The sequence below is a fragment of the Ensifer sesbaniae genome, assembly GCF_013283665.1.
Lineage (GTDB): Bacteria > Pseudomonadota > Alphaproteobacteria > Rhizobiales > Rhizobiaceae > Ensifer > Ensifer sesbaniae.
Genome location: NZ_JABEKU010000003.1, coordinates 62282 through 176543, shown reverse-complemented (window position 1 = coordinate 176543; position 114262 = coordinate 62282). Strand labels below are relative to the sequence as shown.

Sequence of the window (114262 nt, the reverse complement as noted above, 5' to 3'; positions counted from 1 at the left end):
CATATGTCTCGCGCCAAGGCGAAGTACCTTTCCGCTGCATCGAGATCGCCGGCGTCCAGGCAGAGCGTCGCCAAGCCATCATAACACGGAAACAGGAGCTGCGCCTCTTGCGTTTCTCCGCAAAGATCGAGCGCTTCCTGATAAAGGCTGCGGGCGACATCCGGCCGGCCATGACACTGATGGATCTGGCCGAGCACCAGCAGCGACACCGGCAGATGGTCGCGCTGGTCGAGTTCCCGGTCGATCGCGATCGCGCGCTCGGCTGCCGGCATTCCATCCGGCGCACAGCGGTCGGTGAAGGTGCAATAGGCGACCGCAAGGTTGGCGAGCAGACGCGCCTGGAAACCAAGGTCGCCGATGCGCCTGGCCATGTCGAAACCACAGCGGCATACCTCGATTGCACGTTTCGGATCGGTGATCGCGTAAAGCACCGCCAAATTGGTGTAGCCGCGACAGGCGGCATTCAACAGGTTCGCGCCTTCCGCCACCGCGACACTTCGCTCGACGATACCGATCGCTTCGGCGCTGCGGCCAAGGCGGGCCAGCGTCACGCCCTTGGTGTTCAGCGCTTCGGCCTTGACCCGCATCGCCTCCCGCTCGGTCTCCGGGTTGTCCGGGGTATAGGCCGCAATGCGATCCAGAGCGTCGTCCGCCGCCTTGAGGGCGCCGGCATAGTCGCCCATGCGGAAGGCGAGGTGGCCGCATTCCTGTGAAAGATGCGCACCTTCAATCGGCGCGTTCGCGCCTTCGAGCAGTTCGGCGGCTGCGGCGAAGGAAGCCAACGCCTCGTCACGCCGCCCGGCTTCCCACAGATGATGACCGAATTTGCGCCGGATCCGTGCCGATGCAACCCGGTCGCCCGTGGCGCCGTAAATCTCAAGAAGCGCGCCATAGTGCTGAACCGCCGCCTCGCGCTTCCCGGTCGGCCCCAGGAGATCGGCGACGCGTTCGCGTGCGGCCAGCCATTCAGGCCCCTCCTCGCCGGTGGCCGCCAGCGCCGCCATGGCCTGTTCATAGAGCCGGATGGCATCGTCATTGGCGTAGAGCGCCCGCGCCCGGTCTCCGGCCGCGATCAGGTAACGAGCGCCCTTGGCCTTGTGTTCGGAGAGGCCGAAATGGTGGCCGAGCAGCGCCATTTCCTCGAGCCGTTCGGTATCCTCGCCGAACCGGCGCTCCAGCACTTTGCCGATCAACGCATGCTCGTCCGTGCGCCGGCTGAGCAGCAGGTTGTTGTAGACCACCTCCTGCAACAGCGTCTGGGTAAACCGATAGGTCTGCGTGCCCAGGAACCCGCCGCCGTTGCTGGTCTCTTCGATGATCTCCGCGTCGCAGAGCAGATCGAGAACCGCGTCCACCGGCGTGGGCCCCGAAACCGCTTGCAGCAGATCCGCATCGAAACGCGGCCCGATCACCGCAGCGTGATGCAGCAATCGGCGGGCGTCCGGCGGCAGCCGATCGACGCGGCCGAGCAGCATCGCCTCGATGGTTACCGGAATCTCGGCCGCCACCTCACGCTCCACCACCCGCCAGGCCGAGCCGACCTGCTGCATGGCGGAAACATCGATCAGGCCACGCACGATTTCCTCGATGAACAGAGGATTGCCGCCGGCCCGCGCCAATATGCGGCCGGCGAGCGCGTGATGCAGCCCGTCCCCGCCGAAGAAGGCCGCAAGCAGCCGCCGCCCGTCGGCTTCTGAAAGCGGCGCGAGGCGCAGCGCGGTCAAGCTTGTACGGCCCGGCTTCAGCCGATCGGCATCGGCGTCGGGCCGCTGGGTGGTCAACAGCATCAACGGGTTGGCTTCCATCCGGTCGAGGACGAAGGACACTGCCTCGAGCGAGGCAGCGTCAGCCCAATGCAAGTCCTCGATCACGAGCAGCAAGGGCGTTCGTGACAGGCGCCGTTCAAATATCGCCCTCACCGCCGCAAAAAGCTGCCGGCGCATCTGTTCCGGCTCCACATGGCGCAACAGCTCATCCTGGGAACTCATGCCCAGAATCCGCAGGAACAGCGGCACCAGCTGTTCGAGCTTATCCTGCGCAAAGCCGATCTCGGCCAGTCCGGCGGCAAGCAGCTCTGTCGTCCGCTGCAGGCTGTCGCTCATCGTGATCCCATAGGCACCGCGCAACACCGCCGCGAGAACGCCATAGGACGGCTCTCCGAGCGAGGAACTGCCGGCGCGGCGAACGACGACGTTCGAAAAGCGCGGATCGGCGGCCACCCGTTCGAGAAATTCGTTGACCAGCCGCGACTTTCCGAGCCCAGCCTCTCCCGTCAGCCGCACGAGTTGCGCCGCCCCGCCGCAGGCGAGCTCAAGGCAATCAGCGAGGCGCTTCATCTCCGTCTCGCGCCCGATCAGCGGCGCGCCGAGCCCCAGCGCCTCGAGACCACGTGCCCGGCGCGGCGCCTCCAGCGACTGCGTCAGCCTGTAGACCTCGACGCTGCCCGCCTTGCCGCGCAGCGTCATCGCGCCAAGCGCCTCGTAGACAAAGGCGTGGCAGGTCAATCGATAGGTTACCGGTCCGACGAGGATCTCCCCAGGCCCTGCCAGCGATTGCAGCCGCTGCGCCGTATTGACTGCGTCGCCGGTCACCGAATAGCCCTTGCCCTCCCCGGCGCCCAAATGCCCCGCCACGACCGTTCCGGTGTTCAGCCCGATATGGAGGTCCAGTGGCTCGCCGATCCGCCGCTGCCAGCGCTCGCCGACCCGCCTTGCCCGGCCAGCCATGTCGAGCGCGGCACGAAGCGCCCTCTCGGGGTCGTCTTCGTGCGCCACCGGCGCGCCGAACAGGGCAAGCAGCGCGTCGCCGATGAATTTATCGACGAAGCCGCCGTAAGCCTCGACCGCTTCGGTCAGTTCTTCGAAGAGTTCGTTCTGGAATGCCCTGAGGACTTCCGGGTCCACCTGTTCGCTGAGACCGGTAAAGCCACAGAGGTCGGCGAAGAGAATGGTGGCGGTGCGGCGGTCGGCGCCCGCCTCCTCCGGCAAAAGCGGTGCGAGCGCCTCTCTGCCGGATCGCCCCGGAGGCTTCTGCACCGCCGCCGGTCGCGAAATCGTCGGCTTTACCGGGGCCGGGGCTGCAAGCCTGGTGCCGCAGGTGGGGCAAAACGAGAAGTGTGGCGGACAGAGTGCGCCGCAACCGGGGCACGGGCTATGCTGCTTGGCACCGCAATTCGGGCAAAACGCAAACCCGTCTTGAATCTCACAACCGCACTCGTGGCAGTTCATCGAGGGCGAACCTTCGGACGAGCCCCGGATCGCACGGCAAGCGCTGTGCCAACCGGGGCATGGTGGCTTCAAAAGAATGAACCTGCGCCAACTGCTTTGCAAGCAACAGCAAAAATCTCGGTGGAAGACCGCCGGTGCCGCCTCGTCCAAGGCTCTGCCACGCCTCGTCTCCGACGGCAGTTTCCCGATCGGTCAGTTGGGGCTTACGGATGAGCGACGATGCATCATCGGCAATGTCAGTCTCGGGCGCGGTCAGGAATGGACGCGGCCCGCCTTTGGTGGGCGTGAAAACGTATCGAGATCGATGGCTGCACCTTCCGGCGCGCGGCATACCTCTTCCGGATGCCTGTCGCTGGCCTCGACCGCGAAGTGGATGGCCGCCGTCTCGCTGGTGAAGAGGCCGCCGACGACCCCTTTGCGATCGGAAACGACCCACCAGCCGTGCCGGTCACGGCCGACGACGAAACGTGCGCGTGCGCGAAGACCGCGCCGGATCTGCTGCGTACTGCCCATGATGGAATGATCCTCGTTGATGGGAAGGAAGACTTAACCGGCAATCCACGAAATGGCGGCCTGAATGCCATAGGCGAGGCCAAGGACGATACCGAGGCGGATGCCGATGCCGAGAAAGGCGTCGCGGACCGCGCCGTCGTTATCGCGGCGGTTCTCGATGTTTTCGTTGGCTTGGGCGCGTCGGCGCGATTCGGCCTGAGCGGCCAGATGCGGCAAGCGTGAAATCATCTGTCTCCTTTAGACGTAATTTCCGGCCGCCCGCTGATCCCCCCATTGCGGGAGCGCCACAGACGGAGATCGTTCAGGGAACTCAGCTCGCGAGCGTGATGCGGACGCCACGGCCGATGTGAGTGGAGGACGGAAATTCGGTGAGCGGCTCGAGAGCCGCACGAATCTCCGCCGCCGTTTCAGGCGCAACCGGGGTCAGCGGCAACCGCACATCCGGGCGGAGCGCGCGCACCAGATGCAGCGCATATTTGATCGGTCCCGGATTGGTCTCGCGCTCCAGCGCCACCAGCAACGGCCTTAGCCGTTCATGGATGCCAAGCGCAGCGCCTGCGTTCCCGGTTTTGATCGCCTGATGCATCCCCACCACCAGCCGCGGAACGACATTGGACGCGACCGAAATGGTGCCGTGACCGCCACAGAGATTGAACGGCAGCGCCGTCTGGTCATGGCCGGAGAACGGGTGAAGGCGGCTCTTCAGCGCAGCAGGCAGGAACAGGATCCGCCCGATGTCGCCGGTTGCATCCTTGATGCCGATAATGCCCGGAAGCTCTGCCAGCCGTTCGAGCGTGCGCGGCATGAGATCGACGCCGGTGCGCGAAGGGACGTTATAGACGATGACGGGCAGGTCGACAGCCTTCGCGACTGCCTCGAAGTGGCGGTAGAGCCCCTCCTGCGACGGCTTGCTGTAATAGGGCGCAACGATGAGCGCCGCATCGGCGCCAAGCGCCTTGGCTTCCGCCGTCAGCGCGATCGTCGTCTCGGTGCTGTTGGTGCCGGTGCCGGCGATGACCGGCACCTTCCCCTCGGCGACCTCGACGTAGCGCTCGATCACCACGGCCCGCTCGGTGCGCGACAGCGTCGGCGCCTCGCCGGTGGTACCGCAGGCGACGAGGCCGGAGATGCCGTGGCGAATCTGCCATTCGACCAGCGACATCAGGCCGACGCTATCGATCTTGCCGTCACGAAACGGCGTGACGAGCGCCGTGATCGCCCCTTCGAGGCGCAGCGAATGCATGCTCATGAATGTAATCCTTCAGGTGGAAAACTGGCCGCGCCCGACGGCACCGGCGGCAAGCTGGTAGCCGCGGCAGGAACGCAGGAAGGCGCCAAGGATCGCAGTTGCCAGATCGGGATGCCGTGCCTTGAACGTGACCCGGCCGGCACCCGGTGGCTGATAGCGCAGCGTACAGGTCCAGAGCCCGAGTTCGTGGCTGAGCCTGCGCAGGCAAAGTTTTGCCTCGGTCGTGGACGTCAGGTGGATGACCGCGTCGACCAGGGCATCGGCCGCCATCAAATCGCGGAACCGGCGCGACGGCCACTCGTCCACGGCGAGACCGGGCAGTTCCCGGATTACGCGGACAGCTTCCCAGACGTGATGCTCACGCAGCCGGCGAACGGCCGTCAACCGCAGCAGCAGCGCCTCCAGTTCATCCGCATTCGCTTCGACAGTATCGGGCCGCTGACGCAAACCTGGCCCGGGAAGGAGGCTCCGAGCATGACGGCGCAGGCTGAAATCGTGAAGAGACATGGAACTCATCCGCATTCGATGAGGAGAGCCTAGCTGCACCAGACGTCCGGATTCGATTCCGACTTCGGGCGCCTGGCATAAGATTTCCGTAAAGCTTCCCGATCGGCGCTGTCCAAGACATCCATGCGCGGCTAGATTGACCTTCGGAGGGACTAAAACCCCGTGAAACGCAGACGCGCGGCGTCGAAATAATCTGACGCAAAAGATGACGTGCACGCAATTTTGCGCTAGGTAGCCCCTTCTGTGGCGATAAGGATCGCCATGTTTCGAGCAATGCCCCCTGTCCGTGAAGGAACATGCCATGCCTGCCTATCGCTCACGTACCACCACCCACGGCCGTAACATGGCCGGTGCCCGCGGCCTCTGGCGCGCGACGGGCATGAAGGACAGCGATTTTGGCAAGCCGATTATTGCGGTGGTGAACTCGTTCACCCAGTTCGTGCCGGGCCACGTGCACCTCAAGGATCTCGGCCAGCTCGTCGCCCGCGAAATCGAGGCGGCCGGCGGCGTCGCCAAGGAATTCAACACGATCGCCGTCGACGACGGCATCGCCATGGGTCACGACGGCATGCTCTACTCGCTGCCGTCGCGCGAGATCATCGCCGACTCGGTCGAATACATGGTGAATGCCCACTGCGCTGACGCCATGGTCTGCATCTCGAACTGCGACAAGATCACGCCCGGCATGCTGATGGCGGCGCTCCGCCTCAACATCCCCGCGGTCTTCGTCTCCGGCGGCCCGATGGAAGCCGGCAAGGTCGTGCTGCATGGCAAGACGCATGCGCTCGATCTGGTCGATGCCATGGTCGCCGCGGCCGACGACAACGTCACCGACGAGGACGTCAAGGTCATCGAGCGCTCCGCCTGCCCGACCTGCGGCTCCTGCTCCGGCATGTTCACCGCCAATTCGATGAACTGTCTCACCGAAGCACTGGGCCTGTCGCTCCCCGGCAACGGCTCGACGCTGGCAACCCATGCCGACCGCAAGCGCCTCTTCGTCGAAGCCGGCCATCTGATCGTCGATATCGCCCGCCGCTACTACGAGCAGGAAGATGAAAACGTCCTGCCGCGCAGGATCGCCTCCAAGCAGGCGTTCGAAAACGCCATGGCGCTCGATATCGCCATGGGCGGCTCGACCAATACCGTGTTGCACATCCTCGCCGCCGCCTACGAAGGCGAGGTCGATTTCACCATGGACGATATCGACCGGCTCTCGCGCAAGGTTCCGTGCCTGTCGAAGGTCGCGCCCGCCAAGAGCGACGTGCACATGGAAGACGTGCACCGCGCTGGCGGCATCATGTCGATCCTCGGTGAGCTGGACAAGGGCGGGCTCATCAACCGTGATTGCCCGACGGTTCACAGCACCACGATCGGCGACGCCATCGACCGCTGGGACATCACCCGCACGACGAGCGAAACGGTGCGCAACTTCTTCCGCGCGGCTCCTGGCGGCATTCCGACCCAGGTCGCCTTCAGCCAGGAGGCGCGCTGGGACGAACTGGACACCGACCGCGAAAAGGGCGTCATCCGCTCCGTCGAACATCCCTTCTCCAAGGACGGCGGCCTCGCCGTCCTGAAGGGCAACATCGCGATCGACGGCTGCATCGTGAAGACCGCCGGGGTCGACGAGAGCATCCTGAAATTCTCCGGTCCGGCGCGCGTCTTCGAAAGCCAGGACGCATCGGTGAAGGCGATCCTCGGCAACGAGATCAAGGCCGGCGACGTCGTCGTCATCCGCTATGAAGGCCCGAAGGGCGGCCCGGGTATGCAGGAGATGCTCTATCCGACGAGCTACCTGAAATCGAAGGGCCTCGGCAAGGCTTGCGCCCTGATCACCGACGGCCGCTTCTCCGGCGGCACCTCCGGTCTTTCGATCGGCCACGTTTCGCCGGAAGCGGCCAACGGCGGCACGATCGGCCTGGTGCGCGAAGGCGACATGATCGACATCGACATCCCGAACCGTACCATCAGCCTGCGCGTCGACGAGGCGGAGCTTGCCAGCCGCCGCGCCGAACAGGATGCCAAGGGCTGGAAGCCGGCCGAACAGCGCAAGCGCAAGGTGACGACGGCGCTCAAGGCCTACGCCGCCTTTGCAACCTCCGCCGACCGCGGCGCGGTGCGCGACCTCGGCGAACGCTGAGCCGTAAGCAAGCTACGACGCCAAAAGGCTCCCGCGCTCCGGGAGCCTTTTTTCTTGGGCTGGTTTTGCGCTCGCCCGGCCGCGTTCAATACTGCGGCCTCCTTTGCCGGATGAAGTGTATCTGCTACTTTAGCCAACCCTAAGGTTAAGGGGGTGGATCATGGCAAGCACATCCGAACTGCTCGGCACGTGGAAGATGCTCTCCTGGAAGCGCGAGGTTGTCGCCACCGGCGAAACCAGCGACGCCATGGGCGCCGATCCGATCGGCTACCTCTCCTACAACCGGGATGGCCGCGTCAGCGCCGTCGTGGTGAAGCGCGACCGCCCGAAACTGAAGGGGCCCGTGCCGACGGACGACGAAAAGGCGGCGCTCTTCGATACGATGCTCGCCTATGCGGGAACCTACACGCTGGAAGACGGTCGGATCATCCACCACCTGGATGCGGGCTGGAATCCGGCATGGGGCATGTCCGATCTCATCCGCCCCTTTTTCGTGGAGGGCGACAAGCTGGTGATCTACGGCGCACCGGCCATCGACCCCAGGACCGGCGAGGAGGTCACATACCATCTCGAATTTCGCAGGCTTTGACCGACGACCGATTTCCAGGCGTCAGAGATGGCGCGTCTCAGCTGGCGCGTGGAACCAGTTGTTGTTGCGTCCGTCCATGTATTGCACCGGCGCCTCGGCGAGCACCGCCGGATCGAGGTCGTCGAGGCAGGCGACGTTGACCGAGTAGTAAGCACCACCGATTTCCTCGATATAGCCATGGCCGAAAGCGGCAACGCCGCAGGTCTTGCAGAAGCGGTGATGCACGCTATCGCTGCCGAACTGGTAATCGGCGATATTGGCCTCGTCGCATTGCAGGCGAAAATCGTCGGGCTTGACGACCGCGCCCCAGTAGCGCCGCTTCCAGCAGATCGAGCAGTTGCACTTGCCGGTGCCGGCATCGAGGTCGACATCGGCCTCATAGCGGATATTTCCACAGTGGCAGCTTCCCTTATAGGTCAGTTTCATCGCCGTTCCTCCTGCTTGCCGAACCCCGATGGGTCTGTTTAGCGCCTGTCCAGAATGACAGCATGCTGTCATGACGGGCCTGCTCAGTGCATTTGCCATATTGACAATATGTTGTCAATATCGAATGAGATCTGGATCCACCGATCAGCAATGGCCGAACCTCTGCAGACCGTAGATCTCAATCCACTGTAAACCGAAGCATGGCAAGTTCCCTCCATGTACGCTTGCCGCGCTCACCTCTCCTTTGCTGAGACGGCTTGTCGACATCAACGTAAACTGACAATATAATGTCATATTAGTGCATCCAGAAAGAGGTGACGTGTCAACATGAAGGACCCTGAACGGACGCCCGCCGGCGACGCCTTTGCCGAGTTTTCGATAACGGCGCTGCGGCTTGCCGGTCCGCTGACGCAAGCGGGTGACGCGCTTGCCAAACCTTCCGGACAGACGAGCGCGCGCTGGCAGGTGCTGGCCGCAGCAAACCATGCGCCCATGTCGGTCGCCGATGCGGCACGCGCACTCGGGCTCGCACGCCAGGGCGTGCAGCGCATCGCCGACCTGTTGGAAGCGGACGGCCTGATTACCTACAGGGACAATCCGACCCACCAGAGGGCAAAGCTCATGGTCCTGACGGCGGCCGGCGAAACGGCACTGCACGAGATCAAGGAGCGGCAGGCAGCCTGGGCAGACAGGCTCGGCGCCGAGTTGGGCGAAAGACGCCTGCGACAGGCCTCGGCCCTGATGGCGGAGATCATCGAAGTCCTCAGGGAACGATCCTCAGCCGCAGATTAGCCCCTCAGCAACCCCGTTCAAGCCAGCGCCAGGAGATCCGCGCGCAGCCGGTGCGGCCCCCCTTCGCCAAGCACCGGATCGAGCGCCTCATGCAATGCCTTCCAGATGGGAAGGGCACGCGAAAGCAGCGCTTCGCCCTCCTGCGTCAGCCGCAATCGCCGTGTCCGCCGGTCCTCCGGGTCAGGAAAGCTCTCGACCAGGCCGCGCCGTTCCAGGGGCTTCAGCGCCGCGGTCAGTGTCGTCCGATCCATGGCAAGCAGCGACGCAACCGACCCCATGTTCGGCGGCGCCGGACGGTTGAGCGACATCAGCAGGGAGAACTGCCCGTTGGTGATATCGAGGGGCCGCAGCGCCTCATCGAACCGGCGGGCTATGGCGCGAGCGGCACGCTGCACATGCAGACAGAGGCAGGTATCTTTCACATGCAGGGTGGTCTCGAACGGAATTGACGGCATCTTTGACATGGCTGATTAATGTTGATATCAACGTAATTAGTCAAGTGCAACGTTGGAAGGAGGAACGGGCATGAGACAGGACCACGCAGTCGTATCGCCTCAGGAGTGGTTGAAAGCGCGCAGGGAACTGCTCGCGCTGGAAAAGGAACACACCCACGCACGCGACAAGGTCAATGCTGCCCGGCTGGCGCTGCCCTGGGTGAAGATGGAAAAGACCTATGTTTTCGACACTTTGGCCGGGCGCAAGTCGCTGTCCGAACTCTTCGACGGCCGTAGTCAATTGATCGTCTACCATTTCATGTTCGGCCCCACCTGGGAGGCCGGCTGCCCCGGCTGCTCCTTCCTGGCCGATCACTTCGCCGGTATGCTACCGCATCTCAACCACCATGACGTGACGCTGATCGCTGCATCGAATGCACCGCTTGCGAAGATCGAAGCCTATAGAAAGCGCATGGACTGGCACTTCCCATGGGTCTCGGCTGCGGGCAACGGGTTCAACCACGACTTTCACGTCGCCTTTTCTCCGGACGAACTCGCAAGCGGCAAGGTCGCCTACAATTTCACCGAGATCGACAGCGCCAACGCGCATGAAGAACTGCCCGGGCTGAGCGCCTTCCAGAAAGGCGAAGATGGCGCGATCTATCACACCTATTCGTCCTATGCCCGCGGTCTCGAGGAACTGATCGGCACGCTGATGCTGCTCGATCGCGCGCCGAAGGGCCGCAACGAAGACGGCACGATGAGCTTCGTCCGGCGCCACGACGAGTACGAACAGGAACGCAAGGCAGGCTAGACGGGCGACATTCGTGCAGGCGGAACCTTTCGCCTGCGAAAGCGTTTCGTGAGCGCTCGCGCGTCAAGCCGAAGATCTGCGCCCGCCAAAAATGATCTGCGCCCACCACAAAGGACAAGCAAAACTGTGAGAGCAGAACCGGAAGAAGCGCATCGCTGGCTCGAACAAATGCTGGGCGACTGGCAGGTTCGCACCTCTGGGCCGGGCAACGAAGCCGATGGAAGCGGCCCCTGGAGCGAACATGTTCGCTCGCTTCAGGGCCTCTGGATCGTCTGCGAAGGTCAGGGAACGATGCCGGGCGGCAACTTTGGCGAGACGCTCATGACGCTCGGCTACAATCCCGAGACAAAACGCTACGTCGGCACCTGGATCGGCTCCATGCTGACCCATATGTGGGTCTATGACGGCGAACTGGATGCGGACGGCAGGTCCCTGTCCCTCTATTGCGAGGGACCGGATTTCGAGAATCCCGGCAAGACCGCGCGGTACCGGGACATCATCACGCTCATCGACCAATCCCGGCGCCTGCTGACTGCGCAGGTGCAGGCACCGGACGGCAGTTGGAAAGACATGATGACGGCTGAATACGTACGCCGGGATTGAACGCGGGTTGGGCGATCTGTCCTTGGTCTTCCTGCCGCGCCGCTAAAACCTCATCCGACGACGATCCATTCGAGCATGCAACCAAGCGGCGCAAGACGCGCCGCGCCAAAGCAAACTGGAGCAAGGCAATGGCAGATCACGGCAAATTCGTTTGGTATGAATTGATGACGACGGACATGGCCGCGGCGGAAACGTTCTACAAGGACGTCGTCGGCTGGAGTGCCCGCGATTCCGGCATGTCCGGTATCAGCTACACGCTGTTCAGCGTCGGCGAACTGCCGGTCGCCGGTCTGATGACCATGCCGGAAGGCGCGCTCGAAATGAAGGTGCCCCCTGCCTGGCTCGGCTATGTCGGCGTCGACGATGTCGATGCGACCGCCGCCAAGATTGCGGCCAAGGGCGGGAAGGTTCACCGTGCGCCCGATGATATCCCGGGCATCGGGCGTTTCGCGGTCGTTACCGACCCGCACGGCGCCGTGTTCGCCATCTTCAGGGGAACAGGCGAGCCGCCGCCGGCCACCGATCCGATGGCGCCGGGCTTGGTCGGCTGGCATGAGCTCGCGTCCGGCGACCTCGATACCGCCTTCCCCTTCTATGCCGAGCTCTTCGGCTGGACGAAGGACAAGGGCATGGACATGGGCGAGATGGGCACCTACCAGATTTTTGCCCATGGCGGCGCCCCGATCGGCGGGATGATGACCAAGCCGAAGGAAGTGCCTGCGCCCTATTGGCTCTACTACATCAACGTGCCTGCGCTCGACGCGTCGATCGAGCGCATCCAGGCCGGTGGCGGAAAGGTCGTGCTCGAGCCGATGGAGGTGCCCGGCGGCGCCTGGATCGTTCAGGCGCTCGACCCGCAAGGCGCGCTTTTCGCGCTGGTCGCGCCGAAGCGCTGAACCGGCCGTACGTATCGCCAACCGACAAGCGTTCGCAGGAAACAGGGCCCGCCTCCCTTGGGAGGCGGGCTTCATTCAATCCGACGGGTGGAGCGCGCTGGCGAACCGCTGCCCTGCGCCGCACGCATCCCTCGGTTGCGGCGCAACCCCTGGTAATTCAGGGTATTTCAAGCTTATTTAACACCTTATACGATAACAGGGGCAACGAGCACACTGATTTCGGATGGGTTTCTTGTCGCACGACAAGAATTGTCGCGACAGCCAAAGTGATGAGCGGCGACATGGGTGGAGCAACTTCGCGTAAATGAAGAGCAAAGGCGGCAGCCATACGCCCCCAGAGACGGGCGTTGCGAAAGCGCGTACCGCAAAGGCGCTGCGCCGCAAGCTCCAATGGCTACTCGCCATCGTCGTCGCCTGTACCGGTGTGCTCGCGACCGAAATCATTGTCGCCTCCTATAGCGATTTCGTCATCGCCCGCCGCAACCTGATCGAAGTCTTGGCGTTCTGCCGCGTGCTCGACGCCGCAAACTATCTCTCGGCCGAGCGCGGACCTTCCAATGGCGTGCTCGGCATCGGCGTGGCGCCCGGTTCACCGGTCCAGGCCCGCCTTGCCGAGTTTCGCGCCCGCAGCGACGAGGCGCTCGCAAAGCTCACCGAAGACATCGACAATGCCAGCCGCACGGAGCCGGCCGGTGCCCTCTCCCCCATTCTCGTCGAAGTCCGCCGCCGCCTGGTGCTGGCGCGCGCCGAGGTCGACCGCATTGCCGCACTTCCGCCCGAACGACGGGACCTGACAGAAATCCAGGCAACGATTGAGGCGATGTTCAGCGTCATCGATGCCATTCGCCCGGCAATCGACTGGAACGTTCAACGCCTGACCAACACCGACCCGAACCTTGCCGGCATTGCGCTTGCGGCACAGATGCTCGCCAATCTGCGCGAAGACGGCGGCCGCCTCGGCTCACAGGTCATGGCCCCGGTTGCCGTCGGCCAGCCGCTCGAAGCGAAGAACATCGCCGACAGCGAGCGTACGCGCGGCAGGCTGCAGGAAACCTGGTCCATTGTCGGCAAGCCCGGTGCCCTTCCCGGCCTGAAACCGGCCAATATCGCAGATCTCGCCAGGATCGACCGCGAGTTCTTCGGCGAAGGATTTGCAATCATCGACAGCATCGTCGCGATCGGCAGACATTCGGGCGCTTACCCGATGACCGCGGAGCAGCTGACTGACCGCTTCGTCCCGAAGATGAAGCCGCTCGAGGATCTTCGCCGCGCCTTCATGGATGCGACCGTCGAGCGGCTCGCGGTGAACAAGACGCGGGCTTCGGTCAAGCTGGCGGTCGCCAGCCTCGCGACCTTCGCCCTGTTCCTGGTCCTGCTGGTTCTGATGCGCCGCGCCCGCTCGCTGGTCTTCGAGCCGCTGCTCATTGCACGCCATAGCATCATCGAACTCGCCAACGACCGCCCGATCGCGCGTCTTCAAGGCAAGGGCGGCGAAGGCGAGATGGGGCGCTTGTTCGATGCGATCGACGTGCTGCGCAAACGCCTCGACGAACGCGCGCTGTTGATGCGGCACCTCGAACGCCAGGCCGAAACCGACGAACTGACCGGCTTGCTCAACCGCCGGGCCCTGGAGCTCATCGGTGGCGCTGAAGACGCTGCCGATAGCAACCAGGATGCCTGTCTGATCCTGATGGACATCGACCATTTCAAGCAGATCAACGATACCCACGGTCACTTGGTCGGCGACATCGTGCTCAAGGAAACCGCCCGCATCATCCGCAACTCCGTGCGCAACTCCGATCTTGTCGCCCGTTTTGGCGGCGAGGAGTTCGCGATCATCACCCCGGGCGACAGCATCGAGTCGGCCCTTGCACTTGCGGAACGGATCAGGGCCAATCTCGCCCATGAACCGATCGTCGTTGCGGGCGGACAGGAGCTGAACGTCACCGCCAGCTTCGGCGTGGCCGAGGGACGAACCGCAAACGGCGGCTGGAAGCACCTGATCGAGGATGCCGACACAGAGCTCTATCGCGCCAAGTCGGAGGGTCGCAATCGCGTCTGCGGCCGTCCTGCGGACCTTGCCCCCTTCACAAAGACGAAATCCGCGCGCGCGTAGCCAGAAAGTCGAGCACGACCCGCACGCGGGCAGGCAGAGCCCCGCCCGGACCGTGGAACACGGCGTGGAAGGCTTCGGTGTCGCCGGGGTTCAAGTGTTCGGCGACCGGCAGCAGCCGGCCGGCCTCGATATCCTCTCTGACCGTGAAGGTCGGCAGCCGGGCGAGGCCCACGCCCGCAAGCGCGAGCCGGCGCAAACCCTCGCCATCACTCACCCGCACCCGTTCCGTCGGCGGCAGAGCGATCCGTTCTGCATTCGAAAGGAGCGGCCAGCCATCGAGCGCCCGAACGTAGCTGTGGCTCAGCCGGTTATGCGCCTCGATATCCCCTATGGTCTGAGGCACGCCGAAACGATCGAGATAGGATGGGGCGCCGACGATCGTCATCGAGGTGCTGCCGAGCTTGCGGGCAATCAGGCTCGATGTCTTCAGCGGGCCGGCGCGCACGGCGATATCAACCCGCTCCGCCATCAGATCGACGACGGCGTCCGTCTGCAGGATATCGAGGGAGACCGACGGAAACGCCGCCAGGAATTCGGGCAGCACCGGCATCAGCGCATGCGTCGCATAGGAAGCGCTGACATTGAGGCGGACCCGGCCCTCCGGCGTCTCGCCGGCACCGGCCGAGCGCTCCGCTTCGTCGATGTCGGCGAGGATCCGCACGGCCCGCTCATAAAAGGCGCAGCCTTCCGCCGTCAATTGCAGCCGCCGCGTCGACCGGTTGACGAGCCGGACACCAAGCCTTTCCTCCAGTCGCTGGACGAGTTTGCTGACGGCCGACGGTGTCATGCAGCAGACCTTGGCCGCGGCCGAGAAGCCGCCAAGCTCCACCACCTTGGCAAAAACCGCCATCTCCCCCGAACGATTGACCGTCAAGCGCGACATGTGACTTCAACTCACAAATGATGTTCCTTCGTGAGATCTACATCGCAAATGAACCCAACACCACCTTCTCCTTGAAGCGAGCGCCGGCGCCCGGCGTCTCGCACGAACGAAGCCAACGAGGAGCTTGCAGACATGGAATACAGACGGCTTGGATCATCGGGACTGAAGGTGCCGGCCTTGAGCTTCGGCGCAGGAACCTTCGGCGGCAAGGGGCCGCTCTTCAGCGCCTGGGGCAACAGCGACGCAGCCGAAGCGCGACGCCTGATGGACATTTCGCTGGAGGCCGGTGTCAATCTCTTCGACACGGCCGACGTCTACTCGGACGGTGCCTCCGAGACCGTACTCGGTGCCGCGATCAAGGGAAGGCGTGATGCCGTCCTGCTCTCCACCAAGATCGCGCTGCCGATGGGCGATGGCCCGAACGATGCCGGCACATCGCGTTCGCGCCTGTCGAAAGGCGTCGACGACGCGCTCAAGCGGCTCGGCACCGACTATATCGACCTCCTGCAACTTCACGCCTTCGACGCGGGGACACCGGTCGAAGAGGTGCTCTCAACGCTCGATGGCCTCGTTGCCGCCGGCAAGCTGCGCTACGTCGGCGCCTCCAATTTCGCCGGCTGGCAACTGATGAAATCGCTGGCCGTCTCCGAGAAGCACGGCCTCGTCCGCCATGTCGCCCACCAGGTCTACTATTCGCTGGTCGGACGCGACTACGAGTGGGAACTGATGCCGCTTGCGGCCGATCAGGGCGTCGGCGCGCTTGTCTGGAGCCCGCTCGGCTGGGGCCGTCTCACCGGCAAGATCAGGCGCGGCCAGCCCTGGCCGGAGGGCAGCCGCCTGCACGATACCGCGGCCTTCGGCCCGCCGGTCGACGACGAAAAGCTCTACGACGTCGTCGACGTGCTCGATCAACTCACCGAGGAGACCGGCAAGACGATCCCGCAGATCGCCATCAACTGGCTGCTGCAGCGCCCGACCGTCTCGAGCGTCATCATCGGCGCCCGCAACGAGGAGCAGCTTCGACAGAATCTCGGCGCCGTCGGCTGGTCGCTGTCGCTGGAGCAGATCGCCCGCCTCGATGAGGCAAGCAAGACGACGCCGGCCTATCCCTATTTCCCCTATTATCGCCAGGAGGGCTTTGCGCGGATCAACCCGCCGATCGTCTGACCGGCATAACGCCCGCCTTTCGCACGCCCCGCCCAGGCGTGCGAAAGTATTGCGGCGCCTCGATTTTCCTCACGCGCTTTCGCGCTTGCATTCTCGATTTGCATTGCACAAACTTCGTGGCGATGGGGGCGCCAGACCTCCCACGAAGGGGACCAAATCCGGCATGTCGATCAAGGCCAGCATCTATCACCTAACCCACTACACCTATGACCGTCCCGTAAGGCTGTCGCCGCAGATCATCCGGCTGAAGCCTGCGGCCCATTCCAAGACCAAGGTCATCAGCCACTCGCTGAAGGTTTCGCCCGCCAATCATTTCGTCAACCTGCAGCAGGATCCCTACGGCAACTACCTTGCCCGCTTCGTCTTTCCCGATCCGGTCAGCGAACTGAAGATCGAGGTCGATCTCGTCGCCGACATGACGGTCTACAATCCCTTCGACTTCTTCGTCGAGGAGGAAGCCGAGCATTGGCCCTTCCCCTATCCGGAAGACCTCAGCGACGACCTCAGGATCTACATGACGTCGGAGCCGGTCGGGCCGGCGCTTGGCGCCTTCCTCGCGACGGTCGACCGCTCGCGCCAGCGCACCGTCGACATGGTCGTCGGGCTCAACACGCGCCTGCAGCAGGAGATCGGCTACGTCATCCGCATGGAGCCCGGCGTACAGACGCCGGAGGAGACGCTGACTTCGGCCCGCGGGTCCTGTCGCGATTCGAGCTGGCTTCTCGTCCAGATCCTGCGCAATCTCGGTTTCGCCGCCCGCTTCGTCTCCGGCTATCTCATCCAGTTGACCCCCGATCTGAAGGCACTCGACGGCCCCTCCGGCACTGACCACGACTTTACCGACCTGCATGCCTGGGCCGAGGTTTACCTGCCGGGCGCCGGTTGGGTCGGGCTCGACCCGACCTCCGGCCTCCTGACCGGCGAAAGCCACATCCCGCTTGCCGCCACCCCGCATTTCCGCAACGCCGCGCCGATCTCCGGCGGTTTCTTCGGCGACCCCGAAACCCGCACCGATTTCGCCTTCGATATGAAGGTAGCGCGGGTCGCCGAACACCCGCGCATCACCAAGCCCTTCTCCGACGAAAGCTGGGACGCACTGAATGCGCTCGGTGAGAAGGTCGATCAGGTGCTCCAGGAAAACGACGTCCGGCTGACGATGGGCGGCGAGCCGACCTTCGTCTCGATCGACGATTTCGAGTCCGAGGAATGGAACACCGCCGCCGTTGGCCCGACCAAGCGCGAAAAGGCGGACGCGTTGATCCGGCGCCTGCGCGAGCGCTTCGCCCCCGGTGGCTTCCTGCATTACGGCCAGGGCAAATGGTATCCCGGCGAAAGCCTGCCGCGGTGGACCTTCTCGCTCTATTGGCGCAAGGACGGCGTACCGATCTGGCGCCGCCCCGATCTCATCGCCGAGGAGGCGAGCAGCCACAATGTCACCGAGAGGGACGCCGAACGCCTGCTCCAGGCAATCGCCGACGAGTTGGACCTTGCCGCCGACATGGTCGTGCCCGCCTTCGAGGATCCGGCCGAATGGTTGCTGAAGGAGGCGAACCTCCCCGACAATGTCGACCCGGCCAATTCCAAGCTCAAGGATCCGGAAGAACGCAGCCGCATGGCGCGTGTCTTCGAGCGCGGGTTGACGACGCCCACGGGCTACGTGCTGCCGGTGCAGGCCTGGAACGCCCGTGCATCGGGACGGAAGTGGATGAGCGAAAAGTGGAGCACCCGCCGGGGTCGTCTCTTCCTCGTGCCCGGCGACAGTCCCGTCGGCTATCGCCTGCCGCTCGGCGCCCTGCCCTATATCGCGCCCTCCTGGTTCCCCTACATCAACCCGGTCGATCCGACAGTGCCGCGCGACGGCCTGCCCGATTTTTCCGAAGAGATCAGCCGGCCGCAGCAGGCGCGTTTCCAGCCCTCGGAGGTTCCGGAAACCCCGCTGCCGGTGGCGCGCGACGAGATCGCCGGCCTGGTGCGCACTGCCATCAGCGTCGAGCCGCGCGACGGTCGGCTTTGCGTCTTCATGCCGCCGACGACGAGCATCGAGGAGTATCTCGACCTCATCGCGTCTGCGGAACGGGCTGCCGCCAACGTCGGCCTGCCCGTCCATATCGAAGGCTATGCCCCGCCGCAGGATGAGCGCATCAACGTCATCCGTGTTGCGCCGGACCCCGGCGTGATCGAGGTCAACATTCATCCCGCATCGCACTGGCGCGATTGCGTCGACATCACCACCGCGATCTACGAAGAGGCGCGCCAAAGCCGGCTTGGTGCCGACAAGTTCATGATCGACGGGCGCCACACCGGCACCGGCGGCGGCAATCACGTGGTCGTCGGCGGCGCCAATCCCAATGACAGCCCGTTCCTGCGCCGTCCGGACCTCTTGAAAAGCGTCGTGCTGCACTGGCAGCGGCACCCGTCGCTCTCCTACCTGTTTTCGGGCCTCTTCATCGGCCCGACTTCGCAGGCGCCGCGCATCGACGAGGCCCGGCATGATTCGCTCTACGAGCTCGAAATCGCGCTCGCACAGGTGCCGATGCCGGGCTCGGCGACTGCGCCTCCCCTGCCCTGGCTCGTCGACCGTCTGTTCCGTAACCTGCTCGTCGACGTGACAGGGAATACGCACCGGGCGGAAATCTGCATCGACAAGCTGTTTTCGCCTGACGGGCCGACCGGGCGTCTGGGCCTCGTCGAGTTCCGCGGCTTCGAGATGCCGCCGAACGCCCGCATGTCGCTCGCCCAGCAATTGCTGGTGCGCGCCCTCATCGCCCGCTTCTGGAAGCATCCGATCGACGGCCGGTTCGTGCGCTGGGGCACGGCGCTGCACGACCGCTTCATGCTGCCGCACCACGTCTGGCAGGATTTTCTCGAAGTGCTCGCCGACCTCCGCGCCCACGGCTTCGACTTGAAGCCGGAATGGTTCGAGGCCCAGCTCGAGTTCCGTTTCCCCTTCTGCGGCGAGGTCGAATATCAAGACGCCAGGCTCGAAATCCGTCAGGCGCTCGAACCTTGGCACGTGATGGGCGAGCAGGGGGCGATCGGCGGCACCGTGCGCTATGTCGACAGTTCGGTCGAGCGCCTGCAGGTCAAGCTCGATACCGCCAATCCCGAGCGCTATGCGGTTGCCTGCAACGGCCGGCCGGTACCGTTGACGCGCACCGGCTCCAACGGCTCGGCCGTTGCCGGCGTGCGCTACAAGGCCTGGCAGCCGGCCTCGGGCCTGCATCCGGTCCTGCCGGTCAACACTCCCCTCACATTCGACATTTATGATACATGGTCGAATCGGGCGATTGGCGGATGCGTCTACCATGTCGCCCATCCGGGTGGGCGAAGCTACGATACGTTTCCAGTCAACGGCAACGAGGCCGAAGCGCGGCGCCTGGCGCGGTTCGAGCCCTGGGGTCATACGTCAGGAGGTTACCCGCTTCGCCCGGAAAGCCCGTCTATGGAATTCCCGATGACGCTTGATCTCAGGCGTCCGCCAGGAGCGTAAATGGCGAAAAAGCTGACAGCCGCCGCGAACCATCGGGGCACCGACGACGATCCGGTCTTCGGCTACCGCGCCCTTCCTGGTATCGCCGACGAGATGCTCGACCGGGAGGGCAATGTCCGCCCGGTCTGGCAGCGGCTGCTCGCGACGCTCGGACGGCTCGACGAAACGGAACTCGCCAACCGCTTCGCCCGCGCCGACCGCTACCTGCGCGACGCCGGCGTTTTCTACCGGGTCTACGGCGCCAAGGAGAGTACCGACCGAAGCTGGCCATTGTCCCATATCCCAGTCCTGATCGACGAGAAGGAATGGGCGACGGTTTCGCAAGGGCTCGTCCAGCGCGCCGAGCTTCTGGAGAAGGTGGTTGCCGACATCTATGGCGAGAACCGGCTGGTGCGCGAGGGGCTGTTGCCGCCGGCGCTGGTCGCCTCCAATCCGGAATTCCTGCGGCCGCTCGTCGGCGTGAAGCCGGCCGATGGTCACTTTCTGCACTTCGTCTCCTTCGAAATCGGCCGCGGGCCCGATGGCAACTGGTGGGTCCTTTCGGACCGCACCGAAGCGCCCTCCGGGGCCGGCTTCGCGCTGGAGAACCGGGTCGCGACCACGCGCGCCTTCTCCAATCTTTATGCCGAAACCCACGTACACCGATTGGCCGGCTTCTTCGGCGAATTCCGCGATGCGCTCCAGAGTCGCAAGCTGCATCCGGACGACCGCATCGCCGTGCTTTCGCCCGGCATCGCGAACGAGACCTATTTCGAACATGCCTATATCGCCCGCTATCTGGGCTTCATGCTGCTCGAAGGCGAGGACCTGACGGTGGTCGGCGGCCGGGTGATGGTACGCACAGTCGCCGGCCTCAAACCCGTGGGCGTGCTCTGGCGCCGCCTTGACGCGGCCTTCGCCGACCCGATTGAACTGAACCAGTCCTCGCATATCGGCACGCCCGGCATCGTCGAGGCGCTTCGCGCCGGCTCCGTCTCGATCGTCAACGCGCTCGGAACCGGCATCGTCGAGACACGCGCCTTCCTCGCCTTCATGCCGGCGATCTGCCGCCACCTGCTCGGTGAGGAGCAGCAGCTGCCCTCGATCGCCACCTGGTGGTGCGGCCAGCCGGGCGAGCGAGAACAGGTCGCTGCCAATCTCGATCGCATGGTCATCGGCCCGGCCTATGCGACGCGCCCCTTCTTCGATGACAACGGCCAGTCCGTGCTCGGCGCAACGCTCGGCGAGGAGGCTCGCGCCTCGATCGCCGATTGGCTTGGCACCGAAGGCGGCAAGCTCGTCGGCCAGGAGGTCGTCACGCTTTCGACTACCCCGGCCTGGGTTCGCGGCCGGTTGACGCCGCGCCCGATGAGCCTGCGCGTCTTCGCGGCACGGACCCGCGACGGCTGGCAGATCATGCCCGGCGGTTTCGCCCGCATCGGCTCCGGCGACGATGTGGCCGCCATCGCGATGCAGGCGGGAGGCACCGCCGCCGACGTCTGGATCGTCAGCGACCGTCCGGTGGAACGCACGACTTTGCTTCCGGCGGAGGAGAGCTTCACCCGCAACATGCCCGGGAGCCTGCCGAGCCGGGCGGCCGACAACCTCTTCTGGCTCGGCCGTTACATCGAGCGCGCCGAAGGGGCGCTGCGCATCCTGCGCGCCTGGCACGGTCGCTTCGCCGAAACCGCCGATCCGGACCTGCCGCTCCTGAGGGATGTCAGCGACTATCTCGCCGCGCTCGACATCGACACGCGCCAGCCGGTGCCCGACAGCCTGCTTGCCAATATTGCCAGCGCCCTCTTCAGCGCCGGCAACATCCGCGACCGGTTCTCGCCGGACGGCTGGCTGGCGCTGAACGACCTGTCGCAGACGGCGCGCAAGTTCCATGCGACGGTGCAGGCCGGCGACGATGCGACCCGCGCGATGACCGTGCTTCTGCGCAAGCTCGCCGGCTTTGCCGGTCTCGTGCACGAAAACATGTACCGCTTCACCGGCTGGCGCTTTCTTTCGATCGGCCGCTATCTCGAGCGTGGCCTGCACATGACGCGGCTGCTCGGCCATATGTCGGGACCGGATGCGCCTGACGGCGCCTACGATATGCTGCTCGAGATCGGCGACAGCGTCATGACCCACCGCCGGCGCTACAATGTCAGCACCGCCGCATTGACCGTAACGGACCTGTTGGCGCTCGACCCGCTCAACCCGCGCTCGGTGCTCTACCAGTTGAACGAGATCAAGACCGAGGTGGAATTGCTGCCGAACGCTTTCGTCAATGGGCAGATGTCGCCCTTCTATCGCGAGGCGATGCGCCTGCATTCTGGCCTTGCGGTGATGACGCCGGAAGCCATGACTCTCGGCGTTTACAATCGGTTGGAGCGGGATCTCGAAGGCCTGTCCGACCTGCTCGCGCGAACCTATCTCGGCTAAGGGGCGCGACCATTGCTTTACGATATCAGCCTGAAGATCACCTATGACTACGAAGTGCCGGTCTCCGGCGGTCGCCACCTCGTGCGCGTCATGCCGGCAACCCTTCAGGGCCGCCAGCGTCTCATCGTCGGTTCGTTGAGCTGCCAGCCGATGCCGGCCGAGCGCGCCGAAAGCATCGACTTTTTTGCCAACCCGTTCACGTCGATCCTCTTCCGCTCCTCCCATGCCGATCTGACGATCCGCATGCAGGCGCGCGTGCAGGTGGAGCCACAGCCGCTGACGGCGGATTTCTCGCCTCATCTCGCCGGCCTGCCGGCCGAACTCGCCGCCTGCTGGTCGGTCGACGCCGAGGCGCCACACCACTTCACCGGGCCAAGCCCGCTCCTGCCGGAAGTCCCCGAAATTGCCGCCTACGCGCAGGATATCGTCACCGACGCCATGACGGTCCGGCAGATCGCCATCGCCGTGTGCGAGCGCATCCACCGCGATTTCACCTATGACGGCGAGGCAACCACGGTGAACACGACACCGGGTGAGGCGTACAAGCTGAAGCGCGGCGTCTGTCAGGACTTCGCCCATGTGATGATCGTGGCACTGAGAAGCCTCGGCATCCCCGCCGGCTATGTCAGCGGCTTCCTGCGGACAATCCCTCCGCCCGGCAAGGAGCGCCTCGAGGGTGCCGATGCCATGCACGCCTGGGTGCGGATCTGGTGCGGCACCACAGGCGGCTGGTTCGAACTCGATCCGACCAACAATATTCCGGCGGGAACCGACCATATCGTCGTCGGCCACGGCCGTGATTACGGCGACGTCGCCCCCGTCATCGGGGTCCTGAAGAGCTATGGCAGCCAGACGACGAAGCAGGCCGTGGACGTCATTCCGGTGCCCTGATCCGATTTGGTACAGGCCATTCCCGTTTCCGGACAAGGCCACAATTGCGGAACCCTCTGTAAGCACTGGTTTTCCTGAGTTCCGTTAAAATTGCAGCGATTGCCGCAACGATATCGTAAGCCATCGACGCTATTTGTGCCCCAAGCTTGCAACGTGTTCCTCTGGGGTGTGCAAAGATGGGAAGACGATACACTGTAGGCCGGTCCCTTGTGGCGATGCTCAAGGACCGGGGTGGTAATTTCGGTATCATGGCGGCGCTTGCGACGCCTTTGCTGCTGGCGGCCGGCGGCGTCGCCATCGACTTGGCCAGCATGATGACGGCCAAGAACCAGATGCAGGATGCAGCCGACGCGGCGGCGCTCGCGGCGGCCTCCTCTCTGGTCTCAAAGGATCCGCCAACGATCGCCAAGGCAAAGGAAATTGCCGCGGCCTTCCTCAAGACGCAGTCGGGCGGCACCGCCGTCGACGTTCCCGGCGGGAACGATCAAAGCGGCACGAGCTCGTTGGCCAAGACCGCTTCGGCGGACGCGTCGACGGGCAGCCAGCCGACCATTGACATCATTGAAAGCACCAATGGTCCTACCGGCAAGGCCTACAACGTCACCGTCCTGAACAAGCAGACGTTCCAGTTCAACGCGATGACACGCCTGCTCGGGAAGACATCAATCGACATCGAAACCCGTGCCACCGCAGAAAGCGCGACAGAGAGCAAGAATGCGCTCTCGATGTATCTGGTGCTCGATCGCTCCGGCTCGATGGCCTGGAAAACCAATACGCTGAACGCCACGAAGACATCCTGCCCGAACTACACAGAGTCGAATTGGGGCAGATATCCAAACCTGGCAGCAACCAGCCCCTGCTATGTAACCAAGATCGACGCGCTGAAGACCGCCGTCAGTGATCTGCTCAAGCAGCTGAACACCGCCGACCCGAGTAGTTTGTATGTCCGCACCGCGGCTGTTTCCTACAACTCCGCACAGGATGCGGCGGGCAACCTCAATTGGGGCACGACCGGAACCTCCACCTATGTGAACGCCCTTATCGCGACCGGCGGCACCGCATCGGGTAACGCGTTCAAGACAGCCTACAGCCGCGTAGCGGCGACGACCGAGGATACGGCCCACAAGGCCAAGAACGGTCAGGTCCCGACAAAATACATCGTCTTCATGACCGACGGCGCCAACAACAACACGAGCGACGACACGACAACCCTGGCGTGGTGCGACACCGCCCGAAAGAACAACGTGCAGGTCTACACCGTCGCCTTCATGGCGCCCGATCGCGGCAAGGCCTTGCTGAAGTCCTGCGCCACAACCGAGGCAAATTACTTCCAGGCGGAAGAAGCCGCCGATCTGATCGCAGCCTTCAAGGCGATCGGCGAAAAAGCCTCGGCCATGGCTACCCGCCTGACGAAGTAAAACGTCAGAACCTGCATCCTTCAAGCCGCCCGGTCACGCCAGGCGGCTTTCGCGTTTAGGTATTGCGGCTCCGTTCCGCCAGCGAGTTCCGTAGCTTGAGACAATTCTAATCCATTTAAAAACATCTGTTGCAAGCGCTTCGGATCGATGCATAAATTGCCCTATCCCCGGTCGGTTCCGGCCTGCGACCTCCCAACGCAAAAGGGTAAAGACAGTTTCATGATGAACAGGCTCTCCACCAACGAAGTGCCGCAGCCCGCCCCAAGGTCGTCTGAACCCGGCCAGCTCGCCGTCGAAATCCTCGAACGTCTGAAGTATCGTATCGGCAAGGATCCGAAGGTCGCTAAGCCCCATGACTGGCTGACGGCGGCGATCCTGGTCGCCCGCGACCGCATCACCGACAAGTGGATGGATTCCACCCGCAAGACCTACGCGACCGGTGCCAAGCGCGTCTATTACCTGTCGCTCGAATTCCTCATCGGCCGGCTGATGCGCGACGCGATGACCAATATCGGCCTGATGGACGAGATGCGCGACGCACTCGCCTCTCTCGGTGTCGATATCGACGTCATCGCCGAGCTCGAGCCGGACGCAGCACTCGGCAATGGCGGTCTCGGCCGTCTCGCCGCCTGTTTCATGGAATCGATGGCGACCGTCGACGTGCCCGCCTATGGCTACGGCATCCGCTATATGCACGGCCTGTTCCGCCAGCAGATGGCTGACGGCTGGCAGGTGGAACTGCCGGAGACCTGGCTCGCCCACGGCAATCCCTGGGAATTCGAGCGGCGTGAAAGCTCCTACGAGATCGGCTTCGGCGGCGTGGTCGAAACGGCCAACATCGACGAGGAGATCCAGCGCTTCGTGTGGAAGCCGGCCGAGCGCGTCATCGCCACCGCCTTTGACACGCCCGCCGTCGGCTGGCGGGCAAAGCGCGTCAACACGCTTCGCCTCTGGACGGCGCAGCCGATCGACCCGATCCTGCTTGCGGCCTTCAACGCCGGCGACCACATCGGCGCGCTGCGCGAGAGCAACAAGGCGGAAAGCCTGACCCGCGTGCTCTACCCTGCCGACGCTACGCCGGCTGGCCAGGAACTGCGGTTGCGCCAGGAATACTTCTTCTCTTCCGCCTCGCTGCAGGACATCCTGCGCCGGCACCTGCAGCAATATCCGGATTTCAACTCGCTGCCGGACGCCGTTGCCATTCAGCTGAACGACACCCACCCGGCCATTTCCGTGGCGGAGCTGGTGCGGTTGCTCACCGACGTGCACGGTCTCGATTTCGAGCGGGCCTGGGACATCACCCGCCGCACGATCTCCTACACCAACCATACGCTTCTGCCGGAAGCGCTCGAAAGCTGGCCGGTGCCGCTCATCGAACGGCTGCTGCCGCGCCACATGCAGATCGTCTATGCGATCAACGCCAAGATCCTGATCGAGGCGCGCAAGCAGAAGGGCGCCACCGACGACGAGATCCGCAACATCTCGCTGATCGACGAGAGCGGTGAGCGGCGGGTGCGCATGGGCAACCTCGCCTTCGTCGGCTCGCACTCGATCAACGGCGTTTCGGCGCTGCATACGGAGCTGATGAAGGAAACGGTCTTTGCCGACCTCCACAAGCTCTACCCCGAACGCATCAACAACAAGACCAACGGCATCACCCCGCGCCGCTGGCTGATGCAGTGCAATCCCGGGCTCTTCGGGCTGATCCGTGACGCGATCGGCGATGAGTTCATGGACAATACCGAGGCGCTGCAGGCGCTCGATGCCTTCGCCGACAAGGCGGATTTCCAGGAGCATTTCGCTGCCGTCAAGCGTGCCAACAAGGTCCGCCTCGCCCAGCTCGTCCAGAGCCGGCTCGGCATCAGGCTCGATCCGTCGGCGATGTTCGACATCCAGATCAAGCGCATCCACGAATACAAGCGCCAGCTCCTCAACATCGTCGAGGCCGTCGCGCTCTACGACCAGATCCGCTCGCATCCGGAGCGGGACTGGGTGCCGCGCGTCAAGCTCTTTGCCGGCAAGGCGGCGCCGAGCTATCACAACGCCAAGCTGATCATCAAGCTCGCCAATGATGTCGCCCGGGTCGTCAACAACGATCCGGCGGTACGGGGCCTGCTCAAGATCGTCTTCGTGCCGAACTACAACGTCTCGCTCGCCGAAATCATGGTTCCGGCCGCCGATCTGTCCGAGCAGATCTCGACCGCGGGCATGGAAGCCTCGGGCACCGGCAACATGAAATTCGCGCTGAACGGCGCGCTGACGATCGGCACGCTCGACGGCGCCAATGTCGAGATGCGCGACTGGATCGGCGAGGAAAACATCAAGATCTTCGGCATGACCGCCGAGGAAGTGGCGAAGGCGCGTGCCGAAGGCCACAATCCGCGCGCCATCATCGAGGGCTCGCCCGAACTGTCGCAGGCCCTCCAGGCCATCGCCTCGGGCGTCTTCTCGCCCGATGACCGCAACCGCTTCTCCGGCCTCGTCGACGGCATCTACAATCACGACTGGTTCATGGTTGCCGCCGATTTCGAAGCCTATGCCAAAGCGCAGCGCGAGATCGACCAGCTCTGGACGAATCCATCCGACTGGTATGCGCAGGCGATCCGCAACACCGCACGGATGGGCTGGTTCTCGTCCGATCGCACCATCCGGCAATATGCCGGGGAAATCTGGAGAGCTGGATGACGCCTTCGGCCGGCAAGGACCCGGAACCCGCAGCTTCAGGTCTGCTGTCAGCGCCGGAAATCGCGGCCATTCTTTCGGGTACGCACGATGATCCTTTCGCGGTCCTCGGCGTACACTCCGCCGGCAAGGCCATCCTTGCCCGCTGCTTCATCCCCGATGCCGAGACCGTTGCGGTGGAAACGCTCTCGGGCAAGGAACTCGGCACGCTCGAACGCCGTGACGATGCCGGTTTCTTCGAAGGTCCCATCTCTCTGAAGAAACCCCAGCCCGTGCGCTATCGCGCCCGCAACCAGGGCGGCGAATGGGTCGTCATCGACCCCTACAGCTTCGGGCCGGTCCTCGGGCCGATGGACGACTATTACATCCGCGAAGGTTCACACCTCCGGCTCTTCGACAAGATGGGCGCACATCCGATCCATCACGATGGCGCCGACGGCTATCACTTTGCCGTCTGGGCGCCCAATGCCAAGCGCGTTTCCGTCGTCGGCCAATTCAACAATTGGGATGGCCGGCGCCACGTCATGCGGCTGCGTGCCGACACCGGCATCTGGGAGATCTTCATCCCAGGCGTCGAGGCCGGCCTTGCTTACAAGTACGAGATCCTCGACCGCAATGGCACGCTGCTGCCGCTGAAGGCCGATCCTTTTGCCCGCAGGTCCGAGCTTCGTCCCAACACCGCTTCGGTGACGACGCCGGAGATCGCGCAAACCTGGGAGGACGAGGCGCATCGCAAGCACTGGGCGACGGTCGATGCGCGGCGCCAACCGATCTCGATCTACGAGGTCCATGCGGGCTCCTGGCAGCGCCGCGACAATGGCGAGATGCTTACCTGGGACGAACTCGCCGACCGGCTGATCCCCTATTGCGTCGATATGGGCTTCACCCACATCGAGTTCCTGCCGATCTCGGAGTTTCCCTTCGACCCGTCCTGGGGCTACCAGACGACCGGCCTCTATGCACCGACCGCCCGCTTCGGCGAGCCCGAGGGCTTTGCCCGCTTCGTGAACGGCTGCCACAAGGTCGGCATCGGCGTCATCCTCGACTGGGTGCCGGCGCATTTCCCGACGGACGAGCACGGGCTTCGCTGGTTCGACGGCACCGCGCTCTACGAGCACGAGGACCCGCGCCAGGGCTTCCACCCCGACTGGAACACGGCGATCTACAATTTCGGCCGGCAGGAGGTGCTGTCCTACCTCGTCAACAACGCGCTCTACTGGGCCGAGAAGTTCCATGTCGACGGACTACGCGTCGATGCGGTCGCCTCGATGCTCTACCTAGACTATTCGCGCAAGCATGGCGAATGGGTGCCGAACGAGTATGGCGGCAACGAGAACCTCGAAGCGGTTCGCTTCCTGCAGACGATGAACACCCAGATCTACGGCATCCACCAGGGCATCCTGACGATCGCCGAGGAATCGACCTCCTGGCCGAAGGTATCCCATCCGGTTCATGCTGGCGGCCTGGGTTTCGGCTTCAAGTGGAACATGGGCTTCATGCACGACACGCTGCAATACCTGTCGCGCGAGCCGGTGCACCGCAAGTTCCACCACAACGACCTGACCTTCGGCCTGCTCTACGCCTTCAGCGAAAACTTCGTGCTGCCGCTCTCCCATGACGAAGTGGTGCATGGCAAAGGCTCGCTGATCGCCAAGATGGCCGGCGACGACTGGCAGAAGTTCGCCAATCTCAGGGCCTATTACGCCTTCATGTGGGGCTATCCCGGCAAGAAGCTCTTGTTCATGGGCCAGGAATTCGCGCAATGGCGCGAATGGTCCGAGGACCGCGCGCTCGACTGGAACCTGCTCGAATACCACCTGCACGAAGGCATGCGCCGGCTGGTGCGTGACCTCAACGGCACCTATCGCGCCAAGCCCGCCCTGCATGCGCGCGATTGTGAAGGCGACGGCTTCGAGTGGCTGCTTGCCGACGACCGCGACAATTCGGTCTTCGCCTGGCTGCGCAAGGCGCCCGGTGAGAAGCTCGTCGCCGTCATCACCAATTTCACGCCCGTCTACCGGGAGAGTTACGCCATCCCGCTGCCGGTCCAGGGTCGCTGGAAGGAGATCCTCAACACCGACGCGGAAATCTACGGAGGAAGCGGCAAGGGCAACGGCGGCGCCGTCTACGCCGAGAAGAGCACCACGGGAGCGACAATCGCCAACATCACGCTGCCGCCTCTGGCGACACTGATGCTGGAGCAGGAATAGACTTCATTCGGTCCGCCAGCCGAAATCGGCAGGCGGCATGAGACTGTAAGATTCGAGGGTCGCAAGGCGTCGCCAAAAGCCGCCGTGACGACCCCGGAAGTCAATGATTGGGGAGGACAAATGGTGGAAAAGCGTACGCAACCTCTGGCACGTGATGCCATGGCCTATGTTCTCGCCGGCGGTCGCGGCAGTCGCCTGAAGGAGCTGACCGATCGGCGGGCGAAGCCGGCGGTCTACTTCGGCGGCAAGGCCCGTATCATCGATTTCGCGCTTTCGAACGCGCTGAATTCCGGTATCCGCCGTATCGGCGTCGCCACCCAGTACAAGGCGCACTCGCTGATTCGCCACCTGCAGCGCGGCTGGAACTTCTTCCGTCCGGAACGAAACGAAAGCTTCGACATCCTGCCGGCCAGCCAGCGCGTTTCCGAGACGCAATGGTACGAAGGCACCGCCGACGCCGTCTACCAGAATATCGACATCATCGAAGACCACGGCGTCGAATACATGGTCATCCTCGCCGGCGACCACATCTACAAGATGGACTATGAATTGATGCTGCAGCAGCACGTCGATTCCGGCGCCGACGTCACCATCGGCTGCCTCGAAGTGCCGCGCATGGAGGCGACCGGCTTCGGCGTCATGCATGTCGACGACAAGGATCGCATCATCGCCTTCGTCGAGAAACCGGCCGATCCGCCCGGCATTCCCGGCAATCCCGACATGGCGCTCGCCTCCATGGGCATCTATGTCTTCCACACGAAGTTCCTGATGGATCTTCTGCGCCGCGACGCCGCCGATCCGAAATCGAGCCGCGACTTCGGCAAGGACATCATCCCCTACATCGTCGACAACGGCAAAGCGGTCGCGCACCGGTTTACCCAGTCCTGCGTGCGCTCCGATTTCGAGCGCGAGGCCTATTGGCGCGACGTCGGCACCATCGATGCCTATTGGCAGGCCAATATCGACCTCACCCATGTGACGCCGGAACTCGACATCTACGACAGCACCTGGCCGATCTGGACCTTCGCGGAGATCAAGCCGCCGGCAAAGTTCGTGCACGACGATGAAAACCGCCGCGGCTCGGCGACCTCGTCGCTCATCTCCGGCGACTGCATCATCTCGGGCGCAGCACTCAACCGCAGCCTGTTATTCACAGGCGTCAGAGTAAATTCATATTCCCGTCTGGAGAATGCCGTAGTTCTTCCCGATGTGAAGATCGGTCGCCACGCGACGCTGCGCAACGTGGTCATCGACAGCCGTGTCGTGATCCCGGAGGGCCTCGTCGTCGGCGACGATCCGGAGCTCGATGCCAAGCGTTTCCGGCGCTCGGAAAACGGTGTCTGCCTGATCACGCAAACGATGATCGACAAGCTGGGGATGTAGGTCTGCCTTCCATGAACGTCCTGTCCGTTGCGTCCGAAGTCTATCCGCTGGTCAAGACCGGGGGGCTCGCCGATGTCGCCGGCGCGCTCCCGACAGCGCTTGCGCCGCACGGCATCAAGACCCGCACCCTCCTGCCCGGCTATCCCGCCGTGCTGCAGAAGCTGAAGAAGAAAAAGAAGGTCGGCGCCTTCGAGAACCTGTTCGGTAATCCGGCCACGATCCTCGCCGCTGAGATCGATGGCCTGGACCTCCTGGTTCTCGACCAGCCGGCGCTCTACCAGCGAGACGGCGGTCCCTATGTCGATGCCACCGGCCGCGACTATGCCGACAATTTCCGTCGCTTCGCCGCACTCTCGCTTGCAGCAGCCGAGGTCGCCGCCGGCGATGTCGTCCCCGGCTGGAAGCCCGACATCGTCCACGCCCATGACTGGCAGACGGCGCTGACGCCGGTCTACATGCATTTTGGCCGCGCCCCCGCGACGCCGACGGTCATGACCATCCACAATATCGCCTTTCAGGGCCAGTTCGGCGCCTCAGTCTTCCCCGAGCTCGCTCTTCCTCCGGAAGCCTTCTCGATGCAGTTCGTCGAGTATTACGGCGATGTCGGCTTCCTAAAGGGCGGGATGCAGACGGCAAGCGCGATCACCACCGTCAGCCCCTCCTATGCCCAGGAGATCCTGACGCCCGAATTCGGCATGGGCCTCGAGGGTCTGTTGAAGAGCCGCGTTTCCGACTTGAGCGGCATCGTCAACGGCATCGACGCCGACATCTGGAACCCGCAGACCGACCCGCACATTGCGCAGAACTTCAGCGCGACGACCCTGAAGCAGCGCGTCGGCAACCGTCGAGCGCTGGAAGAACGCTTCGGTCTCGAGAAGGGCAACGGTCCAATCTTCTGCGTCGTCAGCCGGCTCACCTGGCAGAAGGGCATGGACCTCGTCGCCGAGGTCGCGGACGAAATCGTCGCGATGGGCGGCAAGCTCGTCGTGCTCGGCTCCGGCGATGCGGCGCTCGAGGGTGCGCTTCTGGCGGCTGCCTCCCGTCACCGCGGCCATATCGGCATGGTCACCGGCTACAACGAGCCGCTCTCGCACCTGATGCAGGCAGGCTCGGACGCGATCCTCATTCCGTCGCGCTTCGAACCCTGCGGCCTGACCCAACTCTACGGCCTGCGCTACGGCTGCGTGCCGGTCGTCGCCCGCACAGGCGGACTTGCCGATACGATCATCGACGCCAACGAGGCCGGGCTTTCGGCCAAGGTCGCCACCGGTTTCCAGTTCACCCCGGTCACCGCCGACGGGTTGCGGCTTGCGGTGAGGCGCGTATTGCGCGCATACAACGAGCCCAAGGTCTGGGCGCGAATTCAGACCCAGGGCATGAAATCGGACGTTTCGTGGGCCACAAGTGCCGAGCGTTACGTCTCTCTATATTCCGGTCTTCTCGGGAAAGGTTAAGTCAGCATGATAAGAACGGTTACCACAACCCCCTATGGCGACCAGAAGCCTGGCACGTCAGGGCTGCGCAAGAAGGTCCCGGTCTTCCAGCAGAAGAACTATGCCGAGAACTTCATCCAGTCGATCTTCGATTCGCTCGAAGGCTTTCAGGGCGAAACACTGGTGATCGGCGGCGACGGCCGCTACTACAACCGCGAAGTCATCCAGATCGCCATCAAGATGGCGGCGGCCAACGGCTTCGGCCGCGTGCTCGTCGGCCGCGGCGGCATCCTGTCGACGCCGGCCGCCTCCAACGTCATCCGCAAATACAAGGCCTTCGGCGGCATCGTGCTTTCGGCCAGCCACAATCCCGGGGGCCCGACCGAAGATTTCGGCATCAAGTACAATATCGGCAATGGCGGCCCGGCGCCGGAAAAGGTCACCGACGCGATCTTTGCCCGCAGCAAGGTGATCGACAGCTACAAGATCGCCGACGTCAGGGACATCAACCTCGACCTCGAAGGCACGCAGGAGATCGAAGGCATGACCGTGACGGTCATCGATCCCGTCGCCGACTATGCCGAACTGATGGAGAGCCTGTTCGATTTCGCAGCCATCCGCAAGCTGATTGGCGGCGGCTTCCGCGTCGTCTTCGACGCGATGAGCGCGGTCACCGGCCCCTATGCCAAGGAGATCATCGAGAAACGCCTCGGCGCGCCCAAGGGTTCGGTGATGAACTTCATGCCGCTGCCGGACTTCGGCGGCCACCATCCGGACCCGAACCTGGTGCATGCCCGCGCGCTCTACGAGACGATGATGGCGCCCGACGCACCGGACTTCGGCGCCGCATCGGACGGCGACGGCGATCGCAACCTGATCATCGGCCGCGGCATCTTCATCACCCCTTCGGACAGCCTGGCGATGCTCGCCGCCAATGCGCATCTGGCGCCCGGTTACGCCAAGGGCCTCGCCGGCATCGCCCGCTCGATGCCGACCAGCGGTGCGGCCGACCGCGTCGCCGAGAAGCTCGGCATCGGCCTCTACGAGACGCCGACCGGCTGGAAATTCTTCGGCAACCTGCTCGACGAAGGCATGGCGACGATCTGCGGCGAGGAAAGCGCCGGCACCGGCTCCAACCACGTGCGCGAGAAGGACGGCCTCTGGGCAGTCTTGCTGTGGCTCAACATCCTCGCCGTGCGCAAGGAAAGCGCCCTCGACATCGTCCAGAACCACTGGGCGACCTACGGCCGCAACTACTATTCGCGCCATGACTACGAGGAGGTCGATACCGACGCGGCCAACGGCCTGATCGCCAACCTGCGCGACCAGCTCGCCACGCTTCCAGGCAAGTCCTTCGGTGCGCTCAAGGTCGCAACCGCCGACGACTTCGCCTACAACGATCCAGTCGACCATTCGGTCAGCAAGAACCAGGGCATCCGCATTCTCTTCGAGGGCGGCTCCCGCGTCGTCTTCCGCCTCTCCGGCACCGGCACTTCGGGCGCGACGCTGCGCGTTTACATCGAGCGCTTCGAGCCGGACCCGGCGCGCCACGACATCGAGACGCAGGAAGCGCTCGCCGATCTCATCGCCGTCGCCGACGAGATCGCCGGCATCAAGGCGCGCACCGGCCGCACCGAGCCGAGCGTCATTACCTGAGATACTGAATGATCGGGCCGCTTCATGCGGCCCTTTTTCTTTTGCCGCTTTACCCCCCCTCTGCCCTGCCGGGCATCTCCCCCACAAGGGGGGGAGATCGATTTGTGGCACCGCCCTGCCCGACGATGGCACCGACGTTGCAAGAGCCACGGCACCGGTGAACCAAGACATCGGGTCGCCGGAGAAATAGGAGGCTGCCGCATCCAATCTCCCCCCTTGTGGGGGAGATGCCCGGCAGGGCAGAGGGGGTGAACCGGATACGACTTCGATATCAAGAAGAGGGCCGCCTTCATGCCGACCACCGGATTGCCACCGCTCGGTGCCACGATCACCTCAGAAGGTACGCAGTTTGCCGTCTGGTCGCACGATGCCGCCCGCATCGACCTCTGCCTTTTCGACAAGACCGGCGCCCGGCAATTGCGGCAGTTACCCATGCTGCGGAACGGCGACGTCCACACGCTGACGGTTGCCGACGCGCCGAAGGGAACGCGCTACGGCTTTCGCGCCGACGGCGTCTATTCGCCCGACCATGGGCTCTGGTTCGATCCCTCCAAGCTGCTGGTCGACCCCTATGCCGTCGAACTCGACCGGCCTTTCCGGCATGATCCGCGCCTGACGATTTTTGGCGAGGACACCGCCGATCTGGTGCCGAAGGCCATCGTCACCGAAGTGAAGGCAGTCAAAGTGAAGGCGCCGCTCTTTCGCGCCGGCGGCCTCATCTACGAGATCGCCGTCAAGCCCTTCACCATTCTCCATCCGGATGTCCCGAAGGCGAAGCGCGGCACCGTGGCGGCGCTCGCCGAGCCCGCCGTCATCGAGCATCTGAAGCACCTCGGCGTCTCTGCGGTCGAATTGATGCCGATCGTCGCCTGGATCGACGAGCGCCACCTGCCGCCGCTCGGGCTGAAGAACGGCTGGGGCTACAATCCGATCGCGCCGATGGCGCTCGACCCGCGACTGGTGCCGGGCGGCGTCAAGGAATTGCGCAAGACGGTCGAGGCGTTGCGCAAGGAAGGCATCGGCGTCATCCTCGACCTCGTCTTCAACCATTCCGGCGAGAGCGATCGCTTCGGCACCACGCTGTCGATGCGTGGCCTCGACAACCTCACCTATTACCGTCACGTCACCGGCCAGCCGGGCGACCTCATCAACGACACCGGCTGCGGCAATACGATTGCCTGCGATCACCCGACCGTCGAGACGCTGATCCTCGACAGCCTGCGCCATTTCGTTCGCGCCGCCGGCGTCGATGGCTTCCGCTTCGATCTCGCCTCGATCCTCGGGCGCGACATGGGCGGCTTCCACCGCGATGCCAGACTCTTCCAAGCGATATCAGCCGATCCGCTGCTTGCCGACCGTGTGCTGATCGCCGAGCCGTGGGACGTCGGCCCCGGCGGCTACCAGCTCGGCAATTTCCCCTCTCCCTTCCTCGAATGGAACGACCGCGCTCGCGACGACATCCGCATCTACTGGCGCGGCGACCGCCACGCGATCGGCGCTCTGGCAACGGCGCTTGCCGGCTCGTCGGAGAGCTTCGCCCGCTGGGGCGAGAGCGGCACGCGCACGGTGAACTTCATCGCCGCCCATGACGGCTTCACGCTCGCCGACATCGTTTCCTATGCTGGTAAGCACAACGAGGCCAATGGCGAGGAGAACCGCGACGGCCACAACGAGAACCACTCCTGGAACAATGGCGCCGAAGGTCCAACCACCGATCCGGAAATTCTGGCAGCCCGACGCCATGACGTGATGGCCCTCATCGGCACGCTGTTTTCTTCACGCGGAACGATCATGCTGACCGCCGGTGACGAAGGCGGCCGGAGCCAGGGCGGCAACAACAACGCCTATTGCCAGGACAACGCCATAACCTGGCTCGACTGGACCGCGATGGATGACGAGATCGTCGCCCACACGGCGGCACTCTCGGCAATGCGCCACCGCTTCGACGTGTTCGACCAAACCACGTTCCTCACCGGGAACGGCGATGTCGAATGGCGGCGCCTCGACGGGCAACCGATGACGACAGGCGATTGGGAACACCCGGCAACGGACAATCTGATGATGGTGCTGACCACCCGCGACCGTCTCCAGAAGCGGGTGGCGCGCCTCGCCGTGGTCATCAATCGCAGCCATGCGCCGCACCCCTTCCGCTTGCCCGACAGCATCGACGGAAAGTGGCAAGACGCGCTGACGGCGTCATTCCCCGCCGATCACGTCGCGCCGCGCTCGGTCTCCTTCCTCGTCGAGGTTTTCTAAAGCTTTTCCACCACTTGCAGGTTGCAACGGGCGAGCCTATAGAACGCTCGGGGGCTTGTTTCGAGGCGTTCACATGCTGCAGGACATTTCACTTTCTGAGATCAAGGGACTGGTCGGCAAGGAGGTCGGCGTTTCCGACTGGATCACGGTAACCCAGGAAACGATCGACAAGTTCGCCGAGGCAACCGGTGACTATCAATACATCCATGTCGACCCGGTCCGCGCCGCCGCCGAGACGCCGTTCGGCGGCACCATCGCGCACGGCTTCCTGTCGCTCTCGCTGCTCTCGGCGATGAACTACAATTGCCTGCCGAAGATCCGCGAACAGACGATGGGCATCAACTACGGCTTCGAGAAGGTGCGCTTCGTCGCGCCGGTGAAGAGCGGCGCCAAGGTGCGCGGCCACTTCACCATGGCCGATGCCCGCTTCCGCGGCGCCAGCATGCTGATGATTACCTACGACGTCAGCGTTGAGATCGAAGGCGAACGCAAGCCGGCGCTCACCGCCACCTGGCAGACGATCATCCAGTTCGATCCCAAGGACCGACCCGCCGATGCCTGAGAAGCGTGACCGGATCGTCCGATCCGGAACGCCCTGCTGGTACTTACGTCTCGCCTGAAAAATCGAAAGCCGGGAAGCGCTTGCGCACCTCCCGGCCTTTGCATTCAATGGCTCGCGTCGGCAGCGCCTTCCGACAAGAGCCCGAAGACGAAGGGCGAGAAGGATCGCCAGCACTCGACACGGAACTGATCCTCAGCCGTACGGAAGAGGATGATCTCCGCCTTGCCGAAGATCGTGCGCGAGCAGGCGCCGACCGGAAAGATCGCCGGCGACAGATCCTGCGGGCAGCCGCTGTTGATCGCCACGTCCGCGCCCGGACCGCTGACGATGACGGCAACGTTGCGGTGCGAGATGTCGACCGCCGAATGCAGCGTACCGCTCGAAGCAGCGGCTCCCATCAGGTCGGCCTCGCTCTCGTCAAACACCAGCCACTCGTCTGGACCGATCCATAGCGCATGGCGCTGGCCGCTCGAGGCCGAGGTCTTCGGCCGCGTCGGAAGTGTCACGCCGAGCGCCGCCGAGAGGGCCGGCAGCGCATCGGCGCCGGCCCTGAGCGAGATACGCGTTGCCGCCGGTGCCGGCGTCAGGATCGCCTCGGCCGAACCGCCGCGCGAGGTGAGCGCCGCCCTGCGGCTTGCAATTGCCTGGTCAGCCATGGAGGCGGCCCCCTTCCTTGTCAAAGAACACCATGTCGCTCACTTCGACGGCGATGGTGCGATCGGTCATCGGCACGTAGAGCGTCTGGCCGAGGCGCTCGCGGCCGCCGGCAACCATTGCCAGCGCGATCGAGCGACCGCAGTTTTCCGACCAGTAGGACGACGTCACGTGACCGAGCATGGTCATCGGCTTCGGCTGGTTCGGGTCGGCAACGATCTGCGCGCCTTCCTCCAGCACCACCTTCGGATCCTTGGTCAGCAGGCCGACCAGTTGCTTGCGCCCCGACTTGACGAGATCCGGCCGCTTGAGACCACGGATACCGACGAAGTCGGGCTTCTTCTTCGAGACAGCCCAGGAGAGGCCGGCATCGTCGGGCGTCAGGGTGCCGTCGGTGTCCTGGCCGACGATGATGTAGCCCTTCTCGGCGCGCAGCACGTGCATGGTTTCCGTGCCATAGGCGCAGGCGCCCATCAGTTCGGCCCGCGCCCAGATCGCTTCCCAGACCGCCTGGCCGTAATCGGCAGGCACGTTGACTTCGAAGCCGAGTTCGCCGGTGAACGACATGCGGAAGAGCCGGGTCGGCACGCCGCAGATCTTGCCCTCGGCAACGCTCATATGCGGGAAGGCCTCGTTGGAAAGGTCGATGCCCTCGACGAGCGGTGCGATGATCTCTCGCGCCTTCGGACCCTGCACGGCGATGACGGCCCATTGCTCCGTGGTCGAGGTCAGCCACACCTTCAGGTGCGGGAACTCGGTCTGCAGATAGTCTTCCATGTGGTTCATGACGCGCGGCGCACCGCCGGTCGTCGTCGTCACGTGGAAGCGGTCCTCTGCCAGGCGGCCGACCACGCCGTCGTCATAAACGAAGCCGTCGTCGCGCAGCATGATGCCGTAGCGGCAGCGGCCGGGCTTCAGATTGTCCCAGGCGTTGGTGTACATCAGATTGAGGAACTGGGCGGCGTCCGGGCCGACGACCTCGATCTTGCCGAGCGTCGAGGCATCGAAGACACCCGCGACATCACGCACCGTCTTGCATTCGCGCGCGACCGCCTCGTGCATGCCCTCGCCGGAGCGCGGGTAGAACCAGGCGCGCTTCCAGTTGCCGACATCCTCGAATTCGGCGCCATGTGCCTCCTCCCAGGCATGCATCGGCGTCTTGCGCGCCGGATCGAAGAGAGGCCCACGCGAATGGTTGACGATCGCACCGAAGGTCACCGGCGTGTAGGGCTGGCGGAAGGTGGTGAGACCCACCTGCGGGATGTCCTTGCCGAGCGCTTCGGCGGCAATCGCCAGGCCATGCATGTTGGAAAGCTTGCCCTGGTCAGACGCCATGCCGTTGGTGGTGAAGCGCTTGATGTGCTCGATCGAGTGCATGCCTTCACGCACCGCCAGACGAATATCCTTGGCGCAGACGTCGTGCTGGAAGTCGATGAAGGCCTTGACGGTCGTGTCCGGCCCTGCGCCTTCCGCAGCGCCGATCATGCCGCCGGTCCAGCCGAAGCGGTTTTCACCCGAAAGCGTCACCTGCGTGCCGCCTTCGGCACCGGCAGCGCGGGCCGTCAGTTCACCCGCGGCAAGCGCTTCGTCGATCGTTGCCTGCAGGTCGTCGGTACCGTTGCAGGCGCCGATCGAAAGGCAATCCTGCAGGTAGGTGCCCGGCAGGAAGCGCTGCGTCGCCGCATCGAACTTCACCTTGCCGCGCGACTGCGAGAAGAGGTGCACCGACGGCGTCCAGCCGGCCGAGACCAGGAGCGCATCGACGGCGATCTTGCGGGCCGAGCCGCCGCCATTGCGGGCGACGCTGACCGAATTGACCCGCAGCTTGCCGCCAGCCTTGATCACCGAGTGCCCGGTCAGCACTTCGATGCCGAGCTTGCGTGCTTCGGCAAGCACCGCCTCGCCCGGATTTTCGCGGCAATCGACGATGGCCGCTACCGAAACACCGGCGCGCTTCAGGTCGAAGGCGGCTTCATAGGCCGAGTCATGGGCGGTGTAGACGCCGACCTTCGAGCCGACGGCAACGCCGAAATGGTTGAGATAGGTGCGGCCGGCCGAAGCGAGCATGATGCCCGGACGGTCGTTGTTGGCGAACACCATATGCCGCTCGATCTGGCCGTTGGCGAGGATCACCTTCTTGGCGCGGACCTGCCACAGCCGCTCACGCGGCAGCGACTTGTCGAGGGCGGCCAGATGATCGGTCACGCGTTCGACGAGGCCGACGAAATTGTGGTTGTAGTAGCCGAAGCCGGTGGTGCGGGTGAGCACCGTGACGTTGTCCATCTCGGCCAGCGTCCCCGCGGTCTCCTGCGCCCAGTCCCAACCGTTCTTGCCGTCGATCGTCGTGCCGCTTTCATAGCGAAGCGCGCCACCCATTTCCGGCTGCTCGTCGCAGATGATCACCTTGGCACCGGCCTTGGCGGCCGCGAGTGCAGCCGAGAGGCCGGCGACGCCGCCACCGATGACGAGCACGTCGCAATGAGCATAGCGGCTGGCATAATGATCCGGATCGGCTTCCGTCGGCGCGACGCCGAGGCCGGCGGCACGGCGGATGAAGGGTTCATAGATCGCGTGCCAGGCAGCCTTCGGCCACATGAAGGTCTTGTAGTAGAAGCCGGCGGCGAAGAACGGCGACAGCAGATCGTTGAAGCCACCGACGTCGAAGGCGAGCGACGGCCAGCGGTTCTGCGATTCCACCTTCATGCCGTCGAAGACTTCCTGCACCGTAGCGCGTACGTTCGGCTGGCGACGGGCGGCGTCGCGCGCGACGTCGATCAGCGCGTTCGGCTCCTCGGCGCCGGCCGAAAGAATGCCGCGCGGGCGGTGATACTTGAATGAGCGGCCGACCAGATGAATGCCGTTGGCGAGAAGCGCCGAGGCGACCGTGTCGCCTTCGAGCGCCGTCAGCGTGCGGCCGTCGAAGGTGAAGCGCGCGGTGCGTGCCGGTGTCAGGCGGCCGACGCCTGGAATGCGATTGGCCCCCATCATTTTGCGGCTCCCTTGTCCTGCTCGCTCTGAAGAATGGCTGATATGTCGGGCTTAGGCTCGCCAGCCTTGTAGGTGGTGTAGAAGCGGTCGCTGACCGTGTCGCGGGCGGCGTTGAAGAAACGGCCGCAGCCATGGATATGGCGCCAGCGCTCGAAGATCAGACCCTTCGGGTTCTGACGCAGGAAGAAGTATTCCTCGAATTCCTCGTCGGTGATGTCGGCGATATTGGCCGGGCGGGCGATATGGGCGTCGCCGGCGCCGCGGAATTCGAGCTCGGAGCGCTCTTCCTCGCAATAGGGGCAGTAGATCAGAAGCATCTCGAAATCCTCAGTGCGCAACAGCGGCGGCTGCCGCTTCGTCGATGAGTCGGCCGGTGCGGAACCGCTCGAGCGTCAGCCCGGCGGCCAGACGATGCGGCTCGCCCCGCGCGATCAGATGGGCGAAGAGGTTGGCCGAGCCCGGCGTCGCCTTGAAGCCGCCCGTACCCCAGCCGGCGTTCAGGAACAGGCCGGGTACCGGCGTGACGCCCTGGATCGGCGAGCGATCCTGGGTGACGTCGACGATGCCGCCCCACTGACGCATCATCTTGACGCGGCGGAACATCGGGAAGAGCTCGCAGATCGCATCCAGCGTATGGGTGATGATCTGCAGGCCGCCGGTCTGCGAATAGGAATTGTACTGGTCGGTGCCGGCGCCGATGACGAACTCGCCCTTGTCGGACTGCGAGATATAGGCGTGCACCGAGTTCGACATGACGACGCAGGGGAAGATCGGCTTCAGCGGCTCGGAGACGAGCGCCTGCAGCGGCTGGCTCTGCAGCGGCACGCGGACATCCGCCATCTGCATCAGCACCGAGGTATGGCCGGCGGCGGAAATGCCGACCTTCTTGGCGCCGATATGGCCGCGATTGGTGTCGACGCCGACGACCCGGCCGGTTTCGTCGCGACGGATGCCGGTCACCTCGCAGTTCTGGATGATATGGACGCCACGGTCGGAAGCCGCACGCGCATAGCCCCAGGCAACCGCATCGTGGCGTGCCGTGCCGCCGCGGCGCTGGAGTGCTGCACCATTGATCGGGTAGCGCGCCGTCTTGGCGATATCGAGCGGCGGGCAATAGGCCTTGGCCTGCTCCGGCGTCAGCCACTCGTTGTCGATGCCGTAGAGACGGTTGGCATTGATATGGCGCTTGAACGACTGCTGGTCGTGGATGTTGTGCGACAGCATCATGACGCCGCGCGGCGAATACATGACGTTGTAGTTCAGATCCTGCGACAGGTTTTCCCAGAGCTTCAGCGAATGCTCGTAGATGTCCATGCTCTCTTCATAGAGATAGTTGGACCGAATGATCGTCGTGTTGCGGCCGGTATTGCCGCCGCCGATCCAGCCCTTTTCGAGCACCGCGACATTGGTGATGCCGTGTTCCTTGGCGAGGTAATAGGCAGCGCCGAGGCCATGGCCGCCGCCGCCGATGATGATGACATCATATTCCTTGCGCGGCTCCGGAGACGCCCAGTGCGGGCCCCACCCCTTGTGGCCGCGCAACGCCTCGCGCGCCACGGCGAAAACTGAATATTTGCGCATCGGCCTCTACTCCATGAACCCCGATCTCATTGGCGTTAGAAATCGCAAATCCGGAGCCTGCGCAACGTTTCTTTTGCGACGCAATTGAGTAGACTTGCGCGCAGTTGCGACATGGCCCCGGATCGGTTGCTTTCGGCGCGGGAACGGCCGCCGCAAACAGCATCCGAGGATTTTTCAGCGCTTCCTCATGTCGTCGCTGGACTTTCGCCTGATGATCTGGTATCCGCTCGTCTAATCGTAAAGCTTCCAGCTTAGCGAATGTTATTCTTTTGCCTCCGGCACCTGACGGAGCTGCAAACAACTCGAACCAAAGGAACGGGATTTCACGTGCAGGTACTTGTCCGCGATAACAATGTCGATCAGGCGCTCCGCGCTCTCAAGAAGAAGATGCAGCGTGAAGGCATTTTCCGCGAAATGAAGATGCGCGATTACTATGAAAAGCCGTCCCAGAAGCGCGCCCGCGAAAAGGCTGAAGCCGTTCGCCGCGTCCGCAAGCTGGCACGCAAGCGTGCACAGCGCGAAGGCCTCCTGGCCCGCTGATTTGTCGTTTTTTCGACGCTTTCCGATGTAAGTCGTGGCGGGGGCGAATTATCGCCACCGCCTTTTTTTGGTATGGACATCTTTTCCGACGACAGGTTAGCGTGATCGACGCTGCCGGTGACGGATGGCCGACCGGAGCGTTTGACCGGACGGTTTGCCGAGGCACGATGAAGCCCGGCTGCGGAGCCCGCGGGGAGTTTCAGCGGCTCTGCTGCATAATTCCTTAAATCGGAATCGATTTGAGGACAAAATTATGCAGAAACTCAACGTATTGCAGCGACTTCGGCGTCCTCGAAAGACACGCGGCGCTGTAAGGAACGGAAAGCCGACGGCTTTCGAGACCTTGTCGATTTGAGGGATCAACCTTTGACACTTGCTGCCATGACTGCGGACGTCTCCGGTTTTACTGTCCATGAGGCGTCTCGCCGCCACCAGCGCAAGCCGAGGCTTGCCGCCATGCTGCTCCTCGGTTCGGCCCTTCTTCTCGCAGGCTGCACGACCGACGGCCCGGACTCGATGACCAACAAGGTCGAGCGCGAACAGGGCTCGCAGGAAAACATCGCCTCGCTCTCGAGCGTGATCGCCTCGAACCCGAGCGATCCGGAAGGCTACAACGTCCGCGGCTCGGCCTACGGCCGCGCCGGCGAATACCGCCGGGCGATCGCCGATTTCGACCAGGCGATCCAGCTCAACCCGCGCTTCTACCAGGCCTATGCCAATCGAGCGCTCGTCCATCGCAACATGGGCAACACCCAGGCAGCGCTTGCCGACTACAACATGGCGCTGCAGCTGAACGCCAACTACGATGTCGCCTATATCGGCCGCGGCAACCTCTATCGTCAGGCCGGCCAGCTCGATTCCGCCTTCAACGATTTCAACAAGGCGATCCAGCTCGACACGACCGATCCCCGTGCCTATCACAATCGCGGCCTGATCTATCAGGCACGCAACCAGCACGGCCAGGCGATCGAAGACTTCTCGACCGCGATCTCGCTGTCGCCGAGCTCGCCGGAACCCTATAACGGCCGCGGCATTTCCTATGTCGCCCAGGGTGACGACGACAACGCCTTCTCCGACTTCAACACCGCGATCAACCTGAACGGCAAGGTCGCCGAATCCTGGGCCAACCAGGCATTGATCTATGAGCGCAAGGGCGACAAGGTCAAGGCGTCGAAGTCCTACGCGCACGCCTTGCAGCTCGACCCGAAGTATGAGCCGGCGCGCGCAGGCCTTGCTCGCGTGAAGGCTTCGTAAGCCTACCATCCAAGCTTCTCTGAAACGCCCGCGACCGCATCGCGGGCGTTTTCATTTGTAACGTCTGCTTCTTCGCTTCTCCCAGGACCGTCAGTTGCGGCGGAACCTTCCCGGCCACCATCCGTTTGCCCAAAGGCGTTATAGAACGGAAACAGAGCCATGATAAAACGAACCTTCGTCACGGTGCTGGCGCTGGCTGCGCTTGCCGCAGGCCCCTCCGCCGCCCAGAACTACACCACGCTCGGTCGGCTCGTCTGCGGTTCGGAAGGCGGCACCGGCCTGATCGTGACCTCGACCAAGAACCTGATGTGCACCTTCACGCCCGCCAATGGCGGCCCTCGCGCCGTCTATGCCGGCAAGATCCGCAAGATCGGCATCGATATCGGCCAGACGGGAAAAACCACGATGATCTGGGACGTGCTGGCCAAGACCGGGACGCCGTTGACCGAGTATGCCTTGGCCGGTGAATATGTCGGCGTCGGCGCTGATGCGAGCGTTGCCGTCGGCGGCGGCGCCAAGGTGATCGGCGGCGGCACCAACAAGGCCTTCATGCTGCAGCCGGTCAATGTCCAGGTCCAGGAAGGCCTCAACGTCGCCATTGGCATCGACGCGTTGACCTTGGTGCCGGCTGGCTAGAACATCCCGCTTTCAAGTGGCATCACTGAAAGCGGATAAGATGCTCTAAAATTAAAGTGCTAGAGCGTCCTTTGTGCGTTCATTTGAACGCACGGCGCTCTAGGGTGTGACATAGACGAAAACGCCCGCCGGAAGGCGGGCGTCCTTGTATCGTGGTTCGGGATGAACCTCAGTGGTTCAGCGCCTTGACGATGTCTTCCGTCACCTTCTTGGCGTCGCCGAGCAGCATCATCGTGCCATCCTTGTAGAACAGCGTATTGTCGATGCCGGCATAGCCGGAGCCGAGCGAGCGCTTGACGAAGAGGCAGGTCTTGGCCTTGTCGACGTCGAGGATCGGCATCCCGTAGATCGGCGAGGACTTGTCGTCGCGGGCCGCCGGGTTGGTGACGTCGTTGGCGCCGATGACATAGGCGACATCGGCCTGTGCGAACTCGGAGTTGATGTCCTCGAGCTCGAACACTTCGTCATAGGGGACGTTCGCTTCTGCGAGCAGCACGTTCATGTGGCCGGGCATGCGCCCCGCGACCGGATGGATCGCGTATTTGACCTCGACGCCGGCCGCTTTCAGCTGGTCGCCCATTTCGCGCAGCGCATGCTGCGCCTGGGCGACCGCCATGCCGTAGCCCGGCACAATGATCACCTTCGAGGCATTCGCCATCAGGAAGGCGGCATCGTCAGCCGAGCCCTGCTTGACCGTGCGCTGGATGCCGTCGTCAGCCGCCGCGGCCCCGTTCTCGCCGCCGAAGCCGCCGAGGATGACGGAGATGAACGAGCGGTTCATGCCCTTGCACATGATGTAGGACAGGATCGCACCGGAGGAGCCGACGAGCGCGCCGGTGATGATCAGCGCCAGGTTGCCGAGGGTGAAGCCGATGCCGGCCGCGGCCCAACCCGAATAGGAGTTGAGCATCGACACGACCACCGGCATGTCGGCGCCGCCGATCGGGATGATGATCAGCACACCAAGCACCAGCGAAAGCGCGACGATCAGCCAGAAGACCGTCGTGCTCTGCGTCAGCACCAGCATGACCACCAGCACGACCAGCGCCGCAGCGAGACCGGCGTTGATGACGTGGCGTCCCGCCAGCATGATCGGCTTGCCGGACATGCGCCCGTCGAGCTTCAGAAAGGCGATGACCGAACCCGTAAAGGTGATCGCGCCGATCGCGACGCCGAGCGACATTTCGACCAGCGCCTGCGCATGGATGTCGCCGACGGTGCCGATACCGAAGCTTTCCGGCGCATACATCGCGGCAGCCGCCACCAGGACGGCGGCGAGACCGACCAGCGAGTGGAAGGCCGCGACGAGCTGCGGCATCGAGGTCATGGCGATGCGCCGGGCGATGACGGCGCCGATGCTGCCGCCGATGGCAAGACCGACGACGATCAGCATCAGGCCGCCGAAGGACGGCAACGCCAGCAGGAGCGTCGTGACGATGGCAATGCCCATGCCGATCATGCCGTAGACATTGCCCCTGCGGCTGGTGGTCGGGTGCGACAGGCCGCGCAGCGCCGTGATGAACAGGACGCCGGAGACGAGGTAGAGGAAGGCTGCGAAGTTAGCGTTCATCGGGCCGGCCTCACTTGTCTTTTTTCTTGTACATGGCCAGCATGCGCTGGGTGACGAGGAAGCCGCCGAAGATGTTGACGGCGGCAAGCACCAGCGCCACGAAGCCGAAACCCGTCGCCAGCCCCGAGGCCGAGATGCCGACGGCAAGCAGAGCGCCGACGACGATGACCGAGGAAATCGCGTTGGTGACCGCCATCAGCGGCGTATGCAGCGCCGGCGTAACCGACCAGACCACGTAGTAGCCGACGAAGATCGCCAGGACGAAGATCGCCAGGCGGAAGACGAAGGGATCGATCGCGCCGCCGGTGGCACCATGGGCGATGGCGCCGGCCGTGTCGGGCACGTATTCCGCAGCGGTGCGGACCGCTTCCACTGCCCGGTCGAGATCGGCGAGCGCCTTGTCGAGAAGTTCATTCGCCATCACTTGTCCCCCTTGCTGGCGCCGAAGTTCGGATGCACGACCTCACCGCCATGGGTGAGCGCCGTCGCCTTGACGAGCTCGTCCTCCATGTCGAGCGCAAGCGCCTTGGTTTCCTTGGAGACCATGGTTTCCAGGAAAGTGACGAGGTTCTTGGCGTAGAGACCGGACGCGGAAGCCGCGATGCGGCCCGGCACGTTGAGATGGCCGATGACCTTGACGTCCTCGACCTGCGTGACCTTGCCGGGCTCGACACCCTCGACGTTGCCGCCGCGCTCGACCGCAAGGTCGACCGCGATCGAGCCGGGCTTCATGCTCTTCAGCATCTCACGGGTAACGAGCCGCGGCGCCGGGCGCCCAGGAATCAGCGCCGTGGTGATGACGATGTCCTGCTTGGCGATATGCTCGGCAACGAGTGCCGCCTGCTTGGCCTGATACTCCTTGGACATCTCCTTGGCGTAACCGCCGGCCGTTTCGGCCGCCTTGAACTCCTCGTCCTCGACGGCGATGAACTTGGCGCCGAGCGAAGCGACCTGTTCCTTGGCGGCCGGACGCACGTCCGTCGCCGAAACCACGGCACCGAGACGGCGGGCCGTCGCGATCGCCTGCAGGCCGGCAACGCCCGCACCCATGACGAAGACCTTGGCGGCGGGAACGGTGCCGGCCGCGGTCATCATCATCGGTAGCGCACGGTCATATTCGCAAGCGGCGTCAATCACGGCCTGGTAACCCGCGAGGTTCGCCTGGCTCGAGAGCACGTCCATCGACTGCGCCCGAGTGATGCGCGGCATCAACTCCATCGCGAACGCAGTCAAGCCCGCCTTGGCCATCTCGGCGATCGCCGCCTCGTTGCCATAGGGATCCATGATGGCCAGCACGATCGCGCCCGACTTGTAGCCGCCGATTTCGGCAGTCGTCGGCCGGCGCACCTTCAACACCACGTCAGCCGTCTTGGCGTCGGCAATCGCCCCGATCCGGGCCCCGACCTTTTCGAACTCAGTGTCCGGAATGCGCGACAGCGATCCGGCGCCCGCCTCGACGATGACGTCGAAGCCGAGGCTTTTCAGTTTCTTCACTGTGTCCGGCGATGCGGCAACGCGACCCTCGTTCGGGTCCGTTTCCTTGGCGACAAAGACAATCTCGCTCACAAATCCCCCTCCTTGGCCGCAATCGAGCCAAGGCCGGAATGCGGGCATTCTCTCCGACTGCAAAGCGTGCGGCCAATCGAGCCTACACGCCCCCATATGCGAGGCACTGGGGTGCCAAGCACATATTTTCTGGAAACAGACACCCAAAGTGTTCGAACCGTAGGCGGTCCGGCCGCCGATCGACGCCCGAGCCTCGCCCGGCATCGCGGGTCTGCTTTCCACTCCCCCCTCACGCAGTGAGGAAACATGTCCCGTTGCAGCGAATGCCCGGGACATGGAGATCTCCAAGCCTTACAGCGCCGCGCATCCTATTGGGTGCACAAAGGTCGCTGCAGCGTTTTGAAGTGCCGTGCAGCGTCAACGCCTCCAGTCGACGGCATGCAACTTCGTCCGGGCTCGCGCCCGGTGGCCGAGGAAGCGTCCAGCTCCTCGGCAATCAGTCCGATGACGCGGATTAGCGCAGGAAGAAGAAACCTGCGACGTTGAGCAGAATGAAGAGCACGAGCGAGGAGAAGAAGCCCATCGTCGTGAAGAATGCGGCAGCCATCGCAATCAGCAGCGCCACGCAAAACAGCGTGCCGTACTTCGATGCGCTCAGGAACATGCGGTAGGTTTTCTCGTGCTCCGGATAGTCCATCGGGGCTCCCACATCGACCGGTCCAGAATGATGCTCAGCCATCGTTCAAATTCTCCCTGAATGCCACGGCGTAACCCTTGGTCATCGCCGCTCCTAATCGAAGCATGGCTCCCGCGAAAAGTCGCGAAAACCCTTATAGCTGCCCTTACACAATGCTTGGGCCGGGCGCAACGAAAACCCGTCCTTTAGCGGTATCTGATGGGGCGATATGTCGCGGCCAGCAGCAAGGGCGGCGCACACGGGCGCGCTCCACCCTCCGATGTCGATATCGAAGACCGTCAGCGGAAGACGGAAGTTCGGTAGGAGCGACCATAGCCGGTTTGCGCCATGCGCGCGGTCGGCAGGATCGTCAACGGCGCGAACGGCACCTCACTGCGATCGGCAAACATCATGCGGCGTTCGAAAGGCTCTGAATCGAAGATCGGATAGCGGTCGAGGATCGAAGGCCGCTGCCCCCTCACCTGCGCCACGAGCAAGGCACCGTCGGCATTGTAGACCCCCAGGTTCTCGCGCTTGGCGACCACGGTCTCCGAGGCGAAAATGCGCTTGTAGAAGGCGGTGTGGCGCGGCCGGCAGGCCGTCAGGCAACGGTCGGCGGAAAAGTATTCGCAGGCCATGGCGACCGGGCGAAGCGTCAGGTAGGGAAGCGCCCGCATCTCGTCACCGATGACATCTGGATCGACGGCCAATCGACCCGGATCGACCAGGACCATGCCGGCATCGAGGAACGCGTCGATCTCCGCGCCGAAGATCAGGCCCGACGTGCTGGCGCGATGCGCCGGCGTCACGTGATGTACGCGCACGGTGCTGACGAGGCTCTCGTCGAGATAGATGCCGAAGACATAGGCGTGACTGTCGAAGTCGAGATCATCGATCAGCGTCGAGCCCGTCAACTCCATCAGATTGACGGACTTGTAGGCCTTGTAGCGCAGCCGCGCGATGTCCTCCATGTCCTCGCCGGTTTCGACCCGCCGATATTCGACACGATCGAGCAATTGCATCAGCTTTTCAGAAAAACGCCCAGGCTCCGCCTGGCGAACCGTCTCATCCATATTCCAGACCTCAATGGTTAACAAATCGTTAACCTATTGACGGGAAATGGAGCGGCAACCGCAAAACGGAACAGTTCACCGTTAACTTTCTGTTAACCCTAAGAATTCGTGAATTAAATCGATCGACGTAGAGCGATGCGCGTCAAAATGGGATGTATTTATCCTTACTAATCAAAAACTTGCTGTGGAGTGGGCAGCGTCAGAACAGGACGGAATTTGGGGTCGCAGCGTCAGGCGATGCGCTTGCTGCCGGGTTTCGTGCCTCGTTTTGGCACACCGTTCTTGCAAAGCGTCGCAATGGCAGAGGCAGGCATGGGGGCGGCAAAGACAAAGCCCTGTATCAAATCGGCACAATTGTGCTCGGTGATCAGCTGTAGCTGATCGGCCGTCTCGACCCCTTCGACGACGATGCGCAGGCCGAGGGCACGGGCAAGATTGGCCGTCCCGCGCAGGAGCTTGAAGCGGCGCGAATCCTCGCGGATGTTGCGCACGAAGGAGCGATCGATCTTGATGATGTCGACCGGGAGGGCATCGAGATAGCTGAGGCTCGAATAACCGGTGCCGAAATCGTCGATGGCAATAGTGATGCCGAGGCCACGCAGCTCGCGCAGGATCGCCTGCACCTTGAGGGGCTCGTCCATCAGGCAGCTTTCAGTCACTTCCAGATGCAGCCGCGAAGCATCGAGGCCGGTTGCCTGAAGGGCATCCGTGACCATCGTGACGATCTCGCTGCTGCGAAGGTCGAGAACCGAGAGGTTGACGGAGACGGACACATCGTTCGGCCAGTCCATGCAATCCCGGCAGGCCCGATCGAGCACGAAACGTGTGATCTGCGTGACCAGCCCCAATTCCTCGGCGAGCTGGATGAAGACGTTCGGCGGCACCGGCCCGCGCTCCGGATGTGTCCAGCGCGCCAGCGCCTCGCAGCACTCGACCCGGCCGCCGCCCGGCGCGAACATCGGCTGGTAGGAGAGTGTCAGGCTCTGCGCATTGATCGCCTCACGCAGGTCGGCCTTGAGCTTCTGACGGTCGACATAGCGGGCGTCCATCTCGGCTTCGAACGCTGTGCAGCCGCCCCGGTTGCGCAGCTTGGTTTCCGAAAGCGCAAGATCCGCCTTGATCTGCAGGTCTTCGAGTTTCAGATCCACGTTCGATGCGATGACGAAGCCCGCGCTCACGGTCATGTTGAAGGTGAAGCCGCCGGCAACGTAGGTGCCGCGCAGATCCGTGTGAAGCCCACGCATCTGCTCTTCCAGATCGGCCACGCCGGCCTTGTTCGGAAAGAACACGACGAACTCGTCGCCCATCAGTCGCGCCGCAATCGCATCGTCGCCGGCGAGCGCCTTCAACCGGCCGGCAATCGCCTGCAGCAGCTTGTCGCCGACGATGTGGCCGCGCATGTCGTTGACATGCTTGAACTCGGTGACGTCGAGGACCATCAGGCCGACGAGCCGGTCCTCCTTCTCGTCGCCGCTTGCGGCGGCCACGACCAGCTCTGCGAAATAGTCGCGGCTCGGCAACTCCGTCAGCTTGTCGAAACGCACCATGTGCAAGATTTGCTTGTCCGCCTGCACGCGCGCCGTCACGTCCTCGAAGATCAGCACGATATCGCCATTGTCGCGGCGGCTGGCCGAAAATTCGAGATGCAGTTCCTCGCTGACCGGGATCAATACCCGTGGGCGCTTGCCCTTGAGCAGCAGGTCGAGCTGGCGCGAGATCGCCTTGGTCTTCTCCGCACCGAGCCGCATGCGCCGCCCGCCGCGGCGGATCACGTCATCGAGCAGCCAATCCTTGAGTTCGGTCCTGTCGCCAAGCGCCAGCAATTCGCTCGCACGCTCATTGGCCACCACGACGCGGCCGTCGCCATCCAGCATGAACAAGCCATGCGTCATATTGTTGAGCGCGGCGTCGAACTGGCCGGCAATGGTCGCGATCTCGCGCGCCGCCAACACGTTTTCATAGAGGAAGGCGCGCACATTGTTGGCCATCATCCAGGTGGAAAGGATGAACGGCAGGATCAGCAAGGCGAGCACCAGCATGAACACGTCCTGCAACGTGATCAGGCCGATAACGATCGGCAGGCACGCAGACGACGATAGGAGAAGCACGGCCCGCTCCGAGCCGTAATTGCGCCCAACGAGCGAGATCATCGAGGCCAGTGTCACCGAAATGGTGGCAAGCTCGGAAAAGGAATCCCGGCTGACGGCAATGGCATAGCCGCAGGCGATGCCGCAGGTGAGCGTGACGCTGACGCCACCGACGATGTAGCGGTTCTCCCATTTGCGCACCATCGCCCGGTCGGCATTGGCGAAATCCTGCCGGTCGAACCGCGCCATATCGAGATTGCGCAGCGCCCAGAACACGAAGATCGCGCCGGAACAGGCGAGATAAAGCGGATCACTGGTCTTGAGATAGACGAGCAGGAACGTCACGACATGCGACAACATGCCGATCAGCAACGTCTTGCGATGTTCGTAGAGCGAGCTCACGGATGACAGATACACGTCAGTCGGAAGAGCGCTCTGTCCAGGTCGCATCATGAACCAAGCTCCGGTTTACCGGATTGTTAAGGGTGATGACTTAACGAATGATTTCGTCTAACGCCCCGAAAAAAGTATCGAATCCCAGAAAAATCGCCGGGCGCGCCGGTAAGACCCGAGAGTTCAACTCAGTAGTGCGAAGCGCGCTGAACAACAGTCGGTTTCTGCAACCAAACATAGGTATCCGCACAATAAAGGGGCGCGGCTGCAACTTTGGCAATTCTACGATAATGGCGGACGATCCCAAACTTGCGTGCAGGATGGTTACTCGAACTTAAAGAATTACCTGCGATTTCCTGCCCTTTTCAGAGGGCGTTTCCCAGGCGATCGGCCCTGGATCGGCGCAGCGATCCAGCCCGCCACCTTCCCAGTTGACTTTCATCCACATCTGACGGCAAGGCTTTTCTCGAGCCTGTTACGGAGCCTGACGATGTCGAAACCTGTCGTTGCCATCCCCTGCGATTTCCGCGAATTCGACGGCAATGTCTGGCATGTCGTTGCCCATCAATATGTGCGCGCCGCCGTCGAAGGCGCCGGCGTCATGCCCTTCCTCATTCCGGCGCTCGAAACTGGAAACGACACCGACGAAATCCTCGACCGCGTCGACGGCGTGCTTGCAAGCGGAGCCCGTTCGAACGTTCATCCATCACTCTATGGCCGGGAGGCCAAGGACACGGATGGTCCCTTCGATCCCGGCCGCGACGCGACCAGCCTGCCGCTGATCCGCCGGGCGCTGGAGCGCGGCGTGCCGCTGCTCGCCATCTGTCGCGGCATTCAGGAGCTGAACGTCGCGCTCGGCGGCACGCTGGCAACCGAAATCCAGGACCAGCCGGGGATCTGGGATCACCGCAAGCCCGACGTGAAGGAACTCGACGTTGCCTATGGCATCCGCCAGGACGTCATCGTCAAGGAAGGAAGCTGCCTCGCTCCGGTGCTTGGCGCCGGCCGCATCCGCGTCAACTCGTTGCACCGGCAGGCAATCGGTGCCGCGGCTCCGCGCCTGGCTGTCGAGGCGGTAGCCGACGACGGCACGATCGAAGCGGTTTCGGTGATCGGCGCCAAGGCCTTTGCCGTTGGCGTACAATGGCATCCGGAATACTGGGTGCGCACCGACACCCCCTCGGCCAGCCTGTTCAAGGCCTTCGGCGACGCCGTGCGGACTTACGCCGCTGCTCGCCTGGCCGCCTGACGCTTCTGCCTCCCTATCGTCGCCTGAGGCAACGATGCCGGGTGTCAACCCGCGCGCCGCGTGAACGGCGTTTCCGGCACCGGCGTCAACGCCTTTCCGGTCGCAAACCAGGCTTCGATATTGTCGACGACGAGATCGGCCATGGCGTTGCGTGTGAACACCGAGGCCGAAGCCACATGCGGCAGGAGCGAAACGTTCGGCAGCGCCATCAGCGCATCCGGCACGTGTGGCTCGTTCTCGAAGACATCGAGGCCGGCACCGGCAATCACCCCGCCCTGAAGCGCCGCGATCAGCGCCGGTTCGTCGACCGTCGAGCCGCGGCCGACATTGACCAGCACGCCGTCACTGCCCAGCGCGGCAAGCACATCGGCATTCACCGTCCGCCGCGTCGCCTCGGTGCCGGGCACGATGACAATGAGCGTATCGACGGCCGCCGCGAGGCCGACGAGCGTCGAATGGTAGGCATAGGGCAGGCCTTCGCGCGGGCTGCGCGTGTGATAGGCAATCGACACACCGAAGGCTTCGAGCCGCCTGGCGATCGAGAGGCCGATGCGCCCGAGGCCATAAAGACCGACGCTTCGGCCGCGCAGGGACAGCGGCGACAGAGGAAACGCGCCCTCGCGGCTCCAGCGCCCCTGGCGCAGCCATTGTTCTGCCTGAGGCAGTTGCCGGAGCGTGTTCAGCAGCAGGCCAATCGCAGTATCGGCCACCTCTTCGGTCAGAACATCCGGTGTATTGCTGACGGCAATACCCTTGGCGGCCGCATGTGCGACCTCAACGCCATCATAGCCGACGCCGAAATTGGCGATGATCTCGAGCTGCGGCAGGACGTCCATCAGGGCTCCCGGCAGTCGGCCGGCGACGGCAACCGCCTTCACATCCTGCATGTCCGGCGTCACCAATGCCGGATCGGCGCTCTCTATCCTGGCGACGTCGAACTGCCCGGCCAGTCGATCGATCACCCGTTGATGGATCTTTCCGGGCACGAGAACGCGCGTGCGGCTCTTGGACATGGGCAACTCCTGTCGGGAGAGGTCTCAGGCGATGACGCGCAACGGGCCCGTCGATTGGCGGATGCGCATTTCCGGCTTGATCAGATGGATGCCGTCGGGTTCGTGGCTGCCGGAAAGCTTGTCGAGGAGCGCGCGGGCAGCACTGCGGCCGACATCGGCCTGGCCGTTCCAGACGGTGGTGAGCGCCGGCGTGGCGATCGACGCTTCTTCGAGGTCGTCGTAGCCGGTGACCGAAATGTCGGCGCCGGGCACCAGACCGGCGCGGGCGATGCCGTTCATCATGCCGATCGCCACCAGGTCGTTCCAGCACACGACCGCCGTCGGCTTTTGCGGCAGCGAGAGCAGATGCACCGCCGCCTCGAAACCGCCCTGCTTCGTGCGGGGGCCGGGAATGCGCAGTTCCGGATCAACCTCGATATTGGCCTTGCGCAGCGCGTTGACATAGCCCTGATAGCGGTCGCGCCCCGTCGAGGTCTGGTCCGTGCCGCCGACCATGGCGATGCAGCGGTGGCCGAGGCCGATCAGGTGATTGGTGGCAAGCGAGATGCCGTAGGCGTCGTCGCCGCGGAAAATCGGCACGTCAACGCCCTCGATCGAGCGGGCGATCAGGATTGCCGGCATGCCGTTGTCCTCGGCAAGCTGGATGTCCTCCAGCGGCGTGCCGATCGCCGGCGACATGATCACGCCGTCGCCGCCAAGCTGCAGCAGCGTCTCGATGAAGTCGCGCTGCTTGTCGACCGAGTCATAGTGGTTGGAGAGAATGAAGGTCTGCTTGTCACGGTCGAGCTCGGCCTCGATCGCTTTCAGGATTTCCCCGTAGAACGGGTTCATGATGTCGTGCACGACGACGCCGATGATGCCTGAGCGGGATGTTCTGAGACTGGCGGCGCGGCGGTTGTAGATATAGCCGAGCGCGCGCGCCTGTTCCTTGATCTTGTCGCGAGTGACGGTTGCGACCAACGGACTGTCGCGCAGGGCCAGGGATACCGTTGCCGTCGATAGACCAAGTGTTTCCGCGATCGTCGAAAGCTTGACCTTTTGCGCCACGATGCCCCCTGTAAGCCCTGTTCCGCCCCCGGCCACATCAACCCCACGATCCAATCCGAATGAGGTTGTTGCGGCATGCCTTGCGGCACTCTTCGCGCGTCTCAGTGGACGCACGAGTGCCATAAATTTAAATCCCTATTTAAACTGTTTAAATCGCCACGGCAATATGCGGCGAACAAGGGGGGTCAGTCGGCGGCCCGGGCGGCCTGGAGATTGCTGTCGACGGCGCGCAGCAGTTTCATCAGGGTGCGCACCTGCTTCTCGGTCAGGCCGCGTGTCGCGAGCTTTTCCGAATGCTGGCCGGCTTCGGCGATGATCTGCAGGCGGTTGCGGCCGGGCTCAGTGAGATAGACCTTGGTGAGCCGCGCGTCGTCCTCGTCCGGCCGGCGCTCGAGGAAGCCCTGCGCCTCCATCCGGCCGATCGTGCGGGTCATGGTCGGCGCCTTGACCCCAAGCCTGGCGGCAAGGCCCCCCGCGGTCATGCCGTCGGTTTCGGCCAGCGCCAGCATCACGCCGTCCTGTCCGGCGTAGAGACCACTTTCGAGCAAATTACGGGAAAGTACGGTGCGCATGGACCGCGCAGCCTGGACAAGGATAGCAGCAAGATCGTGCGGCTCTGTCAGGAGCTCGTCCTTCTTCTTGCCGTTCTTGCCTTTCTTTTCGGCCTTGTTCTTCTTGCCCATTGGACCTCCTGCCGAATCTCTGCGTCGAACACTTATAACAATACAGCTTGCGATTACGAACTGTATGACTCAAATAACAGTTTTACGACAATTGACGTGGAGGATCGAAGAGAAATGTCGATGCCTGAACCGCGATGGCAGGACAATCCGGCCGACCTTCCGGAGGGCGCCCGCCGTGACTGGATTGCCGTGCTGCCGCTCGGCGCCCATGAACAGCATGGCCCTCACCTGCCCTTCGAAACCGACACGCTGATTGCAGAAGGCATCGTCTCCCGCACGATCGCGGCGCTCCCCGCCGACCTGCCCGTCACTTTCCTGCCGGCCGAGCCGGTCGGCTACTCGATCGAACACATGGATGTCGCCGGCAGCCGAACCCTTGCCTATGGCGAGGCGGTCGAGCGCTGGCTCGGCATTGCCGGTGATCTTCATAGGCAGGGCATCCGCAAATTCGTGATGCTGAACGCCCATGGCGGCAACTCGCCGTTGATGACAATCGTCGCCACCGAAGCGCGCGTGCGCTTCAATATGCTGGCCGTCGCAACGAACTGGACCCGATTCGGCCAACCGGACGGCTGGATCAGGCCGGAGGACAAGGCGCTGGACATCCACGGCGGCGATATCGAGACATCGGTCATGCTGGCACTCCATCCCGACAAGGTCGACATGGCGAAGGCGTCCGATTTCCGCTCCCGCCAGGAGGAATTTGCCGCGCGCTTCAAGCATCTGCGCGCCTACGGCCCGCATGCCTTCGGTTGGAAGATGCGCGACCTCAACAGCGAGGGTGTTGCCGGAAACGCCGCCGCCGCCACGGCAGCACGGGGTGATGTCTTGATCGCCCATGCGGTCAAAGGCTTTATCGAACTGCTGGAAGACATGAGGGATTTCGACCCGGTCGACCTCGACTGAGGACGGAGGCGGCGGTCCGGCAAACACTTTGTTTGCGGTTTTGCGCTATCACGAGCGCGAAACGGAAGGGCAGAACCCCATGGCGAAGATCGTTGCGCTCGGCGCCTATTTCTACCAGGCCGTCATCGCCTTCGGTCTGCTGATCATCGTCGCCCATTGGCTGGCGCCGGCCGACTATGCCAGCTACTCGCTCTTCATCTCGATCTGTCAGTTCGCAGCGATCGCCGCCTTCGAATGGGTGCGCTTTGCCTGCACGCGCTTCTACCCGGGACCAGACGCGGAGAGCGAAGCGGCGGAACGACGCACAATCCTGATCGAAGCCGTGGCCTGCGCCGTCCTGTGCCTGCTCGCGGCGGGCACGTCCCTGCTCTTCGGTGTGCCGCCCGTCGTGGCGCTTGTCGGCGGTCTGGTCTCGATTGCGCAAGGCGGCAGCGACCTGCACCTGACCATGCTGCGTTTCCGCCAGGACTTTCGCGCCTTCTCGGTGTTGCAGGGATCGCGCGCCACCATTCTTGCCGCGGGAACCTTGGCCGGAGCGCTGGTTTCGCCGAGCTTTCTTTCGACCGTTACCGGCCTTTTCGCCGGCTACGCTGCCTATGGTCTGCTTGCATTCCTGCTCTCACGCCGCGCGGCCACGCGTCCTGCCGCTGCGCTCGACGGTGCCCGTTTCCGCAAGCATCTGGTCTATGGCAGCGTCTCGGCCGGGGCCGCCACCGCCGCCATGTTCGCGCCCCTGGCGCTGAAAGCGATCCTCACTTCGGCGCTCGGCGCGACAGGCGCCGCAGGCGCCCTGCTCGCGCTCGACCTGCTGCAACGCCCATTCGTGCTCATCGTTTCGGCCCTTCAGGCGATCCAGTATCCGGAGATCGTCACTGCGCATGACCGCGCCGGCGATGGCTCGGACCTGGCCCGACAACTCGGGCGATATTACGCGCTGTTGACGAGCTTCGCGCTGATGATGGCAGCCGGCATCTTCGCCGTCCTTCTGCCCGCTGCCTGGCTTGTCGTCAGCCCGGATCTGCAGCGAGGCTTCCTCGCCACCGCACCGGCCATCATCATGCTCTCGCTTGTTCGCACGCTGACGCAGATCATGCTGCCGACGCCATTGCATCTGAGGCAACGCCTGGCACTGATCCTGCTGCTCGCCGTTGCCGACTGCGCGCTTCTGAGCCTTGGAGCACTGGCAGCCCTGACCGTGACCGGGGCTTACGATGCGGCACTCGCCTGGGGCAGCGCCATCGGCGCCATCCTCGCCGCTCTGGTCGGCCTGCGCCTGATGTCCTCGCTTGCCTTCGATTTTTCCTGGCCACCCGTGCTCTTCGCCGCCGCCGGACTTGGTGCGGCCGTTTTGGCCTTCTCCTTCTCCGGTGAAACCGGCTACGTCACGATCGGTGCCGGCATTGTCTTCGGCGGTCTGCTCTGCTTGCTCGCGCTCAACCAATTGCGGCTGATGATGCGGGCGCCGAGAACGAACACTGCCTAGGCGCAAAGAAGGTAGGGCGCTAAGAGAAACTGCACGAATTTCCGGTTAGATCGCGCCCAAAAGAGCGGAGAGCGCCCCATGAACATCGTCGTCGGCATAGCGACCGCGGGCCGCCGCGAGGTTCTATCCGAAACCCTGCAGCACCTGACGCGGCAGACGCGGCTGCCGGACGCCGTCCTGATCTGCCCGAGCGCGGCGGAGGACGTCGACGAGGCCAGCATCGGCGCGCTGCCCCTGGAGATCCGTATCGTCGCCGGCAACAAGGGCTCCAGCGCACAGCGCAACGCCATTCTCGACCAAGCGAAAACCGCCGATCTGATCGTCTTTTTCGACGATGATTTCCTGCCGCGCAGCGATTTTCTCGCCGAGGCGGCAGGACTGTTCGAGCGCGAGGCGGATGTCGTCGTGGCAACCGGCCTGGTTCTGGCCGACGGCATTCATGGCCCGGGCATATCGGTTGCCGATGCCAGAGCGATCCTCGACGCGGACCCAGGCGCTCGGCCGGACAATGTCGCGCAACCGGCGTTCAACGCCTATGGCTGCAACATGGTCTTCCGCGTCTCGGCGATTGCCGCCGAACGCACCCGCTTCGACGAGCGGCTGCCGCTCTATGGCTGGCAGGAGGATGTCGACTTCTGCCGGCGTCTGGCTTCGCGCGGCCGGATCGTGAAGTCGCCTGCGCTCCGCGGCGTCCATCTCGGCAACAAGCGCGGCCGTACCTCGGGCCTGCGCTTCGGCTATTCGCAGGTCGCCAACCCGCTCTATCTGCGCAACAAGGGCACGGTCGGGCTGAAATGGGCGCTGCACCTGATGGGCGGCAACATCGCCGCCAACATCCTGGGCAGCCTCAAACCACAGGGCCTGGTCGATCGCCGCGGCCGCCTCAAGGGTAACCTGATCGCCCTTGGCGATTTTGTCCGTGGGCGACTGGACCCCATGCGGGTTCTCGATCTCTGATCGCCCCAAGCTCGCGCAGAACGGATCAGCCCTGCCGTGCGGCCAGCATGTTGAGCAACACCACGGCGCTTCCCTCCCAGGAAAAGCGCTTGGCGTTGTCGAAGCCGGAATGCCGCAACGCCCGGCGAAGAGCCTCGTCGGCGGAGATCGTCCGCATCGCTTCGACCAAGGTCTCCGTCTTCGCGGGATCGAAGTAGCGCACCGCATCGCCGCAGGCCTCGCGGACCGGCGGGATATCGGCCGCAAGAACCGGACACCCTTGCGTCATTGCTTCGAGCGGCGGAATGCCGAAGCCCTCGTAGAGGCTCGGAAAGACGAAGGCGACGGCGCGCCGTTGCAGCCCGGCGATCTCCTCGTCCGTCAGGCGGCCTGGAAAAATCAGGTTGCCCTTCGACGTCGGCGCAACGTCGCGAAACACGGTCGGATCGGTCCCGCCCACGACGACGAGCTTGTGGTTGCCGGCGCCAAGGGCCTCGAAAGCGCGGACTGCGAACTCGACGTTCTTGTTGGGCTTCAGCGTGCCGACGAGCAGGAAGAACGGCGTGTCGCCAAGCCCCAGCCGCTCGATGATCCCCTCGTCCGGCCGAAGCGCTGCGAAATGGTCCGTCGCATTGTAGATCACGTCGATGCCGGCGGCCGGCACGCGGAAGACGTCGGCGAGTTCGTGGCGCGAGAAGTTCGAGACCGTTCCGATCTTCGCCCGCCGCGTGAGAAGGTGGCCGAGCGTCCCGTGGAACAGCCGGTAGCCGCGGCCGAACGAGGCTGGGTGGCGAAACAGGGTGACGTCATGGATCACCACCACCTGGTCGCCGTGTAGTACCGGACCGCTGCCGCCGAAGCCGATGAGCGTGTCGCGCCGCGCCCGCCAATAGAGCGCTCCCTGCTCCCAGACATGGCCCGGGCCCGAGCCGAAGGACTCGACCGAGATCGCCTTGAGACCGGGGTCGTCCACCGTCTTGCCCGGTATCAGCAGCCGCCAGCGCACTCCCTTCAGGCCATGCGGCACCTGGCCGGACGCAATGCGCGCGTCGAGCGCCCGGGTCATCTCGCGGGCAAAGCGCTGCACGCCGGTAAGCGGCTGGGTCAGGAACCGGCCGTTGATGGAAATCGTCTTCACCTGCGCACCCCTACGATGTGGCGCGCACTCTCGCCGATTTTGATGAAGGGAGGGTTATCGGGTGCTCGGGCGACCCCGTCTCCCCCTCGGCAAAATCACCAGCGCCATTTGCGCATCGTCGCTGCATCTCCTATATGAGACGCGACCACAGCGCCGCGCGTCTGACCAGACGCGCAAAGGTCGCTGTAGCACTTTGAACTGCTGCATGTTTTGTCCTTTAATCAGCGGCGATTAAAGGAAACATGCAGTAGGATGTCTGCCTGCCGCATCCGGAAATCCCAGAGGTTCCCATGACCGAAACATCCCCGCAGAAGCCGATCCCCGTCACCGTGCTCACCGGCTATCTCGGTGCCGGCAAGACGACGCTCCTGAACCGCATTCTCAGCGAGAACCATGGCCGCAAATACGCTGTCATCGTCAACGAGTTCGGCGAGATCGGCATCGACAACGACCTGATCGTGGAGTCCGACGAGGAAATCTACGAAATGAACAACGGTTGCGTCTGCTGCACCGTGCGCGGCGATCTGATCCGCGTGGTGGAAGGCCTGATGCGCCGCCCCGGCCGTTTCGACGCGATCATCGTCGAGACCACCGGCCTTGCCGATCCGGTACCTGTCGCCCAGACCTTCTTCATGGACGATGACGTGCGCGCCAAGACCGAGCTCGACGCCGTCGTTGCACTCGTCGACGCCAAGCACCTGCCGCTCCGCCTGAAGGACAGCCGCGAGGCGGAAGACCAGATCGCCTTTGCCGACGTCGTGCTGCTCAACAAGACCGACCTTGTCACCCCGGAGGAACTGGAGCGCATCGAAGCGACCGTGCGCGTCATCAATCCGTCGGCCCGTATCTACCGCACGCAACGCTCCGACATCGATCTGGCGAAGGTCCTCGACCAGGGCGCCTTCAACCTCGAAAAGGCGTTGGAAAACGATCCGCATTTCCTCGATCAGGACGAGCATGACCATGATCATGCCTGCGGTCCGGACTGTAATCACGACCATCACCACCATCATGATCACGATCACCACCACCATGATCATGACCACGATCATCATCACCACGATCACGCGCCCTCGCCGATCCATGACGTGACGGTGCAGTCGATCTCGCTCCGCGGCGGCGAGATGAACCCGGACCGCTTCTTCCCCTGGATCCAGAAGATCACCCAGACGGACGGCCCGAACATCCTGCGCCTGAAGGGCATCATCGCCTTTGCCGGCGATGCCGAGCGTTATGTCGTCCAGGGCGTGCACATGATCATCGAGGGCGACCATCAGCGCGCCTGGAAGGATGGCGAGAAGCGCGAGAGCCGCCTCGTCTTCATCGGCCGCGATCTCGACCGTGAAAAGCTCGAGCGCACCTTTAAGGCATGCGAGGCGCAGCCGAACTGATGCCGACCGTCGCTCCTCTCGATCTCGAAGGTCACGTCGTCGGCGTGGCCTTTCTCAAAGGCGTTCCCTTCTTCGCCGAAGCCATCGGCGCCGTTCACCGCCTCGACCTCGGCCACAAGACGACGGAGGTTCACGAGGGCCTGCTGTCGCTCGTCGTCGACGAGGCGAACGATACGCTGCTGACCGGCGGCGAAGACGGCAAGGTGATGCGTACGGCCGCCGACGGCACCACATCGCTGGTGGCCGAAGCGCCACGCAAGTGGATCGCGCAAGTTGCCGCGGGTCCGCAAGGGTCTGTCGCCTACGCCTATGGCAAGACCACCCATGTGCGCCTCGCCGATGGCACGACGAAGGAATTCACGGAAGAGCGCACCGTCGAGGGCCTCGCCTTCGCGCCGAAGGGTCTGCGCGTCGCCGCGGCCCGCTACAATGGCGTTTCCTTGCATTGGGTCGGGACCTCGGGCCAGCCGATCGATCTGGAATGGAAGGGCGCCCACACCGGCGTGACCTTCTCGCCCGATGGCCGCTTCCTCGTGACGACGATGCAGGAAAACGCGCTGCATGGCTGGAAGCTCGATGCCAAGCCCGGCACCGAGGCGCGCCACATGCGCATGACCGGCTATCCGGCAAAGGTGAAGTCGCTCTCCTGGTCGGCCAAGGGCAAGTGGCTTGCGTCCTCGGGTGCGCCGGCGGCAATCGTCTGGCCCTTCCAGGGCAAGGATGGGCCGATGGGCAAGGCGCCGCTGGAACTCGGCACCCGCGCCAACATCATGGTGACCTCGGTCTGCTGCCATCCAACCGAAGACATCGTCGCCATCGGTTATCAGGACGGCATGATCCTGGGCGCCCGCTTTGCCGACGGCAAGGAAGTGCTGCTGCGCCGCCCGGGCAAGGGCGCCATCACCGCCATGGCCTGGAACAAGAATGGCCGGCAGCTTGCTTTCGGTTCGGCCGAGGGCGACTGCGGCGTCGTCGATATCGCGGGATAACAGGCGAACAATGACCGCAGGCGCCGAAGCTCCACTCTATGCTGGCTCGACCGTTGTGCCGCTGGCGGACGGTGAGGTCTGGAACCTCATCCGTGCGGAAGCCCGGGCGCTCGCGATGCGCGAACCGGTCATGGCGCAAACGTTGCGACTGGTCACCGAGGACCGGTCGGATGCAGCGGCGCTCGCAGCCGTTCTCGCCAATCGTCTTTCCGTCGCCCGCGTCGACGAACGATCGCTGGCACAGCTTCTTTCGGATGTTTTCCAAGCGGACGCCGACGCTCTCACCGCCGCCGAGGCGGACCTTCAGGCGGTGATGGAGCGCGATCCCGCCTGCCCGGGCCTGCTGCATGTCCTCCTCAACCTCAAGGGCTTTCAGGCGCTGCAGACCTATCGCGCCGCCCATCGGCTCTGGATCGATGGCCGCAGGGACGTCGCCAACTGGCTCTCGAACCTCGCCTCCCTCGTTTTCGGCCCCGATATCCACCCGGCGGCCCGGATCGGGCGCGCCGTCATGCTCGACCACGGTTCCGGCATCGTCGTCGGCGAAACCTCGGTCATCGAGGACCAGGTCTCGATCCTTCAGAACGTCACGCTCGGCGGCACCGGCAAGGAAACCGGCGACCGGCATCCGAAGATCCGCCGCGGCGTCATGATCGGCGCCGGCGCCAAGATCCTCGGCAACATCGAGGTCGGCGCATTCAGCAAGATCGCCGCAGGCAGTGTCGTGTTGAAGCCTGTCCCGCCCCGCACAACGGTCGCGGGCGTCCCGGCAACCGTCGTGCGCATTCACCGCGTCGACGAGGTACCTGCAGCGGAGATGGACCAGACGATCGTCTGATCCATGACGCCGGAGGTGCCGCTGCGGGTCGGCACGCGAGGTGTGAAGAAGACGTCGCGCAGCCAATCGCTTCGGCGCATCAGGTAGACGCCGAGCCCGACGATCAGCTGCAGGATATCGCGCCTGCCCCGACCGCGAGCGTCGACCATCGTGCCGGGGCCGCAAGGTCAGGTTCTTCGGAACGGCGTGCGAGGAAAAGAGGGGCGCCCCTCGGACCGTTTTCGGCAGCGCAGCCTCACCATTCGAGTTCGAGTTGAGCAAGGCCGTTCGAGGTTTTTTCGATCGTCCTTCCCGTCTCGTCCACCGTCGCGGTCACCCGCTGGCGAAAAGCGGAAAAGCTCTCGAAGGTGACGACGTCGACCGGTTCGTCGAATTTCATCGTCAGGCGATACCGTCCGGGCTGCGCCGTCAGCGCCTGCACCGACAGGATCTCGCCTTTGAAGGCCTGGCCGAGATAGCGCCCCTTCACCCGCGCGCCCAGCATCCAGGGATTGAAGGGCGGCCGGTTGCCGACGGCCGCATGCAGCGTGTTCCAATCGCGATAGCCGTATTGGGCCGCGATCAGCTCGAGCGATCGGGAATGGCCGATGGTTTCGCCTTCGGCAGCAAGGCGGGTGCGCAGGCGTTTCGCCTGGTCTTTCAGGGCATCAAGTGAGGGAAGCGTGGTTGATCCGCGCGTCATGAGAGGGTCTCCTGCAGCGGCATGCATTCCTTGGAGATGGGAGTCCGCATTACCACCGGTTCGCATGCCGTTTCGGCTGACCGTGTCTCGAAGAAGGATTTCACCAAAGCTTGACGCTCGCGGACGGCAGGGACCTTCACCCTGCCGTCTCCATAGGGGATGCCGGCTACGCTGTCAAACTCGGCCTGGAAAGGCGGCAATCGCGCAAGCGCAGAAGAGGATTGCGCACGCGCAAAAGCTGTGGGACGACTACGGCGCGGAAGACGCAGGGAGGATATCATGACCGACATGACGATACTCGCATTCGCGCTGGTTGCCTTCATCGGCATCGCGACGCCCGGCCCCACGGTCCTGCTCGCACTCACCAACGGCTCACGCTACGGCGTAAAGCGCGCAACCGCCGGCATGATCGGCGCGGTTCTCTCCGATTTCGTGCTGATCGGTGCGGTCGCACTCGGTCTTGGGGCGCTGCTCGCCGCCTCCGAATTCTGGTTCACCGTCGTCAAATGGCTGGGCGCGGCCTATCTCGCCTTTCTCGGCATCATGCTGTTGCGGTCGAAAGGCTCGATCCAGGTCGCAACCGAAGCAAGCGGCTCCGATCATCCCGTCTCCTCTGTCGCCATCTTCCTCAAGAGCTTCCTCGTCGCGGTGACCAACCCCAAGGGCTACCTGTTCTTCACCGCCTTCCTGCCGCAGTTCATCGACGCCGCCGCGCCGCAAGCGCCGCAATATGCCATCCTGGCACTCGTCTTTGCCTCGGTCGATCTTGCCGTGATGTTTGGTTATGCGCTGCTCGGTGCGCAGGCCACCGCCTTCCTCAAGCAATCCGGCGCCGTGTGGCTCGACCGGCTCTGTGGCGGCGCGCTACTGGCGCTTGCCGGTTCGCTCGCCCTCTATCGCCGCGCGACTGCCTGACAGGCTGCCCCCGAAGGAGGCGGCGACGCCCACCGACTGCCAGACCAAGCGCCACGCCGGCGACAGACGCGATGCCGGGCCGACGCCCCCCGAGGCCGCAACCGTCGCGAGATAGGCCATGTTCTGCCCCGCGAATGAACGGATCCATGCGGGAGGTTTCCATCCGGGTACACGAGTCCTTGCCCGCAAGGACGGGCCAGCGACGCCGCGTTGTCAGGGAGGCTCACAAAATCATCGGGAAAAAGCGCCCCCCTCGGGCGTCTGCTCCCTCGCCGATCGCATCGGACCAGCAAGGGAGCAGCGAAAGATCCGCCGCCGCAGGGTTGGCGGCGGAAAGAGGCTCAGGCGGCGCGGCGGACCGGCGGCATCGCCAGCTTGCGGCCGCTGGCGACGATCATGCCTGCAGCGCCTTCAAGCCAGTTATCCCTAAGCTCGAGCGCCAGGAACCGGTTGCGCTCGAATGGACCGGGCATGACGAGATGCTGGGTGCGGCTCGCAAAGAAGCCGAAGCGCTCGTAATAGGCCGCGTCGCCCACGAGCAGGATCGCACCATGGCCACGGTTCTTGGCCTCTTCGATTGCCGCGCGCATCAGCATGCCGCCGATACCCTTGCCCTCGTGCGCCGGATCAACGGCGAGCGGACCGAGCAGCAGCGCCGGCACGGCATGGCCTTCGCGGCTGACGCCGGCTTCGACATTCCAGAGACGCACCGTGCCGATCACGTGACCGTCGATGTCACGCGCGACGAAGGCGAGGCCTTCAGCCGGCAGCCGACCGCTGCGCAGCTTTTCCGACGATTTGCGGCGGCGCTCCGGCCCCATGGCACGGTCGAGCAGGTTCTCGCGAGCGACGACGTCGCCCGGATTTTCGGCATCGATTACAAATGTGGTGGGCGCGAAGAATGCGCGCAGGGCGTCAACAACAGCGGCCATCGGGGCCTCCCGTCATCAAAACCGCTTCAGGCGGACCGAATGAAAATTGTGAGATGGCGCTCCCGTCCAAGGACGGGAGCAAGCCGGATCAGATCACGTAGGCCTTCAGCGGCTCGAAGCCGTTGAAGGCGACGGCCGAGTAGGTCGTCGTATAGGCGCCGGTGCCTTCGATCAGAACCTCGTCGCCGATCGAAAGCGAGATCGGCAACGGATACATGTTCTTTTCATAGAGCACGTCGGCCGAATCGCAGGTCGGGCCGGCGAGCACGCAAGGCTCCATGTCATCGGTATCGCGCGCCGTGCGGATCGGGTAGCGGATCGCCTCGTCCATGGTTTCGGCAAGGCCGCCGAACTTGCCGATGTCGAGGAACACCCAGCGATGGGCGTCGTTGTCCGACTTCTTCGACACGAGAACGACTTCTGCCTTGATCACGCCGGCATTGCCGACCATGCCGCGACCGGGCTCGATGATGGTCTCCGGGATGTTGTTGCCGAAGTGCTTCTTCAGCGCACCGAAGATCGCCTGGCCGTAGGCTTCCGCCGTCGGGACGTCCTTCAGATACTTCGTCGGGAAGCCGCCACCCATGTTGACCATCTTCAGCTCGATGCCGCGCTTGGCAAGCTGAACGAAGACGCGCTTGGCATCCGAGAGAGCCGCGTCCCAGGCGTCGAGCTTCGTCATCTGCGAACCGACATGGAACGAGACGCCGTAGGAGACGAGGCCGTGCTGATGGGCGTAGACGAGAACGTCGACGGCCATCTGCGGGACGCAGCCGAACTTGCGCGACAGCGGCCATTCGGCGCCTTCGCCATTGGTCAGCACGCGGCAGAACACGCGGGCGCCGGGGGCTGCACGCGCGATCTTCTCGACTTCCTCGTGGCTGTCGACCGCGAACAGGTTGACCCCAAGCGCATGGGCGCGGGCAATGTCGCGCTCCTTCTTGATGGTGTTGCCATAAGAAATGCGGCTCGGGGTCGCACCGGCATCGAGCGCCATTTCGATTTCAGCGACGGACGCGCAATCGAAAGAGGAGCCGAGACCGGCGAGAAGGCGCAGGATTTCCGGCGCCGGGTTGGCCTTGACGGCATAGTAGATCGCGCTGTCGGGCAGCGCGTGGCGGAATGCCCTAAAGTTGTCGCGCACGACGTCGAGGTCGACAACGAGGCACGGACCTTCGGGTCGTCGGGTGTTGAGGAAGTCGATGATGCGTGCGGTGGTCATGGCCATATTCCCCTGATCCAAAATGCTCCGCTTTCACGGAGGACAAAGGGCATACGCGCACATGCGCTGGAACCAGCCGGTGGAGACCCCGGAACCATGCATGCGCTCGATGCGCGAACGATGAATCAAAGCCCGCCTAGGCTTCAATTCGGCTTTGTCTGCCATGGATTGGAGGGGATAACCCAACCGCACTTCCGGCAATGAAGGTGTGCCTCTTCAGTAACCCCGGCTGTTGGAGAGCCGGCAGACACCAGAAAGGCCCGCACCGTCGTTGCTTCAAGATGTCCTCGCATTTCCCGGTTGGCCGGAATAGCGACTGGAGGGGTTAGTTCCAGGTACCTTACCGATACCCTCACCTAATCGAGGGTCGGCGGACACCCACAGGCACGTGCGACTTTGGGCAAGGGCGTAGGTAAGAAAAAACCCTGTCGTAATCAAGAGTTTTTTCGCACTGGCAGTTGAATTTTTTCCCACACGGGCAAAACTGCTGATGTTCACAATCATTGAACGATTTTCGCCAGATCGATCACCGACGCAAACTGTTGAAAAGGCTGGAGTTAATAGGACGTTCGTCAGCGTTCGCTGAAGCCGGAGCAAGAGACGCAAGCGACGGACAATCTGGTGCCTGTATCGTCGCGAATGTGAAACCTTCGATGACGAATCAAGGACGTGCCCCGAGAGCAAGAAAGAAAGACCGCCATGGACACACTCACCCGCATCCGCGCCTTTATCGATGTCGTGGACGCCGAGGGGTTCTCGGCCGCCGCACGGCGCGTCGGCAAGTCGAAGGCGCTGCTTTCGAAATACGTGCGTGAGCTTGAGGACGAACTCGGCGCGCTGCTGCTCAACCGCACCACGCGGCAGTTCTCGCTGACGGAGGCCGGCCATACCTATTATCGCACGGCATCGGAAATCCTGAAGGAGATCGACAACCTTGCCGATCTCGTGCGCGCCAACAATTCCGACCTGAAAGGGCGGCTGCGCATTACCGCACCGCGCACCTTCGTCGATGCGGAGATCGGCCAGTCGCTCGTGGACTTCGGCAAGCAGCACCCGGAACTTTCACTTGAGATCGTCTCCGATGACCGCTTCGTCGATCTGGTCGAGGAAGGTTTCGATGTCGCCATCCGCATCACGCGGCTGGAGGATTCGACGTTGATCGCCCGCAAGCTCGATGATTTCCAGGTGCTGATCTGCACCGCCCCGGAGTTCCTGGAAAAATCCGGCCCGATCGAGCACCCGACCGACCTTTCCAAGATCCCCTGCATTCTCGACACCAATGGCCGCTCCTATTCGAACTGGCGCTTCGTCGAGGCCGATGGCTCGGCCTTCACCGTCCCGGTAAGCGGCCCGATCGAGGTCAACAGTCCGCTCGCCGCTTTACGGGCCGCCGTCTCCGGCATGGGCATCGCCGTCATTCCGGACTTCATCGCACGGCCGAAGATCGCGACAGGCGAACTCGTGACGTTGTTCGACGATTTCCTGCCGCGTGACCGCGGCATCTATGCGATCTATCCGCATCGCCGCTATCTGCCGGCCAAGGTCCGGACCTTCGTCGATTTCCTGCACGCCTGGTTCCGCAGGCCGCACTGACAGAAAGGGCCATCAACGAACGACGCGATCGGCCAAGTCCCAATTCCGTCCCATTTCCGGTACATTCCCGGATACGAATCGCGGGACGGTTGCCCCGGTCGAAAGGATTGCCGCCTCATGAAAATCAAGCGCCTCGCCACGGTCGGCCTTGCCACCCTGCTTGCACCGTCGCTGGCCTTTGCCCACCCGCATATCTTCGCGGAAGCGCGGCTCGAGGTGGTCTCCGACGACAAGGCCGAAATCAGCGAGCTCCGGAACGTCTGGCGTTTCGACGAGCTGTTCTCGTCGAGCGTGGTCCTCGATTTCGACAAGAACTCGAATGCGATGCTCGATCCGGACGAGTTGAAGGAAGTCGGCCAGACCGTGCTGGAGTCGCTCTCCGAGTACAATTACTACACGACGATCCTCGACAACGGCAAAACCATCAAGGTCAACAAGCCGCAAAGCATCAACGTCGACTACAAGGACGGCCAGCTCTTGATGATGTTCGCGGTCAAGCCGGCCGAGCCGATGCCGCTCAAGGGCAAGCTTTCCTTCGGCGTCTACGATCCGACCATGTATACGGCGATGGATTTCCCGACCGACAACGACCTGACCGTCGTCGGCGACAAGATCAGCGCCTGCGAACACAAGGTCGTCCGCCCCGACCCCGACGAGGTTCTCGCCGAGAACAAGGACACCCTGACCGATGCCTTCTGGAACGATCCGACAGGCACGGACATGTCGAAGCTCTTCGCAACCAGGATAGAGATCTCATGCTGAACTCCCGCAGCATTGGACGTCTGGTCACGGCAGCGCTCATCGTCACGGCGCTTTCCGCTACCTTCGCTGCGGCCCAGTCGCCGCTCGGCATAGGCACAGCCGAACCTGCGTTCAAGACGACCGGCTTCCTCGGCGGCTTCTTCGCCTGGGTGAACATGGAGCAGCAGGGCTTCTACCGCATGATGACCAGCGCGCTGAAGGGCATGCGGGAGAACCCCTGGCAGCTCTGGTCGCTGGTCGGGCTTTCCTTCACCTATGGCGTCTTGCACGCCGCAGGCCCCGGCCACGGCAAGGCAGTCATCTCCTCCTACATGATCGCCAATGAGACGGAACTGAAGCGCGGCGTGATGCTCTCCTTCCTGTCCTCGATCCTGCAGGGGATCGTCGCGATCCTCTTGATCGGCGCCGTCTACCTGCTGCTGCGCGGCTCTTCGATCAACATGACCGCCGCGACCCGTTGGCTGGAGATCGCCAGCTACGCCTTGATCACCGTTTTCGGCGGCTGGCTGCTCCTGCGCAAGCTGCGGTCGATGCTGCGTCCTGTTGCCGTGGCCTCAGTTGCCGGCGGCGGGCATATCCATCTCGCGCACGATCACGACTCTCATCGTCACGATCACCATCATCATCACGCGCACGATGGGCACCATGGGCACAGCCACGGCCCGGGCGAAGTCTGCGCCAGCTGCGGGCATGCACATGCGCCCGATCCGTCGCTGCTGAAAGGTGATCGTTTCGCGCTTCGAGAAGCCTGGTCGGCCGTCATCGCCGTCGGCCTGCGGCCCTGCTCCGGCGCGCTCATCGTGCTTTCCTTCGCGCTCCTGAACGGGCTCTATCTCGGCGGCGTGCTCTCCGTCTTCGCCATGTCGCTCGGCACGGCGATCACCGTCTCGATCCTTGCAACCATGGCCGTGACCGCCAAGGGCTTTGCGCTCCGCTACGCCTCGAGCGGCACCGCCGCCGCCCGGATCTCGCATGGCATCGAGATCGCCGGTGCAGCCCTGGTTCTGTTGCTTGGATTGGTGCTTCTCGGCGCGGCGCTGCAGAGCTGACGCTCCGGCATTCGTTTCTACGCCATCCTTCCGCTGCCAGTGATGCCACTTGAAAGCGGGATGCTCGGGCAGGAAGCGATCGTCAAAGTCCGCGCTTGCGCTGGTAGCGGGCCCGGAGCCAGAACAGCAGGAAGAAACCCAGGACGAAGATCACGCCGAAGGCGACGGCCAGCCAGGGCGAGATGTCGCCGAGCCTCAGCATGATCGACGGCAGCACGAAGAAGCCGAGGCCGGCGACGACGAGAATGATCGCAGCCGCGATCGCCGGTGACTTTTCCTTGTTCTGCATGACTTCCCTGCTGTTGTCCGGTGCGACGAGCATCAGGCGCTTACTTGGCCGCCTGCCGCTCTAGGTCCGCACGTATATCTTCAAGCCGCCGTATCTGGCGACCATCCTCGTCGAAATTATCAACTGCGAGCCAGGTTTCGAATGCGGCATTGAGCAGCGGCCACTCGCTGTCGATCATCGAGAACCAGGCCGTGTCGCGGTTTCCGCCCTTGGAGATCATGTGCTGGCGGAAGATGCCCTCGAAGGTAAAACCGAGGCGCGCCGCCGTGTTGCGGCTCGCCATGTTCTCGCTGTGGCATTTCCATTCGTAGCGACGATAGCCGAGGTCCTCGAAGACGTGTTTCGCCATCAGGTAATGGACTTCGGTGGAGAGCGGTGAGCGCGCCATGGCGGCGCCATGGGCCACGGCTCCCACTTCAACGACGCCATTGGCGGGATCGGCACGCATGTAGTTGGCCATACCGACGACGATGCCGGTCGCCTTGTCGCGAAAGACCTCGGTGACCCAGCCGGATTTCTCCTGCGCCGCCGTCAGCCACGCGTCGAAATCCTCGATATCCCTAAAATCCGGCTGCGTGAAATATTTGAGCAGCGGATTGATCGCCATCCCGCCGAGACCGTCCCAGAGGTCCTGCAGATGCCGGTCGCGCTCATAAGGCTCGAGCTTGACGAAGCGCCCTTCGAGCGCGACGCCCTTCGGCGCCGGGCATCCCTTCCAGTTCCTGAGATCACGCATCGGCCGCTCCTCTGGACCACGACGGTTTCGGGCCGATCGATCCCCAAACCATAACCGTGATCGATTACAATAAGTTAGAGCGGATCCGGGCGGAAACCACATACATCTTCCCGATCGCGCTCTCATCCTCGTCATCTGGCATAGGCCAGAGCGGCGGCCGATACAAATTCAAACTGGTTATGAACGCCGTTCAAACCGGTTATGAACGCTGTTCAAACCGGTGATACACCCATGAGCGCTCACCCGATGTGCTAGGCCGTGGCCGGCACCTTGGCGGCCGATACCGTCGCCTCGATGTGATCGACCAGCGCGTCCGGAAGACCGAGGCGGCCGGCGAGCAGGTCGAGATAACCGCGCTCCGCACGCGTCTCCGGCTCGATCGTCAGGCGCGATGCGGTATAAATCTCGACGCGCTCCTCCTCGGTCTTTGCGGCGCCGACGATCGCGTCGATATCGACGGGGTTGGCAAGCTCGCTCTCCAGGAAGGCGGCGGCATCGGCCGAAAGGCCGGAAACCGACAGCTTGTCCATGATGTGCCGGCGCTCGGCCTCATCGATATGGCCATCGGCGCGCGAGGCCGCGATCATGGCGCGCACCAGCGTCAGCGCGAAATCGTCGCTGACGGCCTCCGGCGCAGATGCGAAGCCGGAATCGGCCGGTGGCGGCAGGAGTTCCGGTTCACCCTTGGCAACCGTCGCGCCGCCCGGCGTGTTGCCGGCCTGATAATTCTTGTAGGCCTGGTAACCGAGACCCGCGATCGCCGCGAGGCCGCCGAGCACCGCGGCATTGCCGGCAAGCTGGCGACCCGATTTTGTTCCGAGCAGGACGGCGGCGATGGCGCCGGTCGCCAGCGGATTGTCCTTGGCAAGCTGCGTCACTTGGGTCGCGCGATCGCGCACCGTGCCGCCGGCACCGGGCACCTGCGATCCCAGAAACTGATCCAGCAATTTCTTCGCGTCGAACATCGGGTTTCGCTCCTTCTCGGTTCCGGACGGTCGGGGACGGGCGAAAGGGAGCGCCGCCCGCGCGCCCATCGCTGAATGGATTGAGACATAGGAACGTTGCAGGGAAAATACAAATTCGCGCCAGAGGCGAGAAGGTCGAGGCGTACCAACGAAAAAGGCCGGGCGTCGGCCCGGCCTTCGGAACTGGACATCGGTGCGTCGCACTCAGCCCTTGAGCGCGAAGGCTTCCGCCGCGAGCTTGGTGATGCCGGCCCAGTCGCCCTTGGCGACCAGATCCTTCGGCGCAACCCAGGAGCCGCCGACGCAGACGACGTTCGGCAGCGTCAGATAGTCGCGCGCGTTCGAAAGCGAGATGCCGCCGGTCGGGCAGAAGAGCGTGCCGGCAAGCGGCGAGGACAGCGACTTGAGATAGGCTGCACCGCCGGCCTGCTCGGCCGGGAAGAACTTCATGACGTCGTAGCCTTCTTCGCGCAAGCCCATGACTTCGCTCGCCGTGGCGGCACCCGGCAGCAGCGGCACTTCGTGGTCGTTGGCGACGTCGATCAGCTCCTGCGTCGTGCCAGGGCTGACGATGAACTTCGAGCCGGCTTCGACCGCCGCCTGGAACTGTGCGGCATTGAGGATCGTGCCGGCACCCGCAACCGCGCCTTCGACTTCCTGGGCAACGGCACTGATCGCTTCGAGCGCAGCCGGCGTGCGCAGCGTGATCTCGATCGCCTTCAACCCACCGGCAACCAGGGCGCGCGCCAGCGGAACGGCGGTCGCGGCGTCGTCGATCACCAGAACCGGAACGACCGGCTGCAATTTGAGGATGGAAAGAAGCCTGTCGGTTTTCGCGCTCATGCCGATCGTCCTTTTTAAAACGATTGAATATGCCTTCCGCATACTCCGCCGGCCATCGGTTGTCGAGACCCAAGGGCGCAAGTGTGCGGCATTCTCATATAAGTCGAAGATAAAATATTACCTACAACAAAGAGATGACTTGAGCCTTCGCGCGAAAGCGATAGTTTGATGGCGGCGAGCCTATCGAAATGGCGGATTATCCATGGCGAAGGAAATAGAACGCAAGTTTCTGGTCGCTTCCGACGGGTGGCGAGAGCATGCGGACAAAGGCATCGACCTCAGGCAAGCCTATGTCGTGACCATGGACGACCGCTCGCTGCGCGTGCGGATCCACGGCAACAAATGGGCCCGCCTCACCATAAAGATCGGCAAGTCGGCGCTCGTCAGAAACGAGTATGAATACGACTTGCCTTTGGACGACGCCCGCGAGATGCTGACCCAGGCGATCGGCATCATCATTGAAAAACGGCGCTACCGCGTGCCGCACAAGGGCTTCATCTGGGAAGTGGATGTCTACGAAGGCGCGCTCAAGGGCCTTATCGTTGCCGAAGTGGAGATGAAGCGCGAGACCGACATACCGGCATTGCCCAGTTGGATCGGTCGCGAAGTCACCGGCGACCGTCGTTACTCCAACCAGGCGCTTGCCACAGAGGGGCTGATGGAACCCCAGTCATGACCTACGCCTTCCGGCCCGGACGGCCGTTTACTGACGATTTCCGTGCCATTGCCGCCGAACAGCTCACCGAGGCGGTCATGATCCTCGAAGACCGCCCTCAGGGCCTGCACGAGGCCATCCATGACGCCCGCAAGAACTTCAAGCGCCTGCGCTCGCTCTACCGGCTCGTCGCCGCCGACGCGCCGCAATTCCAGAAGTACGAAAACGCGCGCATTCGCGACATGGCCCGCAATCTCTCGAGCGTCCGCGATGCCGCCGCCCTCGTCGAAAACGCCCACTATCTCAGGGCTGGGGCTTGCAGTGAGGAGGAAGAAAGGGCGCTTGCCCATGTCTGCGAACGGCTAACGGCCCGTCGCGACCACATCGCCGCCCGCGAGACCGACATCGAGGATCGCGTCGCCGGCACCATCGTCAATTGCGAGCAGGCACTGCAGGCACTGGGCCAGGTATCTTTCGATGACCGCCGCAACAAGACGGCGGCCCGGTTGACGAAAGGCTGGCGCCGGACACTCAAGCGCGCCGCCCGCGCCAAGGAGGCATGCGGATCGAGCACGGAGGCGGACCCGTTCCACGAATTGCGCAAACGGGCACAGGACTACCGCATGCATCTCGGGCTTATGCGCGAGACCTGGCGGTCCGCCATGCAGGCCAAACGCAACGAGACCAAGACGCTGGTCGACATACTCGGCCACCTCAACGATCTCGCCGTCCTGGTCCAGTTGATCAACGAGGAGCCGGGCCTCGCCGGTAACAGCCAGGACCAGGCCCATCTCATCGCCGCCGTCATTGCAAGGCAGGAAACCTTGCGCGGCGACGCTTTGAAGCTGGCTGCAACGGTCTTCCAGGAGCAGCCTGACGAAGAGAGCCGGACGATCCGGCTGCTTTGGCTGGACGCCGCGCGTTAACAGGGCCGCTCCGGCCGATCGTCCGCGGCGCGACAGAGTGCCCCTCTCGGCCGCCGCGATTGCGCTTGCGGCGCGAAAGCTGTATTTGCACGGGCCATGACCGACATTTCCACGACCCCGCGCCCGCAGACGCATGGCCAGTTCCTCGTCGCCGCGCTCTATCATTTCGCAAGCTTCCCGCGCTTCGCCGAATTCCGCGCACCGTTGCAGGCCGTCTGCGACGAAAACGGCGTCAAGGGTACACTGCTGCTCGCCCACGAGGGCATCAACGGCACGATCGCCGGCACGGATGCCGGCATCGCCGCCGTCCTTGCATTCTTGCGTGCGCAGCCGGAGCTTGCGGCGTTGGAGCATAAGGAAAGCCGAGCGTCTTCGATGCCGTTTCTGCGCATGAAGGTGCGGCTGAAAAAGGAAATCGTCACCATGGGCGTCGAGAACATCGACCCCAACAAGATCGTCGGCACCTATGTCGATCCCAAGGACTGGAACGCGTTGATCTCCGATCCCGATACGATCGTCATCGATACACGCAACGATTACGAGACGGCGATCGGCATCTTCAAGGGCGCGGTCGATCCGCAGACCAAGACCTTCCGCGAGTTTCCGGACTGGGTGCGCAACCACACCGGTCTGCACAACAAGCCGAAGATCGCCATGTACTGCACCGGCGGCATCCGCTGCGAGAAGGCGACCGCCTTCATGAAGGAGCAGGGCTTCGACGACGTCTACCACCTCAAGGGCGGCATTCTGAAATATCTCGAAGAGGTGCCGCAGGAAGAAAGCCTGTGGGAGGGCGCCTGTTTCGTCTTCGACGAACGCGTCTCCGTGACCCACGGCCTGAAAGAAGGCGAACACACGCTCTGCCACGCCTGCCGCCAGCCGCTTACCCCGGCCGACCTCGCCTCGCCGCATCACGAGGAAGGCGTCTCCTGCATTCACTGCTATGAGATCCGCACCGACGAGGACCGCGAACGCTACCGCCAGCGCCAGAAGCAGATCGAGTTGGCGAAGAAGCGCGGCGAGCGCCACCTCGGAAGCTGACCTGCTCCGCAGAAATGCCCCCTCATCCGCCTGCCGGCACCTTCTCCCCGCAATGGGGCGAAGGGACTTGCGACACCGCCCGTTCCACAGATCAAGCTCCAACTCGTGACGGCCGCTTTCGGGCACGTCCCCTCGCCCCGCCTGCGGGGAGAGGGTTAGTCCCCGGGTTAAACCCGAGGAGAGGGCAAATCTTGCTGTTGCGGTTAGCCCGGCAACGCCTCGCATTCCTCGAGCGACAGCGCGCTGCGGTCCCATTCGTGCCGGCTGCGGGTGAAGATCGCGTCAGTCGGGCGAAACACCGAGGGATCGTCGAGCGTGCCGGCATAGATCGATAAGCGCGGATCGCCTGGAGGACCGGAGCCGAAGATCTGGCTGCCGCAGGTTTCGCAGAAATAGCGGATCGAGGGATTGCCGTTTTCGGCGCGCGTTTCGTAGCCGCGGCATGTACCTGATACCGCAACGTCCGCGCGGCCGAAGATCATGTAGCAGCAATGACCGGTTCCGGTCGTACGCTGGCAGTCGCGGCAATGACAGAAGCCGGAATAGAGGGGTTGCCCCTTCGCCTCATACCGGATTGCGCCGCAGAGGCAGCCGCCATTCATCACACTCATGTTGCATCCTCCTCGAAGCGCCCGGAGGATAGCCAAGCGAGCCTTGCGGTCAAAGAAAAACCGCGCGCCGCGATTGCAGCGCGCGGGTTCGTGTTCTTTTTGAGAGAAGCTTACCAGCTCGGGATCAGCGCGCCCTTGAAGGTGTCGTTGATGAAGGCCTTCACCTTATCGTCGTGGTAGGATTCGACCAGCGTCTTCACCCACGGCGCATCCTTGTCGGCTTTGCGTACGGCAATGACGTTGGCGTAGGGCGACTTCTCGCCTTCGATGGCGATCGCGTCCTTCTTCGGATGCAGGCCGGCTTCCATGGCGTAGTTGGTGTTGATCACGGCCGCATCGACGTCCTGCAGCGAGCGCGGAAGCTGTGCTGCATCGAGCTCGGCAAAGGTGATGTTCTTCGGGTTTTCGGTGATGTCGGCGGGCGTTACCTTCAAGCCGGCATCTTCCTTGACCTTGATCAGACCCTTGGAGGCGAGAACGAGCAGCGCGCGGCCGCCATTGGTCGGGTCGTTCGGAATGGCGATCGTCGCGCCGTCCTGAAGCTCGTCGAGACTCTTCACCTTGTTCGAATAGACGCCCATCGGCGTGGTGATGGTGGTGCCGACGCTGACGATATCGAAACCGCGATCGGCGATCTGGTTGTCGAGATAGGGCTGGTGCTGGAACGAGTTGGCATTGAGATCACCATCGGCCAGCGCCTGGTTCGGAACGACGTAGTCGGAGAATTCGAGGATCTCGATGTTGAGGCCCTTCGGTGCCGCGATCTCCTTCACCTTCTCCATGATCTGGGCATGTTCGCCCGGCGTTACGCCGACCTTGATGGTTTCGGCAAGCGCCGTACCGGCCGTAAGAGCAGCAATCGCCGCTGCGATGATGAGCTTCTTCATGGATGTCTCCTTGTTCACGTTCAAGTCTTGGGAGGAATCAGGTCTTGCGGTTCTTCTTGTCGAAGCGCCGCGCTAGGCCGTCGCCGGCGCTCTGGACGAGTTGCACCAGCACGATGAGCACGATGACGACGACGAGCATCACGTCGGGCATGAAGCGCTGGTAGCCGTAGCGGATGCCGAGGTCGCCGAGCCCGCCGCCGCCGACGGCCCCGACCATCGCCGAATAGCCGATCAGGCTGACGGCGGTCATGGTGAGCGCCAGCGTCAGCGCTGGCCGCGCTTCGGCAAGCAGCACCTTGAAGACGATCTGCATCGGCGTTGCGCCCATGGCGCGCGCCGCTTCGATCAGCCCCTTGTCGATCTCGCGGATCGCGGCTTCGACCAGTCGCGCGACGAAGGGGATGGTCGCAATCGTCAGCGGCACGATCGCCGCCTTGGTGCCGATCGAGGTGCCGGTGAGCAGCCGGGTGAAGGGAATGATGGCAACGACGAGGATGATGAACGGCGTCGAGCGCGTGGCGTTGACGATCAGCCCGACGATGTGGTTCAGCGTCGGTGCCGGGAAGAGCTCGCCCTTGCCGCTGGTGGCGAGGAAGATGCCAATCGGCAGGCCGATCAGCGAGCCGATCAGGCCGGCGACCGCGACCATGTAGATCGTGTCGATGGTGGCGCTGCCGATGCGCAACAGAAGATCAGGCGACATAGCCGAGCACCTCCGTGACCAGACCATTTTCGGTGAAGAAGCGCTCGGCGCGACCGGATGTCTCCGCATCCGCGCCATAGGCAACGACCAGCGAGCCATAGGGCGCGCCGCCGATCTCGTCGATCGTGCCGGCGATGATGTTGACCTCGGCGCCGACGGACTTGATCAATTGCGAGATCAGCGGCTTCTCGGCCGCAGCGCCGAAGAAGGTGAGCCGCACCACGGCACGGTCGCCAGCGGCCGGCTGCGGCTTCAACGCACGGACCACCGCATCGGGAAGCTTCGAACCCGCCAGGCCCGAAAGCAGCGCCCGCGTCGTCGCGTGCTTCGGATGGGTGAAGACGTCGAAGGTATGGCCACGCTCGACGATGCGGCCGTGATCGATGACCGCGACATCGGAGGTCACTGCCTTCACCACTTCCATCTCGTGGGTAATGAGCAGCACCGTCAGCCCGAGTTCGGCATTGATGCGCTTCAGGAGTTCGAGGATCGACTGGGTCGTCTCGGGGTCCAGCGCCGATGTCGCCTCGTCGGAGAGCAGCAGCTTCGGCTCGGTCGCCAGCGCCCGGGCAATGCCGATGCGCTGCTTTTGACCACCCGAGAGTTCGGCCGGATAACGTCCATGCTTGTCGGCAAGGCCGACGAGATCGAGCAGCGGCCGCACGCGCTGTTCGATCGCGCGCTTGTCCATGCCTGATATCTCCAGCGGCAGCGCGACGTTGCCGAACACGGTGCGCGACGAAAGCAGGTTGAAGTGCTGGAAGATCATGCCGACCGAACGGCGAAGCGCGCGCAGCGCCGCCTCGTCGAGCGCGCCGACGTCGACGCCATTGACCAGCACCTTGCCGCCCGTCGGCTTTTCCAGGCCGTTGACCAGCCGGATCAGCGTCGACTTGCCGGCGCCGGAACGGCCGATGATGCCGGTGATCGAGCCGCGATCGACGGTCAGCGAGACATTGTCGAGCGCGGTAAAAGCGCCGCTGTTGCCGGAGGCGGGGAAATGCTTGGAAACGCCGTCGAAGACGACGGCCGCGTCGGCCGATGGCGTGGCGCTTTGGGCGGAAACGCTCATCGTTCGGAGATCCCCGAAAGAGGCGCAGTCGAAATGTGCGGATACATAGGTGCTCTCGGAATGTTCAAAACTCATGATCCCGACGGAAGACGGGATGGAAGGCGCGTCCGGTCAGGCCGACATTCGACAACGCATTCGGAACAGGGAGCACTTCTCTAGCATCAAGCAACCAGTCAGTTCAACTTTGGCGCCGCATGGCCCGCATGCGACATAATCTACGGCTCTTATGGAGAACTGCCGTCCGATTTCACAGGCATGATTTTCCGTGATCGGCGAGAGAATGGCAAAACCATGCTCTTTTACTGCAAAGCCTGCCTGCAGCGGGCAAATCCCCGCCTTGGATATCCTTGTTCGAACGGACTGCACCCGATCTCGTTTCATGCTAACGGGCAGGAACAGGGTTACGAGGTAGAACATGCGCATCGTCTTGACCGGAAGCTCGGGCCGTATTGGCCGAGCCATCTACAACGCACTCGCCGCCGACCACGACGTTATCGGCGTCGACCGCATACCCTTCGGCACGACGACCGTTGTCGGCGATCTCGTCGATGGCGAATTGCTGGAGCGCGCGATGGAAGGCGCAGATGCCGTAATCCATACGGCCGCACTGCATGCGCCCCACGTCGATACGGTTGCCGATCAGGAATTCGAGCGCGTCAACGTGATGGGCACGCATCTGGTGATTGCCGCGGCGCAGGCCGCGGGCGTCGGCCGCATCGTCTTTACCAGCACGACGGCGCTCTATGGCCACGCGGTGACGGAGAGAGGCTGCGCCTGGATCACCGAGGAAACGCCGCCGAAACCGCACACGATCTATCACCACACCAAGCTTGCGGCCGAAGCCCTGCTCGAAAACGCCGCGGATCGTGCCCTGCATGTGCGGGTGCTGCGCATGTCGCGCTCTTTCCCGGAGGCCGCGGACCGGGTCGCAAGCTATCGCCTGCACCGCGGCATCGATGCACGCGACGTGGCTGCGGCGCATGTGGCCGCACTCGACAATGGCGGCCCCGCCTTCCAGCGCTACATCATCTCGGGCGAAACACCGCTGCTTCCGACCGATTGCCGCCGCCTGGCAGAGGATGCGGCAGGGCTCCTGCGCGAGCGGGCGCCAAAATTGTCCCAGGCCTTCGCCGATCGCGGCTGGGCGCTGCCGGAGACGATCGATCGGGTCTATGATCCGAGCGCGGCAATCGAAAAGCTCGACTGGAAGCCGCGCTACGGTTTCAAGGAAGTGCTGGCCCAACTCGACCGGCAGAGCCTCGAGGTCCTGCCGGTTCGCCGGTAAGACTGCGCACTGCGGTATCTCTTGGCGTGGTGGCGGGTTGACCCCACCTACCCCGATCCGTCAGACGTGGTTGCCCTTCGGAAACTCTTCGGCGAGCGCCTTGTACCAATGGCCGCTCTTCTTGATGGTGCGCACCTGGGTGTCGTAGTCGACATGGACGATGCCGAAACGCATCTTGTAGCCTTCGGCCCATTCGAAATTGTCCATCAGGCTCCACGCGAAATAGCCGCGCATCGGATAGCCCTCGGCAATCAGGTCCGCCGTCACCGACAGGTGGTCGGCGATATAGTCGAGCCGCGGCTGGTCGTCGACGACACCGTTCTCGACGCCCATGTTGTAGCAGGCGCCGTTCTCAGTGATGTAGCATTCCGGAAGCTGGTAGGTCGCGTTCAGCGTCTTGACCAAGGCTCCAAGCGCCGGCGCATGGACTTCCCAGCCGATATCCGTCCTGGTCTCGCTCACCGGCTTCGCATTGATCGTCGCCGGGTATTCCGCGCCCTTCGCCGGATCGTTGCTGACCCGCATCGGCGTGTAATAGTTGAGGCCCCACCAGTCGAGCGGGCGCGAGATCGTCTCCATGTCGCCGTCCTCGATCAGAGGCATGCGGTGGCCGAGCGCGCTCATGAAGCTCTCGGGATACTCGCCCCTGAAGATCGGGCCGAAGAAGACGCCATTGTGGAAGTCGAAGGCGCGCTCGGCGGCCGCCTTGTCTGCCTTGCTGGCGCTGCCGGGATAGACCGAGTGGGCGTTGATGACGATACCGACAGGCAAGTTCAGCCGCTCGGAGCGGATGGCATCGACGCCGAGGCCGTGCGCCAGATTGGTGAAGTGCAGCGCATGGAGCGCCGCATCCATGTTGCGCTCGCCCGGCGCATGGATGCCGTAGAGGTGGCTGAGCCAGACCGAGCACCAGGGTTCGTTGAAGGTCGCAACCGCATCGAGCCGATCGCCGAGGCGGGCGATCACCGTCTTGGCGTAACGCTGGAAGGAGTAGGCCGTCGTGCGCGCCGTCCAACCGCCGTCCCCCATCAATGCCAGCGGCAGGTCCCAATGGTAGAGCGTTGCGAAGGCCTTGATGCCGCGGGCCTTCAGGCCGTCGACGAGGCGATCGTAGAAGTCCAGGCCCTTTTCGTTGATCGGCCCGGTACCCTCCGGGATGATGCGCGGCCAGGCGATCGAGAAGCGATAGGCATCGACGCCGAGGCTCTTGATCAGGTCCAGATCCTCGTCCAGCCGGTTGTAGTGGTCGCAGGCGACATCACCATTGTGACGCCCGAAGACGCGCCCCGGCATGTTGGAAAAGGCATCCCAGATCGACGGCTTGCGCCCGTCGGCCTTGGTGGCGCCCTCGATCTGGAAGGAGGCGGTCGCCACCCCGAACACGAAATCGCCAGGGAAGCGCTGGGCCAGGATCTTGGGATCGGTCATCTCTGTGTCTCGTCTCGTTCCGGCCCCGCGTCGAGCGGGACCCCGTTGTTTTTTCGCCTTTGGCGGGCCGGCCTAAAACCTTGCCGGCAAATGTCAATTCGCGAAAAGGCGGGAGAGTCCCCGCCCTTCCGTCGGTTTGGCGGTTCGTTACACCTTTACCCAGGCACCATTTCGTTTGGATGACTGGACGCAGGCATCGACGAAGACCATGCCCTTCATGCCGTCGTCGATGGTCGGATACGTGACCGCCGGATCGACCTTTTCGCCCTTGCGCTTGGCGAAGATGGCGCGCGCCGCTTCGCTGTAGATGTTGGCGAAGCCTTCGAGATAGCCCTCCGGATGACCGGACGGGATCCGGCTGACGCGGTTGGCCGCCTCGCCCGCGCCCGCACCTGCCCGGGTCAGCAGCCGCTTCGGCTCACCGAACGGCGTGAACCAGAGATAGTTCGGATCCTTCTGCGTCCATTCGAGCCCGCCTTTGGTGCCGTAGACGCGCACCATCAGGCCGTTCTCGTGGCCGGGCGCCACCTGGCTGCACCAGAGCAGGCCCTTGGCGCGTTCACCGTCCTTCGCCTTGAAGCGCATCATCACATGGGCATTGTCGTCGAGCTGGCGGCCAGGAACGAAGCTGTCGAGATCGGCCGAAAGCTCCTCCAGTTCGAGACCGGAAACGAAAGCGCCGAGATTATAGGCATGGGTGCCGATATCGCCGGTCGAGCCGCCGGCGCCGGAGCGTGCGGGGTCGGTGCGCCAGGCCGCCTGCTTCTGGCCGGACTGCTCGATATTCTCCGTCAGCCAGTCCTGCGGATATTCCATCTGCACCAGCCGCACCGCGCCGATCTCGCCATTCTCGACCATCGCGCGCGCCTGCCGCACCATCGGATAGCCGGTGTAGTTGTGCGTGAGCACGAACAGCGCGTCGCTGTCGTCAGCCGCCTTCTTCAGCTTCTTCGCGTCTGCCAGCGTCGAGGTCAGCGGCTTGTCACAGATCACATGGATGCCGCGCTTCAGGAACTCCTTTGCCGCGGCATAGTGCACGTGGTTGGGCGTGACGATCGCCACCGCCTCGATGCCGTCCTTCAGCTTCGCCTCGCGGATCGCCATCTGCTTGAAGTCGGAATAGACGCGCGACGGATCGAGCCCGAGCTCGCGCCCCGAGCTTTCCGCCTTTTCCGGCGTCGACGACAGCGCGCCGGCGACCAGCTCATAATGATCGTCGAGGCGAGCGGCGATGCGGTGCACCGCGCCGATGAAGGCGCCGGAGCCGCCGCCCACCATGCCGAGCCGGATGCGGCGCTCGCGCTTCTCGCTCGTTCCTTCGATTGCCATAATCTTCTCCCCTGTTTCCGTTCGTAACTTCGGTTTTTGTCGCGCGATTTGCCCCTCATCCGCGCGGTGAGGGCTGCCCCTCATCCGCCTGCCGGCACCTTCTCCCCGCACGCGGGGAGAAGGGATATGCCGCACCCGCTCGCACGCCTGTGACCGCAACACCAACCTCAACAATTCGAGGCCCGCTGCAATCCGCGTCCCCTCTCCCCGCCTGCGGGGAGAGGGTTAGTCCTCGGGTTAAACCCGAGGAGAGGGGCTGTCTGCCCCTCAGGCCCCGCCCTGCCTCAGGTCATGTCATTCAGATCCCGAGCATGCGCCGGTTGGCCGCCTCGTCGCTGCCGGCGCCGGCGAAATCGTCGAAGGCCTTCTCGGTGACGCGGATGATGTGGTGCCTGACGAAGTCGGCCCCCTCGCGCGCGCCGTCCTCCGGGTGCTTCAGCGCGCATTCCCATTCGACCACCGCCCAGCCGGCAAAATCGTTGGCCGCCATCTTCGAGAACACCGCGCCGAAATCCACCTGGCCGTCGCCGAGCGAGCGGAAGCGGCCGGCGCGGTTGACCCAGCCCTGATAGCCGCCATAGACGCCCTGCCGTCCGCTCGGGTTGAACTCCGCGTCCTTGACGTGGAACATGCGGATGCGGTCCTTGTAGATGTCGATGTTGTCGAGATAATCGAGGCACTGCAGCACGTAGTGCGACGGGTCGTAGAGCATGCAGGCGCGGGCATGGTTGCCGGTGCGCTCGAGGAACATCTCGTAGGTGATGCCGTCGTGCAGGTCCTCGCCCGGATGGATCTCGTAGCAGATGTCGACGCCGCAATCCTCGGCGTGATCGAGGATCGGCCTCCAGCGCCTTGCCAGTTCGTCGAAGGCGGTCTCGACGAGGCCGGCCGGCCGCTGCGGCCAGGGATAGACGAAGGGCCAGGCGAGCGCGCCGGAGAAGCTTGCCATCGCCTTCAAGCCCAGGTGCTGCGACGCCGTCAGCGCCAGCTTCACCTGCTCGACCGCCCAGGCCTGGCGTGCCTTGGGATTGCCGCGCACCTCCGCTGCGGCAAAGCCGTCGAAGGCCTCGTCATAGGCCGGGTGCACGGCCACGAGCTGGCCCTGCAGATGGGTCGACAGCTCCGTCACCTCGACGCCGTTTTCGCGCGCCGTGCCGGCGAACTCGTCGCAATAGGCCTTCGAGCTCGCCGCCTTCTTCAGGTCGATCAGCCGCCCATCCCAGCTCGGGACCTGTACGCCCCTGTAGCCGCAATCCGCCGCCCATTTGGTGATCGCGTCCCAGGAATTGAACGGCGCCGCATCGCCGGCAAATTGCGCAAGAAAGAGCCCTGGCCCCTTGATGGTCTTCATCCCGATTTTCCTCCCGATGGAACGGCATCGGTCCGCCCGGACAGTCAGCGACCAGTGGTGCAAAGCACCCGATTTCTGCTCAAACGGATGGACCTGAAACGTTGCAGGCGCCGAAGCTAACAGATTTTCGGCAGGGGGCAACAGGCAAGGACGCAGATTCGCGGAAGATTTGTAATCGATTTCATCTCGCAACGCCACCGACCTCCTCAAACGCATGGAAGCGCTGAGTTGGGCGTCTCGACGGATGGCGCGACAAAGAGAAAGGGGGGCCATCATGGCGCCCCCTCCCCTCGTCCGCCGCTCTCTACAGACGATCATCCGTAACGCCGGTTCGTTGCCACCAGGCTGGGTTTCCCTTGCCGTCCGGCCGATACGGAGAATTGATCGACAAGCCCCTTGAGCGTGGTGCTGACCTGCATGAGCGTATGTGTTGCGGCGCTGGTTTCCTCGACCATTGCCGCATTCTGCTGCGTCATCTGATCCATGTTGGTGACGGCGGTGTTGATCTCCGCGATACCCGCCGACTGCTCGCGCGCCGAGCCGGCGATCGCGTCGATATGACCGTTGATGTTGATCACCTGGTCGCCGATGTGGTGCAGCGCCTCGCCGGTCTTGTTGACCAGCGACACACCCATCAGCACGTCCTCGAACGACTTGTCGATCAACTCCTTGATCTCGCGCGCCGCTTCCGCTGACTTCTGCGCCAGTTCGCGCACCTCCTGCGCGACGACCGCAAAGCCCTTGCCGGCCTCGCCTGCCCGCGCCGCCTCGACCCCGGCATTCAGCGCCAAAAGGTTGGTCTGGAAGGAGATCTGGTCGATGACGCTGATGATCTGGGTGATCTTGCGCGACGAGTCCTCGATCGCGCTCATCGCCGCCACCGCCTGCTCGACGATGGCGCCGGATTTGCGCGCCTCGTCGGTGGCATTTCCGACGACCCGCCGCGCCTCTTCCGCACGTGACGCCGCTTCCTTGGAAATGGTGGTGATCTCTTCGAGTGCCGCCGCCGTTTCCTCGAGCGAGGCCGCCTGCTGCTCCGTGCGCCGCGCCATGTCGTCGGTGGCCGATACCAGTTCGCCGGCATTGTTTGCCGTCTCCTCGGAAGCCCCGACGATCGCACCGAAGGTCTGGTCGAGCTTGCCGAGCGCGGCATTGAAATTGGATCGAAGGCTTGCGAATTGCGGTGCGAGTTCGCTGGTAATGACGGCGGTCAGGTCGCCGTCGGCCAAGCGTTTCAGACAGTCTTCGAGCGCCGAAAGCGCTTCCTCCTGCTGGCCGTTCAAAACCTGCCGCTCCGCTTCGGAGCGTTCACGTTCCTCCTGCAGCGCGTCGAGATAAACGGAGATCGCATAGTCCATATCGACCATCGCAGCTTTGACGACGGCTGCCACGTCGGTGCCGATCTCCTTCGCCTTGTTGCGATGCAGGAAGCCTTTCAGGTGACTCTCGATGACGCTCTTCAGAATGGATTCGATGATCAGTGCATAGCCGCCGATATACCAGCGCGGCTCCAGGCCGAGACGCGCATGGGTCTTGCCGATGGTGGTGACGGCATCGACATATTGCGCATCGAACCTGCCGGAGGCGATCAGTTCCCAGTGCTTGGCCTGCCTGGCCTTGGCGCCCTGCACATGCGCTTCGCTGGCAAAGAAACGCGCCGTTTCCGGATTGGCGCGCGCCTTGGCGTAGAACTTGTTCAGCGCCGTATCGAGCGAAGCGGAGATGACGGGCAGCGAGCGGGCAAGCGCGGTCCGCTGAGCGTCGTCGAGGTCGACGAACTGCAGACGCTCATTGAGAAGTTTGGTTTTCGAATCGAAGCTGGTCATACGGATTGTCCCCCTGGCGCCGCGACAGCACGCGTAACAAGTGGCCGCTGCAGCTCAAGGTACGGCGCACCCTGCACCGAAGGTTTACCATATTATAATACAGAAATAACTGTAAATTGTGTATCACTAATTATGCTATCGAAGATTGAAATCCGACAGCCCAAGCAATCTCGTCGCCGAAGACACCCGGTGTCCGCGGCCATGCGATCACTTCAGAATCATCGGATATAGAATTTCATCAAGCGCATCCGCCGGCAACAACCAGAAAGCGTCATGGATTTTTTACGCGCAGAAGATGCAAGCTGCAGTGGCAGAGCCTCCCAAACGAACGGCGGCTCGAAGAACTCCGAGCCGCCGCACGAACCAATTCAGGAAAGCGTTTAGACGTAGCGGTTGACGACGTTTTCGAGCAGTTCCTGCTTGCCGGACTTCGGCTGTGGGTTGAGGTCCGATTTCAGCACCCAGGCTTCGATCTCCTCGAGCGAGAATCCGCCGTCGAGCATCTTCTTGGCTTCCGGCACCTGCCAGCCGGCGTAGCGGCTTTCGAGCGGAGCGGAGAGCGCCTTGTCCTCGATCATCTTCGCCGCCGCCTTGAGGCCACGGGCGCAGCAGTCCATGCCACCGATATGGCCGATCAGCAGGTCTTCCGGATCGAGCGACTGACGGCGCAGCTTCGCATCGAAGTTGGTGCCGCCGGTGGTGAAGCCGCCGCCCGAGAGAACCTGGTAATAGGCAAGCGCCATCTCCGGCACGTTGTTCGGGAACTGGTCGGTATCCCAGCCGGACTGGTAGTCGTTGCGGTTCATGTCGATCGAGCCGAAGATGCCGAGTGCATTGGCGAGCGCCAGCTCATGCTCGAAGGAATGGCCGGCAAGGATCGCGTGGCCCTGCTCGATATTGACCTTCACCTCGTTTTCGAGGCCGTAGTTCTTCAGGAAGCCGTAGACCGTCGCGACGTCGTAATCATACTGGTGCTTGGTCGGTTCCTGCGGCTTCGGCTCGATCAGGATCGCGCCCTTGAAGCCGATCTTGTGCTTGTACTCGACGACGAGATTGACGAAGCGGCCGAGCTGGTCGAGCTCGCGCTTCATGTCGGTGTTGAGCAGCGTCTCATAACCTTCGCGCCCGCCCCAGAGCACGTAGTTCTGGCCGCCGAGACGCTTGGTGGCGTCGAGGCAGGTCTTCACCGTCGCCGCCGCGAAAGCAAAGACATCCGGATCCGGATTGGTCGCCGCACCCGACATGTAGCGGCGGTTGGAGAAGAGGTTTGCCGTGCCCCAGAGCAGGTTGACGCCGGTTTCGGCCTGCTTCTTCTCGAAGTGATCAACGATCTCGTTGAGGTTCTTCGTGTTCTCCGCAAAAGTCTTGCCTTCCGGGCGCACGTCCGCGTCGTGGAAGCAATAGAAGGGAACGCCGAGAAGATCGAAGAATTCGAAGGCGACGTCGGCCTTCAGCTTCGCCGCTTCCATGTTGTCCTTGAACCAGGGGCGCTCGAAGGTCTGGCCGCCGAAGGGATCGCCGCCCGGCCAGACGAAGGTATGCCAGTAGGCAACCGCAAAGCGCAGGTGGTCTTCCATGCGCTTGCCGAGAACGATCTCGTCCTTGTTGTAGTGGCGGAAGGCGAGCGGATTGGTGCTCTCCGGCCCTTCATATTTGATCTTGGCGATATCGCCGAAAAATCCTGTGCTCACGGGTCTTGCTCCTCTTTCAAGAGTGGTTTCGGCCGGCATCGCCTATCCGATGGGTCCGGCCATTACGTGGAAGGTAATTGGTTTCATTCCCTCGTCCGGCGATACGGACAGCATCGAAACGCCGAAGGAAAGGAACACTTCGATGCACGACTTCAACGCCATCGCCGAAGGTTACATCGCCGCCTGGAACACGACGGATGCCGCAAGCCGCGCGCCCCTGGTCGAGAAGGCCTTCACCGCCGACGTTGCCTACCGCGACCCGATCATGCAGGGCGACGGCCACGCCGGCATCGATGCCCTGATTGCCGGCGTGCACGGACAGTTTCCCGGCTTCCGCTTCACGCTGAAGGGTGCGGCGGACGGTTATGCCGACACGCTCCGCTTCTCCTGGGCGCTCGGCCTGGACGGCGCTCCCTCGGTCATCGAAGGCACCGATGTCTGCCAGATCGAGAACGGCCGCCTGAAGGCGATCACCGGCTTCCTCGACAAGGTTCCGGCCCGCTGAGCGACCGGCACTGGAGCCGGACTTGCGGCGCAGCGCGGTCACGACGTGGTGCCCTTGATCGCCGGATAGAGCCGCCGGTAGCGCTGGTAGCTCTCCTCATAGGCCGAGACCAGCGACGCCTCGGGCGCGATGGTCTCGGCGGTGCGCGGGGCGTAGCAGGTCGCCACCGGATCCGCGCCCGTCGCGGCGATGAGGCCAAGGCGGGCGGCCCCGAAGGCGGCGCCGAAGTCGCCGTCATCAGGCAGATCGACCGGCAGATTGAGGGCGGTTGCTATCGATTTCAGCCAGTAGCGCGAGCGCGAACCGCCGCCGATCGCCATCACGCGCGAAAGCGTCGTGCCGGCGGCGCGAAGAGCTTCCAGACTGTCACGGATGGCAAAGGACACGCCTTCCATGACCGCCTGCGTCAGCGCCACGCGGCTGCTTTCATGGCCGAGCCCGACGAAGGCGCCGCGGATCGCCGCGTCGTTGTGCGGCGTGCGCTCGCCCGAAAGATAGGGAAGGAAGGTCACGCCCGAGGGGGCCTTGATGGTGTCGCCGAGTTCGCTGCTCAAGTCCGCAGCACTCTGCCCGGCAATACCGGAATACCAGTTGAGCGCGTCGGTCGCCGAGAGGATGACACCCATCTGGTGCCAGGTGTTCGGCAGGGCGTGGCAGAAGGCATGCACGGCGCTTTCCGGATTCGGCAGGTAACTCGCATTCGCCGCGAAGAGAACGCCCGAGGTCCCGAGCGACACGAAGGCGTTCCCCTCGCCGACCGTGCCCATGCCGCACGCAGACGCCGCATTGTCGCCGGCACCGCCGGCAACCACGACATCACCCGAGATGCCCCAGCGGGCCGCGAGCTCCGAACGCAGCTTCCCGGCCGGGTCGGTTCCCTCGACTAGGCTCGGCATCTGCTTTTCGTCCATGTTCGTGGCGGCAAGCAGGCTTTCCGACCAGCGCCGCTTGCCGGTATCGAGCCAGGAGGTGCCGGCCGAGTCCGACATTTCCGACATGTGCTCGCCGGTCAGCCACAGGCGCAAATAGTCCTTCGGCAGCAGCACCCAGCGCACCTTGGCGAAGATTTCGGGCTCGTTGGCCCGCACCCAGGCGAGCTTCGGCGCGGTGAAGCCGGGGAAGACGATATTGCCGGTGATCGCGCGGAACTGCGGATCGGCATCGAGTGCCGCCGCCTCGCGGAAGCTGCGGGTGTCGTTCCAGAGAATGCAGGGCCGGAGCACCCGGTCGTCGGCATCGAGCAGCGTCGCGCCGTGCATCTGGCCGGAAAGGCCGATGCCGCTGACCGCCGCAAGCTCCGCCGAGTGCGCCGCCTTCAGCCCGGCGATCGCCTCTTCGGCCGCGCGCACCCAGTCCGCCGGATCCTGTTCCGACCAGCCAGGATGCGGGCGCGAGACGTCGAGCGCGCCCGAGGCCGAACCGACGATGCGCTGGTCGCCATCGATGAGCATTGCCTTGACGCCCGAGGTGCCGAGATCCAGTCCGAGATACATGCTTGCCTCCATTCGGCAATTCCAAACCGGCTTCCCGTCTGGAACTGCGTCGTTCCAAATCGTTACGCCGGTTCGACCGGCAGGTTGTCCTTCAGGAAAATCTCGATGCGGATGCGCTCCTGTGCTCCGATCACGGCGAGACCATCGGCGCGGGCCTTGAGCACGCGGATGGCGCTGCGCACCTCATGACCGGCATCCTGGTTCAACAGCGCGTCCAAGGTGCCGGACGAGAGTGCCCGGCGGCTATGCGGCGTGAGTTCATGCGCGATGGCGCAAACATCCGTCTGACGCCCGGCCTTTTCGAGTGCCGTGATCAAGCCGCGATTGCCGGCGCCGAGACTGTAGATGCCGGCGAGGTCTGCATGATCGACGACGAGCTTCGAGACGAGTTGCTCGACCTCGGCGGGATCGTCATGGCCCTCGACGACCGGCAGCAGCCGGCGGCCGGGCGCGCTTTCGGCCATCGCTGCGCGGAAGCCTTCGAGGCGATCGCGATGGTCGCGCACCAGCATCGAGCCGGCGACGATCGCGACCGGCCCTTCGCGACCGCCGAGGAAGCGCCCCATCAAGCTGCCTGCGGTCCGGCCGGCGGCGATGTTGTCGACGCCGGCAAAGTGATCCCGCGACGATCCCGGCAGATCGGAAACCAGCGTCACCACGGCGATGCCGTCTTCACGAAGCCGATCGACAGCCGCAACGACCTCGGGCGCATCGATCGCAACCACGGCGACGCCGGCCGGGCCGAGAGTCCGCGCCTTTTCCAGCGCCGCGGCAAGGGCCGCCGCATCAAAGGCCGGCACGGAGAGCACGGTGATTGCCGTGCGCTCGACTGCCGAGCGCGCCCTTGCCGCCTCCACCTCGGCGGCGAGGCCGCGCATGAAGGTGTTGTCGCCCTCGGGCAGGACGAAGACCAGCGGGTAGCTGCGGCTCTTGGCGAGATTGGCGGCGGCGACGTCGCGCACATAGCCGAGCGTCGCAATGGCACGCTCGACCTTGTCGCGGGTGACACCACGCACGCCGGGACGGTTGTTCAAAACCCGATCGACGGTCGCGAGGCTGACCCCCGCTTCGGCAGCGATATCGTGAACTGTCGGGCGCATGTTTTCCTCCGGGCTCTGCCTTTAGAGGATTTTTTGATGTACGTAAATCAAGAATCTGCATAACGCGGAAAACAGAGCTCCGCGTCGCGTCCAGAGCCAGCGGATTACCCGCATTAACTGTTTGATTTTGATTGTATTTCCTGGACTATCCGAAGCGCTTGCCGAAGACCGCGGTAAAGGCGACCTCGCCAGCCTCTGCAAGCACCACATCCATGAAGCCGTCCGTGACACGCACGATCGCAAAGCCGCCCATATAGGCCGCCTTCGGCTTGGTGATGTCGAGCCCGTTCTGTCGGTCGATCATTGCCGCCGTTCTAATGGCCGCCGCCGCTGGGGCCGACGCCCTTCGGCTTGCTGATCATCATCACGCCGAGGATCAGCGACAGGAACAGCACCGTCAAAAGCACGAAAATATCGCTGAAGGACAGGATGACCGCCTGCTTCTGCGCCATGGCGGCAAGCTGCTTGATCGCGATCGTCGCGCCGTCGAGGCCGTGCGCATTGAAGCTGGCGGCCAGGTTTCCGAACCGCTCCATCGCTTCCGGATTGCCCCACTGCACGTGCTCGGCAAGGCGCGCATAGTGGAAATCCTGGCGCTGGGTCAGGATCGTGTTGATGATCGCAAGCCCCACTGCGCCGCCGAGGTTTCGCGTCAGGTTGAAAAGGCCAGAGGCGCCACGCATGCGCGCCGGCGGCATGGTGCCGAGCGCGATGTTGTTGATCGGCACCATGCAGAGCATCAGCCCGACGCCGCGCAGGATCTGCGGAATGAACAGCTCGTAGAAATCCCAGTCGGCCGTCAGGTGGCCCATGATCCAGGTGCCGCCGGCAAAGCTGGTGAACCCGATCGTCATCAGCACGCGCGGATCGAGCTTGCCCGAGAGTATGCCGGCGACCGGCGCCGTGAAGAACATCGCAAGGCCGGAGACGAACATCGTCTCGCCGATCATCAGCGAATCGTATCCACGGATGCGTCCGAGATAGAGCGGATAGAGATAGGTGAGGCCGTAGAGACCGATGCCCATCACGAAGGAGAACATCGAGCCGAAGGCGAAGTTGCGGTTGGCAAAAGCCCTGAGGTCGACGACCGGGAATTCGACCTTGAAGGCGCGATAGAAGAACACGATCGCCGCCAGCACGGTCGCGACCGCGCCCATGACGATGTGGTCGTCATTGAACCAGTCGTTGGCATTGCCTTCCTCCAGCACGTATTCTAGCGAGCCGAGGAAGATCGCCATCGACGCCAGGCCCCACCAATCGAATTTCTTCATCAGGCCGAGTTCCGGCTTGTCGAAGTCGATGAAGCTCCAAGTGAGCGTCGCGACGATGATGCCGGGGATGACGTTGACGAGGAACAGCCAGTGCCAGGAGAAGGCATGGCTGAGGTAGCCGCCGACCGTCGGGCCGATCGTCGGCGCCAGCGTCGCGATCAGGCCGATGATCGGCGAGACGACGTTGCGTTTCGACGGTGGGAAGATGGTGAAGGCGGCTGCAAAGACGGACGGGATCATGCCGCCGCCGATGAAGCCCTGGATGGCGCGATAGACGATCATCTGATCGATGTTGGTCGCGGTTGCCGCAAGCGCGCTCGCCGCGGTGAAGCCCGCGGCCGATACCGAGAACAGGACGCGCGTCGAGACGATGCGCGCCAGCGTTCCCGACAGCGGGATCATGATGACTTCAGCGATGAGATAGGAGGTCTGCACCCAGCCGATCTCGTCCGAGCCGGCCGAGAGGCCTGCCTGGATTTCGGCGAGCGAAGCCGAGACGATCTGAATGTCGAGGATCGCCATGAACATGCCGACGACCATGGCGAAGAAGGCGATCAGCCTCTTCGGGTCCATATGTTCCTCGACCTTCGGTGCGGCGGCCGCCACCGAAGCTGCTGTTGCCGTTGCGGCCATCTCAGCCACTCCTTGCATGGGCGCCGTTGGCGCCAGCGTTCTGGACATGCGCGTTTCGCCGCGCCGGCGTTCCGGACTTGAACGCGCTCCATGGCGCGCTGGGGTCTCGACAGTAAGGCGCGCCCAGGAGCGCGCCGGCATTTCGTCCGCTTACTTGGTGGCGGCGACCTTCGTCGCATCCGGCGCCGTGCGCGTGTCGACATCGACGACGACGCTCAAGCCCGCACGCAGGTGACCTTCGGCCAGCACGTCGGCCGGCAGGGTGATGCGCACCGGCACGCGCTGGATCACCTTGGTGAAGTTGCCGGTGGCGTTTTCCGCCGGCAGCAACGAGAAGACCGAACCGGAGGCCGGCGAGATCGAGGCAACCGTGCCTTCGATCGCATGGTCCTCATAGGCGTCGACGTGGACCTTGACCTTGGAGCCCGGCACCAGATGGGCGATCTGGGTCTCCTTGAAGTTGGCGTCGATATAGAGCTGGTCGACCGGAACGAGGGCAGCGAGCCGCTGGCCGGCAGAAACGAGGTCGCCGACCTGAACCGCGACGTTGCCGACGACGCCGTCATAGGGCGCCTTCAGCACCGTGAAGCCGAGGTCGCGATTGGCCTTGTCGCGCGCAAGCTCAAGCGAACGGATCTCGCTTTCCGCTTCCGTGCGCTGCGCTTCGAGGACGGTGATGCTTGCCTTGGCGGCCGCGATGTTGGCATCGGCGCCCGCAAGGTTTGCCCTCGCCTGATCGAGCGCGACGTCTGCGTTGTCAAGCGAGGCGACGGTGCCGACGGCCTTGGACTGGAGGTCGCTCGCGCGCTTCTGCGCGAGCTCGGCGCCACGCACCGTCGCTTCCAGAGCCTTTTTCTGCGCTTCGGTCTGGGCAAGGCTCGCCTTCGCGCCGGCAATCTGCGCATCGAAACGGCTGAGTGCCAACTTCTGGGTGGCAATTTTTGCCTCGGCCTGCTCGGCCGCGATGCGGTAATCGCCATCGTCAAGGGTGACGAGCGGATCGCCGGCCTTCACCTTCTGGTTCGCGACGGCGTCGACCTTGGCGACGTAACCCGAGACCTTGGGCGAGATCGTCGCGATGTCGCCTTCGATATAGGCATCATCGGTCGAGACCATGAAGCGGCCATTGGTCCACCAGTCGTAGCCGAACCACGCGCCGGCGGCCAGAAGTGCCAAACCGAGCACGGGGAGGATGGGCTTGCGCGCCTTCTTCGGCGGCTGCACCGCTTCTGCAGGAGCCTGGACAGCGGTCTGCTCCGCGGCAGGCGTCTTTGCCTCAAGCGCGGTTTCCTGCTGCACTTCGAAATTCTCGTCGACGGGACGGACGCGAGCAACGCTGGATGTGTTGGATGCGGACATTGGGCACCGGCCTGGTTAAAGATTACTGAACGAACTGAACCGTTCGGTTCGATCCGAACTTGACATAAGCCCTTTCTGGTCGCATATCAAGAGGAAATCGAACCACGCGGTTCGATGGGTGAAAATCAATGCGAGCAGGACGGAAACAAGCGACCATCATGAGTACGGCGAAGACCGGGAAACGGGACATCGTGCAGCCGGCAGCCGGCATGGAAGAAGATCTCTGTCCGGGTGGCGGTCGCCACGCCGCCGGTGAGGACCCGGTCAAGCGCGAGCAGATCCTCGAAGGTGCAAGGCGTGCCTTCCTGAGCCACGGCTTCGACGCCGCCAGCATGAACGACATCACTCGCGAGGCTGGCGTCTCGAAGGGCACCCTCTACGTCTATTTCGAGAACAAGGAAGACCTTTTCAAGGCGCTGATCATCAAGGGCAAGACCCGGGTGGTCCAGACGGCCAAGCACGCGCTCAATGATCATGACGACGTCGAGGAATCGCTCTACGATTTCGGCGTGACGCTGACGACCAGCATGACGGCCGAGGAAACGATCCGCTCCATGCGCATGGTGATCGGCGTGATCGACCGGATGCCGCACCTGGCCGAGCGCTTCTTCAGCGAGGCACCGGAAAACGGCTACACGGTGCTCAAGGCCTATCTCGACCGGCAGGTTCCCGCCGGCACGCTCAATATCGACAACACCGAGATGGCTGCCCGCCAGTTCATCGAAATGGCGCAGGCCGGCCTCTTCAAGCACCGTCTGTTCGGCGGCATGTGTTCTGCACCGCCCAAGGAACAGATCGAGGCTACGGTCACCGCCGCCGTCCGCGTCTTCATGGCCGCCTACGGACCGAAGAAATAGAGCGGCCGACGCCGAACTCTTGGCGGCCGCCGGGCGTTACAATCCAGCAATTGCGATCAAGCGCGCCTTGAGGCAACACCCTATCACCAGGGCGTTGCCAAGGGAGTGATGATGAGTGCCATCGGACGGGCGGTCTGGTTCATCGAGAGCCATTTCGCAAAGGACATATCGCTGGATGAAATCGCCGGGGCCGCAGGCCTCTCGCGCTTCCATCTGTCGCGCGTTTTCGGGCTGGTCACCGGCCGCTCGATCAGCGCCTATATTCGCGGCCGACGGCTGACCGATGCCGCCTACGCCCTGGCCGATGGCTCCCTCAGCATTCTTTCGGTGGCCCTCGAAGCGGGCTACAACTCGCACGAGGCCTTCACCCGCGCCTTTCGCGACCAGTTCGGCGTGACGCCCGAGACGGTCCGCAAGCAAAGGCACGTTCGAAACATCGAACTGATGGAGCCTATCAGGATGGACGACACCCGCCTTCTCAAGATCGACCCGCCACGCTTCGAAGACAGCCCGCCCCTGCTGTTGGCCGGATTGGCGGAAACCTATGCCTATGGCCGCACCGAGGGCATTCCGTCGCTCTGGCAGCGGTTCAACCGCCATTTCGGCAACATACCCGGCCAGAAGGGCGACATCGCCTATGGCGTGTGCAGCCAAAGCAATGGCGAAGCCGGAACCTTCCGTTACATGGCAGCCGCGGAAGTCAGCGAAGCCGACGAACTGCCCGATGGCTTTTCGACGCTGAAACTGCCGAAGCAGCGCTACGCTGTCTTCCTGCATCGCGGCCACATTTCCGCGATTGCCAAGACCGCGGACCACATCTTCGGCACCTGGCTGCCGGAGTCCGGCCTGCAGCATGGGGAGACGCCCGATCTCATCGAACGCTACGACGAGCGCTTCGACCCGCATTCGGGCATGGCCGCCGTCGAACTGTGGATTCCGATCAAATCGTAAACGGTAAAGCGCCGCCGCAAGAGGCCGGCGGCGCTTGTCACCTCCGCGATGTTACTTAAATACTGCGGCGATTCTTGCGCGACGACGCGCCACCTACAGCGCCGCGCGTATTTTCAGATGCGCAAAGGCCGCTGCAACACTTTGAAGCGCTGCATGTTTCCTTAAATCGGAGGGCGATTTAAGGAAACATGCAGCAAAAAAGGAAAGATCGCCGATGCAGGATATCCTGTTGCTTGCCCAAGACCCCGCCGCCTGGGTCGCCCTCGTTACTCTCGTCGTCATGGAGGTGGTTCTCGGCATCGACAACTTGATCTTCATCTCGATCCTCACCAACAAGCTGCCAATCGCCCATCGCGAGAAGGCCCGACGCGTCGGCATCGGTCTCGCGCTCGTCATGCGCCTCGCTCTCCTCGGCACCGTCGCCTGGATCGTCAAGCTGACGACGCCGGTCTTCGAGGCCTTCGGCCACGGCTTCTCCTGGAAGGACATGATCCTGATTGCCGGCGGCCTGTTCCTCGTCTGGAAGGCAACCAAGGAAATCCATCACAATGTCGATCCGAGCGATCACGGCGAAGATTTCATCGCCTCCTCGGCGATCAGCAGCTTCGGCGCCGCGATCGGCCAGATCCTGCTGCTCGACCTCGTCTTCTCCGTCGACAGCATCATCACCGCCGTCGGCATGACGCCGCACCTGCCGATCATGGTCATCGCCGTGATTGCCGCCGTGACCGTGATGCTCGTCGCCGCCAGTCCGCTGGCGAACTTCATCGAGAAGAACCCGACGATCGTCATGCTGGCGCTCGCCTTCCTGCTGATGATCGGCACGACGCTGATCGCCGAAGGCATGGGCCTGCATGTGCCGAAGGGCTACATCTACGCCGCCATGGCCTTCTCGGCGCTCGTCGAAATCCTCAACATGGTCGCTCGCAACGCACGGCTCAGGAAGGAAGGCAAGCTCGACTGAAGCCTGTCGCGCAAAAGTGCGCCGCGGCTTGCGATAACAGGCGAAAGATCAGGAAAATCACGCCCTCCATCACAGGTGAAGGGCGTGATACTGCGGGAGATCACGAAAACGCGGAGCCGAACCGACCGGCCGTCGACCGCGAGCCCTCAGCGAAAAACAGGATCATTCCTCCTCTCTCGCTGAGTCATGCCGGCGGCCCGGCCCCACGCCTTCTGGTTGGAGAACGCCTCGCCACAGGAAACGTTCCGCCGGCCTTCCGGTCTCGTTCAGAGGTCCGCGCGGTGGCCGACCTCGACCAGAATGTTGCCGGGAATGACCGCGTAGAAGACATAGGCGCCATGCCGGTCCTGCGGCGCCATCACCTGGACGCCGGCTCCGTGCACCCGCCGATAGGCGTCGTCGACCTCGGTCCGCGCCGGCAGCAGGAAGCCGATATGGTAGGTCTGGGCGCCGAGCTTTACCTGGTCGCCGCCGCCGAGCGCCTCGATCGGCGGGCTGACGACGAGCACCAGGCCGGCCCCGTCGGTCAGACGATAGAAGGCGTCCTTGCCGCGCTTTTCGACCAGCGTCAGGTCGAAATGGTCGATGAGGAATGAAGCCGTTTCGGCGACGACGGGGCTATAGAGATCGATATGATTCAGTCGCATGTTCACAGTCTCCGTGTTCGAGAAACGCGGCGGACTGCGTCGATGTGCACACCCCGCCGCGGACCGATGCGATTGCATCGGAACCACGTCGTGGGTTCGAACGGGACGTTCGAGCAGAGCTTCGTTGGAAAACCGAAGGGACCGGGCTTACCATATCCGGTCCTGCCTTTTTCGACGCGTTCTGCTTACCGCAGAACGGCCGGGGACGGAAGAGGCGACGGCGATCAGTTCTTTCCGGCGTCCGGGTCGATGCGCTGCAGTTCCTGCAGATAGGCGTCGAGACGGTCGAATTTCTGCTCCCAGAAGCGGCGATAGCCGTCGAGCCAATTGTTGACGTCTTTCAGCGGCGCCGCCTCGAGCCGGCACGGGCGCCATTGCGCTTCGCGGCCGCGGCTGATCAGCCCGGCGCGCTCGAGGACCTTGAGATGCTTGGAGACCGCCGGCAGGCTCATTTCGAAGGGTTCCGCCAATTCGCCGACCGAGGCCTCTCCGAGGGCGAGGCGGGCGAGAATCGCCCTTCGCGTCGGGTCGGCCAGGGCTGAGAGCGTCGTCGACAAGCGATCTTCCGGCATATTCTAAAAAACCTTTCAGTTAAATAACCTTTTGGTTCATTATCGCTCGGGGCAGGCAGTGTCAACAAAAACCGGCGTGATCCGGTTTCCGTTGACATGATCGGCGTTCTATGGTCTCACGCGAGCCGACTGGAATAGCCTGCCGATACCGTTGTTGCGGCACCCTTGCGGGCCTTTCCTTCCCATAAAATGCGCGCCCGACGGCCGGATATCTTCTTCGGCAAGGGCGAAAAGCACGTCAGACGGGCAAAGACCATGGCAAATTCAGCAGTCCGGGTACGCATCGCACCCTCCCCCACCGGCGAGCCGCATGTCGGCACGGCCTATATCGCCCTGTTCAACTATCTCTTCGCGAAGAAGCATGGCGGCGAATTCATCCTGCGCATCGAAGACACCGATGCGACCCGCTCGACGCCGGAGTTCGAACAGAAGGTGCTGGACGCGCTGAAATGGTGCGGGCTCGAATGGTCGGAAGGTCCCGACATCGGTGGTCCCTATGGCCCCTACCGCCAGAGCGACCGCAAGGACATGTATCGTCCCTATGTCGAGAAGATCGTCGAGAACGGCCACGGCTTCCGCTGCTTCTGCACGCCGGAGCGGCTAGAGCAGATGCGCGAGAGCCAGCGCGCCGCCGGCAAACCGTCGAAGTATGACGGTCTGTGCCTCAACCTCTCCGCTGAGGAAGTGACGTCGCGCGTCGCCGCCGGCGAACCGCATGTCGTGCGCATGAAGATCCCGACCGAGGGCTCGTGCAAGTTCCACGACGGCGTCTATGGCGACGTCGAGATTCCGTGGGACGCCGTCGACATGCAGGTCCTGTTGAAGGCCGACGGCATGCCGACCTATCACATGGCGAACGTCGTCGACGACCACCTGATGAAGATCACCCACGTCGCCCGCGGCGAGGAGTGGCTGGCTTCGGTGCCGAAGCACATCCTGATCTACCAGTATCTCGGCCTCGAGCCGCCAAAGTTCATGCACCTGTCGCTGATGCGCAACGCCGACAAGTCGAAGCTGTCGAAGCGCAAGAACCCGACGTCGATCTCCTATTACACCGCGCTCGGCTACCTGCCGGAAGCGCTGATGAACTTCCTCGGCCTGTTCTTCATCCAGATCGCCGAGGGCGAGGAGCTGCTGACGATCGACGAGCTCGCGGCCAAGTTCGATCCGGAAAACCTCTCCAAGGCCGGTGCGATCTTCGACATCCAGAAGCTCGACTGGCTCAACGCCCGCTGGATCCGCGAAAAGCTCTCGGAAGAGGAGTTCGCCGCCCGCGTCTTTGCCTGGGCGTCCGAAAACGACCGCCTGAAGCAGGGCCTGAAGCTCAGCCAGTCGCGCATCTCGAAGTTCGGCGAACTGCCCGACCTCGCAAGCTTCCTGTTCAAGTCCGACCTCGGACTGCAGCCGGCAGCCTTTGCCGGCGTCAAGTCGACGCCCGAAGAACTGCTCGAAGTCCTGAACACCGTTCAGCCGGATCTCGAAAAGATCCTGGAATGGAACAAGGAGTCGATCGAAGCGGAACTGCGTGCGGTCGCCGAGCGCATGGGCAAGAAGCTGAAAGTCATCGTGGCGCCGCTGTTCGTTGCGGTTTCGGGCTCGCAGCGTTCGTTGCCGCTGTTCGACAGCATGGAAATCCTGGGCCGCGCCGTGGTACGTCAGCGCCTGAAGGTGGCGGCCCAGGTGGTCGCCTCCATGGTCGGCAGCGGAAAGTAAGGAGAGCACGATGAACGACAAGACCGAGACCACTGGCCTCTCCTCCGACGCAACGGAAGTTCGCGCACAGAAGCTGAACCTCCTGCGCGAGCAGATCGGCGACGTCTATCCGGCCCATTTCCACCGGACGATGACCAATGCCGAACTCACGGCGAAGTATGAGGGCCTGGAGCCGGACACCGAGACGCAGGATGTCGTGACCGTTGCCGGCCGCGTCTATTCCTCGCGCAACTCCGGCATGTTCATGGATATCCATGACGCCTCCGGCAAGATCCAGATCTTCAGCCACAAGGACGTGACGAGCGAGGAAGCCCGCGGCCTGCTGCCGATGATCGACATCGGCGACATCATCGGCGTCACCGGCGTCGTGCGCCGCACCAAGCGCGGCGAGCTGACGATCAACGCCCAGACGATCACCATGCTGACGAAGTCGCTGCTGCCGATGCCCGAGAAGTGGCACGGCCTCTCCGACATCGAGCTGCGCTACCGCAAGCGTCACCTCGACATCATGACCAACGAGGAATCGAAGCTGCGCTTCCAGCAACGCAGCAAGATCGTTTCCGGCATCCGCCGCTTCATGGAAAACGACGGCTTCATGGAAGTCGAGACGCCGATGCTGCATTCGGTCTATGGCGGCGCCACCGCCGAGCCGTTCAAGACGCATCACAACACGCTGAAGCTCGACATGTACCTGCGCATCGCGCCGGAACTGTATCTGAAGCGGACGCTGGTCTCGGGCCTCACCGACAAGGTGTTCGAGATCAACCGCAACTTCCGCAACGAAGGCGTCTCCACCCGGCACAATCCGGAATTCACCATGATGGAGTGCTATTGGGCCTATGCCGACTACGAGGACGTCATGGACCTCGTCGAACGCATGTTCTCCGAACTCGCCATGGCGATCCACGGCTCGACCGAATTCGCCTATGGCGACAAGCAGATCTCCTTCAAGGGCCCGTTCCGCCGCGTGCCGATGCCTGATGCCGTCAAGGAAGCGACCGGCATCGACTTCCTGGCGATGAAGACCGACGAAGAAGCCCGCGCTGCCGCCAAGGCTGCCGGCTTCGAGGTCGAGAAGGACTGGACCTGGGGCGAATGCCTGGCCTTCGTCTTCGAGGAGAAGGTCGAGCCGACGCTGATCCAGCCGGCCCACGTCACGCATTTCCCGAAGGACATCTCGCCCTTCGCCAAGGAAGTGCCGGGCGAGCCGCGCCTCGTCGAGCGATTCGAGACCTATTGCAACACCTGGGAACTCGGCAACGCCTTCTCGGAACTCAACGACCCGGAAGAGCAGCGCGCCCGCATGGTCGAGCAGCTCGAGCAGGCGCACGCCCGCGGCGAAAAGGCCAAGCAGCTCGACGACGAGTTCCTTGATGCCATCGACCAGGGCATGCCGCCGGCCGGCGGCCTTGGCATCGGCGTCGACCGCCTGATCATGCTGCTCACCAATGCGCCGTCGATCCGCGACGTCATCCTCTTCCCCGCGCGCCGCCACAAGGCCGACTGATCAAGGTCGCATTGCAATGAACACGAAGGCCCGCCGCGCACGCGTCGGGCCTTTCTGATTTTCAATGGAAACTATTACTGGCGGGCACCGCGGGCTCAATGCCCGGCGGGCGCCTCGGCTGTTTCAGCCGGTTCGGCCTCATGTTCGGCACCACCTGCGTCGGCGGTCTTGGCTTCGGTAGGGTCCGCCAACGGATCGATGCAAGGCGAATGGTCGTCCATCGCGGCCATCATCGTGTGGATATCGTCCATGGAGAGATCGACCGTCTTGCCGTGGAAGACGCCGGCAGAGTTGGCCGTGCCGGCGTTATAGGAAGCGCGGAAGGTTTCGCTCATGCCGGGCACGCTCTGCGGACCGGGAGCGAAGAGCACCTCCGCGCCGATTGCGGCTCCGCGGACCTGGGCCCGATCCTCTGGGCCGGCCGCATCGAGCACGACGACCTGATAGAGATCGGCCCGCTCGGCCCTCGCCAGCGCGCCGACCACACGCAGGGCCGTGCGCATGCGCGTCTCGCCGTCGGCGCGATCGGTCTTGACGTGCATGCGGATCCAGCGCTGGCCGTTGTGGCTGAGCTTGAGGGTCCGCAGCAGCGTGCATTCGAGGCCCGAGGTATTCGGCTTGGAAAGTCCCGCCATCAGGGCATCCCGGCTGACATAGACGGCGGCTCCGCCGGAGGCGGCCGAGACGCCGAAGGCGGCCGCGAGGATGACGAGCAGTCTCTTCGATGGCCGAAACTTGCCGAGGATAGCCTTCACAAGGGTGACTCCGCCGTCATATCCAGGAATTGCAGAAAAGCCCGAAGGGCCCGCCTCAACATAAGGCCCGCCACCTTTCGGAAAGTTTAAGCTGCTGCGGAGAAGGTCACGCGGCCGCGACCAGCGCGGCCACTGAAACAGCAAAGCAATGCGCAGGCGATTACCCGCCTGCGCATTGCTGTCGCCTGTTGGCGCTGCTCAATCGATCGCGATGTCCACGCGGTTGCGGCACTCGCGGTAGGGCGAGACGTGCACGGTTCCTGACGCATCCACCCACCGCCGGTTTTCAACACAGTAGGCCCCGGATTTCGTCAGGATCACCCTGGGACGGCGACGGTTGTAGTTGTCGTTGCCATGCGTGAAGGAGCCGATGCCAGGATACCAATCGCTGCTGTCGGAAGAGCTGTGCCCGCCACCGCCGCCGCGGCCCTTGCCGCCGGCGCTTTGGGCAAAGGAGGGAGCGGCAAACGAAGTGGCCGCGGTGATGACGATCATCGAAACGAGTACCAGCTTATGCATGACAATGACCTCCGGTTGACACTGGATGAGCAGTTCCCATCCATGTGAAGGAGCTTGCCATGTCCGCCCGGGCAGCGATGTTCCCACGGAAACGCACCGGGAAGGCGCTCCGTCTCGGCCCAAGCGGCCGGGGAGGGAGATTGACTTTCGCGGCCATCTTGCCTCCATTGCGGGCCGTCAAACACAAGAACAAGAAAAGAAGAACGAAAATGCACAAAGTCATATTCGATACGGACCCCGGCATCGACGATGCGATGGCACTGCTCTTCCTGCATCGGCATCCGGCCATCGACCTGATCGGCATCACCACCGTCTTCGGCAACGCCTCGGTCGAAACCACCACGCGCAACGCCCTGTTCCTGAAGCAGCGCTGGGGCATCGACGCACCGGTCGCCAAGGGCCTCGACAAGACCTTCAACCCCGACCGCCCGCATGTCGGCTGGCCGACCTTCATCCACGGCGACGACGGCCTCGGCAACATCGACGTCCCCGAGACGGTCGATCTGCCGATCGACCCGCGTCCGGCGCATCGCTTCATCATCGATACGGTTCGCGCCCATCCGGGCCAAGTGACGCTGATTGCGGTCGGCCGCATGACTAACCTGGCGCTGGCGCTGCGCGAGGATCCGGATTTTGCCGCGCTCGTGCGCGAAGTCGTCATCATGGGTGGCGCCTTCGACGTCAACGGCAACATCACCCCGGCGGCCGAAGCCAACATTCACGGCGACCCGGAAGCCGCTGACGTCGTGATGACGGCCCCGTGGCCAGTCACCGTCGTCGGTCTCGACGTCACCACCAAGACGGTGATGACCAAGGCGATGATCGCCGACATTGCCGAGCAGGGCGGCGAAGCCGGCAAACTGCTCGCCGACATCTCGCAGTTCTACGTCACCTTCTACGAGCAGCACGTGCCCGACGGCATGGTCGTGCATGACAGCTGCGCCTGCGGCTATGTCGTGGCACCCGAGCTCTTCACCGTCAGAAGCGGATCGATCCGCGTCGTCTGCGGCGGCATTGCCGACGGTCAGACGATCCAGCGGCCCGACAACAAGCTCTTCCCGCCGAGCCCCTGGGACGATCTGCCGAGCCAGAAGGCCTGCATCGACATCGATGCCGCCCGTACGCTGAAGCTGATCAGCGACACGCTCGTCCTGAACGGCTGAACCTGATCGAGGCGCGGCCGATGTTGTGCCTTGAAAAACTTGAACAAGATGGCTGGCGGACACGCCTTCGCCGGCTATCTTTATGTCCATGAAACCGGACGCCCTGCTCTATCCCGCCCCCAAGGGTCTCTATTGCCAGATCGGCGACTTCTACATCGACCCGGTGCAGCCGGTCGAAAGGGCGCTCATTACCCATGGCCATTCCGACCATGCCCGCGCCGGCCACGGCCAGGTGCTCGCCACCCGCGAAACCCTCGACATCATGCGCATTCGCTATGGCGAAGGCTTCTGCGGTACGACCCAGGCGGTCGAACTCGGGGAAAGGCTGACACTGAACGGTGTCGAAGTGGGCTTCCATCCCGCCGGCCACGTGCTCGGCTCGGCACAGATCTCCGTCCGCGCCAACGGCACGCGCATCGTCGTCTCCGGCGACTACAAGCGGCGGCGGGATCCGACCTGTGCCGGTTTTGAACCGGTCGCCTGCGACGTCTTCATCACCGAAGCGACCTTCGGTCTGCCGGTCTTCCACCACCCGGACGACCGGGCCGAAACCCGCAAGCTGCTGACGTCGCTTGCGCAATTTCCCGAACGGACCCACGTCGTCGGCGCCTATGCGCTCGGCAAGGCACAGCGCGTCATCGCGCTCCTGCGCGAAGCGGGCTACCACGAGCCGATCTTCATCCACGGCGCCCTGCAGCGGCTCTGCGACTACTACCAGAGCCAGGGCATCGACCTCGGCGAACTGCGTCCGGCAACGCTCGCCGCAGACGAAAAGCAGGACTTCAGGGGTACGGTCGTGGTCGGCCCGCCCGCCGCCTTCGCCGACAGATGGTCGCGGCGCTTCGCCGATCCGATCGCCATCTTCGCGTCCGGCTGGATGCTGATCCGTCAAAGAGCAAAGCAGCGCGGCGTCGAACTGCCGCTCGTCATCTCCGACCATTGCGACTGGGCCGAGCTCACGGCAACGATCACCGAGATTGCACCGGGCGAAGTGTGGGTCACGCATGGGCGCGAGGAAGCGCTGGTGCGCTGGTGCGAGCTTCAGGGCATCGCCGCCCGTCCGCTGCACCTCGTCGGCTACGACGACGAGGGAGAGTGACGGATGCGTGCCTTTGCCGAGCTGCTCGACCGTCTCGTTTTGAGCCCGCAGCGCAACGCCAAGATTCGCCTGCTGGCCGATTACTTCCAGACCGCTCCGGATCCGAGCCGCGGCTACGCGCTTGCGGCCATCGCCGGCACGTTATCGCTGAACACCGTCAAGCCCGCGATGATCCGCGACCTGCTGCTCGAACGCATGGACGCCGTGCTGTTCCAGTATTCCTACGACTATGTCGGCGATCTGGCCGAAACGGTCTCGCTCGTCTGGGAGCCGCCCGCCGGCACCGTTGCATCTGATATTCCACTCGGTGAAGCCATCGAGCGCCTGCAGATGACCGGCCGTGCCGACGCGCGCAGCGTCGTGCGCGATATGCTCGACCACCTGGACACCTCGGCGCGCTTCGCCTTTCTCAAGCTGGTGACCGGCGGCCTGCGCATCGGCGTATCAGCCAAGCTCGCCAAGCAGGCGCTCGCCGAAATGGGCGGCAAGGATGTCGCCGAGATCGAGACGCTCTGGCACGGTTTGTCGCCGCCCTATCTGCCGCTCTTCGGCTGGCTTTCGGGCGAGGCCGAGAAACCTGCGCTTTCGACGCCTGCCGTCTTCCATTCGGTCATGCTTGCCAATCCCGTCGGCGAAGGCGATCTCGACGCGCTCGACCCCAGGGACTTCGCCGCCGAATGGAAGTGGGATGGGATCCGGGTGCAGCTTGCCAATATCGGCGGCGCGCGCCGGCTCTATTCCCGCAGCGGCGACGAGATCTCCGGCGCCTTTCCCGATGTGCTGGAAGCCGCGGACTTCACCGGCGTCATCGACGGCGAACTGCTCGTCGGCGGTACGACGCGCACCAATCGCGCAACCCGAAACTTCGCCGATCTGCAACAGCGCCTGAACCGCAAGACCGTCAGCCACAAGCTCCTCGAGGCCTATCCTGCCTTCATCCGCGCTTACGACATTCTCTTTTCAGCCGAAGACGACGTTCGCCCGCAAGGCTTCGTCGCAAGAAGGGCAATGCTTGCCGATCTGGTCGAACACGCCTCGCCGCAGCATTTCGACCTGTCGCCGCTGGTGCCGTTCTCGTCCTGGGACGAGCTTGATCGGCTGCGTGCCGACCCGCCCGATCCGGTCATCGAAGGCATCATGTTGAAGCGGCTCGATTCGCCCTATACGCCGGGCCGCGTCAAGGGTCCCTGGTTCAAGTGGAAGCGTGCGCCCTTCAACATCGACGCGGTGCTGATGTATGCGCAGCGCGGCCACGGCAAGCGCTCGAGCTACTACTCCGACTACACCTTCGGCGTCTGGACCACCGTCGACGGAAAGGAGGCGCTGGTACCGGTCGGCAAGGCCTATTTCGGCTTCACCGACGCCGAGCTGGAGGTTCTCGACCGTTTCGTCAGGGACAACACGACCGAGCGCTTCGGGCCGGTCCGGGCCGTGCGCGCCGAGCCCGATTTCGGTTTCGTCGTCGAAGTCGCCTTCGAGGGCATCAATCGTTCGACCCGGCACAAGTCCGGCGTGGCGATGCGTTTTCCGCGCATAGCCCGCCTTCGGCAGGACAAGCTGCCGCGCGACGCCGATCGCCTGGAGACGTTGCAGGCGATGATCGAAGCGCGCGAAGGCACGTAGGATCGCGGTCCATCCGGAAATCCGGGAACACCGACGATGGCCGCGCGTTGGGAGAGGGCTATCAACGGAAAGGTGGTGTTCCATGCCAGCCAAGTCGAAGGCTCAGCAGCAGGCAGCCGGTGCGGCCCTTGCCGCAAAGCGCGGAGAGATCAAGAAATCCAGCCTCAAGGGCGCGTCCCGCGGGATGGAAAAATCCATGAGCGAAAGCGAACTCAAGGAACTTGCCGAGACCAAGCGCAAGAAGCTGCCCGAGCGCAAGCGCGACTGAGTGCGTAACCTCGTATAAAAGAGCCGCCTAAAACAAGAATTGTTAAGACCCTTTTGGGATCATCCCGGTCGATACACAGCCATTCGCGTGCCACCGGGGTGATTTGTGCCTGCCAGACATGCTTTCAACCTCGGAATGAAGAGGCTCTTCAGAAATTTAGCGCCAAGTTACCTTCCGGCGGTCATAGCGGCTTTCGTGGTCCTGGTGGCCGGCATCCTCGCAGACAATCAGAACCAGGTGGTGGCTGAGGCGCGCCTGCGCGCTCGGATCGCCGAAGAGCTCAACCCCATCCGCGCCAAACTCGAGGCCAACGTCAACGGCAACATCCAGTTGGTGCGCGGATTGATCGGCACGCTCGTCACCGAGCCCGGCATGGATCAGAAACGCTTCGCTACGCTCTCGCGCAGCATCTTCACCGAACGCTCGCAACTGCGCAGCATCGCCGCCGCGCCGAACCTCATCGTCTCGCTCGTCTACCCGCTCGCAGGAAATGAGAAGGCGCTGGGGCTCGATTACCGCAGGAATGATGCACAACGCGCGGCCGTCATGCGGGTGAAGAACACCGGCCAGATGGTCCTTGCCGGCCCCGTTGACCTCGTCCAGGGCGGGCGAGGATTGATCGGTCGGTTCCCGGTATCGATCGACGCCGGCGGCAGCAGCAATCGCTTCTGGGGCATCGTCTCTGCCGTCATCGACATCGATCGCCTCTATCGTGACAGCGGACTCTTTTCGAAGCAGCCCGGCATAGATATCGCCATAGCCGGACGCGACGGAACAGGCGCAAAGGGACCGATCTTCTTCGGCGACCCGGCAATCTTCAAGCATTCGCCGGTCGAGATGACCGTGCTTTTGCCTGGGGGCTCCTGGCGCATTGCAGCCGTTCCCAAGAGCGGATGGCCGGCGACGGCCGGTAATGCCTGGTTCATCCGCGGATTGATCGTTCTCGGCGGCCTGATGATCATCCTGCCGATGGTACTGACCGGCCGCCTGATGAGCGAGCGGCAAGCCAACATTCGCGCGCTCAGGCACAGCAAGGCGCAACTGCAGGAACTTTCCCATCGCCTGAAAATCGCGCTGGACTCCTCGCAGATCGGCATTTGGGAACTCGACATCGTGAGCGGCAAGCTGCTTTGGGACGACCGGATGCGGGAACTCTACGGCTGCGTCGGTTCCACAAGCGAGACCTACGAGGACTGGAGGAGCGCGCTGCATTCCGACGATCTCCAGCGCGCCGAGGCCGAGTTCGCAGAAGCGCTCGAGACGGGCAACGCCTACAACTCGGAGTTCCGCATCTGTCTCGCCGACGGCAGTTTGCGACACATTCGCGCGATCGGCTCCGCCTATACCGGCGCAGATGGCATGAGGAAGGTCGTCGGGGTCAACTGGGACGTCACCGCCGACTTCGAGACCCGCGAGACCCTGTTCGAAGCCAAGCGGATGGCCGAGGCGCACAGCGTCGAACTCGAGGCGGCGCGTCATCGCATGGAATTCAATGCCCTGCACGATCCGCTGACCGGCCTGCCGAACCGCCGCTTCCTCGACCAGGTCCTGGCCGATCGCGACAGGCATTTCACGCCCGAGGCAAGGCTCAGCATCTTCCACATGGACCTCGACCGCTTCAAGCAGATCAACGATACGCTCGGCCACGCCGCCGGCGACGAGATCCTGCGCCACGCCGCCGAACTGCTGCGCGGCAATGCGGATGCAAAGGACTTCGTTGCCCGCATCGGCGGCGACGAATTCGTCATCGTTCGCCAGGATGGCGGGGCAGAACCGGACGCCACACTCGCTTCCCGCATCATCGAGGCGATGAGCGTGCCCGTTCGCTACAAGGACCAGGAGTGCCGCCTCGGCGTCAGCATCGGCATTGCTGCCCAGACAAAGGCAACGGATGACCTGTCGCACGTGCTGGTCAATGCCGACATTGCGCTCTACGAAGCCAAGCGCCGCGGCCGCAACCGGCACGAGACCTTCACAGGTGAGTTGAAGACAGCCGTTTTCAAGACGAAGCAGACGGCCGACGAGATCCTTCGCGGGCTGGAGCACAACGAGTTCATCGCGCATTTCCAACCGCAGTTCTGCCCGCGATCGCTCGACATCATCGGTGTCGAGGCACTGGCCCGCTGGGATCATCCGTCCAAGGGACTGCTCGGCCCTCACGCGTTCCTGAAGACGGCGGAAGACATCAACGTGGTCGCGTCGATCGACCAGGCAATCCTGGAACAGGCGCTGTTCCAGATCTACCGCTGGGAGGCCAACGGCATCCATATTCCCAAGGTCTCGGTCAATCTGTCCTATGCGCGTCTTCACGATGAAAACCTGATCGATCGTCTCGAACAATTGCAGATTCCGGCCGGCCGCCTGTCTTTCGAGCTGCTGGAATCCATCTCCTTCGACGAGAGCGACATGACGGTGCTGTCCAACATCCGTCGCATCAAGAAGCTCGGCATCGACATCGAGATCGACGATTTCGGCACGGGCTATGCCTCGATCCTGAGCCTTTTGAAATTGACCCCGCGGCGGTTGAAGATCGACCGCCAGCTCGTCCTGCCGATCCGCGAGTCGCCCACCGAAAAGCGGCTGGTCGAGTCGATCATCGATATCGGCACATCGCTTGGCATCGAAGTGATCGCCGAGGGCGTCGAGACGCTGGAACACGCCCATATCCTGAAGGAACTCGGCTGCCACGGGCTGCAGGGCTACGCCTTCGCGCGGCCGATGAACGCCAACGACCTTGCCACCTTCGCCTTCGAGCGTCGCTGGCGCGCGGCCTGAGAAGCACGCCCGCCCGTTGCAAAAACCACGATGCGTGCATTTTTCGCACGGGCAAGGCTTGGCAGCCTTGCCGCGAATCGCCATAAAAACAATTGCCTGCCTCCACTTCTTGGGATCGGCGGCATCATCTGCGGCAGTCGCTGATGCGACCGCCCTTTCGGGCCTCTAGAACGTCCCGCTGCAAGTGCAATCACTGAAGCGGAAAAGATGCTCTAGATTCAACATCCTGGTGCGTCCCTTGTGCATTCGTTTGAAAGCACGGCGCTCTGGTGCCCGCTCTCCATGAAACCCGAACGAAGGGAACGGTACGATCGAATACGCGGGAAAATTGCTTTCTGTCTTCATTCTCGCCCCATTTGCGGGAAGCCTCCTTGCAATCTTCTTTCCGCCCGATCAACGAGGTGCGACAGCCTGGTTTGCGGGAGCGATCGCGCTCCTGTGTTTCCTCGTCGCCGCCGGCCTCTATCCCTTCGTCACCTCAGGCGGTGTGCTGCGCTACGACCTCGCCTGGCTCCCTGAGCTCGGCCTCAATTTCACCCTCCGCATGGACGGCTTCGCCTGGCTCTTCACGGTGCTCGTCACCGCAATCGGCGTGCTCGTCGTGCTCTATGCGCGTTATTACATGGCCGCAGAGGACCCGGTGCCGCGCTTCCTGGCACTGTTTCTGGCGTTCATGGGTTCGATGCTCGGCGTGGTGCTTTCGGGCAATCTCATCCTGCTTGCCGTCTTCTGGGAACTGACCAGCATCGTTTCCTTTCTGCTGATCGGCTACTGGCATCACAATGCCCATGCCCGTGACGGCGCGCGAATGGCGCTGACCATGACCGGCACCGGCGGTCTCTGCATGCTCGTTGGCCTCCTGCTGATGGGCCGCATCGTCGGGAGCTACGATCTCGACGTCGTGCTCACCTCGGGCGACCTGATCCGCAATTCGCCGCTCTACATGCCGGTACTGATCCTGATTCTGCTCGGCGCGCTGACGAAAAGTGCGCAGTTCCCGTTCCATTTCTGGCTGCCGCATGCGATGTCCGCGCCGACGCCGGTCTCGGCCTATCTGCATTCGGCGACGATGGTGAAGGCCGGCGTCTTCCTGCTGGCGCGCCTCTGGCCGGTCATGGCCGGCACCGAAGCCTGGTTCTGGACCGTTGGCCTTGCCGGGCTTTCGACGCTGCTGCTCGGCGCCTATTTCGCCATTTTCCAGCAGGACCTGAAGGGCCTGCTCGCCTATTCCACCATCAGCCACCTCGGCCTGATCACGGTCCTCCTGAGCCTTGGCAGCCCGCTTGCCGCCGTCGCCGCGGTCTTCCACATCGTCAACCATGCCACCTTCAAGGCGTCGCTGTTCATGGCGGCCGGCATCATCGACCACGAGACCGGAACGCGCGACATGCGCAAGCTCGGAGGGCTGATCCGCTACATGCCCGGAACCGCCGTGCTCGCCATGGTCGCGAGCGCGGCCATGGCCGGCGTGCCGCTCTTGAACGGCTTCATCTCCAAGGAAATGTTTTTCGCCGAAGCGATCGAAACGCATCAGGCCAACATCCTCGACACGATGACGCCCTATGGCGCGACGCTCGCCGGCATGTTCGCGGTTACCTATTCGCTGCGTTTCATCCACAGCGTCTTCTACGGCAAGGCGCCGGAGGATCTGCCGAAGGTGCCGCACGAGCCGCCGCGCTGGATGCGCGCGCCGATCGAGTTCCTGGTGCTTGCCTGCCTCGTCGTCGGCATCATCCCGGCGATAACCATCGGGCCGTTCCTGCATACGGCGGTCGTCGCCATCCTCGGCGCCAGCACGCCGCAGTACAGCCTCGCCGTCTGGCACGGCTGGAACCTGCCCTTGATCATGAGCTTCGTCGCGCTGGCGGGCGGCGTCGGTCTCTATTTCCTGATGCGCAACTACCTTGCGACCAGCATCGAAGGGCCGCCGATCTTCCGCCTGCTGCACGGCCAGCGCATCTTCGAGCGCGTGCTGGTGACGCTCTCGTGGAAATGGGCGCGTTCACTCGAACAGCGTCTCGGTACGCGACGGCTGCAACCGCAGATGCGGTTCCTCGTCTTCATCGCCATCGCCGCCGCCGCACTGCCGCTGCTTCTCAGTCACTACGAAATGCCGCCGCTCCTCGTGCGCAGCATCGATCCGGCCTTCGCCCTGCTCTGGGCCGTCGGCATCGCTTGCGCGATCGGCGCGGCGCTTCTCGCGAAATTCCACCGGCTGGCTGCGCTCGTGCTGCTCGGCGGCGCCGGCCTCACCACCTGCCTGACCTTCGTCTGGCTTTCGGCGCCCGACCTTGCCGTGACCCAGCTCCTCGTCGAGATCGTCACGACGGTCCTCATCCTGCTCGGTCTTCGCTGGCTGCCGAAGCGCATCGAGGATACGCAGGAATCGGAGCTGCTTTCGCTGCAGGTCCGCTTCCGGCGCCTGCGCGACTTCCTGCTGGCGATCACCGCCGGCGGCGGCGTGGCGCTCATCGCCTATACGATGATGACCCGTCCGCTGCCCGAGACGATCGCCAGCTACTTCCTCGAGCGCGCCTACAAGGAGGGCGGAGGCACCAATGTCGTCAACGTCATCCTCGTCGACTTCCGCGGCTTCGACACGCTTGGCGAAATCGGCGTTCTGGCGATCGTCGCGCTGACGGTCTTCGCCCTGCTTCTGCGCTTCCGCCCGCAGGCCGACAGCCTGGAGGCGCCGGAACAGCAACGTGTCCAGAATGCCTTCGACGACGACCATCCGGATCGCAACGAGGGCGACAGCGTTGCCGAATATCTGTTCGTGCCTTCGGTGATCATGCGCTGGATGTTCCCGGTCATCGGCATGCTGGCCGCCTATCTGTTCCTGCGCGGCCATGATCTGCCGGGTGGCGGATTTGCCGCCGGCATTGCCATGTCGATCGGCTTCATCCTGCAATACATGTCCGGCGGCACGCGCTGGGTCGAGGAACGGCTGCGCATCCATCCCTTGCGCTGGATGAGCATCGGGCTGCTGGTCGCCGCGGCCACCGGCATCGGCTCCTGGCTCTTCGGCTATCCGTTCCTGACCTCGCATGCCCAGTACGCCACATTGCCGATCGTCGGGAAGTTCCCGCTGGCGAGCGCCCTGTTCTTCGATCTCGGCGTCTTCTCGCTGGTGCTCGGAGCAACGGTGCTGATCCTCATCGCGCTCGCCCACCAGTCGATCCGCGCGCCGCGGGCCCACGCGCGCGCCATGCGGAGCGGAAAGGAGGCCAGCTGATGGAGATCATTCTCTCGGCCGCCATCGGCGTGCTTACGGCATCCGGCGTCTATCTGTTGCTGCGTCCACGTACCTATCAGGTGATCATCGGGCTTTCGCTGCTCTCCTATGCGGTCAACCTCTTCATCTTTGGCATGGGGCGTCTTCGCGTAAACGCGCCGCCGGTGCTGGAACCCGGTGGCGTCGGCGATCTCAGCCGCTTCACCGATCCGGTGCCGCAGGCGCTCGTGCTCACCGCGATCGTCATCGGCTTCGCCATGACGGCGCTCTTCCTCGTCGTGCTGCTCGCCTCGCGCGGCTTCACCGGCACGGACCATGTCGACGGTCGGGAGCAGCGCCATGACTAACTGGATGCACCACCTGCTGATCCTGCCGATCCTGATACCGCTGATGGTCGGTGCCGCGATGATCCCGATCGACGAGCGCAACCGCATGATGAAGGGCGTGATGGGCTTCGTCTCGACGCTCGCACTCTTCGTGCTCTCGATGGTGCTGATGCGTATCGCCTCGGTGGACGGGGCGGCCGCCGGCAGCGGCGTCTATCAGCTCGGCAACTGGCCGGCCCCCTTCGGCATCGTGCTGGTGCTCGACCGCCTTTCGGCGCTGATGCTGTGCCTGACGAGCGGACTGGCGCTTGCCGCCCAGGCCTATTCGATCGCCCGCTGGCACACGGCCGGCCATCATTTCCATTCGCTGTTCCAGCTTTTGATCGCCGGCCTCAACGGTTCGTTCCTCACCGGTGACCTCTTCAATCTCTTCGTCTTCTTCGAGATGATGCTGGCGGCGTCCTACGGCCTGCTGCTGCACGGCTCCGGGCCGCTGCGCGTCAAGGCGGGCCTGCACTACGTCGCGATCAATCTCGCCGCCTCGTCGCTCTTCCTGATCGGCGTCAGCCTGATTTATGGCGCGACCGGCACGCTCAACATGGCCGATCTCTCGATGAAGCTGGCGACACTTTCGCCGGACGATCGCCAGATGGTCGAGGTCGGCGCCGGGGTGCTCGGCGTCGCCTTCCTGGTGAAGGCCGGCATGTGGCCCTTGAGCTTCTGGCTGCCGACGGCCTATTCTGCCGCAACGCCGCCG

At 63.6% G+C, this 114262-nt stretch carries 100 protein-coding genes (2 of these 100 cut by a window edge); 51 read left to right on the top strand and 49 right to left on the bottom strand.

Features of this window, described 5'->3' with window-relative positions:
- From BHMPCIPO_RS29410 to BHMPCIPO_RS29390, 5 genes are all read right to left on the bottom strand, one after another.
- A protein-coding gene (locus BHMPCIPO_RS29410; RefSeq protein ID WP_173520370.1) for an adenylate/guanylate cyclase domain-containing protein crosses the window boundary here: on the bottom strand, nucleotides 1-3227 show its 5' portion. The gene continues 55 nt to the left of window position 1, outside the view; 3227 of the gene's 3282 nt are visible here — the first part of the coding sequence; its start codon is at nucleotides 3225-3227; its stop codon lies beyond the left edge, outside the window.
- Between the two features lie 252 nt (nucleotides 3228-3479).
- Complete coding sequence (locus BHMPCIPO_RS29405; protein WP_173520369.1) at nucleotides 3480-3740, bottom strand: hypothetical protein; 261 nt, start codon at nucleotides 3738-3740, stop codon at nucleotides 3480-3482.
- 33 nt (nucleotides 3741-3773) lie between these two features.
- A complete protein-coding gene (locus BHMPCIPO_RS29400) occupies nucleotides 3774-3968 on the bottom strand; it encodes a hypothetical protein (RefSeq protein ID WP_173520368.1) in 195 nt (64 codons plus the stop codon).
- Between the two features lie 82 nt (nucleotides 3969-4050).
- The gene (gene dapA, locus BHMPCIPO_RS29395; protein WP_173520367.1) at nucleotides 4051-4989 is read right to left on the bottom strand and encodes a 4-hydroxy-tetrahydrodipicolinate synthase; all 939 of its coding nucleotides are present in this window, start codon (nucleotides 4987-4989) and stop codon (nucleotides 4051-4053) included.
- A gap of 12 nt (nucleotides 4990-5001) precedes the next feature.
- A complete protein-coding gene (locus BHMPCIPO_RS29390; RefSeq protein ID WP_173520366.1) occupies nucleotides 5002-5496 on the bottom strand; it encodes a hypothetical protein in 495 nt (164 codons plus the stop codon).
- A gap of 301 nt (nucleotides 5497-5797) precedes the next feature.
- Between BHMPCIPO_RS29390 and ilvD the strand changes: the two genes are divergently transcribed.
- Nucleotides 5798-7636: a dihydroxy-acid dehydratase gene (ilvD, locus tag BHMPCIPO_RS29385; RefSeq protein ID WP_173520365.1), complete on the top strand. Its 1839-nt coding sequence runs from the start codon at nucleotides 5798-5800 to the stop codon at nucleotides 7634-7636.
- A 160-nt stretch (nucleotides 7637-7796) separates the two neighbouring features.
- Nucleotides 7797-8225 (top strand): lipocalin-like domain-containing protein, encoded by a 429-nt coding sequence (locus BHMPCIPO_RS29380; protein WP_173520364.1) that lies wholly within the window; start codon nucleotides 7797-7799, stop codon nucleotides 8223-8225.
- Between the two features lie 21 nt (nucleotides 8226-8246).
- Here BHMPCIPO_RS29380 and BHMPCIPO_RS29375 read toward each other — a convergent pair whose 3' ends face one another.
- A complete protein-coding gene (locus BHMPCIPO_RS29375) occupies nucleotides 8247-8651 on the bottom strand; it encodes a GFA family protein (RefSeq protein WP_173520363.1) in 405 nt (134 codons plus the stop codon).
- 327 nt (nucleotides 8652-8978) lie between these two features.
- Between BHMPCIPO_RS29375 and BHMPCIPO_RS29370 the strand changes: the two genes are divergently transcribed.
- The gene (locus tag BHMPCIPO_RS29370; protein ID WP_173520362.1) at nucleotides 8979-9443 is read left to right on the top strand and encodes a MarR family winged helix-turn-helix transcriptional regulator; all 465 of its coding nucleotides are present in this window, start codon (nucleotides 8979-8981) and stop codon (nucleotides 9441-9443) included.
- Between the two features lie 17 nt (nucleotides 9444-9460).
- Here the strand turns inward: BHMPCIPO_RS29370 and BHMPCIPO_RS29365 are convergent, their stop codons facing one another.
- Entirely contained in the window at nucleotides 9461-9907 is a 447-nt protein-coding gene (locus tag BHMPCIPO_RS29365) for a MarR family transcriptional regulator (RefSeq protein WP_173520361.1), read from the bottom strand.
- Nucleotides 9908-9968: 61 nt separating this feature from the next.
- On the opposite strand from BHMPCIPO_RS29365, the gene BHMPCIPO_RS29360 reads away from it, so the two are divergent.
- From BHMPCIPO_RS29360 to BHMPCIPO_RS29345, 4 genes are all read left to right on the top strand, one after another.
- Nucleotides 9969-10691, top strand: coding sequence for a DUF899 domain-containing protein (locus BHMPCIPO_RS29360; protein ID WP_173520360.1), 723 nt, complete (start codon nucleotides 9969-9971; stop codon nucleotides 10689-10691).
- 126 nt (nucleotides 10692-10817) lie between these two features.
- Nucleotides 10818-11294: a DUF1579 domain-containing protein gene (locus BHMPCIPO_RS29355; RefSeq protein ID WP_173520359.1), complete on the top strand. Its 477-nt coding sequence runs from the start codon at nucleotides 10818-10820 to the stop codon at nucleotides 11292-11294.
- Nucleotides 11295-11422: 128 nt separating this feature from the next.
- The gene (locus BHMPCIPO_RS29350; protein WP_173520358.1) at nucleotides 11423-12190 is read left to right on the top strand and encodes a VOC family protein; all 768 of its coding nucleotides are present in this window, start codon (nucleotides 11423-11425) and stop codon (nucleotides 12188-12190) included.
- Nucleotides 12191-12494: 304 nt separating this feature from the next.
- Complete coding sequence (locus BHMPCIPO_RS29345) at nucleotides 12495-14306, top strand: diguanylate cyclase (protein ID WP_173520357.1); 1812 nt, start codon at nucleotides 12495-12497, stop codon at nucleotides 14304-14306.
- Here BHMPCIPO_RS29345 and BHMPCIPO_RS29340 read toward each other — a convergent pair.
- Nucleotides 14278-15189 carry a LysR family transcriptional regulator gene (locus tag BHMPCIPO_RS29340; RefSeq protein WP_173520356.1) on the bottom strand — a complete coding sequence of 304 codons (912 nt, stop codon included), beginning with the start codon at nucleotides 15187-15189 and terminating at the stop codon, nucleotides 14278-14280. The genes BHMPCIPO_RS29345 and BHMPCIPO_RS29340 overlap by 29 nt on opposite strands.
- A 132-nt stretch (nucleotides 15190-15321) precedes the next feature.
- Here BHMPCIPO_RS29340 and BHMPCIPO_RS29335 point away from each other — a divergent pair, with 132 nt between their 5' ends.
- The 12 genes from BHMPCIPO_RS29335 (at nucleotide 15322) to BHMPCIPO_RS29280 (ending at nucleotide 36746) form a co-directional block, all read left to right on the top strand.
- Nucleotides 15322-16356, top strand: a complete 1035-nt coding sequence (locus tag BHMPCIPO_RS29335; RefSeq protein WP_173520355.1) for an aldo/keto reductase — start codon at nucleotides 15322-15324, stop codon at nucleotides 16354-16356.
- A 163-nt stretch (nucleotides 16357-16519) separates the two neighbouring features.
- Entirely contained in the window at nucleotides 16520-19846 is a 3327-nt protein-coding gene (locus BHMPCIPO_RS29330) for a transglutaminase family protein (RefSeq protein ID WP_173520354.1), read from the top strand.
- Complete coding sequence (locus tag BHMPCIPO_RS29325; RefSeq protein WP_173520353.1) at nucleotides 19847-22255, top strand: circularly permuted type 2 ATP-grasp protein; 2409 nt, start codon at nucleotides 19847-19849, stop codon at nucleotides 22253-22255.
- A gap of 12 nt (nucleotides 22256-22267) precedes the next feature.
- The gene (locus BHMPCIPO_RS29320; RefSeq protein ID WP_173520352.1) at nucleotides 22268-23146 is read left to right on the top strand and encodes a transglutaminase family protein; all 879 of its coding nucleotides are present in this window, start codon (nucleotides 22268-22270) and stop codon (nucleotides 23144-23146) included.
- Nucleotides 23147-23322: 176 nt separating this feature from the next.
- A complete protein-coding gene (locus tag BHMPCIPO_RS29315; protein WP_173520351.1) occupies nucleotides 23323-24564 on the top strand; it encodes a VWA domain-containing protein in 1242 nt (413 codons plus the stop codon).
- Between the two features lie 222 nt (nucleotides 24565-24786).
- On the top strand, nucleotides 24787-27249 hold the full coding sequence (locus BHMPCIPO_RS29310) for a glycogen/starch/alpha-glucan phosphorylase (RefSeq protein WP_173520659.1): 2463 nt from the start codon (nucleotides 24787-24789) through the stop codon (nucleotides 27247-27249).
- Nucleotides 27246-29456 (top strand): 1,4-alpha-glucan branching protein GlgB, encoded by a 2211-nt coding sequence (gene glgB, locus BHMPCIPO_RS29305; protein ID WP_173520350.1) that lies wholly within the window; start codon nucleotides 27246-27248, stop codon nucleotides 29454-29456. Before BHMPCIPO_RS29310 ends, glgB begins: the two co-directional genes overlap by 4 nt.
- 120 nt (nucleotides 29457-29576) lie before the next feature.
- A complete protein-coding gene (glgC, locus tag BHMPCIPO_RS29300) occupies nucleotides 29577-30839 on the top strand; it encodes a glucose-1-phosphate adenylyltransferase (protein WP_173520349.1) in 1263 nt (420 codons plus the stop codon).
- 11 nt (nucleotides 30840-30850) lie between these two features.
- Nucleotides 30851-32293, top strand: a complete 1443-nt coding sequence (glgA, locus tag BHMPCIPO_RS29295; RefSeq protein WP_173520348.1) for a glycogen synthase GlgA — start codon at nucleotides 30851-30853, stop codon at nucleotides 32291-32293.
- 6 nt (nucleotides 32294-32299) lie between these two features.
- Nucleotides 32300-33928 (top strand): alpha-D-glucose phosphate-specific phosphoglucomutase, encoded by a 1629-nt coding sequence (locus BHMPCIPO_RS29290; protein ID WP_173520347.1) that lies wholly within the window; start codon nucleotides 32300-32302, stop codon nucleotides 33926-33928.
- 291 nt (nucleotides 33929-34219) lie between these two features.
- The gene (gene glgX, locus BHMPCIPO_RS29285; protein ID WP_173520346.1) at nucleotides 34220-36184 is read left to right on the top strand and encodes a glycogen debranching protein GlgX; all 1965 of its coding nucleotides are present in this window, start codon (nucleotides 34220-34222) and stop codon (nucleotides 36182-36184) included.
- A gap of 73 nt (nucleotides 36185-36257) precedes the next feature.
- Nucleotides 36258-36746, top strand: coding sequence for a MaoC family dehydratase (locus BHMPCIPO_RS29280; RefSeq protein WP_173520345.1), 489 nt, complete (start codon nucleotides 36258-36260; stop codon nucleotides 36744-36746).
- 104 nt (nucleotides 36747-36850) lie between these two features.
- Here BHMPCIPO_RS29280 and soxG read toward each other — a convergent pair whose 3' ends face one another.
- The 4 genes from soxG to BHMPCIPO_RS29260 are packed head-to-tail and all read right to left on the bottom strand — an operon-like array spanning nucleotide 36851 to nucleotide 41969.
- Nucleotides 36851-37402 (bottom strand): sarcosine oxidase subunit gamma family protein, encoded by a 552-nt coding sequence (gene soxG / locus BHMPCIPO_RS29275; protein WP_173520344.1) that lies wholly within the window; start codon nucleotides 37400-37402, stop codon nucleotides 36851-36853.
- Nucleotides 37395-40388: a sarcosine oxidase subunit alpha gene (locus BHMPCIPO_RS29270; protein WP_173520343.1), complete on the bottom strand. Its 2994-nt coding sequence runs from the start codon at nucleotides 40386-40388 to the stop codon at nucleotides 37395-37397. Before BHMPCIPO_RS29270 ends, soxG begins: the two co-directional genes overlap by 8 nt.
- Complete coding sequence (locus tag BHMPCIPO_RS29265) at nucleotides 40385-40705, bottom strand: sarcosine oxidase subunit delta (RefSeq protein ID WP_173520342.1); 321 nt, start codon at nucleotides 40703-40705, stop codon at nucleotides 40385-40387. Before BHMPCIPO_RS29265 ends, BHMPCIPO_RS29270 begins: the two co-directional genes overlap by 4 nt.
- 10 nt (nucleotides 40706-40715) lie before the next feature.
- Nucleotides 40716-41969 carry a sarcosine oxidase subunit beta family protein gene (locus tag BHMPCIPO_RS29260; protein ID WP_173520341.1) on the bottom strand — a complete coding sequence of 418 codons (1254 nt, stop codon included), beginning with the start codon at nucleotides 41967-41969 and terminating at the stop codon, nucleotides 40716-40718.
- Nucleotides 41970-42296: 327 nt separating this feature from the next.
- Here BHMPCIPO_RS29260 and rpsU point away from each other — a divergent pair, with 327 nt between their 5' ends.
- The 3 genes from rpsU (at nucleotide 42297) to BHMPCIPO_RS29245 (ending at nucleotide 44399) form a co-directional block, all read left to right on the top strand.
- Nucleotides 42297-42509 (top strand): 30S ribosomal protein S21, encoded by a 213-nt coding sequence (rpsU, locus tag BHMPCIPO_RS33260; RefSeq protein WP_034786884.1) that lies wholly within the window; start codon nucleotides 42297-42299, stop codon nucleotides 42507-42509.
- A gap of 366 nt (nucleotides 42510-42875) precedes the next feature.
- Nucleotides 42876-43763: a tetratricopeptide repeat protein gene (locus BHMPCIPO_RS29250; protein ID WP_173520340.1), complete on the top strand. Its 888-nt coding sequence runs from the start codon at nucleotides 42876-42878 to the stop codon at nucleotides 43761-43763.
- A 159-nt stretch (nucleotides 43764-43922) separates the two neighbouring features.
- On the top strand, nucleotides 43923-44399 hold the full coding sequence (locus BHMPCIPO_RS29245) for a DUF992 domain-containing protein (protein WP_173520339.1): 477 nt from the start codon (nucleotides 43923-43925) through the stop codon (nucleotides 44397-44399).
- Nucleotides 44400-44568: 169 nt separating this feature from the next.
- Here the strand turns inward: BHMPCIPO_RS29245 and BHMPCIPO_RS29240 are convergent, their stop codons facing one another.
- The 6 genes from BHMPCIPO_RS29240 to BHMPCIPO_RS29215 form a co-directional block, all read right to left on the bottom strand.
- Nucleotides 44569-45969 carry an NAD(P)(+) transhydrogenase (Re/Si-specific) subunit beta gene (locus BHMPCIPO_RS29240; RefSeq protein ID WP_173520338.1) on the bottom strand — a complete coding sequence of 467 codons (1401 nt, stop codon included), beginning with the start codon at nucleotides 45967-45969 and terminating at the stop codon, nucleotides 44569-44571.
- A 10-nt stretch (nucleotides 45970-45979) separates the two neighbouring features.
- Nucleotides 45980-46390 (bottom strand): NAD(P) transhydrogenase subunit alpha part 2, encoded by a 411-nt coding sequence (locus tag BHMPCIPO_RS29235; RefSeq protein WP_173520337.1) that lies wholly within the window; start codon nucleotides 46388-46390, stop codon nucleotides 45980-45982.
- A complete protein-coding gene (locus tag BHMPCIPO_RS29230; RefSeq protein WP_173520336.1) occupies nucleotides 46390-47535 on the bottom strand; it encodes a Re/Si-specific NAD(P)(+) transhydrogenase subunit alpha in 1146 nt (381 codons plus the stop codon). Before BHMPCIPO_RS29230 ends, BHMPCIPO_RS29235 begins: the two co-directional genes overlap by 1 nt.
- Nucleotides 47536-47989: 454 nt before the next feature.
- Nucleotides 47990-48214 carry an aa3-type cytochrome c oxidase subunit IV gene (locus BHMPCIPO_RS29225; protein ID WP_173520335.1) on the bottom strand — a complete coding sequence of 75 codons (225 nt, stop codon included), beginning with the start codon at nucleotides 48212-48214 and terminating at the stop codon, nucleotides 47990-47992.
- A gap of 236 nt (nucleotides 48215-48450) precedes the next feature.
- Nucleotides 48451-49224, bottom strand: coding sequence for an N-acyl amino acid synthase FeeM domain-containing protein (locus BHMPCIPO_RS29220; protein WP_173520334.1), 774 nt, complete (start codon nucleotides 49222-49224; stop codon nucleotides 48451-48453).
- Between the two features lie 230 nt (nucleotides 49225-49454).
- Entirely contained in the window at nucleotides 49455-51764 is a 2310-nt protein-coding gene (locus BHMPCIPO_RS29215; protein WP_173520333.1) for a putative bifunctional diguanylate cyclase/phosphodiesterase, read from the bottom strand.
- Nucleotides 51765-52194: 430 nt separating this feature from the next.
- On the opposite strand from BHMPCIPO_RS29215, the gene BHMPCIPO_RS29210 reads away from it, so the two are divergent.
- Entirely contained in the window at nucleotides 52195-52953 is a 759-nt protein-coding gene (locus BHMPCIPO_RS29210; protein WP_173520332.1) for a gamma-glutamyl-gamma-aminobutyrate hydrolase family protein, read from the top strand.
- A gap of 44 nt (nucleotides 52954-52997) precedes the next feature.
- Here the strand turns inward: BHMPCIPO_RS29210 and BHMPCIPO_RS29205 are convergent, their stop codons facing one another.
- The 3 genes from BHMPCIPO_RS29205 to BHMPCIPO_RS29195 form a co-directional block, all read right to left on the bottom strand.
- Nucleotides 52998-53966 carry a 2-hydroxyacid dehydrogenase gene (locus tag BHMPCIPO_RS29205; protein ID WP_173520331.1) on the bottom strand — a complete coding sequence of 323 codons (969 nt, stop codon included), beginning with the start codon at nucleotides 53964-53966 and terminating at the stop codon, nucleotides 52998-53000.
- Nucleotides 53967-53990: 24 nt separating this feature from the next.
- Nucleotides 53991-55013 carry a LacI family DNA-binding transcriptional regulator gene (locus BHMPCIPO_RS29200; RefSeq protein ID WP_173520330.1) on the bottom strand — a complete coding sequence of 341 codons (1023 nt, stop codon included), beginning with the start codon at nucleotides 55011-55013 and terminating at the stop codon, nucleotides 53991-53993.
- A gap of 185 nt (nucleotides 55014-55198) precedes the next feature.
- Complete coding sequence (locus tag BHMPCIPO_RS29195) at nucleotides 55199-55696, bottom strand: MarR family winged helix-turn-helix transcriptional regulator (protein WP_173520329.1); 498 nt, start codon at nucleotides 55694-55696, stop codon at nucleotides 55199-55201.
- A gap of 114 nt (nucleotides 55697-55810) precedes the next feature.
- Here BHMPCIPO_RS29195 and BHMPCIPO_RS29190 point away from each other — a divergent pair, with 114 nt between their 5' ends.
- From BHMPCIPO_RS29190 to BHMPCIPO_RS29180, 3 genes are all read left to right on the top strand, one after another.
- Nucleotides 55811-56602 carry a creatininase family protein gene (locus tag BHMPCIPO_RS29190; protein WP_173520328.1) on the top strand — a complete coding sequence of 264 codons (792 nt, stop codon included), beginning with the start codon at nucleotides 55811-55813 and terminating at the stop codon, nucleotides 56600-56602.
- A 79-nt stretch (nucleotides 56603-56681) separates the two neighbouring features.
- Nucleotides 56682-58085, top strand: a complete 1404-nt coding sequence (locus BHMPCIPO_RS29185) for a polysaccharide biosynthesis protein (RefSeq protein ID WP_173520327.1) — start codon at nucleotides 56682-56684, stop codon at nucleotides 58083-58085.
- A 78-nt stretch (nucleotides 58086-58163) separates the two neighbouring features.
- Nucleotides 58164-59042, top strand: a complete 879-nt coding sequence (locus tag BHMPCIPO_RS29180; protein WP_173520326.1) for a glycosyltransferase family 2 protein — start codon at nucleotides 58164-58166, stop codon at nucleotides 59040-59042.
- A gap of 25 nt (nucleotides 59043-59067) precedes the next feature.
- Here BHMPCIPO_RS29180 and BHMPCIPO_RS29175 read toward each other — a convergent pair whose 3' ends face one another.
- A complete protein-coding gene (locus BHMPCIPO_RS29175; protein WP_173520325.1) occupies nucleotides 59068-60159 on the bottom strand; it encodes a glycosyltransferase family 4 protein in 1092 nt (363 codons plus the stop codon).
- 290 nt (nucleotides 60160-60449) lie between these two features.
- Here BHMPCIPO_RS29175 and BHMPCIPO_RS29170 point away from each other — a divergent pair, with 290 nt between their 5' ends.
- The 3 genes from BHMPCIPO_RS29170 to cysE are packed head-to-tail and all read left to right on the top strand — an operon-like array spanning nucleotide 60450 to nucleotide 63377.
- Complete coding sequence (locus BHMPCIPO_RS29170) at nucleotides 60450-61550, top strand: CobW family GTP-binding protein (RefSeq protein ID WP_173520324.1); 1101 nt, start codon at nucleotides 60450-60452, stop codon at nucleotides 61548-61550.
- Nucleotides 61550-62539, top strand: a complete 990-nt coding sequence (locus BHMPCIPO_RS29165; RefSeq protein WP_173520323.1) for a WD40 repeat domain-containing protein — start codon at nucleotides 61550-61552, stop codon at nucleotides 62537-62539. Before BHMPCIPO_RS29170 ends, BHMPCIPO_RS29165 begins: the two co-directional genes overlap by 1 nt.
- A gap of 10 nt (nucleotides 62540-62549) precedes the next feature.
- Nucleotides 62550-63377, top strand: coding sequence for a serine O-acetyltransferase (gene cysE, locus BHMPCIPO_RS29160; RefSeq protein ID WP_173520322.1), 828 nt, complete (start codon nucleotides 62550-62552; stop codon nucleotides 63375-63377).
- Here the strand turns inward: cysE and BHMPCIPO_RS29155 are convergent.
- Both BHMPCIPO_RS29155 and BHMPCIPO_RS29150 read right to left on the bottom strand, forming a co-directional pair.
- Nucleotides 63326-63526, bottom strand: coding sequence for a hypothetical protein (locus BHMPCIPO_RS29155; protein WP_173520321.1), 201 nt, complete (start codon nucleotides 63524-63526; stop codon nucleotides 63326-63328). The two genes, cysE and BHMPCIPO_RS29155, sit on opposite strands and share 52 nt — an antisense overlap.
- An 86-nt stretch (nucleotides 63527-63612) precedes the next feature.
- Nucleotides 63613-64059, bottom strand: a complete 447-nt coding sequence (locus BHMPCIPO_RS29150; RefSeq protein WP_173520320.1) for a glyoxalase superfamily protein — start codon at nucleotides 64057-64059, stop codon at nucleotides 63613-63615.
- A gap of 279 nt (nucleotides 64060-64338) precedes the next feature.
- On the opposite strand from BHMPCIPO_RS29150, the gene BHMPCIPO_RS29145 reads away from it, so the two are divergent.
- The gene (locus BHMPCIPO_RS29145) at nucleotides 64339-64974 is read left to right on the top strand and encodes a LysE family translocator (protein ID WP_173520319.1); all 636 of its coding nucleotides are present in this window, start codon (nucleotides 64339-64341) and stop codon (nucleotides 64972-64974) included.
- Nucleotides 64975-65315: 341 nt separating this feature from the next.
- On the opposite strand, the gene BHMPCIPO_RS29140 is transcribed toward BHMPCIPO_RS29145, so the two are convergent.
- A complete protein-coding gene (locus BHMPCIPO_RS29140; protein WP_173520318.1) occupies nucleotides 65316-65906 on the bottom strand; it encodes a GNAT family N-acetyltransferase in 591 nt (196 codons plus the stop codon).
- Between the two features lie 88 nt (nucleotides 65907-65994).
- Entirely contained in the window at nucleotides 65995-67134 is a 1140-nt protein-coding gene (gene odc2, locus BHMPCIPO_RS29135) for an ornithine/lysine decarboxylase (RefSeq protein ID WP_246304729.1), read from the bottom strand.
- A gap of 693 nt (nucleotides 67135-67827) precedes the next feature.
- On the opposite strand from odc2, the gene BHMPCIPO_RS29130 reads away from it, so the two are divergent.
- The 3 genes from BHMPCIPO_RS29130 (at nucleotide 67828) to BHMPCIPO_RS29120 (ending at nucleotide 70532) form a co-directional block, all read left to right on the top strand.
- Nucleotides 67828-68721 carry a LysR family transcriptional regulator gene (locus tag BHMPCIPO_RS29130; protein WP_173520316.1) on the top strand — a complete coding sequence of 298 codons (894 nt, stop codon included), beginning with the start codon at nucleotides 67828-67830 and terminating at the stop codon, nucleotides 68719-68721.
- Between the two features lie 117 nt (nucleotides 68722-68838).
- Entirely contained in the window at nucleotides 68839-69483 is a 645-nt protein-coding gene (locus BHMPCIPO_RS29125) for a DUF1007 family protein (protein WP_173520315.1), read from the top strand.
- Nucleotides 69477-70532, top strand: a complete 1056-nt coding sequence (locus tag BHMPCIPO_RS29120) for a nickel/cobalt transporter (RefSeq protein WP_173520314.1) — start codon at nucleotides 69477-69479, stop codon at nucleotides 70530-70532. Before BHMPCIPO_RS29125 ends, BHMPCIPO_RS29120 begins: the two co-directional genes overlap by 7 nt.
- Nucleotides 70533-70614: 82 nt before the next feature.
- Here the strand turns inward: BHMPCIPO_RS29120 and BHMPCIPO_RS29115 are convergent, their stop codons facing one another.
- The 4 genes from BHMPCIPO_RS29115 to BHMPCIPO_RS29100 all read right to left on the bottom strand — a co-directional run bounded on the left by BHMPCIPO_RS29115 (nucleotide 70615) and on the right by BHMPCIPO_RS29100 (nucleotide 73365).
- On the bottom strand, nucleotides 70615-70821 hold the full coding sequence (locus tag BHMPCIPO_RS29115) for a hypothetical protein (RefSeq protein WP_173520313.1): 207 nt from the start codon (nucleotides 70819-70821) through the stop codon (nucleotides 70615-70617).
- A gap of 40 nt (nucleotides 70822-70861) precedes the next feature.
- Nucleotides 70862-71557, bottom strand: coding sequence for a GNAT family N-acetyltransferase (locus BHMPCIPO_RS29110; protein ID WP_173520312.1), 696 nt, complete (start codon nucleotides 71555-71557; stop codon nucleotides 70862-70864).
- Nucleotides 71558-71808: 251 nt separating this feature from the next.
- A complete protein-coding gene (locus BHMPCIPO_RS29105) occupies nucleotides 71809-72522 on the bottom strand; it encodes a tellurite resistance TerB family protein (protein ID WP_173520311.1) in 714 nt (237 codons plus the stop codon).
- A gap of 204 nt (nucleotides 72523-72726) precedes the next feature.
- Nucleotides 72727-73365 (bottom strand): 2-dehydro-3-deoxy-phosphogluconate aldolase, encoded by a 639-nt coding sequence (locus BHMPCIPO_RS29100; protein ID WP_173520310.1) that lies wholly within the window; start codon nucleotides 73363-73365, stop codon nucleotides 72727-72729.
- Nucleotides 73366-73567: 202 nt separating this feature from the next.
- Here BHMPCIPO_RS29100 and BHMPCIPO_RS29095 point away from each other — a divergent pair, with 202 nt between their 5' ends.
- The 3 genes from BHMPCIPO_RS29095 (at nucleotide 73568) to trhO (ending at nucleotide 75987) form a co-directional block, all read left to right on the top strand.
- Nucleotides 73568-74041, top strand: coding sequence for a CYTH domain-containing protein (locus BHMPCIPO_RS29095; protein ID WP_173520309.1), 474 nt, complete (start codon nucleotides 73568-73570; stop codon nucleotides 74039-74041).
- Nucleotides 74038-74946 carry a CHAD domain-containing protein gene (locus BHMPCIPO_RS29090; protein ID WP_173520308.1) on the top strand — a complete coding sequence of 303 codons (909 nt, stop codon included), beginning with the start codon at nucleotides 74038-74040 and terminating at the stop codon, nucleotides 74944-74946. Before BHMPCIPO_RS29095 ends, BHMPCIPO_RS29090 begins: the two co-directional genes overlap by 4 nt.
- Nucleotides 74947-75042: 96 nt before the next feature.
- Complete coding sequence (gene trhO / locus BHMPCIPO_RS29085; protein ID WP_173520307.1) at nucleotides 75043-75987, top strand: oxygen-dependent tRNA uridine(34) hydroxylase TrhO; 945 nt, start codon at nucleotides 75043-75045, stop codon at nucleotides 75985-75987.
- A 203-nt stretch (nucleotides 75988-76190) separates the two neighbouring features.
- Here trhO and BHMPCIPO_RS29080 read toward each other — a convergent pair whose 3' ends face one another.
- From BHMPCIPO_RS29080 to BHMPCIPO_RS29060, 5 genes are all read right to left on the bottom strand, one after another.
- Nucleotides 76191-76598, bottom strand: coding sequence for a GFA family protein (locus BHMPCIPO_RS29080; protein ID WP_246304728.1), 408 nt, complete (start codon nucleotides 76596-76598; stop codon nucleotides 76191-76193).
- A gap of 110 nt (nucleotides 76599-76708) precedes the next feature.
- The gene (locus BHMPCIPO_RS29075) at nucleotides 76709-77485 is read right to left on the bottom strand and encodes a MetQ/NlpA family ABC transporter substrate-binding protein (protein WP_173520306.1); all 777 of its coding nucleotides are present in this window, start codon (nucleotides 77483-77485) and stop codon (nucleotides 76709-76711) included.
- 37 nt (nucleotides 77486-77522) lie between these two features.
- Nucleotides 77523-78188: a methionine ABC transporter permease gene (locus BHMPCIPO_RS29070; RefSeq protein WP_173520305.1), complete on the bottom strand. Its 666-nt coding sequence runs from the start codon at nucleotides 78186-78188 to the stop codon at nucleotides 77523-77525.
- Entirely contained in the window at nucleotides 78178-79260 is a 1083-nt protein-coding gene (locus BHMPCIPO_RS29065; RefSeq protein WP_173520304.1) for a methionine ABC transporter ATP-binding protein, read from the bottom strand. Before BHMPCIPO_RS29065 ends, BHMPCIPO_RS29070 begins: the two co-directional genes overlap by 11 nt.
- Before the next feature lie 111 nt (nucleotides 79261-79371).
- On the bottom strand, nucleotides 79372-79677 hold the full coding sequence (locus tag BHMPCIPO_RS29060; protein WP_173520303.1) for a hypothetical protein: 306 nt from the start codon (nucleotides 79675-79677) through the stop codon (nucleotides 79372-79374).
- Here BHMPCIPO_RS29060 and BHMPCIPO_RS29055 point away from each other — a divergent pair.
- Entirely contained in the window at nucleotides 79676-80545 is an 870-nt protein-coding gene (locus BHMPCIPO_RS29055) for an NAD-dependent epimerase/dehydratase family protein (protein WP_173520302.1), read from the top strand. The two genes, BHMPCIPO_RS29060 and BHMPCIPO_RS29055, sit on opposite strands and share 2 nt — an antisense overlap.
- Before the next feature lie 60 nt (nucleotides 80546-80605).
- On the opposite strand, the gene BHMPCIPO_RS29050 is transcribed toward BHMPCIPO_RS29055, so the two are convergent.
- From BHMPCIPO_RS29050 to xylA, 5 genes are all read right to left on the bottom strand, one after another.
- The gene (locus tag BHMPCIPO_RS29050; protein WP_173520301.1) at nucleotides 80606-81973 is read right to left on the bottom strand and encodes a GH1 family beta-glucosidase; all 1368 of its coding nucleotides are present in this window, start codon (nucleotides 81971-81973) and stop codon (nucleotides 80606-80608) included.
- 147 nt (nucleotides 81974-82120) lie between these two features.
- A complete protein-coding gene (locus BHMPCIPO_RS29045; RefSeq protein ID WP_173520300.1) occupies nucleotides 82121-83302 on the bottom strand; it encodes a Gfo/Idh/MocA family protein in 1182 nt (393 codons plus the stop codon).
- A gap of 298 nt (nucleotides 83303-83600) precedes the next feature.
- Nucleotides 83601-84653, bottom strand: coding sequence for a sugar phosphate isomerase/epimerase family protein (locus BHMPCIPO_RS29040; protein WP_173520299.1), 1053 nt, complete (start codon nucleotides 84651-84653; stop codon nucleotides 83601-83603).
- Between the two features lie 314 nt (nucleotides 84654-84967).
- Complete coding sequence (locus BHMPCIPO_RS29035) at nucleotides 84968-86479, bottom strand: globin-coupled sensor protein (protein ID WP_173520298.1); 1512 nt, start codon at nucleotides 86477-86479, stop codon at nucleotides 84968-84970.
- A 380-nt stretch (nucleotides 86480-86859) separates the two neighbouring features.
- A complete protein-coding gene (gene xylA / locus BHMPCIPO_RS29030) occupies nucleotides 86860-88170 on the bottom strand; it encodes a xylose isomerase (protein ID WP_173520297.1) in 1311 nt (436 codons plus the stop codon).
- 142 nt (nucleotides 88171-88312) lie between these two features.
- Here xylA and BHMPCIPO_RS29025 point away from each other — a divergent pair, with 142 nt between their 5' ends.
- Nucleotides 88313-88675 carry a nuclear transport factor 2 family protein gene (locus tag BHMPCIPO_RS29025; RefSeq protein WP_173520296.1) on the top strand — a complete coding sequence of 121 codons (363 nt, stop codon included), beginning with the start codon at nucleotides 88313-88315 and terminating at the stop codon, nucleotides 88673-88675.
- Between the two features lie 38 nt (nucleotides 88676-88713).
- Here BHMPCIPO_RS29025 and xylB read toward each other — a convergent pair whose 3' ends face one another.
- The 5 genes from xylB to BHMPCIPO_RS29000 form a co-directional block, all read right to left on the bottom strand.
- Entirely contained in the window at nucleotides 88714-90168 is a 1455-nt protein-coding gene (gene xylB / locus BHMPCIPO_RS29020; protein WP_173520295.1) for a xylulokinase, read from the bottom strand.
- Nucleotides 90169-90230: 62 nt separating this feature from the next.
- The gene (locus BHMPCIPO_RS29015; RefSeq protein WP_173520294.1) at nucleotides 90231-91268 is read right to left on the bottom strand and encodes a LacI family DNA-binding transcriptional regulator; all 1038 of its coding nucleotides are present in this window, start codon (nucleotides 91266-91268) and stop codon (nucleotides 90231-90233) included.
- A 145-nt stretch (nucleotides 91269-91413) separates the two neighbouring features.
- Nucleotides 91414-91572 (bottom strand): hypothetical protein, encoded by a 159-nt coding sequence (locus BHMPCIPO_RS29010; protein ID WP_376741729.1) that lies wholly within the window; start codon nucleotides 91570-91572, stop codon nucleotides 91414-91416.
- A gap of 10 nt (nucleotides 91573-91582) precedes the next feature.
- Entirely contained in the window at nucleotides 91583-93172 is a 1590-nt protein-coding gene (locus BHMPCIPO_RS29005) for a DHA2 family efflux MFS transporter permease subunit (protein WP_173520293.1), read from the bottom strand.
- Nucleotides 93173-93322: 150 nt separating this feature from the next.
- Complete coding sequence (locus BHMPCIPO_RS29000) at nucleotides 93323-94531, bottom strand: HlyD family secretion protein (RefSeq protein WP_173520292.1); 1209 nt, start codon at nucleotides 94529-94531, stop codon at nucleotides 93323-93325.
- A 209-nt stretch (nucleotides 94532-94740) separates the two neighbouring features.
- On the opposite strand from BHMPCIPO_RS29000, the gene BHMPCIPO_RS28995 reads away from it, so the two are divergent.
- The 3 genes from BHMPCIPO_RS28995 (at nucleotide 94741) to BHMPCIPO_RS28985 (ending at nucleotide 97303) form a co-directional block, all read left to right on the top strand.
- On the top strand, nucleotides 94741-95388 hold the full coding sequence (locus BHMPCIPO_RS28995) for a TetR/AcrR family transcriptional regulator (RefSeq protein WP_376741738.1): 648 nt from the start codon (nucleotides 94741-94743) through the stop codon (nucleotides 95386-95388).
- 111 nt (nucleotides 95389-95499) lie between these two features.
- A complete protein-coding gene (locus BHMPCIPO_RS28990; protein ID WP_173520290.1) occupies nucleotides 95500-96339 on the top strand; it encodes an AraC family transcriptional regulator in 840 nt (279 codons plus the stop codon).
- Between the two features lie 214 nt (nucleotides 96340-96553).
- Entirely contained in the window at nucleotides 96554-97303 is a 750-nt protein-coding gene (locus BHMPCIPO_RS28985) for a TerC family protein (RefSeq protein WP_173520289.1), read from the top strand.
- Nucleotides 97304-97569: 266 nt separating this feature from the next.
- Here BHMPCIPO_RS28985 and BHMPCIPO_RS28980 read toward each other — a convergent pair whose 3' ends face one another.
- Together BHMPCIPO_RS28980 and BHMPCIPO_RS28975 are read right to left on the bottom strand one after the other, a co-directional pair.
- Nucleotides 97570-97950, bottom strand: coding sequence for a VOC family protein (locus BHMPCIPO_RS28980; protein ID WP_173520288.1), 381 nt, complete (start codon nucleotides 97948-97950; stop codon nucleotides 97570-97572).
- A gap of 224 nt (nucleotides 97951-98174) precedes the next feature.
- Nucleotides 98175-98522 carry an ArsR/SmtB family transcription factor gene (locus BHMPCIPO_RS28975; RefSeq protein ID WP_173520287.1) on the bottom strand — a complete coding sequence of 116 codons (348 nt, stop codon included), beginning with the start codon at nucleotides 98520-98522 and terminating at the stop codon, nucleotides 98175-98177.
- A 255-nt stretch (nucleotides 98523-98777) separates the two neighbouring features.
- Here BHMPCIPO_RS28975 and gltX point away from each other — a divergent pair, with 255 nt between their 5' ends.
- Together gltX and lysS are read left to right on the top strand one after the other, a co-directional pair.
- Nucleotides 98778-100235 carry a glutamate--tRNA ligase gene (gltX, locus tag BHMPCIPO_RS28970; RefSeq protein WP_173520286.1) on the top strand — a complete coding sequence of 486 codons (1458 nt, stop codon included), beginning with the start codon at nucleotides 98778-98780 and terminating at the stop codon, nucleotides 100233-100235.
- A gap of 10 nt (nucleotides 100236-100245) precedes the next feature.
- Nucleotides 100246-101742, top strand: coding sequence for a lysine--tRNA ligase (lysS, locus tag BHMPCIPO_RS28965; RefSeq protein WP_173520285.1), 1497 nt, complete (start codon nucleotides 100246-100248; stop codon nucleotides 101740-101742).
- 95 nt (nucleotides 101743-101837) lie between these two features.
- On the opposite strand, the gene BHMPCIPO_RS28960 is transcribed toward lysS, so the two are convergent.
- Nucleotides 101838-102497, bottom strand: coding sequence for a hypothetical protein (locus BHMPCIPO_RS28960; protein WP_173520284.1), 660 nt, complete (start codon nucleotides 102495-102497; stop codon nucleotides 101838-101840).
- A 198-nt stretch (nucleotides 102498-102695) separates the two neighbouring features.
- Nucleotides 102696-103016 carry a hypothetical protein gene (locus BHMPCIPO_RS28955; protein ID WP_173520283.1) on the bottom strand — a complete coding sequence of 107 codons (321 nt, stop codon included), beginning with the start codon at nucleotides 103014-103016 and terminating at the stop codon, nucleotides 102696-102698.
- 209 nt (nucleotides 103017-103225) lie between these two features.
- Here BHMPCIPO_RS28955 and BHMPCIPO_RS28950 point away from each other — a divergent pair, with 209 nt between their 5' ends.
- The 8 genes from BHMPCIPO_RS28950 to BHMPCIPO_RS28915 form a co-directional block, all read left to right on the top strand.
- Nucleotides 103226-104179: a nucleoside hydrolase gene (locus tag BHMPCIPO_RS28950; RefSeq protein WP_173520282.1), complete on the top strand. Its 954-nt coding sequence runs from the start codon at nucleotides 103226-103228 to the stop codon at nucleotides 104177-104179.
- Nucleotides 104180-104267: 88 nt separating this feature from the next.
- Nucleotides 104268-105278: a ligase-associated DNA damage response exonuclease gene (locus BHMPCIPO_RS28945; protein WP_173520657.1), complete on the top strand. Its 1011-nt coding sequence runs from the start codon at nucleotides 104268-104270 to the stop codon at nucleotides 105276-105278.
- A 3-nt stretch (nucleotides 105279-105281) separates the two neighbouring features.
- Nucleotides 105282-106901 carry a cisplatin damage response ATP-dependent DNA ligase gene (locus tag BHMPCIPO_RS28940; protein WP_173520281.1) on the top strand — a complete coding sequence of 540 codons (1620 nt, stop codon included), beginning with the start codon at nucleotides 105282-105284 and terminating at the stop codon, nucleotides 106899-106901.
- Nucleotides 106902-106983: 82 nt separating this feature from the next.
- Nucleotides 106984-107169, top strand: a complete 186-nt coding sequence (locus tag BHMPCIPO_RS28935; protein WP_173520280.1) for a DUF3008 family protein — start codon at nucleotides 106984-106986, stop codon at nucleotides 107167-107169.
- Between the two features lie 135 nt (nucleotides 107170-107304).
- Nucleotides 107305-109944, top strand: a complete 2640-nt coding sequence (locus BHMPCIPO_RS28930; RefSeq protein ID WP_173520279.1) for a bifunctional diguanylate cyclase/phosphodiesterase — start codon at nucleotides 107305-107307, stop codon at nucleotides 109942-109944.
- Nucleotides 109945-110272: 328 nt separating this feature from the next.
- Nucleotides 110273-113179, top strand: a complete 2907-nt coding sequence (locus BHMPCIPO_RS28925; RefSeq protein WP_173520278.1) for a monovalent cation/H+ antiporter subunit A — start codon at nucleotides 110273-110275, stop codon at nucleotides 113177-113179.
- Nucleotides 113179-113526 carry a Na+/H+ antiporter subunit C gene (locus tag BHMPCIPO_RS28920; protein WP_034787081.1) on the top strand — a complete coding sequence of 116 codons (348 nt, stop codon included), beginning with the start codon at nucleotides 113179-113181 and terminating at the stop codon, nucleotides 113524-113526. Before BHMPCIPO_RS28925 ends, BHMPCIPO_RS28920 begins: the two co-directional genes overlap by 1 nt.
- Nucleotides 113519-114262, top strand: the start of a protein-coding gene (locus BHMPCIPO_RS28915) for a monovalent cation/H+ antiporter subunit D (RefSeq protein ID WP_173520277.1). It continues 870 nt past the right edge of the window; 744 of the gene's 1614 nt are visible here — the first part of the coding sequence; the start codon lies at nucleotides 113519-113521; its stop codon lies beyond the right edge, outside the window. The genes BHMPCIPO_RS28920 and BHMPCIPO_RS28915 overlap by 8 nt, the downstream gene beginning before the upstream one ends.

Bases quoted from the DNA above. Each gene is read 5' to 3' on its own strand.
- trhO (WP_173520307.1), top strand. From the start codon at position 75,043: ATGACCGACATTTCCACGACCCCGCGCCCGCAGACGCATGGCCAGTTC.
- BHMPCIPO_RS29205 (WP_173520331.1), bottom strand. From the start codon at position 53,966: ATGTCCAAGAGCCGCACGCGCGTTCTCGTGCCCGGAAAGATCCATCAA.
- BHMPCIPO_RS29045 (WP_173520300.1), bottom strand. From the start codon at position 83,302: ATGGCAATCGAAGGAACGAGCGAGAAGCGCGAGCGCCGCATCCGGCTC.
- BHMPCIPO_RS29260 (WP_173520341.1), bottom strand. From the start codon at position 41,969: ATGCGCAAATATTCAGTTTTCGCCGTGGCGCGCGAGGCGTTGCGCGGC.
- BHMPCIPO_RS29010 (WP_376741729.1), bottom strand. From the start codon at position 91,572: ATGATCGACCGACAGAACGGGCTCGACATCACCAAGCCGAAGGCGGCC.
- BHMPCIPO_RS29335 (WP_173520355.1), top strand. From the start codon at position 15,322: ATGGAATACAGACGGCTTGGATCATCGGGACTGAAGGTGCCGGCCTTG.
- BHMPCIPO_RS28950 (WP_173520282.1), top strand. From the start codon at position 103,226: ATGCACAAAGTCATATTCGATACGGACCCCGGCATCGACGATGCGATG.
- BHMPCIPO_RS29050 (WP_173520301.1), bottom strand. From the start codon at position 81,973: ATGACCGATCCCAAGATCCTGGCCCAGCGCTTCCCTGGCGATTTCGTG.
- soxG (WP_173520344.1), bottom strand. From the start codon at position 37,402: ATGGCTGACCAGGCAATTGCAAGCCGCAGGGCGGCGCTCACCTCGCGC.
- lysS (WP_173520285.1), top strand. From the start codon at position 100,246: ATGAACGACAAGACCGAGACCACTGGCCTCTCCTCCGACGCAACGGAA.
- BHMPCIPO_RS28980 (WP_173520288.1), bottom strand. From the start codon at position 97,950: ATGCGACTGAATCATATCGATCTCTATAGCCCCGTCGTCGCCGAAACG.
- BHMPCIPO_RS29140 (WP_173520318.1), bottom strand. From the start codon at position 65,906: ATGGCCGCTGTTGTTGACGCCCTGCGCGCATTCTTCGCGCCCACCACA.
- BHMPCIPO_RS28990 (WP_173520290.1), top strand. From the start codon at position 95,500: ATGAGTGCCATCGGACGGGCGGTCTGGTTCATCGAGAGCCATTTCGCA.
- odc2 (WP_246304729.1), bottom strand. From the start codon at position 67,134: ATGGCCATGACCACCGCACGCATCATCGACTTCCTCAACACCCGACGA.
- BHMPCIPO_RS29100 (WP_173520310.1), bottom strand. From the start codon at position 73,365: ATGAGCGCGAAAACCGACAGGCTTCTTTCCATCCTCAAATTGCAGCCG.
- BHMPCIPO_RS29380 (WP_173520364.1), top strand. From the start codon at position 7,797: ATGGCAAGCACATCCGAACTGCTCGGCACGTGGAAGATGCTCTCCTGG.
- BHMPCIPO_RS29365 (WP_173520361.1), bottom strand. From the start codon at position 9,907: ATGTCAAAGATGCCGTCAATTCCGTTCGAGACCACCCTGCATGTGAAA.
- glgC (WP_173520349.1), top strand. From the start codon at position 29,577: ATGGTGGAAAAGCGTACGCAACCTCTGGCACGTGATGCCATGGCCTAT.
- BHMPCIPO_RS29210 (WP_173520332.1), top strand. From the start codon at position 52,195: ATGTCGAAACCTGTCGTTGCCATCCCCTGCGATTTCCGCGAATTCGAC.
- BHMPCIPO_RS29325 (WP_173520353.1), top strand. From the start codon at position 19,847: ATGGCGAAAAAGCTGACAGCCGCCGCGAACCATCGGGGCACCGACGAC.
- BHMPCIPO_RS29330 (WP_173520354.1), top strand. From the start codon at position 16,520: ATGTCGATCAAGGCCAGCATCTATCACCTAACCCACTACACCTATGAC.
- BHMPCIPO_RS29060 (WP_173520303.1), bottom strand. From the start codon at position 79,677: ATGTTCTACCTCGTAACCCTGTTCCTGCCCGTTAGCATGAAACGAGAT.
- BHMPCIPO_RS29180 (WP_173520326.1), top strand. From the start codon at position 58,164: ATGAACATCGTCGTCGGCATAGCGACCGCGGGCCGCCGCGAGGTTCTA.
- BHMPCIPO_RS28945 (WP_173520657.1), top strand. From the start codon at position 104,268: ATGAAACCGGACGCCCTGCTCTATCCCGCCCCCAAGGGTCTCTATTGC.
- BHMPCIPO_RS29090 (WP_173520308.1), top strand. From the start codon at position 74,038: ATGACCTACGCCTTCCGGCCCGGACGGCCGTTTACTGACGATTTCCGT.
- BHMPCIPO_RS29185 (WP_173520327.1), top strand. From the start codon at position 56,682: ATGGCGAAGATCGTTGCGCTCGGCGCCTATTTCTACCAGGCCGTCATC.
- glgB (WP_173520350.1), top strand. From the start codon at position 27,246: ATGACGCCTTCGGCCGGCAAGGACCCGGAACCCGCAGCTTCAGGTCTG.
- BHMPCIPO_RS29370 (WP_173520362.1), top strand. From the start codon at position 8,979: ATGAAGGACCCTGAACGGACGCCCGCCGGCGACGCCTTTGCCGAGTTT.
- BHMPCIPO_RS29340 (WP_173520356.1), bottom strand. From the start codon at position 15,189: ATGTCGCGCTTGACGGTCAATCGTTCGGGGGAGATGGCGGTTTTTGCC.
- BHMPCIPO_RS29315 (WP_173520351.1), top strand. From the start codon at position 23,323: ATGGGAAGACGATACACTGTAGGCCGGTCCCTTGTGGCGATGCTCAAG.
- BHMPCIPO_RS29155 (WP_173520321.1), bottom strand. From the start codon at position 63,526: ATGGTCGACGCTCGCGGTCGGGGCAGGCGCGATATCCTGCAGCTGATC.
- BHMPCIPO_RS29040 (WP_173520299.1), bottom strand. From the start codon at position 84,653: ATGAAGACCATCAAGGGGCCAGGGCTCTTTCTTGCGCAATTTGCCGGC.
- BHMPCIPO_RS29345 (WP_173520357.1), top strand. From the start codon at position 12,495: ATGAAGAGCAAAGGCGGCAGCCATACGCCCCCAGAGACGGGCGTTGCG.
- BHMPCIPO_RS29170 (WP_173520324.1), top strand. From the start codon at position 60,450: ATGACCGAAACATCCCCGCAGAAGCCGATCCCCGTCACCGTGCTCACC.
- BHMPCIPO_RS29350 (WP_173520358.1), top strand. From the start codon at position 11,423: ATGGCAGATCACGGCAAATTCGTTTGGTATGAATTGATGACGACGGAC.
- BHMPCIPO_RS29215 (WP_173520333.1), bottom strand. From the start codon at position 51,764: ATGATGCGACCTGGACAGAGCGCTCTTCCGACTGACGTGTATCTGTCA.
- BHMPCIPO_RS29245 (WP_173520339.1), top strand. From the start codon at position 43,923: ATGATAAAACGAACCTTCGTCACGGTGCTGGCGCTGGCTGCGCTTGCC.
- BHMPCIPO_RS29190 (WP_173520328.1), top strand. From the start codon at position 55,811: ATGTCGATGCCTGAACCGCGATGGCAGGACAATCCGGCCGACCTTCCG.
- BHMPCIPO_RS29095 (WP_173520309.1), top strand. From the start codon at position 73,568: ATGGCGAAGGAAATAGAACGCAAGTTTCTGGTCGCTTCCGACGGGTGG.
- BHMPCIPO_RS29405 (WP_173520369.1), bottom strand. From the start codon at position 3,740: ATGGGCAGTACGCAGCAGATCCGGCGCGGTCTTCGCGCACGCGCACGT.
- BHMPCIPO_RS29115 (WP_173520313.1), bottom strand. From the start codon at position 70,821: ATGCAGAACAAGGAAAAGTCACCGGCGATCGCGGCTGCGATCATTCTC.
- BHMPCIPO_RS29025 (WP_173520296.1), top strand. From the start codon at position 88,313: ATGCACGACTTCAACGCCATCGCCGAAGGTTACATCGCCGCCTGGAAC.
- BHMPCIPO_RS29150 (WP_173520320.1), bottom strand. From the start codon at position 64,059: ATGACGCGCGGATCAACCACGCTTCCCTCACTTGATGCCCTGAAAGAC.
- BHMPCIPO_RS29005 (WP_173520293.1), bottom strand. From the start codon at position 93,172: ATGGCCGCAACGGCAACAGCAGCTTCGGTGGCGGCCGCCGCACCGAAG.
- BHMPCIPO_RS29225 (WP_173520335.1), bottom strand. From the start codon at position 48,214: ATGGCTGAGCATCATTCTGGACCGGTCGATGTGGGAGCCCCGATGGAC.
- BHMPCIPO_RS28935 (WP_173520280.1), top strand. From the start codon at position 106,984: ATGCCAGCCAAGTCGAAGGCTCAGCAGCAGGCAGCCGGTGCGGCCCTT.
- glgX (WP_173520346.1), top strand. From the start codon at position 34,220: ATGCCGACCACCGGATTGCCACCGCTCGGTGCCACGATCACCTCAGAA.
- BHMPCIPO_RS28920 (WP_034787081.1), top strand. From the start codon at position 113,179: ATGGAGATCATTCTCTCGGCCGCCATCGGCGTGCTTACGGCATCCGGC.
- BHMPCIPO_RS29070 (WP_173520305.1), bottom strand. From the start codon at position 78,188: ATGTCGCCTGATCTTCTGTTGCGCATCGGCAGCGCCACCATCGACACG.
- BHMPCIPO_RS29145 (WP_173520319.1), top strand. From the start codon at position 64,339: ATGACCGACATGACGATACTCGCATTCGCGCTGGTTGCCTTCATCGGC.
- BHMPCIPO_RS29290 (WP_173520347.1), top strand. From the start codon at position 32,300: ATGATAAGAACGGTTACCACAACCCCCTATGGCGACCAGAAGCCTGGC.
- BHMPCIPO_RS29015 (WP_173520294.1), bottom strand. From the start codon at position 91,268: ATGCGCCCGACAGTTCACGATATCGCTGCCGAAGCGGGGGTCAGCCTC.
- BHMPCIPO_RS29375 (WP_173520363.1), bottom strand. From the start codon at position 8,651: ATGAAACTGACCTATAAGGGAAGCTGCCACTGTGGAAATATCCGCTAT.
- BHMPCIPO_RS29165 (WP_173520323.1), top strand. From the start codon at position 61,550: ATGCCGACCGTCGCTCCTCTCGATCTCGAAGGTCACGTCGTCGGCGTG.
- BHMPCIPO_RS29075 (WP_173520306.1), bottom strand. From the start codon at position 77,485: ATGAAGAAGCTCATCATCGCAGCGGCGATTGCTGCTCTTACGGCCGGT.
- BHMPCIPO_RS28955 (WP_173520283.1), bottom strand. From the start codon at position 103,016: ATGCATAAGCTGGTACTCGTTTCGATGATCGTCATCACCGCGGCCACT.
- BHMPCIPO_RS29280 (WP_173520345.1), top strand. From the start codon at position 36,258: ATGCTGCAGGACATTTCACTTTCTGAGATCAAGGGACTGGTCGGCAAG.
- BHMPCIPO_RS29035 (WP_173520298.1), bottom strand. From the start codon at position 86,479: ATGACCAGCTTCGATTCGAAAACCAAACTTCTCAATGAGCGTCTGCAG.
- BHMPCIPO_RS29400 (WP_173520368.1), bottom strand. From the start codon at position 3,968: ATGATTTCACGCTTGCCGCATCTGGCCGCTCAGGCCGAATCGCGCCGA.
- BHMPCIPO_RS28995 (WP_376741738.1), top strand. From the start codon at position 94,741: ATGGAAGAAGATCTCTGTCCGGGTGGCGGTCGCCACGCCGCCGGTGAG.
- BHMPCIPO_RS29130 (WP_173520316.1), top strand. From the start codon at position 67,828: ATGGACACACTCACCCGCATCCGCGCCTTTATCGATGTCGTGGACGCC.
- BHMPCIPO_RS29080 (WP_246304728.1), bottom strand. From the start codon at position 76,598: ATGAGTGTGATGAATGGCGGCTGCCTCTGCGGCGCAATCCGGTATGAG.
- BHMPCIPO_RS28985 (WP_173520289.1), top strand. From the start codon at position 96,554: ATGCAGGATATCCTGTTGCTTGCCCAAGACCCCGCCGCCTGGGTCGCC.
- dapA (WP_173520367.1), bottom strand. From the start codon at position 4,989: ATGAGCATGCATTCGCTGCGCCTCGAAGGGGCGATCACGGCGCTCGTC.
- BHMPCIPO_RS29240 (WP_173520338.1), bottom strand. From the start codon at position 45,969: ATGAACGCTAACTTCGCAGCCTTCCTCTACCTCGTCTCCGGCGTCCTG.
- BHMPCIPO_RS28975 (WP_173520287.1), bottom strand. From the start codon at position 98,522: ATGCCGGAAGATCGCTTGTCGACGACGCTCTCAGCCCTGGCCGACCCG.
- gltX (WP_173520286.1), top strand. From the start codon at position 98,778: ATGGCAAATTCAGCAGTCCGGGTACGCATCGCACCCTCCCCCACCGGC.
- BHMPCIPO_RS29270 (WP_173520343.1), bottom strand. From the start codon at position 40,388: ATGATGGGGGCCAATCGCATTCCAGGCGTCGGCCGCCTGACACCGGCA.
- BHMPCIPO_RS29000 (WP_173520292.1), bottom strand. From the start codon at position 94,531: ATGTCCGCATCCAACACATCCAGCGTTGCTCGCGTCCGTCCCGTCGAC.
- BHMPCIPO_RS29265 (WP_173520342.1), bottom strand. From the start codon at position 40,705: ATGCTTCTGATCTACTGCCCCTATTGCGAGGAAGAGCGCTCCGAGCTC.
- BHMPCIPO_RS29310 (WP_173520659.1), top strand. From the start codon at position 24,787: ATGAACAGGCTCTCCACCAACGAAGTGCCGCAGCCCGCCCCAAGGTCG.
- BHMPCIPO_RS29105 (WP_173520311.1), bottom strand. From the start codon at position 72,522: ATGTTCGACGCGAAGAAATTGCTGGATCAGTTTCTGGGATCGCAGGTG.
- glgA (WP_173520348.1), top strand. From the start codon at position 30,851: ATGAACGTCCTGTCCGTTGCGTCCGAAGTCTATCCGCTGGTCAAGACC.
- BHMPCIPO_RS29220 (WP_173520334.1), bottom strand. From the start codon at position 49,224: ATGGATGAGACGGTTCGCCAGGCGGAGCCTGGGCGTTTTTCTGAAAAG.
- BHMPCIPO_RS29055 (WP_173520302.1), top strand. From the start codon at position 79,676: ATGCGCATCGTCTTGACCGGAAGCTCGGGCCGTATTGGCCGAGCCATC.
- BHMPCIPO_RS28940 (WP_173520281.1), top strand. From the start codon at position 105,282: ATGCGTGCCTTTGCCGAGCTGCTCGACCGTCTCGTTTTGAGCCCGCAG.
- xylB (WP_173520295.1), bottom strand. From the start codon at position 90,168: ATGTATCTCGGACTGGATCTCGGCACCTCGGGCGTCAAGGCAATGCTC.
- BHMPCIPO_RS29065 (WP_173520304.1), bottom strand. From the start codon at position 79,260: ATGAGCGTTTCCGCCCAAAGCGCCACGCCATCGGCCGACGCGGCCGTC.
- BHMPCIPO_RS29120 (WP_173520314.1), top strand. From the start codon at position 69,477: ATGCTGAACTCCCGCAGCATTGGACGTCTGGTCACGGCAGCGCTCATC.
- cysE (WP_173520322.1), top strand. From the start codon at position 62,550: ATGACCGCAGGCGCCGAAGCTCCACTCTATGCTGGCTCGACCGTTGTG.
- BHMPCIPO_RS29360 (WP_173520360.1), top strand. From the start codon at position 9,969: ATGAGACAGGACCACGCAGTCGTATCGCCTCAGGAGTGGTTGAAAGCG.
- BHMPCIPO_RS29235 (WP_173520337.1), bottom strand. From the start codon at position 46,390: ATGGCGAATGAACTTCTCGACAAGGCGCTCGCCGATCTCGACCGGGCA.
- BHMPCIPO_RS29110 (WP_173520312.1), bottom strand. From the start codon at position 71,557: ATGCGTGATCTCAGGAACTGGAAGGGATGCCCGGCGCCGAAGGGCGTC.
- BHMPCIPO_RS29125 (WP_173520315.1), top strand. From the start codon at position 68,839: ATGAAAATCAAGCGCCTCGCCACGGTCGGCCTTGCCACCCTGCTTGCA.
- ilvD (WP_173520365.1), top strand. From the start codon at position 5,798: ATGCCTGCCTATCGCTCACGTACCACCACCCACGGCCGTAACATGGCC.
- BHMPCIPO_RS29390 (WP_173520366.1), bottom strand. From the start codon at position 5,496: ATGTCTCTTCACGATTTCAGCCTGCGCCGTCATGCTCGGAGCCTCCTT.
- BHMPCIPO_RS28930 (WP_173520279.1), top strand. From the start codon at position 107,305: ATGAAGAGGCTCTTCAGAAATTTAGCGCCAAGTTACCTTCCGGCGGTC.
- BHMPCIPO_RS29195 (WP_173520329.1), bottom strand. From the start codon at position 55,696: ATGGGCAAGAAGAACAAGGCCGAAAAGAAAGGCAAGAACGGCAAGAAG.